Here is a 112,424-nt window from a genome sequence, read left to right as displayed (position 1 = left end):
CTGCGGGTTGGCGCCAAGCCAGGTGGTCAGGCTGTCGAGCCATTGGCCCATGGTTCAGTTTCCTTGTTCGAGCATGAAGAAGTCTTTCCCTTCGACCTGGCCGCGGCGCAGCGGGTTTCGGGTGCAGAAGCGCGCGTAGTCGGCATCGACGAAGCGGTAGGGCAGGTGTTCGTCGCGGCCGTGGGGGATGCCCAGGCGGGTGGTCTGGATCACCCGTGGCACCGGGATGCCGCAGTCCTCGACATACAGGCGTTCGGGGTCGAAGCGCCGGGCGTCCCAGTGCGGCACCTTCAGGCCCATGGCCCGGCACAGCAGGGTCTGACCGTTGCACAGGCGCTCGGGCGGGCGCAGGTTGCCGCTGGCATCGGGGTTGTTCAGCTGCATCCGCGCCAGGCTGTTGGCGTCGGAGATGGCGTCGGTCCAGGGATAGGCGGACTTGATCAGTACCGCGTTGCCCGGGCCCTGGGCGCTGAAGTTCAGCGAGTCGCCGCCACGGGCGTAGTACATGTAGATGTGCCCGCCATCGAGGAACAGCGCCTTGCGCTTCTCGGTGAACCCCAGGGAGGCGTGGCTGCCCTTGTCGGTCAGGTAGTAGGCCTCGGTCTCGATGATCCGCGCCGCCAGCCAGAGATCGCCGTGGCGATGGCGGATGACCTTGCCCAGCAGTTCGCGGGCGAGGGTCTGGGCGTCGCGGTCGAAGAAGCTGTTGGGCAAGGCCCGGGCCGGGCAGGGGGCTGGGACGGACATACGCGCGGTTCGTGGCTGTGAAGGCGGCGATGATAGCAATGAATGGCTTAATCGAGGCTGAATCAGATTGACGCCATCGCGGGGCAAGCCCGCTCCCACGACGAAGCCTGGACAGCGCGGCTGGCCTGGGGGCAGGCTTGCCCCGCGATGAGGCCGAGGTGTTTTTCGATATGGGTGGTTACATCTTTCCCACGCATACCCAGCAAGCATTTCCTACCATCCGCCACCCGCCGCTGGGCGTACCCGAGCGCTCCAGTTATAATCAGCCGATTTCCCCTTTGCCAAGACACCGAACCCATGACCGAGTCCGTTCTTGACTACATGACCCGCCTGGGTCGCGCCGCCCGTGAGGCCTCGCGGGTGATCGGCCGTGCCAGCACCGCGCAGAAGAACCGCGCCCTGCAGGCCGCCGCCGATGCCCTCGACGCGGCCCGCGACGCGCTCACCGCAGCCAACGAACAGGACCTGGCCAACGGTCGCAAGAACGGCCTGGAGCCGGCGCTGCTCGACCGCCTGGCGCTTACCCCGGCGCGCATCGACGGCATGATCACCGGCCTGCGCCAGGTGGCCAGCCTGCCGGACCCGGTCGGCGCCATCCGCGACATGAGCTACCGCCCGTCGGGCATCCAGGTCGGCAAGATGCGCGTGCCGCTGGGTGTCATCGGCATCATCTACGAGTCGCGTCCCAACGTGACCATCGACGCCGCGAGCCTGTGCCTCAAGTCGGGCAACGCCACCATCCTGCGCGGCGGCTCCGAGGCCATCCACTCCAACCGCGCCATCGCCGTCTGCATCCAGCGCGGCCTGGCCGAGGCCGGCCTGCCGCCGGCGGTGGTACAGGTGGTCGAGACCACCGACCGCGAGGCCGTGGGCGCGCTGATCAGCATGCCGGAGTTCGTCGACGTGATCGTCCCGCGCGGCGGCCGTGGCCTGATCGAGCGCATCAGCCGCGACGCCCGGGTACCGGTGATCAAGCACCTGGACGGCATCTGCCATGTCTTCGTCGATGCCCATGCCGACCTGGACAAGGCCTGGCGCGTGGCCTTCAACGCCAAGACCTACCGCTACGGCATCTGCGGCGCCATGGAGACCTTGCTGGTGGACCAGGCCGTGGCCGAGCGCTTCCTGCCGGAAATGGCCCGCCGCTTCCACGACAAGGGCGTCGAACTGCGCGGCTGCGAGCGCACCCGGGCGATCATCGACGCCAAGCCGGCCAGAGAAGACGACTGGCACACCGAATACCTCGACGCGATCCTGGCGATCCGCGTTGTCGACGGCCTGGAGCAGGCCATCGAGCACATCAACCACTACGGCTCGCACCACACCGACTCGATCATCACCGAGCACCAGGGGCAGTCCCGGCGTTTCATCGCCGAAGTCGACTCGGCGTCGGTCATGCTCAATACCCCGACCTGCTTCGCCGACGGTTTCGAGTACGGCCTGGGCGCGGAGATCGGCATCTCCACCGACAAGCTGCACGCCCGCGGCCCGGTCGGTCTGGAAGGCCTGACCTGCGAGAAGTACGTGGTGATCGGCGACGGCCAGCTGCGCGGTCAGGAGTCGTGCTGAGTTGAGCAACGCGGTGGCAGTCCGGCGCATCGGCATTCTCGGCGGAACCTTCGACCCGGTGCATATCGGCCACCTGCGCAGCGCGCTGGAAGTGGCCGAGTTCATGCGCCTGGACGAACTGCGCCTGCTGCCCAACGCCCGCCCGCCGCACCGCGACACGCCGCAGGTGTCGGCCCAGGACCGCCTGGCCATGGTGCGCGGTGCCGTGCAGGGCGTCGAACGCCTGAGCGTGGATGACCGTGAGCTGGCCCGCGACAAGCCGTCGTACACCATCGACACCCTTGAATCGATCCGTGCGCAGTTGCACGCGCACGACCAGTTGTTCCTGGTGCTGGGCTGGGACGCGTTCTGCGGCCTGCCCAGCTGGCATCGCTGGGAAGAACTGCTGCAACACTGTCACATCCTGGTGCTGCAACGCCCGGATGCCGATGTCGAACCCCCCGATGCGCTGCGCAACCTGCTGGCGGCGCGCTCGGAGAGCGATCCCACCGCCATGTCCGGCCCGGCGGGGCACATTTCGTTCGTCTGGCAGACCCCGCTTGCGGTGTCCGCCACACAGATCCGACAGCTGCTGGCCAGCGGCAAGTCGGCGCGGTTCCTGGTGCCGGACGCAGTACTGGCCTATATCGAGGCGCACGACCTGTATCGTGTGTCCAACTGACGGCGCCCATGGGCGCCTCACTTAATGAGTTGAACGAGTTTTATATGAGCAAGCAGAAAATCAATGGCATCAGTGGCGAAGAGCTGGTCAAACTGACCATCAGCGCCCTGGAAGACGTCAAGGCCCAGGACATCCAGGTCATCGACGTGCGCGAAAAGCACAGCCTGACCGACTACATGATCATTGCCACCGGTACCTCCAATCGCCAGATCAACGCGATGCTGGAAAAGGTCCGTGAAGCGGTGAAGAAAGAGGGTGCGCAACCCCTGGGTGAAGAAGGCAAGGGCGACAGCGACTGGGTCCTGCTGGACCTGAACGACGTCATCGTGCACATGATGACCGCCGCTGCCCGCCAGTTCTATGACCTGGAGCGCCTGTGGCTGGGCGCCGAGCAGAGCCGTGCCGCCGATGCCAAGCACCACAGTCCGGAAAACGCCAGCGACTACTTCACCGACAAGCTCAAAGACCGGGAATAAGGAAGCGCCGTGCGTCTGCGTCTGATCGCGGTCGGCTCGCGCATGCCCAAGTGGGTCGAGGAAGGCTGGCATGAGTATGCCAAGCGCCTGCCCCCGGAGCTTGCGCTGGAGCTGGTGGAAATCCCGCTGAACACCCGCGGCAAGAACGCCGATGTCGCCCGCCTGATCCGTCAGGAGGGCGAGGCGATGCTGAGCAAGGTGCAGCCTGGGGAACGCATCGTCACCCTCGAGGTCCATGGCAAGCCCTGGAGCACCGAGCAACTGGCGGGCGAGCTGGACCGTTGGCGCCTGGATGCGCGTACGGTCAACCTGATGGTGGGCGGCCCGGAAGGGCTGGCGCCGGAAGTCTGCGCGCGCAGCGAACAGCGCTGGTCGCTGTCGCCGCTGACGTTGCCGCACCCGTTGGTAAGGATACTCATCGGCGAGCAGATCTACCGCGCCTGGACCGTGCTGTCCGGGCATCCCTACCACAAATGAACCTGTAAGCCTGTCCGATGCCGCAGCAGATCCGCCTCAAGGACCACGAGAAAGACGCCCGCCTGGTGCGCAACCGCGTCGTCGTGGGCGCCGTGGCGGTGGTGCTGCTCGTCTGCGTGCTGATCGCCCGGCTGTATTACCTGCAGGTCATCCAGTACGACTATCACTCGACGCTGTCGGAGAACAACCGGGTGCATGTGCAGCCGATCCCGCCGACCCGTGGGCTGATCTTCGACCGCAACGGCGTGGTGGTGGCGGACAACCGCCCCAGCTTCAGCCTGGTGATGACCCGCGAGCGCGCCGGCAACGCCGGCAAGTGGCAGGACGTGCTGGATGTGATCGTCGAGGTGCTCGAGCTCACCCCCGACGATCGCGCCCTGTTCGAGAAGCGCATGAAGCAGGGGCGCAGGCCGTTCGAGCCGGTGCCGATCCTGTTCGAGCTCAACGAGGAGCAGATTGCCCGCATCGCGGTCAACCAGTTCCGCCTGCCCGGCGTGGAAGTGGCGGCGCAGCTGGTCCGCCACTATCCCCAGGGCGCGCATTTCGCCCATTCGGTGGGCTACGTCGGGCGGATCAACGAGAAGGAACTCAAGACCCTCGACCCGGTGAACTACAGCGGCACCCACCACATCGGCAAGACCGGCATCGAACGCTTCTACGAAGACGAGTTGCATGGCCAGGTGGGCTACGAGGAAGTCGAGACCAACGCCCGTGGCCGCGTGCTGCGGGTGCTCAAGCGCACCGACCCGAAGCCGGGCAAGGACATCGTCCTGAGCCTCGACATCAAGCTGCAGGAAGCCGCCGAGCAGGCGCTGGGTGGGCGTCGTGGCGCCATCGTGGCCCTCGATCCGCGCACCGGCGAGGTGCTGGCGATGGTCAGTCAGCCGAGCTTCGACCCCAACCTGTTCGTCACCGGCATCGGCTTCAAGGCTTACGCCGAACTGCGCGATTCGATCGACCGACCGCTGTTCAACCGCGTGCTGCGCGGCCTCTACCCGCCGGGCTCGACCATCAAGCCGGCGGTGGCGATCGCCGGTCTCGACAGTGGCGTGGTGACTGCAGGCAGCCGGGTGTTCGACCCGGGTTACTACCAACTGCCCAACTACGATCACAAATACCGCAACTGGAACCGCACCGGCGATGGCTGGGTTGACCTGGATGTGGCGATCATGCGGTCAAACGATACGTACTTCTATGATCTTGCGCACAAGATGGGGATCGATCGGCTGTCCAGCTACATGAACAAGTTCGGTATCGGGCAGAAGGTCGCCCTGGACATGTTCGAAGAGTCGCCCGGACTGATGCCATCCCGTGAGTGGAAGCGTGCCACCCGCCGCCAGGCCTGGTTCCCCGGCGAAACCCTGATCCTTGGCATCGGCCAGGGCTATATGCAGACCACGCCACTGCAGTTGGCCCAGGCCACCGCGCTGATTGCCAACAAAGGCGTGTGGAACCGTCCACGCCTGGCCAAGACCATCGAAGGCCAGCCCCCGGTGGACGAGAACCCCATGGAAAACATCGTCCTGCGCGACAAGTCGGACTGGGCCAGGGTCACTCACGGCATGGAGCAGGTGATGCACGGCGCCCGCGGGACCGCGCGCAAGGCCGCCATCGGCTCGCAGTACCGCATCGCTGGCAAGAGCGGCACGGCCCAGGTGGTGGCGATCAAGCAGGGTGAGAAGTACGACCGTAACAAACTCCAGGAACGCCACCGCGACCACGCGCTGTTCGTCGCCTTCGCCCCGGCCGACGATCCGAGGATCGTGGTCTCGGTGATGGTCGAGAACGGCGAGTCCGGCTCCGGCGTCGCCGCCCCCGTGGTGCGCCAGGTCATGGATGCCTGGCTGCTTGACGAGAGCGGCCGGCTCAAGCCCGAGTTCGCCCCCGCCACAGTCGCCCAGGAATCGGCCCCGTGAAGAACAACTTCGACCGCATGCTCTCCAGCGAGGACGTGATGCGCAGGCGCGCCAGCTTCCTGCAGCGCATCCATATCGACGGTCCCCTGCTGCTCATCCTGCTGACGCTCGCCGCCGGCAGCCTGTTCGTACTCTATTCGGCCAGCGGCAAGAACTGGGACCTGCTGATGAAGCAGGCCAGCTCCTTCGGCATCGGCCTGGTGTCGATGTTCATCATCGCCCAGCTGGAGCCGCGCTTCATGGCGCGCTGGGTACCGCTGGCCTACCTGGCCGGGGTGTTCCTGCTGGTCGTGGTTGACGTCATGGGCCACAACGCCATGGGCGCGACGCGCTGGATCAACATTCCCGGGGTGATCCGCTTCCAGCCCTCGGAATTCATGAAGATCATCATGCCGGCGACCATCGCCTGGTACCTGTCCAAGCGCACCTTGCCGCCGCACCTCAAGCATGTGGCGATCAGCCTGATCCTGATCGGCGTGCCGTTCATCCTGATTGTGCGCCAGCCCGACCTGGGCACGGCGCTGCTGATCCTCGCCTCTGGCGCCTTCGTGCTGTTCATGGGTGGGCTGCGCTGGCGCTGGATCGTCAGCGTGATCGCCGCGGCGGTGCCGGTGGCGGTGGCGATGTGGTTCTTCGTCATGCACGACTACCAGAAACAGCGCGTACTGACCTTCCTCGACCCGGAAAGCGACCCGCTGGGCACCGGCTGGAACATCATCCAGTCCAAGGCGGCGATCGGTTCGGGCGGGGTGTTCGGCAAGGGCTGGCTGCTGGGCACCCAGTCGCACCTGGACTTCCTCCCGGAAAGCCATACCGACTTCATCATCGCCGTGCTCGGCGAAGAGTTCGGCCTGGTCGGCATCTGCCTGCTGTTGCTGATCTACATCCTGTTGATCGGTCGCGGGCTGGTGATCACCGCCCAGGCCCAGACCCTGTTCGGCAAGCTGCTCGCGGGCAGCCTGACCATGACCTTCTTTGTTTATGTGTTCGTCAATATCGGTATGGTCAGCGGCCTCCTGCCCGTGGTGGGCGTGCCGCTGCCCTTCATCAGCTATGGCGGAACTTCGTTGGTGACGCTGCTGTCAGCGTTTGGCGTTCTGATGTCGATCCATACGCACCGCAAGTGGATTGCACAGGTTTGAAAAAGGTGAAGAATTTCATGCAAGCAGTGCGTGGCTGGGCTGCCCGCCTGGCGCCGTTTTTCGGCGCGATGGGGCTGTTCGGCGTAATCCAGCAGGCCAATGCCGGCGACTACGACGGCTCGCCCCAGGTGGCCGAGTTCGTTGGCGAGATGACCCGCGACTACGGCTTCGCCGGTGAGCAGCTGATGGGCGTGTTCCGCGAGGTACAGCGCAAGCAGGCAATCCTCGACGCGATCTCGCGGCCGGCCGAGCGGGTCAAACCGTGGAAGGAATACCGCCCGATGTTCATCACCGACGCGCGCATCGCCCGCGGTGTGGACTTCTGGCGCCAGCACGAGGCCGTGCTGGCCCGCGCCGAGCAGGAATACGGCGTGCCGGCGCAGTACATCGTCGCGATCATCGGCGTGGAAACCTTCTTCGGTCGCAACACCGGCAACTACCGGGTCATCGATGCCCTGTCCACGCTCGGTTTCGACTACCCGCCACGGGCCGAATTCTTCCGTAAGGAGCTGCGCGAGTTCCTTCTGCTGGCCCGCGAGGAGCAACTCGATCCGCTCACGCTCAAAGGCTCCTATGCCGGCGCGATGGGCCTGCCGCAGTTCATGCCGAGCAGCTTCCGTGCTTATGCCGTGGACTTCGACGGCGACGGCCATATCAATATCTGGAACAACCCGGACGATGCCATCGGCAGCGTCGCCAGCTACTTCAAGCGTCATGGCTGGGTGCCCGGGGAACCTGTGGTCAGCCGCGCCAGCGTGGCCGGCGCCCGGGTCGACGAAGGCCTGACCACCGGCATCGAGCCGACCAGGACGGTCGCGCAGTTGCGGGCGCTGGGCTGGTCGGGTCATGATGCGCTGCGCGATGATCTGCCGGTCACCGCCTTCCGCCTGGAAGGCGCGGATGGCCCCGAGTACTGGATGGGCCTGAAAAACTTCTACGCGATCACTCGCTACAACCGCAGCGTGATGTATGCCATGGCGGTGCATCAGCTTTCCGAACAGCTGGTTCTGGCACGGGGCGTCAAGTAAATGCGCGAACTCTTCACCATCAATACCGCAAAACTGCTGACCTGCGTCGCCGTCGGCCTGGTGCTGGCCAGCTGTTCGTCGAGCCGGCCTTCCACCCCGCAGAGCGGCAACACAGTGCGTGCGCAGCCGGGCCTGGACATCAACCGCGCGCACAAGGACGGCGCGCCCTGGTGGGACGTGGACGTCAACAAGATCCCCGACGCCACGCCGACCGTGCACACCGGCAACTACAAGGCCAACCCCTACACGGTGCTGGGCAAGACCTACTACCCGATGCAGGATTCGCGCAACTACCGCGCCGAGGGTACCGCGTCGTGGTATGGCACCAAGTTCCACGGCCAGAACACCGCCAACGGCGAACTGTACGACCTGTACGGCATGAGCGCGGCGCACAAGACCCTGCCGCTGCCGGCCTATGTGCGGGTGACCAACCTGGCCAACGGCCGCAGCGTGATCCTGCGGGTCAACGACCGTGGCCCGTTCTATTCCGACCGTATCATCGACCTGTCCTACGCCGCGGCGAAGAAGCTCGGCTATGCCGAGACCGGCACCGCCCATGTGCGCGTCGAAGGCATCGACCCACAGCAATGGTGGGCCCAGCGCGGCCAGCAGCCGCCGATGGTGCTCAAGGAGCCGCAGGTGGCCCAGGCCCAGCCGATCGCCGCCAGCACCGGCCGGGTCGAGCAGTGGACCCCGCCACCGCAGCAGCACGCGGCGCCGGTGGTGCCGGTGCAGGTGGGCGGCAACAATGTGCCGAACGCCAGTGGTGGCAGCATCCTGCAAGTGGGCGCGTTCGCCAACCCGGACGCCGCCGAGTTGTTGCGCTCGAAGCTGAGCACCATGGTCAGCGCGCCGGTGTTCATCAGCTCCGTGGTGCGTAACCAGCAGACACTGCACCGGGTGCGCCTGGGGCCGATCAACAGCCAGGGTGAGATCCAGCAGGCGCAGGACAGCATTCGCCTGGCCAATCTCGGCCAGGCCAAGGTGGTCACTGATTGAGACCAACCGCGGGGCAAGCCCGCTCCCACGTCCCGCCTTGCAGATGGCGTGGGAGCGGGCTTGCCCCGCGATGAATCGACACGCCGACCTGTCGGTTTGTTCATGAATTGCCGGGCAATGACATGTACAATGCCCGCTTTTGCCCGCAGCGGCATTACGTCGCACTGTCGGGCCAGGCCACCGGCCATAAAACTAGACTGACGGGGCGCTGGGTAAACGAATTTACCCACGGAACATCAGACCATTAGCGATTTACGAGAGACGGATGAACATCACCAACCTTGCCAAACGACTTTGCCTGCCCGTTCTGCTGATGATCATGCCTGCTGCCTTCGCAGCGGAGCAGATGATGCCGGCACCACCGCAACTGGCCGCCAAGTCCTACGTACTCATGGACGCGTCCAGCGGCAACGTGCTGGTCGAGAACAACGGTGACGAGCGCCTGCCGCCGGCCAGCCTGACCAAGCTGATGACCGCCTACATCGCCACCCTGGACATCCGTCGCGGCCAGATCGGCGAGAACGACCCGGTCACCGTCAGCGAGAACGCCTGGCGCACCGGTGGTTCGCGCATGTTCATCAAGGTCGGCAGCCAGGTGACCGTCAGCGACCTGCTGCACGGCATCATCATCCAGTCCGGCAACGACGCCTCGGTCGCCCTGTCCGAGCACATTGCCGGCAGCGAAGACGCTTTTGCCGACATGATGAACAAGACCGCCACCGACTTGGGCATGGCCAACAGCCACTTCATGAACCCGACCGGCCTGCCGAACCCGGAGCACTACTCCTCGGCCCACGACATGGCCCTGCTGGCACGCGCGATCATCAACGAAGATCCTGCGCACTACGCCATCTACTCGCAGAAAGAGTTCTTCTGGAACAACATCAAGCAGCCGAACCGCAACCTGCTGCTGTGGCGCGACAAGACTGTCGATGGCCTGAAGACCGGCCACACCGACGAAGCCGGCTACTGCATGGTCGCCTCGGCCGTGCGTGACGGCCAGCGCCTGATCGCCGTGGTGTTCGGCACCAACAGCGAGCAGTCCCGCGCCGCCGAGACCCAGAAGCTGCTGACCTACGGTTTCCGCTTCTTCGAAACCCAGACCTTCTACCAGAAAGGCACCGAGCTGACCCAGGCCCAGGTATGGAAAGGCGCGACCAACCAGGTGAAAGCCGGTCTGGCCAACGACCTGACCATGACCATGCCTAAAGGCCAATTGAAACGCCTCCAGGCTTCGATGACCATGAATCCGCAACTGACCGCTCCGATCGCCAAAGGTGACGTGATCGGCAAAGTGGAAGTCAAACTGGACGAGAAAGTGATTCACAGCGCCGACCTCATCGCCCTGGACGGCGTGGAGGAAGCTGGTTTCTTCGGCCGTATGTGGGATAGCATCCGCCTGTTCTTCTACGGTTTGTTCAACTGATACGTGACCTGCACGCCCCCGTGAACCAGGCGGGGGCGATGTTGCTGCCACGGCTTACGAGGCCGTTTCCGCCATGAGCGAAGAAGACGTCAAGTCGCACAAGATCGAATTCCCCTGCGAGGATTACCCGATCAAGGTGATCGGCGACACCGTTGTCGGTTTCCGCGACACCGTGATCGAGATCCTCAGCAAGCACGCCAAGGTCGACCTGTCGACCCTGGCCGAGCGCCAGAGCAAGGAAGGCAAGTACACCACGGTGCAACTGCATATCGTTGCCGAGAGCGAGAACCAGCTGCACGACATCAACAGTGCCCTGCGTGCCACCGGCATCGTGAAAATGGTGCTGTGATGTCCGGCGTGCTCGGTATTCGCGATCTTGGCCTGCAGCCCTATGAGCCGGTGCTGGAGGCCATGCGTCGCTTTACCGAGCAACGCAGCCCGGACAGCCAGGACGAAGTCTGGCTGGTCGAGCACCCGCCGGTTTTCACCCAGGGCCAGGCCGGCAAGGCCGAGCACCTGCTGATCCCGGGGGAGATTCCGGTGGTGCAGACCGATCGCGGTGGCCAGGTCACCTACCACGGCCCCGGCCAACTGGTGGCCTACCTGCTGCTGGATGTGCGGCGCCTGAGCATGGGCGTGCGCGAGCTGGTCAGCCGCATCGAGCAGACGCTCATCGACCTGCTCGCCAGCTACGGCGTGCAGGCGGTGGCCAAGCCCGATGCCCCGGGCGTCTACGTCGATGGCGCGAAGATCGCGTCCCTTGGCCTTCGAATCCGCAACGGTCGTTCCTTCCACGGCCTTGCCCTGAACGTGGACATGGACCTTGCGCCATTCCGCCGAATCAACCCCTGTGGGTATGCGGGGCTGGCCATGACCCAGCTGCGCGACCTGGCAGGTCCGATCGAACTTGACGAGGTCAGGACAAGGCTGCGTGGACAGCTGGTCAGGCACCTCGACTATGCTGAGCAGACGACCCTCACGGGCGGAATCGACTGATTATGACAACTGTGCAAGAAGCCGTGCCGAACCTGATCCCCACGCAAGACGTGACCCCGCGCCCTGCGCCGAAGAAAGTCGAGGCCGGCGTGAAGCTGCGCGGCGCCGAGAAGGTGGCGCGCATCCCGGTGAAGATCATCCCCACCGAAGAGCTGCCGAAAAAGCCAGACTGGATTCGCGTGCGCATCCCGGTTTCGCCGGAGGTCGACCGCATCAAGCAACTGCTGCGCAAGCACAAGCTGCACAGCGTGTGCGAAGAGGCCTCCTGCCCGAACCTGGGCGAGTGCTTCTCCGGCGGCACCGCGACCTTCATGATCATGGGCGACATCTGCACCCGTCGCTGCCCGTTCTGCGACGTCGGCCACGGTCGTCCGAAGCCACTGGACCTGGACGAGCCGAAGAACCTGGCCATCGCCATCGCCGACCTGCGCCTGAAGTACGTGGTGATCACCTCGGTGGACCGCGACGACCTGCGTGACGGCGGTGCCCAGCACTTCGCCGACTGCATCCGCGAAATCCGCGCGCTGTCGCCGGGTGTCCAGCTGGAGACCCTGGTGCCGGACTACCGCGGGCGCATGGACGTGGCGCTGGAAATCACCGCGCAGACCCCGCCGGACGTGTTCAACCACAACCTCGAGACCGTGCCGCGCCTGTACAAGGCCGCGCGTCCGGGTTCAGACTACGACTGGTCGCTGGACCTGCTGCAGAAGTTCAAGCAGATGGTCCCTCATGTGCCGACCAAGTCCGGCCTGATGCTGGGCCTGGGCGAGACCGACGACGAGGTGATCGAGGTCATGCACCGCATGCGCGAGCACGACATCGACATGCTGACCCTCGGCCAGTACCTGCAGCCGTCGCGCAACCACCTGCCGGTACAGCGCTTCGTGCACCCGGACACCTTCGCCTGGTTCGCCGAGGAAGGTTACAAGATGGGCTTCAAGAACGTCGCCTCCGGCCCGTTGGTGCGTTCGTCGTACCACGCCGACCAGCAGGCTCACGAAGCCAAGATCAAGCTCTGAACCGGGCTTGAGCGGGACATGCCGATGCGCGCCGGAAGGCGGCATCGGCTTTTTTTTGAGCTACAAGTTTCAAGCGACAAGCTGCAAGGAGTGGCGCGATGAATTGCCTGGAAACTGCCGAGTACCTGTTGCCCAGGGCCCTGCCTGACAACGCTCGTTTCGCCATCGTTGCCCCGGCTGGGCCGGCGCGGCTGGATACCGACAAGGCCCGTCAGTGGTTCGAAGACCGCGGCCAGCAGTGCCGCATCTACCCTGGGGTGCTGCAGGCGGATGGTTACCTTGCCGGTAGCGACGAGCAGCGCCTGCGCGATCTGCACGATGCATTCAGCGCCCCGGACATCGACGCCATCCTGTGCATGCGCGGCGGTTACGGCAGCATGCGCCTGCTGGACCAAATCGACTTCGAACTGATCCGTCGCCATCCCAAGCCGCTGGTAGGCTACAGCGACATTACCGCCCTGCATTCGGCGCTCAACCGACATGCCGGGATGCTGGCCTTCCATGGCGGGATGCTCAATGCCGACCTGCTGGGGGGCAAGCTCGAGCCCACCGTCAGCTCACTGTTCGGGCAGTTGCGGGGGCGGCTGGGGGCGGGTGATGCGATTGAGCATCCTGCAGCGTTTGCGCTCACCAGCGTGGTGCCTGGGGCTGCCAGTGGGCGTCTGGTAGGTGGCAACCTGTCGCTGCTCGGCGCCACGCTGGGGACGCTGGCGGAAGTCGACACCCAGGACAGCATCCTGTTCATCGAGGACGTCAACGAGCCGCTCTACCGTGTCGACCGGCTGCTGACCCAGTTGCGCCTGGCCGGCAAGCTGGAAGGGGTGCGAGGGGTGCTGGTGGGGGACTTTGCCGGGATCACGGTGGCGGCGATGACGCCGCTGCTGCTGGATATCTTCGGCCCGCTCGGGGTGCCGGTGCTGGCCGGGTGGCGCAGCGGGCATTGTGATCCGAATGTGTGCCTGCCGTTGGGGGCAAGCGTACGACTGGATGCTGAAGAGCAGAGTCTGGTGTTACTGCAGGATCTGTTCAGGGTTTGAGATCGCCGGGGCTGCTTTGCAGCCTCTCGCGGCACAAGGCCGCTCCTACAGGGGATCGCAATCTCCTGTAGGAGCGGCCTTGTGCCGCGAAAAGGGCGCGAAGCGCCCCCTGCGTTCTCTAGCGACGCAGGCTATCGAGCAGCTTGTGCGTCGGATAGCCATCCGCCGGCCAGCCCTGCGCCTGCTGCGCATTGCGGATCGCCTTGCGGGTATTGGCGCCGATGATCCCATCCGGATTGCCTGCTTCATGCCCGTTGGCATTGAGCAAGGTCTGCAACTCGATCCGCTCGCTGCGGCTCAGCGGCAGGTCCTCTTTCGGCCAGCTGCCGGCAATGAACCCCCATCCGGAGAAACGATCCCCCAGCAGGCTCACCGCCAGCGCGTAGGACGACGAGTTGTTGTACTTGAGGATGGCGCGGAAGTTGTCCAGCACCAGGAACGCTGGCCCCTTGGCGCCCGCAGGCAGCAGCAGGGCGGCGGACAGCTGGCTGCTGCCGGTTGGCAGCGTGGTGCCGGCCGGCAGTTTCACGCCAAGCTGCAGCCACTCGCTGACGCTCTTGCGCTGGCTGCCATCGGCCAGCCAGTAGTCGAAGCCGGCGGGCACCTGCACCTCGAAGCCCCAGGGCTGGCCACGTTTCCAGCCGGACGCCTGCAGGTAGTGCGCGGTGGACGCCAGGGCGTCGGCGGTGCTGTTCCAGATGTCGCGGCGGCCGTCACTGTCGAAGTCCACGGCGTGGGTCAGGTAAGTGGTCGGGATGAACTGGGTTTGGCCCATGGCGCCGGCCCAGGAGCCGCGCATCGCATCGGGCTGGATATCGCCGTTCTGCAGGATCTGCAGGGCGGCGATCAGCTGGTCCTGGGCGAACTGCGGACGGCGGCCCTCATAGGCCAGGGTGGCCAGCGAGCGGATCACCGACTTGCTGCCCTGGAATTGGCCGAAGTTGCTTTCCATGCCCCATACCGAGACCAGAACCTGGCGATCGACACCGTAGCGCTGTTCGATGCGGGTCAGCAGATCGGCGTTCTGCTCGAGCAGTTTCTTGCCGTTGCGCACGCGTAGCGGCGACAGGGCGCCGTCCAGGTACTCCCACACCGGGCGGGTGAACTCGGGCTGGCTGCGGTCGGCCTTGATCACGTCCATGTCCGGGGTGACGCCAAGGAAGGCGCGGTCGAACAGGCTGGCACTGATACCGGCTTGCAGGGCTTGCTGGCGGAAGCCGGCCTGCCATTGGGCGAAGGTCTGCAGGGGCTGGATTTCACCGTTGGCCGCGGGCGCGGTGCCGGGCAGGGTGACGACGGGGGCGGGCTGGGCGGGCGCCAGCGGCAGGGCGTCGGCGGCGGTGGGTTTCTCGGCGCAGGCGACGAGCAGGATGAAGCTTGTGGCCGCGATCAGCTGGCGGGGTTGCCAGCGGAGAGTGAGACGAGAGGGCATGCACAGATCCAGAATTGCAGGTCAGGTGCCGACCATACCATGCCTGCGCATTTCATGCCTTTCATGCCGCCATAAAGCAGGAAGCCTCCCAATCTCTCGATTGGAAGGCTTCGCGTCGGTAGCTGCCTTTGCCTTTTTCCGGTCGTTCCTGGCGGCAGCGGAACAGCGGTTGGGCGACGATGGATTTGGCCTTGTTGGGGCCGTGCTTTTTCGGCTTTTTGCTCATGGTGGATTCCCGGTCTGGGTGGATGGCGGGCGCACTTTAGGCCTGTAGCGCTGCGTGAGCCAATTGATTGTGTTTATGGTGGCGGGCCTCATCGCGGGTCAAGCCCGCTCCCACAGTGCCTTTGGGAGCCCCGCGATGGGTTTTACTCGGCAGGCAGTGCCAATCGCTGTCCGGCCATCAGCAGCGACAAGCGCGCCAGGCTGGTCCAGGGCGAGCCCTCGGCCTGCCCCTTGATCTGCGCATCGACACGCTGGGCATCCTGCAGCAGCATGGCCCAGCGCTGCGCAGAGAGGCGCTGCAAGGCCTTGCTCACCAACGGGCGGCGCTTGTCCCAGACAGGCGGCCGTGCCTGACTGAATGCCTTGTCCAGTGGCACACCCTGGCTGAACTGCTGTGCAAGCCCCGCCAGCAGGCGCAGCTCGCGGGCCAGGGCCCAGAGAATCACCGGTGGTTCGACGCCTTCGCCGCGCAGTCCTTCGAGCATGCGCAGGGCGTGGGCCGCCTCGCCATTGAGAATGGCGTCCACCAGGCCGAAGACATCGAAGCGGGCGCTGTCAGCGACAGCGGCCTGGACGGTCTCGACGGTGATCTGGTTGCCCTCGGCCAGCAGTTTGAGCTTCTCGATTTCCTGGGCGGCGGCCAGCAGGTTGCCCTCGACCCGGGCGGCGATCAGGTCGATGGCGTCGCGCTGGGCCGACAGGCCGGCCTGGGACAGGCGCTGGTTGATCCACTGCGGCAACTGCTGGGCGTCCACCGGCCAGATCTGGATGAACTGGCAGTGCGCGCCTTCGATCAGGGCCTTGCCCCACTTGGTCTTCTGCGCGCTGCCATCGAGCTTGGGCAGGCTGATCAGCAGCAGCGTGTCCTCGGCCGGGTTGGCGCAGTATTCCATCAGCGCGGCGGCGCCCTTGTCACCGGGTTTGCCCGAGGGCAGGCGCAGTTCCAGCAGGCGGCGCTGGGCGAACAGCGACAGGCTGGCACCGGCCAGCAGCAGGTTGCCCCAGTCGAAGTTGGCATCGGCGCTGAACACCTGGCGTTCGTCGTAGCCTTGCTGGCGAGCAGCGCCACGGATGGCATCGGCGGCCTCCTGGCACAGCAGCGGGTCGTCGCCGCTGACGATGTAGACGGGCGCCAGCTGGCCTTGCAGGTGCTTGTTGAGTTGGGCGGGAGCGAGCTTCATGGGGAGAGGCGGGGCACTTCAAGTGCCCCGTTCAGGCTCAGGGAGCCGGGACTTCCAGCGGCGATTGCTGGGGCGTCTCGTCCTGGATGCGCTGGGCTTCCTGCATGGCCCGGGCTTCGGCTTCGGCGCGCTCGTTGGCCTTGCGCTGCAGGTCGTCGAGGTGTGCCGGGGTCAGTTGCTGGAGGCGGACCATCATGCCTTGTACCAGGTCACGGCGGATCTCCTCACGGACCTGAAGGGCTTCCTGGCCCGAACCATTGATGTTGTTGCCGTTGTACACGTAATACTTCTGCACTTGCAGCTTGTCTTCCAGAAGGATGGTGTCGTTCTGGCCTTCAACCGCATAGTTCAGCACGGTAGTCAGTTCGTACTCGGCCGAGCGGTTGCCACCGCTGTAGGTAGCAGCGCGCTGGGTTTCCTGCTCGTTGGTCAGCACCAGTTTGTACGGCGCGCTGGAGTAGACCTTGACCCCGCTGCTTTCCAGGGAGCGGCGCAGTTGCAGGACTGTCGGGCCGTACTGGTTGCGGGCGCTGAGATCCAGCTCCTTGATGCTCAGCTCGTTGGTGCCGGTGCCGCGCAGCTGGAAACCGCAGGCGCTGAGCAGGACAGCCAGGCCCATTACCAGCAGATTGCGTTTGATCATGTGTGTTGCTCCCTCGTGGACCGATTACGCCCGCCTGCAGGGTGTGCAGGCGGGCGTTGCCATCAGTTGGCGACGATGTTGACCAGTTTGCCCGGTACGACGATGACCTTGCGGATGGTCAGGCCGTCGATGAAGCGCAGGACGTTCTCGTTGTTGCGGGCGGCGGCTTCGATATCCTCGCGGCTGGCGGCAGCCGGCATTTCGACCTGGCCACGCAGCTTGCCGTTGACCTGAACCACCAGGGTCACGGTGTCCTGCACCAGGGCGCTTTCGTCGACCGTCGGCCAGGCCGCGTCGATCGCCGCCTGATCATGGCCCAGCGCCTTCCACAGTACGTGGGAGATGTGCGGGGTGATCGGTGCCAGCAGCAGGGTGACGGCCTCGAGGCCTTCCTGCAGCAGGGCGCGGTCCTGGGCGGTGGCCTGTGGTGCCTTTTCCAGCACGTTCATCACGGTCATCACCTGGGCGATGGCGGTGTTGAACTTGTGGTACTGGCCCACGTCAGTGCTGGCCTGCTTGATGGCGGCATGGATGGCGCGGCGGATGACCTTCTGCTCGTCGCTCAGGGCGGCGATGTCCAGCTGGCCCGGCAGGCCTTGGGCCACATGGGCCTGGGCCAGGCGCCAGACACGGCGCAGGAAGCGGCTGGCACCCTCGACGCCGGAGTCGGACCATTCCAGGCTCATGTCGGGTGGCGAGGCGAACATCATGAACAGGCGGCAGGTGTCGGCGCCGTAGGCTTCGATCATCGACTGCGGGTCGACGCCGTTGTTCTTCGACTTCGACATCTTCTCGGTGCCGCCGATTTCCACCGGCAGGCCGTCGGTCTTCAGGCGCGCGCCAATGATCTTGGCCTTGGCGTCACGCTCGATTTCGACATCGGCCGGGTTGAACCAGTCCTTGCCGCCATTGCTGGCGACACGGTAGTAGGTTTCGGCGACGACCATGCCCTGGGTCAGCAGGTTCTTGAACGGCTCGTTGGAGGTCACCAGGCCTTCGTCGCGCATCAGCTTGTGGAAGAAGCGCGCGTACAGCAGGTGCAGGATCGCGTGTTCGATACCGCCGATGTACTGGTCCACCGGCAGCCAGTGGTTGGCGGCTTTCGGATCGACCAGGCCCTTGTCGTAGTTCGGCGAGGCATAGCGGGCGAAGTACCAGGACGACTCGACGAAGGTGTCCATGGTGTCGGTTTCGCGCTTGGCCGCAGTGCCGCATTTCGGGCAGGTGCACTCATAGAACTCGGGCATGCGCGCCAGTGGCGAACCGGCGCCGTCCGGCACCACGTTCTCCGGCAGGGTGACCGGCAGTTGGTCTTCCGGCACCGGCACGTCGCCGCAGGACGGGCAGTGGATGATCGGGATCGGGCAGCCCCAGTAGCGCTGGCGGCTGATGCCCCAGTCGCGCAGGCGGAACTGGGTGCGGGATTTGCCCAGGTCCTTGCGGATCAGTGCGGCTTCGATGGCGTCGAAGGCGCCCTGGAAGTCCAGGCCGTCGAACTCGCCGGAGTTGATCAGCTGGCCGTGCTCGCCGTAGGCGGCCAGCCACTCGTTGCCCACTTCTTCGCCGACGCTGGTGCGCACCACCGCCTTGACCGGCAGGTTGTACTTGTGGGCGAACTCGAAGTCGCGCTCGTCATGGGCCGGCACGGCCATCACGGCGCCATCGCCGTAGTGCATCAGCACGTAGTTGGCGACCCATACCGGCAGCTTCTCGCCGGTCAGCGGGTGCTCGACGCACAGGGAAGTGGCCATGCCCTTCTTCTCCTGCGTGGCCATGTCGGCCTCGGCGACGCTGCCGCTCTTGCACTCGTCGATGAACGCCTGCAACGCCGGGTTGCCCTGGGCGGCCTGGGTGGCCAATGGGTGCTCGGCGGCGACGGCGACGTAGGTCGCGCCCATCAGGGTGTCCGGACGGGTGGTGAAGACTTTCAGGGTGCCCGGGTGACCGATGCTGGCCTGGTCGTAGGGGAACTGCACTTCCATGCCGCGGGACTTGCCGATCCAGTTGCGCTGCATGGTCTTGACCTGCTCGGGCCAGCCCGGCAGCTCGTCGAGGCTTTCCAGCAGCTCGTCGGCGTAGTCGGTGATGCGGAAGTAGTACATCGGGATCTCGCGCTTCTCGATCAGCGCGCCCGAGCGCCAGCCACGGCCATCGATGACCTGCTCGTTGGCCAGTACGGTCTGGTCCGCCGGGTCCCAGTTCACGGTGCCGTTCTTGCGGTAGATGATGCCTTTCTCGAACAGGCGGGTGAACAGCCACTGCTCCCAGCGGTAGTAGTCCGGCTTGCAGGTGGTGACTTCACGCGACCAGTCGATGGCCAGACCCAGGCTCTTGAGCTGGGTCTTCATGTAGTCGATGTTCTCGTAGGTCCACTTGGCCGGGGCGACGTTGTTCTTCATCGCGGCGTTTTCCGCCGGCATGCCGAAGGCGTCCCAGCCCATCGGTTGCAGGACGTTCTTGCCCAGCATGCGCTGGTAGCGGGCGATCACGTCACCGATGGTGTAGTTGCGCACGTGGCCCATGTGTAGCTTGCCGCTCGGGTACGGGAACATCGATAGGCAGTAGTACGTATCTTTGCCTGGCTGTTCGGTGACAGCGAACGATTGTTGCTCGTCCCAGGCATTCTGGGCGGCGGCTTCTACATCACGGGGCGTGTATTGTTCGTGCATGGCTACTTTGTATTGAAAGGAATAAGAGACATGTTCCAGGCAGCTCGACCTCGCTGCGTCCGGCACTCCGGGATCTTATGAGAGTGAACGCCGTAGCATACATGAGCGCCGCGCGTCGTGGGAAACCCTGATTGCATCGCCCGTCGCGCGGGCCGTTGGTCGCGGCGCCCGGCCGCTTTTGCGAGTGACGCTAAGCTCATCTGTGGGGGGAGATTTTCTTACCTTCAATGAGGTGAACGGATGGGAGAGTCGCAACTAACCGCAAACAAGCCGGAGCTATACGAACGCCTGATCGACCGCCTGGGCCTGGCACTGGAAGTAGCCCGGACCTCGGTGCGATTGCGCGACGAGATGCCTGCCGAACTGGAGTTGCGTGGCCTGAGCCATGCCGAGTTCGAGGTCATCAAGGCCTACCTGGAATCCCTTCCGGAGGGCCGTTTTGCCAGTGCCGGTGCCTACCCGCAACCGGAGCCGTCCTCGGCCAGGATCGTCTGGCTCAAGGACCGCAAGCGCTCCGGCGCCCCAGCCAGCTCCAGGACGTTGCCGTCCCGATAGCCGTTCAGGGTTGCAGGCGCGGACCGACGCGCCGGTTTTTCGCAATGCACGCATCGATCGGCGCCGGTTGCCCTTGAGGCCCGGTGCCGATCCTCTTAGGCTGCACGCCTTCCATGGAGGTGTGTGATGCCGCTGCGCTTTTTCATCAAACAATGGCTGATGCCGCCCGGCATCCTGTTCCTGCTGCTGCTGGTCGCCTGGTGGTGGCGCCGTCGCCGCCCGCGGCTGGCGGCGGCCTGCTTTGCCCTTGGCTTGGGTGGCTTGTGGCTGATGAGCCTGCCGCTGACCGTCGAGCAGGTTGCCCGGGTCCTTGAAACAGAGCCTGCGTTGATGGCCGATGAAAGGTCCGGCCTGGCGGCCAGGGCCGATGCCATCGTGGTCCTGGGGGCCGGGCGCGAGCGCGGTGATCCGGCGTGGGCTGGCACCGATCAGCCGACCTACGTGGCGTTGGAGCGCATGCGCTATGCTGCTCAGCTGGCCAAGGCCTCGGGGTTGCCGGTGCTGACCAGCGGCGGTCTGCACTACGGCACCCCGCCCAGCGAGGCTCAGCTGATGGCCGATCGCCTGCAGGCCGATTTCGGGGTGAAGGTCACCTGGAAGGAGGAAACCAGCCGTACCACCTGGGAAAACGCCGAGTTCAGCGCCAAGGTACTGCAGCCGCTGGGCATCCGGCGTGTGGTGGTGGTGACCCAGGCCTGGCACATGCAGCGTTCGCGCTGGAGCTTCGAGCAGGCCGGGTTCGAGGTGGTGCCGGCGCCGGTGGGCTTCCTTGGACGTGATCATGCGCGGCCGTTTGCGGGGTTGCTGCCGGAAAGCCGGGCCATGTGGCAGAGCGGACAGCTGCTGAACGAGGCGGTGGGGTTGCTGGGGTATCGGTTGTTCTACTGATGCCAAGCGCACACGGCCCCCGCCTGTAGGAGCGGCCTCGTGCCGCGAAAGGGCCGCAAGGCGGCCCCGCGATCTGTGCATGTACGCCAAGACCCCGGGGCTGCTTCGCAGCCCTTTCGCGGCACAAGGCCGCTCCTACAGGTGGGGCGTCGTCGGTCAGACGGTCTTGGCGATCCGCCCGGCCAGCAGCGCCCAGCCCAGCAACAGCGCGCAGATAATTGCCAGCGGCCACGAGCGCCATTGCAGGTAAGGCGTCAGCTGCTGCATCGGCACCACCTCGCCGTACAGCACGGCCCGCTGGAACTGCGGAATCTGCGCGGTGATCCTGCCGAACGGATCGATCAGCGCCGTCACGCCGTTGTTGGTGGCGCGGATCATCCAGCGGCCAGCCTCCAGCGCACGCATCTGGGCCATCTGCAGGTGCTGCAGCGGGCCGATCGAGGTGCCGAACCAGGTGTCGTTGCTGATGGTCAGCAGCAGGTCGCTGCGCGCGGCAAGGCTTGCGGCGAACTCGGGATAGACCACTTCGTAGCAGATGTACGGGGCTACCTGATAGCCCTTGGCCTGCAGCAGTGGCTGGTCTTCGGGGCCGCGGGCGAAGTCCGACATCGGTAAATTGAAGAACTCGATCAGGCCGCGCAGCATGTCCTGCAGCGGCACGTACTCGCCGAACGGCACCAGCTTCTGCTTTAGGTAGGTGCCGTCGCCTTCGCCAGCCACGGTGATGCCGTTGTAGTAGCGGCGTTGGTGGTGAACCATCTGCCGCACCGGCACCCCGGTGATCAGCGCCGAATGCCGTTCAGCGGCAAAGGTGCCCATCATGTCGATGTAGCCCTGGGCCTGGTCCTTGAGCACCGGCACGGCGGTTTCCGGCCAGATCAGCAGGTCGACGGGTTTCGAGCTGAAGCTCATGTCGCGGTACAGCGCCAGTTGTGCATTGACGTGCGCCGGGTCCCATTTCAGGTCCTGCTCGACGTTGCCCTGCAGGGCGGCGACCTTCAGTGGATCGCCCGCCGGCTTGGTCCAGGCGTGGTCCTTGAGAGCCATGCCGAGGATCCACGGCGCCACCAGCAACACCGCGCCGACGGCCAGGAACGAGCGACGCTCACGCAGGCGGTACAGGTTGCACAGCAAGGCGGCGCTCAAGGCCAGGACGAAGGACACCAGCCAGACGCCGCCCAGCGGGGCGAGACCGGCGAGCGGGCCGTCGAGTTGGCTGTAGCCGGCGTAGAGCCAGGGGAAGCCGGTGAGGAACCAGCCGCGGAAGGCCTCCTGCAGCAACCACAGGGCGGCGAAGCACAGGGCATCGGCCAGTGGCGCTTCGTCGCGGCGCAGCCAGCGCGCCCACAGCCAGGCGGGCAAGGCGAAGAAGAACGCCAGGCAGGCGAAGAACGTCAGCAGCAGGGCGATCGCCAGCAGCGGCGAGGCGCCGCCGTAGGTGTTCATGCTGACGTAGATCCACCAGGTGCCGGCGCCGTAGAGGCCGAAGCCGAAGCACCAGCCACGGCCCAGGGCCTGGCGCGGCGTCAGTTCGCGCAGGCCGGCGTAGAACAGGGCGATGGACAGGATGGCCAGCGGCCAGACGTCGAACGGCGCCAGGGCCAGGAGGGTGGAAGCGCCGACCGCCATGGCCAGCAGGTTACCGGGCCAGCCGGGGCGGGTGATCCAGCGCATTTTCGTCCTTAACGGTTGATCGGGGTCAGGCGCAGCAAGTGTATCCGCCGGCTGTCGGCGTTGAGAATACGGAAGCGGTAACCGCCGATCTCGGTGGTTTCGTTGCGCTTGGGCAGGTGGCCGAAGGCGCTCATCACCAGGCCGCCGACGGTGTCGAATTCGTCATCGGAGAATTCGCTGTCGAAGAACCCGTTGAAGTTCTCGATCGGGGTCAATGCCTTGACCAGGAAGTCGCCGCTGGGCAGCGGCTTGATGTAGCTGTCTTCCTCGACATCGTGCTCGTCCTCGATATCGCCGACGATCTGCTCGAGCACGTCCTCGATGGTCACCAGGCCCGCCACGCCGCCGTACTCGTCGATGACGATGGCCATGTGGTTGTGGTTGGCGCGGAACTCGCGCAGCAGCACGTTCAGGCGCTTGGACTCGGGCACGAAGGTGGCCGGGCGCAGCAGGTCCTTGATGTTGAAGCTGTCGCCGTTCTCCTTGAGGATCAGCGGCAGCAGGTCCTTGGCGAGCAGGATGCCGAGCACATCGTCGTGGCTCTCGCCGATCACCGGGTAGCGCGAGTGCGCGGCGTCGATCACCGCTGGCAGGAACTCGCGTGGCGACTGGCTGGCCTTGATGCTGATCATCTGCGAGCGCGGCACCATGATATCGCGCACCTGCAGGTCGGCGACCTGGATGGCGCCTTCGACGATGGTCAGCGCTTCGCTGTCGAGCAGCTTGTTCTGATGGGCTTCGCGCAGCAGCTCGAGGAGCTCCTGGCGGTTTTTCGGCTCATGGGCAAAAGCCTGGGTCAGCTTACCCAGCCAGGACTTTTGCCCGTTGCTCGATCGATCTTCGCTCATGGCGGTTACTCGTGATCCTTGCAGTGTCAGTGTGTGATTGAATCGGTTTCGTCGTCGGCGTACGGGTCCGGATGACCCAGTTCCGCCAGCAATTCTCGTTCCAGCGCTTCCATCTCCTCGGCTTCATCGTCCTCGATGTGGTCGTAGCCGAGCAGGTGCAGGCAGCCGTGGATGACCAGGTGCGCCCAGTGCGCCTCGAGGGCCTTGCCCTGTTCGGCGGCCTCGCGCTCGACCACCGGCACGCAGATCACGAGGTCGCCCAGCAGCGGAATGTCGAGCAGGTCGTCGGGCACGTCGGCGGGGAAGGACAGCACGTTGGTGGCGTAGTCCTTGTGCCGGTAGGTGTGGTTCAGTTCGCGGCCTTCGGCTTCGTCGACCAGGCGAATGGTCATTTCCGAGTCGGCAGTGCGCTGGCGCAGGGCCAGCTCGCACCAGCGGCGGAAGGCGGCGTCATCGGGGGCAGCGGCGTCCGTGGCCCGTTGCAGGTCGAGTTCAAGCATCTTTGCCGGGTGCCTCGGGCTTGGCCTGACGGGCGTCGAAGCGGTCGTAGGCTTCGACGATGCGCTGCACCAGCGGGTGGCGCACCACATCCTTGGGCTGGAAATGGGTGAAGCTGATGCCCGGGACGTCCCTGAGCACCTCGATCACATGGGCCAGCCCCGATTTGGTGCCGCGCGGCAGGTCGACCTGGGTGATGTCGCCGGTGATCACCGCGGTCGAGCCGAAGCCGATGCGGGTAAGGAACATCTTCATCTGCTCGAGGGTGGTGTTCTGGCTTTCGTCGAGGATGATGAAGCTGTTGTTCAGGGTGCGGCCGCGCATGTAGGCCAGCGGCGCGATCTCGATCACCTGACGCTCGATGAGCTTGGCCACGTGCTCGAAGCCGAGCATCTCGTAGAGCGCGTCGTAGAGCGGGCGCAGGTACGGGTCGATCTTCTGGGCCAGGTCGCCGGGCAGGAAGCCAAGCTTTTCGCCGGCCTCGACCGCCGGGCGCACCAGCAGGATGCGGCGCACCTGTTCGCGCTCCAGCGCATCGACCGCGCAGGCCACGGCCAGGTAGGTCTTGCCGGTACCGGCCGGGCCGATGCCGAAGTTGATGTCGTTGGCCAGGATTTCCTTGACGTAGCGCTGCTGGTTGACGCCGCGCGGACGGATGTTGCCCTTGCGCGTGCGCAGCGAGACGCTGACTTCGTTGACCGCCGGGTTCTCGAGGGTCTCGACCGTCGATTCCTGAAGATAGAGATGGACCGTTTCCGGCGACAGGTCGGTGGCCTTGGCCTCGCGATAGAGGCGGCGCAGCAACTGTTCGGCGGCGGAGGTGGTCTTGGGTTCGCCAATCAGTTCGAACTGGTTGCCGCGGTTGCGGATCTCGATGGCCAGGCGTTGTTCGATCAGGCGCAGGTGCTCGTCGAACTGGCCGCACAGGTTGGCGAAACGATGGGCCTCGAAGGGCTCGAGGATGAAGCGATGGGGTTGTATGGGTGCGTTCAAGGTCGTTTTTAGCCGCTCGACGGCAATGAATGTGAACTCAAGAATAACCCTTGAGTGGCAGTGGCGAAAGCACTGAAACGATCAAGGGTCGGTGCGACGCTTCCGATCCGCGTGTCGATCATGGCAGGGCTAGTTGACGAAACGATGATGCCGGTGGAGCGCGCAGGGGCCGGGGCGGCTCAGGGCAGGGGCGAGAAGGGCGTGCGACCTTCGGCGTTCTGCAGTTCCAGCAGGTACTTGCGGAAGATCTGGCCGAGCACCTGGGTGGCGTGCTCGAGCTCGTCGCGGGGCATCTGCTCGGTGACTTCGTCGGCCATGTCCAGGGCGTCTTCGGCGCCGTTGACCGCAGCGATCTTGAGCAGGATGTAGGCCTGCACGTTGTTAGCCTTGACCCCTTCGCCATGGAAGAACATAGAACCGAGGCGGTACTGGGCCTGGCCCTGGCCCTGTAGCGAGGCCTTCTCGAACCACTTGAGCGCCTTGTCGAGATGGCGCGGCGTGCCGCTGTAGTAGAACTCGCCCAGCTCGTACTGCGCTTCGGCATCCCCGGACTCCGCCGTCTGTTCGCAGGCCTTCAGGGTGTTCTGCAGGTCTTCGGGCGCGGTATCGAGCGTGCAGCGGCCCGTCGTTGGAATCAGCAACGAGTTACCGCCCTCCGCCAGGGCCAGCAGAGGCTGAAGAAGCAACAGGCAGCCCAGGGTCAGGGCGCGGCCGGTGCGGTTCATGGGGATCGACTTACCTCTGCAAAGCTACGGCCAATGTCTCTGGTGGCACATTATGGGATAAGCAGCGCCTACCTTACAAAGTTTTACTCAGATTTCTACAACGCGCTGAGCAGTGCAAGGGTGTGACGGGGTTAACGCTTTGCTCATTTGTCGCCTGTGGTAGCCCCATTGCGGGGCAAGTCCGCTCCCACGCATGTCGTTATGGCGTGGGAGCGGGCTTGCCCCGCGATGGAACACCCTTACTTCACTTTGGCGAACGCTCGCTCGGCCGCATCCAGGGTGATCTGCAGCTCCTTGTCGCCATGGGCGATGGAGGTGAAGCCGGCCTCGAAGGCGCTTGGCGCCAGGTACACGCCGCCTTCGAGCATCAGGTGGAAGAAGCGCTTGAAGCGCTCGGCGTCGCTGGCCATCACGTCGTCGAAGGTGACGATGTCGTCGGCGCCGCTGAAGTACAGGCCGAACATGGCGCCCGCCTGGGTGGTGACGAACGGGATGCCGGCGGCATCGGCGCGCTGTTGCAGGCCATCGAGCATACGGCTGGTGAAGGCGCTCAGCTCGTCATGGAAGCCCGGGCGGCTGATCAGCTTCAGGGTGGTCAGGCCCGCGGCCATGGCCAGCGGGTTGCCCGACAGGGTGCCGGCCTGGTAGACCGGGCCCAGCGGGGCGATGCAGCCCATGATCTCGCGCTTGCCGCCGAAGCAGCCGACCGGCATGCCGCCGCCGACGATCTTGCCGAAGGTCGACAGGTCCGGGGTGATGCCGTAGTGGCCCTGGGCGCCGCCCAGCGACACACGGAAACCGGTCATTACTTCATCGAAGATCAGCACCACGCCATGCTTGTCGCACAGGGTACGCAGGCCTTCGAGGAAGCCCGGCGCCGGTGGTACGCAGTTCATGTTGCCGGCCACCGGCTCGACGATGATGCAGGCCACGGTCTGGCCGACGTCGGCCAGGGTCTTCTCGACGGCGGCGATATCGTTGAACGGCAGGGTCAGGGTGTGCTTGGCGAAGTCCGCCGGCACCCCAGCCGAACTCGGCACACCCTGGGTCAGCAGGCCGGAGCCGGCCTTGACCAGCAGGCTGTCGGAGTGACCGTGGTAGCAGCCCTCGAACTTGATGATGGCGTCGCGGCCGGTGTAGCCACGGGCCAGGCGAATGGCGCTCATGGTCGCCTCGGTGCCGGAGCTGACCATGCGCACCATCTCCATCGACGGCACGATCGAGCAGACCAGGTCGGCCATCTCGGTTTCCATGGCGGTCGGCGCGCCGTAGGACAGGCCGTGCTCGAGCTGCCTGCGCACGGCATCCAGCACATCGGGGTGGCCGTGGCCGAGGATCATCGGCCCCCAGGAGCCGACATAGTCGACATAGCGCTTGTCATCCTCGTCGATGACGTAGGCGCCTTCGGCGTGCTTGAAGAACAGCGGGGTGCCGCCGACGCTCTTGAAGGCGCGCACCGGCGAGTTGACGCCGCCGGGGATGTGTTTCTGGGCTTGGGCGAACAGGGCTTCGGAACGGGACATGGAGTCTTCTCTCGAAATCAGGAAACGAACAGGGCGTTGAAGGCGCGGGCGCGGCGGGTGACTTCCTGCGCGCTGTCGGCACCGAACAGGCCGTGGATTACCGCCAGGAGGTCGGCGCCATGGGCGACCAGCGGGGCGGCGTTGTCAAGGGTAATGCCGCCGATCACGGCGATCGGCAGCTTGACCTGGGCGCGGGCCTGCTCCAGCAGTTCGACGCTGGCGGCGGGCGCGCCCGGTTTGGTGACGGAATTGAAGAAACGACCGAAGGCGACATAGCTGGCGCCTTCGGTGGCGGCCTGTTGCGCGAGGTCGAGGCTGGCGTGGCAGGTCGAGCCGATGATCGCCTGGCGGCCGAGCAGGGCGCGGGCCGGGGTGAGCGGGCCGTCGGTCTGGCCCAGGTGCACGCCGACGCCCAGGCGCGCGGCCAGTTCGGCGTCGTCGTTGATGATCAGCTGGGTGCCGTAGCGTTCGCAGAGCTTCGCCAGCGCTTCAGCTTCGCGCAGGCGTCGCCCGGCGTCGTCGCTCTTGTCGCGGTATTGCAGCAGGCAGACACCGCCTTCGAGTGCTGCCTCGACATGGCTCAGAAAACGGCCGGCGAGCAGCTGGCTGTCGGTGATGGCATACAGACCGCGGAGCGTCATCGGATGGCCTCGAGTCAGGAACAGAAATCCAGGGGCAGGCGGCGCGGCACGTACTGGCCCTTGCCCAGTTGCTCGGCGTCGCGCAGGGTCCGCCAGGTATAGTCCAGGGCGCTGCGCACGGCGCTCTCCAGGTGCTCGCCCAGGGCCAGGCGACCGGCCAGGGCGCTGGCCAGGGTGCAGCCCGAGCCGTGGTAGCTGCCCGGCAGGCGCTGGCAGGTCCAGGTGTGTTGCTGGCCGTCGCGGCTGTACAGGCGGTTGTGGATTTCCACTTCGTCGCCGTGACCGCCGGTGATCAGCAGGTGTCTACAGAACGGCAGCAGCTTCTCGGCGCATTCGTCCGCAGTGCCTTCAGGCAGTTCCGCCAGGATACGCGCCTCCGGCAGGTTCGGCGTGGCGATGGTGGCCAGCGGCAGCAGGCGTTCGCGCAGCGCGTAGCCGACCTCGTCCTTGCCCAGGCGACCGCCGCCGCCGGCGCGGAGCACCGGGTCGCAGACCAGTGGCAGGTGCGGATGGGCGGCGAGCAGTTCGGCGACGGTGTCGACCATCTCGATCGAGCCGAGCATGCCCAGCTTCACCGCGGCCACCGTGGAGTCGGCCAGCACGGCGTTGGCCTGGGCCAGGACCCACTCGCGGTCGAGCACGCGGAAGTCGGAAACGTTGACGGTATCCTGCACGGTCAGGGCGGTCACGGCGGGCGCGGCGTGACAGCCCTGGGCGATCAGGGCTTCGATATCTGCCTGCAGCCCGGCGCCACCACTGGGGTCGTGGCCGGAGAGACAGAGGACAACGGGGCGGGAGCTGTAGGTATTCATGGTCGGCGAGCTTATCACCAAACCTTTTTCCGCGGTTCGCTCGCGGCGAGAGATTTGCTGATCAAGTGGTCAGGTTGGTCTGGTTGTATATTCTGAAAGGTGCGTTCTAGAGCCTTCGCATGCAAATTACAGGTGGCTGATAGCCAGTGCTGGAGGCTATGCTAGAGTGCTCGGATAACTCGATAAATGGGTTCTGCCGGATCACGTCGTCTCAAAGGGATGGGAGGCAACCGCGACGCGACCGCACAGGCCATGCTGGGGCTGTATGCGCTATTTGCTGATTGTGCTTCTGGGCTGCTTGCCCATGCTGGCCGGAGCGGTCGAATTCGACGACGCCACCGGGCGCCTGCCGCTGGGCCGGTACATGCAGGTTTATGAAGACCACGATGGCAGCGCCAGCATCGCCCAGGTCAGCTCCGTGGCGTTCGCCGGGCGCTTCCAGCCACATCAGGACGAAGTGCTCAATGCGGGCTATTCCACCTCGGTGTTCTGGCTGCGGGTCGATCTCAGCTATGCCGCCGCCCCTTCGGCCGCGCCACGCCAGTGGCTGCTGGAGCTTGCCTACCCGCCGCTGGATCACCTGGAACTCTACCTGCCGGACGCGCAGGGCACCTATCGCCTGGCCCGGCGCACCGGTGACGCGCTGCCCTATGCCAGCCGGGAGATCCGCCAGAACAACTACCTGTTCGAGTTGCCGCTGCAGCCCGGCCAGGCGACCACCGCCTACCTGCGTCTGCACAGCCAGGGCTCGATCCAGGCGCCGCTGACACTATGGTCGGCCGAGGCCTACCTGGAAGACCAGCCCACCCGGCTTTATGTGCTGGGCATGATCTACGGCGTGCTGCTGGTGATGCTGGTGTACAACCTGTTCATTTACCTCAGCGTGCGTGATGTCAGTTACCTGTACTACATCCTTTATATCGCTTCGTTCGGTCTCTACCAGGTCTCGGTCAACGGCGCTGGCATTGCCTATTTCTGGCCGGACAGCCCATGGTGGGCCAACGCCGCCACCCCGTTGTTCATCGGTGCCGCCGGGCTGTTCGGCTGCCAGTTCGCCCGCCACTTCCTGCAACTTGGCAGCCTCAGCCGGGGCTTCGACCGCCTGCTCAAGGGCTTGATGGCCGGCGGCGCGCTGGTCATGGTGCTGGCAGTGACCTTGCGCTACGGTGTGGCGCTGCGCATGGCCACGGTGCTGGCGCTGCTGTTCACCGTCAGTATCTTCAGCGCCGGGCTCTATGCCTGGTGGCGCGGATTGCGCGTGGCGCGCTGGTTCATCATCGCCTGGACCGCCTTCCTCGCTGGCGGGCTGGTCAACACCCTGATGGTGCTGGGCTACCTGCCCAACGTGTTCATCACCATGTATGCCAGCCAGCTGGGCTCGGCACTGGAAGTGGCGTTGCTGTCGCTGGCCCTGGCGGACCGCATCAACAGCCTGCGCGAGCAGCAGGCACAGACCCTGCGCGAGACCGGGCGCACCCTTGAACAACTGAACCTGCAACTGGCGCGCAGCAACCGGCTCAAGGACGAGTTCCTAGCCACCGTGACCCATGAATTGCGCACGCCGATGAATGGCGTGATCGGTTCGCTGGAGTTGCTGCACACCTTGCCCATGAGCGCCGAGCAGGCCCAGTACCATCGCACCGCCACAGGTTCCGCCCAGGACATGATGGCAATGGTCGACGACATCCTCATCCTTACCGAACTGCAGGCCGGACGCCTGCGCAACCAGGGCATGGCCTTCAGCCTGCGTCGCCTGCTCCAGGAACTGCGGGCCGGCTATGCCAGCCAGGCGCTTGCCAAGGGCCTGTACCTGAGCCTGGACATCCCCGCCGACCTGCCCGACAGCCTGGTCGGCGATGCGCAGAAGCTCGCCCGCTGCCTGGCCTGCCTGGTGGACAACGGGCTGAAGTTCACCCACCAGGGCGGCGTCACCGTGCAGGCCCGTGGCCGGCGCACCGGGCCGGACAGCCTGGTCCTGAGCCTCACGGTCAGCGACAGCGGCATCGGTTTCGACGATCTGGACCAGGCGGTGCTGTACCAGCGTTTCTTCCAGGTGGACGGCTCGATGACCCGGCGCTACGGCGGGCTGGGCATCGGGCTGTCGATCTGCCGGCAACTGGGCGAGTTGATCGGTGCGCAGCTGTCCCATGAGTCGACGCCGGGGCTGGGCAGCCGCTTCGAGCTGACTCTGGCCCTTGCCGTGGCGCAGGTGCAGGTACCACCGGCGCGTGCCGCCTCGGGGCTGGAGCGCTTCTGACGGCCCCTTCGCGGTACCCGTGGGAGCGGGCTTGCCCCGCGATCAGGGCGCGAAGCGCCCCCATGTAGTCCGTTTTGTCACTTTGACTCAAGGGCCTGCGGTGCTTCACTGGGTTATCCAGGCATGAACGGATCCAGGAGGCCGCCGATGAACCTGCACCAGTTCGCTGAAACCCACGAAGTCACCAACCAGCCGCCGTCCCTCGACGGCGCCAACCTGTATCGCCTCGACCAGCCCCTGCAGGAGTGGTCGCGCCGGTTCGGCGCCGGCTGGGCCGAGTCGCGGATCGACGCCTACGGTGCCCTGGCCGGTGGTCCGCTGATGGCCGCGGGTTTCCTGGCCAACGCCCACAAGCCCGAGTTCAGCAGCCATGACCGCTATGGCCACCGCATTGACCTGGTGGAGTTTCATCCCGCCTATCACCAACTGATGCGCACCGCGGTCGAGCACGGCCTGCCCTCGCTGCCCTGGGCCGAGCCACGGGACGGCGCCCACGTGGCGCGGGCCTCGATGACCTACCTGCACAGCCAGGCCGAAGCCGGTACCGGCTGCCCGCTGACCATGACCTTCGCCGCCGTGCCGGCCCTGCGCCTGCAACCCGAGCTTGCCGGCTACTGGCTGCCGAAGATCCTGGCTCGCGAATACGACCCGCGCAACGTCGGTGACCGGCACAAGGCCGGTGTCACCATCGGCATGGCCATGACCGAAAAGCAGGGCGGCACCGATGTTCGCGCCAACACCACCCGCGCCTACCCGGTGGGCACGCCCGGCCCGGGCCAGCCCTATGAGTTGGTGGGGCACAAGTGGTTCTGTTCGGCGCCCATGTGCGACGCCTTCCTCACCTTGGCCCAGACCGACAAGGGCCTGAGCTGCTTCCTGCTGCCGCGCCACCGGCCTGACGACAACCGCAACCAGTTCTACATCCAGCGCCTGAAGAACAAGCTGGGCAACTGCTCCAACGCCTCCAGCGAGGTGGAGTTCCGCGGTGCCCTGGCCTGGATGATCGGCGAGGAGGGGCGCGGCGTGCCGACCATCATCGAGATGGTGGCCATGACCCGCTTCGACTGCATGGTCGGCTCCAGCGCCCTGATGCGCCAGGCCCTGACCCAGGCCGCGCACCACTGCGCCCACCGCAAGGTCGGCGGGCGCGTGCTGGCCGAGCAGCCGCTGATGCAGAACGTGCTCGCCGACCTGGCCCTGGAAAGCGAGGCGGCCCTGGCCCTGAGCTTGCGCATGGGCCAGGCCCTGGACCGTCTCGACGACCCTCAGCAGGCACACTTCGCCCGGCTGGTCACGGCCGTGGGCAAGTACTGGATCTGCAAGCGTGCCCCCGGGATGATCAACGAGGCCGCCGAATGCCTGGGCGGCGCCGGGTATGTCGAGGACAGCATCCTGCCGCGGCTGTACCGCGAGGCGCCGGTCAACTCGACCTGGGAGGGCTCGGGCAACGTGCAGTGCCTGGACGTGCTGCGGGCCTTGTCGAAGGAGCCGGGCGTGCTCGAGGCGCTGTTCTGTGAGTTGGGAGATGGCTTTGGCGATCCGCGGCTGGCGGCGTTCATCGGCAACCTCAAGGGTGCCTTCGCCGACACCAGCGATATTCAGTACCGCGCCCGGCAACTGACCGAGGACATCGCCGTGGCGCTGCAGGCCAAGTTGCTGCTTGAGGCGGGCAACGCCACGGTGAGCGATGCGTTCATCGGCAGTCGCCTTGGCGGCGGCGGGCGGGTGTATGGCGCATTGCCGCGCGGGGTGGATGTCGAGGCGCTGGTGGCCAGGGCCACGCCGGTGTGGGCGGAGGCATAGGGACTCTGTGGGAGCGGGCTTGCCCGCGAACACCGGCGAAGCCGGTGCCAGGCACCGCGCTGTCTGCTTCGCGGGCAAGCCCGCTCCCACAGGCGTCGCGCAAACCATGGGGCCGATTCTCGGGGGTGTATTTGCCCGGCAACGCAGGCAAGATGGCTGTCATGCATTCCATAAGACAGGAAGCCCAGCGTGAGCCAAGCGTTTGTAGTCGTTGATACCCCCGAACAGGCCGTCGACCGTCTGGCGGCCTTGCACGAACAGGCCACCGGGGCCCTGAGCCAGGCCCTCAAGCGCTACCTCAAGGACCGTACCGAGCCGGGTGACGAGGAACGCGCGTTGTTCCGCTACCCGGCCCTGCGCCTGACCTACTCCAGCCAAGGCGAAGTCGCCGCCACCACCCGCGCCTACGCCAAGGTCCAGGTGGACGGCACCTACAGCGTCACCGTCACCCAGCCCGCGGCGTTCCGTGGCTACCTGCTCGAGCAACTGCGCCCGTTGATGCACGACTACACTGTGACCGTGGAAGTCGGCGTCAGCGAGCAGAACATCCCGTACCCCTACGTGGTCGACCAGGGCGACGAACTGGCCGGCAGCGGCATCACCGCCGCGCAGCTGGCGCGGGTGTTCCCCAGCACCGACCTGTCGGCGGCCACCGATAACATCGCCGATGGCCTCTACGACTGGGAAAGCGCAGAGACCCTGCCGCTGGCGCTGTTCGACGCCGCCCGCGTGGACTTCTCCCTGCGCCGCCTGGTGCACTACACCGGCAGCGACTGGCGGCACATGCAGCCGTGGATCCTGTTGACCAACTACCACCGCTACGTCGACCAGTTCATCGCCCATGGCCTTGAGCAGCTGCGCGAAGACCCACGCTTCGTGCGCATGGTCCTGCCGGGCAACGTGGTCATCGAGAAGGGCATGGACAACGGCGAGGCCCAGGCCCTGGTCGCCAGCGTGGTCTGGCACCGCTACCAGATGCCGGCCTACCACCTGATCGCCGCCGACGGGGATGGCGTGACCCTGGTCAATATCGGCGTCGGCCCGTCCAACGCCAAGAACATCACCGACCACCTGGCGGTGCTGCGCCCGCACTGCTGGCTGATGATCGGCCACTGCGGCGGCCTGCGCCAGTCGCAGACCATCGGCGACTACGTGCTGGCCCACGCCTACATGCGCCGCGACGGCATCCTCGATCGCGTGGTGCCGCCGAACATCCCGATCCCGGCCCTGGCCGAGGTGCAGCTGGCGTTGCAGGAGGCGGCCGCGCAGGTCACCGGCGAGCGTGGCGAGCAGCTCAAGAAACGCCTGCGCACCGGCACCGTGCTCACCTACGACGACCGCAACTGGGAGCTGCGCTGGGCCCAGGAACGTCCGTTGATCAACCTGTCCCGCGCCGTGGCGGTGGACATGGAGAGTGGCACCATCGCCGCCCAGGGGTACCGCCTGCGCGTGCCGTACGGCACCTTGCTGTGTGTCTCCGACAAGCCGCTGCACAGCGAGATCAAGCTGCCGGGCTCGGCCAACGCGTTCTACAACCGCGCGGTCAGCCAGCACCTGAAGATCGGCATCGCCGCTCTCGATCTGCTGCGTACCGAGCTCAACTCGCTGCACTCGCGTAAACTGCGCAGCTTCGATGAGCCGCCGTTCCGCTGAGGATCCATGCCCCTGCCACCCCGTAGCACACCGCGCCGCCCTGCGGCGCGGCCCACCGGCCCGCGTCGCCAGCCCAAGGCGCCGCCGGCCGAACCGCGCCTGATCCTGTTCAACAAGCCGTTCGATGTGCTCACCCAGTTCAGCGACGGCGAGGGGCGGGCCACGCTCAAGGACTTCATCGACATTCCCGGCATCTACCCGGCCGGGCGCCTGGACCGCGACAGCGAAGGCCTGCTGTTGCTGACCAACGACGGGCGCCTGCAGGCGCGCATCGCCGATCCGAAGCACAAGCTGGCCAAGACCTACTGGGTACAGGTTGAGGGAGAGCCGAGCGAAGAGCAGCTACAGCGCCTGCGTGACGGCGTCGAGCTCAACGACGGGCCGACGTTGCCGGCCCAGGCGCGCCTGCTTGAGGAGCCCGAGCTGTGGCCGCGTAATCCGCCGGTGCGTTTTCGCAAGAGCGTGCCGACGGCCTGGCTGGAGCTGGTGATCCGTGAAGGTCGCAATCGCCAGGTGCGGCGGATGACGGCGGCGGTTGGCTTGCCGACCTTGCGCCTGGTGCGGGTGCGGATCGGTGACTGGACGATCGAAGGGCTGGACCAGGGTTGCTGGCGCGAGGTGCCGGCGAAGCTGTAATGACAATCACGCGGCATGTCGTGGGAGCGGGCTTGCCCCGCGATGGGCCCCTCAATGCCGCTACACCCCTTCGAGAAACCCCACCACCACGCTCTTGATGATAAACGCCAGCACGCCCAGGCCCAGCACAAAGAACAGGATAAGCGTGCCAAAGCGCCCGGCCTTGGACTTCTTCGCCAGGTCCCAGACGATGAAGCCCATGAAACCGATCAGCACGGTGACCAGGACGATCATCATCCATTCTTCGAATACTGCGGGATCCATCGGTTCACTCCAGGCAGATTGAGCCCCCGATCATACGCCGCACGCGCAAGGATTCAACGCAGGTGGGTCAATGGCAGCTCGGTGCTGGCCAGCACCTGGTTGAGCACGAAGCTCGAGCGCACGCTGGTCACCCCTTCGATACGGGTCAGGCTGCCCAGCAGCAGCTTCTGGTAGTGGTCCATGTCCGGCACCACTACCTTGAGCTGGTAGTCGGCGTCCATCCCGGTGACCAGGCTGCACTCGAGCACCTGGGGCAGGCTGCGGATCGCCGCCTCGAAGGTCTCGAAGCGCTCAGGCGTGTGCCGGTCCATGCCGATCAGCACATAGGCGGTCAGGCTCAGGCCGAGCTTCTTGCGATCCAGCAGGGCCACCTGGCGCGAGATGTAGCCGTCGTCCTCGAGCTGCTTGACCCGACGTGAGCATGGGGAAGGCGACAGGCCGATACGTTCGGCCAGTTCCTGGTTGGAGATGCGCGCATCGCGCTGCAATTCGGCGAGGATGCTCAAGTCGTAGCGGTCGAGCTTGCTCATGGAAAGGGCCTTTTCTGTTCGGATTGCTGTGAATTATCGATCCTGAGTGAAAAATTGCGCAAGCGCTATTTATAGGAGCAATCTTCGCAATCCTATGCCCCGGCGTCTGGCCTATCTTTATCACCAGAATCACTGCCCGGACATCAGTCCACGGCGACGCGCCCTAGGCGGGCGGTCGCGGCCAGCCATCCAACAGGATCCGCCAGGCCCCCGGGCTACGCACTGTCCAGAAGACGGCGCGAGGTGAGCCGGTGCCACAAGCGCCGAGCACGGACGACAATTCCCAAAGGGAGGCCGCAAGGCCTCCCTTTTTTATTGCGTAGCAGGCTGCGCTTGCCAGGCCAGCGAGCAGCCAATTCAGGCCTTCGAGCAGTTGGCGCACCAGGTTGTCGGCTAATTTAATCTTCCGTTCGCGCTCTGCGCAGTAGACTTCCGACGATAATGGCGGGCGTTTCAATCGAGAGGAACAACATGAGTTCGCGCATCTGGCGATTGGCAGGTGTTGGTTTGCTGGGCCTGGGCATCAGCCTGGGCGCCCTGGCCGAAGGGCCTGGAGAAGGGCATGACGGTCATGGCGGTCAGCAGGAGCAAGGCGGTGGCGAACGGCGTGGATCGCCGCTCAATTCACGTGACGAAGTGCGCCAGACGCAACCGCCACGCCAGGGCTACTACCAGGACATTCCCCGTCGCTACGGCGACAATCGTTACTGGGAAGCGGGCGGTCCGGGTCAGCGCCCCGGTGGCGACTGGTCAGGCCGGCCCGATGGGCATGGCAATGGCTGGGGGCCAGGGCCGCAGTACCATCCAGGGCATACCGTCGAGCGCTTTCCGGATCGCTATTGGAAAGTGCCGTACCGCGGGCAGGACTATTTCTACTCCGGTGGCTACTGGTACCGGCCCCATGGCGGCGGCTACGTGGTGGTCACGCCGCCCTACGGTGTGCGGGTCGGCTACCTGCCGTCCTATGCCCGTGAGGTGTGGTTGAGCGGTGCGCTGTTCTTCCTGGTGGCCGACACGTATTACCAGTACCAGGCCGACAGCCGCGAGTACATGGTGGTCAACCCGCCCGCAGTGGCGCCTGCGCCGTTACCGCAGCAGGGCAGCGGCTACGATGTGATCGCCTATCCGATGTACGGCCAGGGGCCGGAGCAGCAGGAGCAGGACCGCTATCAATGCCATCGCTGGGCGGTGAGCCAGTCGGGGTTCGATCCGGCGACCGCCACCTATGCGCCGCCGGCCAATGTGGCGGACAACTATCGGCGGGCGCTGGGGGCGTGCCTGAGCGGGCGCGGCTACAGCATCAATTGACGGGGCATTCGCGATAACGGGCTACACCGGGTCGGCGTGAACCATCACATCGGCCCGCGGGTAGCGCTGGCGAATGACTTGCGAGGCCTGCACGCACAGCTCATGGGCGGCATGCAGCGGCATGTCGCCGGGCAGTTCCAGGTGCAGTTGCACGAACCACTGGCTGCCGGACACCCGCGTGCGCAGGTCATGCACCCCCTTCACCCCTGGGATCGCCAGCACCACTTCGAGCATGCGCTCGCCGACATCGGCGGGCAGTTCCTTGTCCATCAGGATCGCCGTGCTCTCGCGGGCGATCTGCAGCGCGCTCCACAGGATGTACAGGGCGATACCCAGGCCGAACAGGGCGTCGAGCTGCGGCCAGCCGAAGCGGGCGAGCAGCAGCGCCAGCAGGATGCTGGCGTTGAGCAGCAGATCGGAGCGGTAGTGCAGCGAGTCCGCGCGCACGGCGGTGGAGCCGGTCAGGCGGATGACCTTGCGCTGGAACGCCAGCAGCGCCACGGTCAGCGCCAATGACAGCAGCATCACCACGATGCCGGCGGCGGTGTCGCCCAAGGGCTCCGGCGACTTCAGCCGCTCCACCGCCTGCACCCCGATCAGCACCGCGCTGACCCCGATGAACAGCGCCTGGGCCATGCCGGCCAGGGCTTCGGCCTTGCCGTGGCCGAAGCGGTGGTCGTCATCGGCCGGGCGCAGCGCGTAATGCACCGCCAGCAGGTTGAGGAAGGAGGCGGCGGCATCCAGCGCCGAGTCGGTCAGCCCGGCCAGCAGGCTGACCGAGCCACTTAGCCACCAGGCCACGGCCTTGCTCAACACCAGGATGCAGGCCACGCTCAGCGAGGCGCGGGTGGCCAGGCGCAGCAGACGTTGATGTTCGGCGGTGGCAATCATGCGCAGGGATCGTCCGGATCAGGTCAGGCCGCAGGTACCAGGCCGTAGCTGGCCAGTTGCTCGACGCTGCCGCGGTGCTGGATCAGCCGCGGGTCGTTCAGCGGCAGGCGCTGGCCCAGTTCGCTTTCAAGGATAGCCTGCAGTGTGGTCCGGTCGACCTGGCCATCGGCATTGATCGCCGGCTTGAGCTTGGCCGGGTCGACATGGGCCGTGGTGCCCCCGGGGTAGTAGATGGCGCCGGTGGCGAAGTCGATGCCGAAGGCGATCAGGCCGGGAATGACATAGAACAGGATACCGATGGCATCCAGCGCCGCGACCACCGGATCGATCTTGCCTTCGATCTGGCCGCGACGGTCGGGGTAGAACAGGGTGCCGCAGGCCGTCAGCTGGGTCAGCAGGGTGGCGATGAGGGCGCCACCGATGACGCGGGAAGGGATGCGCATGTGAATCTCCGGAAGAAAACGACAAACAACGGCGCGGCAATCGCCTGCGCCTGAGCTTAAGACCATGATAGGGCAGCCTCGGTTCGCCGTTATACTCGGTCGATTGTTCGAGGACCACCATGATTTCATTACCGATCGATGCCGTACTGTCCGACCTGCGCCAGGCCCTGGCCGAACGTGACGAAGCGGTGCTCGAGGCGCCGCCCGGCGCCGGCAAGACCACCCGCGTGCCACTGGCCCTGCTCGCTGAGCCGTGGCTGCAGGGACAGACCATCCTCATGCTCGAGCCCCGGCGCCTGGCCGCCCGCGCCGCCGCCGAGCGCCTGGCCAGCGAACTGGGCGAGAAGGTCGGCGAAACCGTGGGCTACCGCATCCGCCTGGACAGCAAGGTCGGCCCGAACACGCGCATCGAGGTGGTCACCGAGGGCATCCTTACCCGCCGCCTGCAGGCGGATCCTGCGCTGGAGGGCGTGGGGCTGCTGATCTTCGACGAGTTCCACGAACGCAGCCTGGATGCCGACCTGGCCCTGGCCCTGAGCCTCAACGGCCGGGCGCTGTTGCGCGACGAGCCGCCACTGAAGATCTTGCTGATGTCGGCGACGCTGGAGGGCGAGCGGCTGTCGCGCCTGCTCGACGACGCGCCGATCGTCAGCAGCCAGGGGCGCATGCATCCGGTGGATATCCGCTGGAGCCGGCCCTGGCAGCCTGGCGAGTTCGTCGAACCGCGCGTGGTCGACTGCGTGCTCCAGGCCTTGGCCGACGAGTCCGGCAGCCTGCTGGTGTTCCTCCCCGGGCAGGCCGAGATCCGCCGTGTGCACCAGGCGCTGCAGGAGGCCGTGGGCGAGCGTCCGGATGTCCTGCTCTGTCCGCTGCACGGCGAGCTTGAGCTGAGCGCCCAGCGTGCCGCCATCGAGCCGGCGCCCAAGGGCCAGCGCAAGGTGGTGCTGGCTACCAATATCGCCGAAACCAGCCTGACCATCGACGGTGTGCGCGTGGTGATCGACGCAGGTCTGGCGCGGGTACCGCGCTTCGATCCCGGCAGTGGCATGACCCGCCTGGACACCCAGCGCATTTCCCGCGCCAGTGCCACCCAGCGTGCCGGCCGTGCCGGGCGCCTCGAGCCCGGCGTGTGCTACCGACTGTGGTCCGAGGCGCAGCACGATCAGTTGGCGGCCCACGCCAGCGCCGAGATCCTCCAGGCCGACCTGGCCGGGCTGGCCCTGCAACTGGCGCGCTGGGGCGTGCCGCCGGAGCAGCTCAGCTGGCTCGACCAGCCACCGGCAGCTGCCTATGGCCAGGCTCAGGACCTGCTGGTCCGGCTCGGTGCCTTCAAGCCTGGTTGTCGCGACAACCTGAGCGCCCATGGCCAGGCCATGGCCGAGCTGCCTGCGCATCCGCGCATCGCCCATCTGCTGCTGCGCGGGCAGGACCTTGGATTGGCCGACATGGCCTGTGATGTCGCCGCATTGCTGGGCGAGCGCGACATCCTGCGCGGCGGCGGTGCCGACCTGCATAGCCGGCTGGCCCTGCTCAGCGGTGAAAGCCGTGTCTCCCGTGGCGGGCAGGGCGGCGTGCAGCGCGCCCGGCAACTGGCCCGGCAGTACCGCGGCCAGTTGCGTGGCAAACCGCGCAGCCCGGTCGCCGACCCCGACCATCCCCGCTGGCTGGGCGCCGTACTGGCGCTGGCCTACCCCGACCGGGTGGCGCAGCAGCGTCGCGAAGGCGGCGCCGAGTACCGCCTGGCCAATGGCCGTGCGGCGCTGTTCGCCGAAGCTGATGCACTGATGAAAAGCCCGTGGCTGGTGATCGCCGACCTGGGCAGCCGCCAGGGGCAGCGCGAGGAGCGCATCTACCTGGCCGCCGAGTTCGATCCGGCGCTGTTCGACGGTGTGCTGGCCGAGCAGGTGGAGCAGCTCGACCTGCTCGACTGGGACGAACGTGAACAGGTGCTGCGCGCCGAGCGCCAGCGCAAGGTCGGCGAACTGGTGCTTAGCCGCGAACCGTTGCCGGGGCTGGATGACGACGCACGGGCCAGGGCATTGCTGGGGCTGGTGCGACGCAAGGGCCTTAACCTGCTGACTTGGACCCCGGAACTGCGTCAGTGGCAGGCCCGCGTCGCGCTGCTGCGTCAGCTGGATCTGGAAAAGGACGGTCGCAGCGAGTGGCCCGATCTGGGCGACGACGCCTTGCTCGCCAGCCTGGAAGACTGGTTGCAACCTTATCTGGGCAAGGTGTCGCGCCTGAGTCATTTCGCCAGCCTGGACCTGCCTTCGATGCTGCGCAACCTGCTGCCCTGGCCGCTGCCCCAGCGTCTGGACGAGCTGGCGCCATCACACCTGGGCGTGCCCTCGGGCTCCAGCATTCGCCTGGACTACAGCGAGCAGCCACCGATCCTTGCCGTGCGCCTGCAGGAGCTGTTCGGCCTGGCCGACACCCCGCGCATTGCCAATGGCCGCCAGCAGGTCAAACTGCACCTGCTGTCACCGGCGCGCCGGCCGGTGCAGGTGACCCAGGACCTGGCCAACTTCTGGCGCACCACCTATGCCGAGGTGAAGAAGGACCTGAAAGGGCGCTATCCCAAGCACTACTGGCCGGACGATCCACTGGTGGCGGAAGCCACGGCCAGGGCCAAGCCCAGGAAAGCCTGACCCGTGCATTCGCTCGGGGGAATGCCGGCCTCAGGCGCCGGCTTCACCCTCGAGCAGCATGAACAGGCGGTACAGCACCACGGTGCTGAACAGCTGCAGGAAGCCGCTGAGGCTGTCCAGGGCCAGTTGCACGCCGGGCTGCGGCTCGGGGAACAGCTGCAGCAGCAGGCCGTCGATCAGCCACAGCGGCGCCAGTACCGACAGCATGCAGACCATGATGCGCAGGAAGTGCCCGGTGGTCATGCGCGCACTGGTGCGCATCGACTCGATCACCGGCAGGCCGCGCAGCACCAGCAGGTACTCGGCGAACACCAGGTTCACCATGATCCACACGCCGGGGAAGATGAGCAGTGCCAGGCCCGCCAGGATCAGCAGCGAACTGATCACGATCAGCAGGGCCAGCATCGGCCACAGCTGCAGGGCGCGGGCGAACAGGTCGCGCTTGGCGGTGTCCTGGCCGTTGCTGCGGGTGTCGAGGTAGAGGATCAGCGCGGCGCTGTACAGCGGGTAGAACAGCAAGCTGACGAGCATGCCGTAGGCCGGCGAGGCCTGCTCGCCCAGTTGGCTGTAGAGCAGCTGGGTGCCGAGGGCCTCGAGTACCACCAAGGGCAGGCACAGCTGGAGGATGCTCGTCAGGTGACGGCGGAAGAAGTACAGGGAGTCGCGCAGAACGCTCAGCGGATTCATCGGTCAACATCGCATGGCAGAAAAAGCAGGGCGTAACTTTAGCCCAGTCGGCCCGCTTGCTGAAAAAAGTTTCATGGCCCGGACAATTGAATCGCCAAGCCCGGGCCTCCATCTTTGACGCTGTCCGATGTCCTGTTCAGCGCACGAGGTTGCCCCGATGAACACTGAAGAACAAACCCTGATCGATGGCCTGTTCGGCCGTCTCAAGCAAGCCGAGGACCCGGCCCAGCCGCGCGATGCCCAGGCCCAGGCGCGGATCGAGGAGCACCTGCGCCAGCAGCCGGCGGCGCCTTACTACATGGCCCAGGCGATCCTGGTCCAGGAGGCGGCGCTCAAGCGCCTGGACGAGCAGAACAAGCAGCTCGAGGCCGAGCTGCGCCAGGCGCGCGCGCAAGTGGATGCGAGCCGACCCAGCAGTGGCGGTGGTTTCCTCTCCAGCATCTTCGGCGCGGGAGCCCGCAATCCAGAGCCGCAGCGCCCGGTCGCGCCGCCGCCGACTTCCTCGGGCGGCTGGCGCGAGCCGGCGCCCCAGGCCTACGCCCCGCCACCACCGCAGCAGGGCTTCGGCGCGGCGCCCGCCCCGGCGCGCAGCGGCGCCAGCAGCTTCCTCGGCGGCGCCATGCAGACCGCCGCGGGTGTGGCCGGTGGCGTGTTGCTGGCCCAGGGCATCAGCAGCCTGTTCAACCATCATTCGCAACCTGAAGAAATCGTCGAGGTGATCAAGGAAGAGCCGGCGCCGGCCAGCGACGCGGGCGGCTGGAACGACCAGGACAGCCAGCATCAGGTGGCGGACAACGGTGGCTGGGGCAATGACCAGGGTGGTTATGCCGATGCCGGTTACAGCAATGACGATGGCGGCTTCTTCTCGGACGACGACTACGTCTGAGGGCTTGGCATGCCCGAGAAGTTTCCAGGGGCGCCTTGCGCCCCTCACGGGCACGCCCGCGACAAACTCAGGCCAGGCGCTGCAGGCCTTCCAGGCAAGTCGCCAGGTGGTAGGGCGTGGTCGAAGGCATGTCATGGCGGCTCACCGCCCCCGCGCCATCGCGGCACTCATGCCAGCCGCCTTCATGCAGGAAATGTGAGTCCAGCGCCGCTAGCTGTGCCAGCAACCGTGCCTCGCTTCCCGGCCGCAATGCCAGTGCCCGCAGGTACTCCGCCTGGGCCCAGATCCGCTGGGTCGCATCGAGTACCTTGCCGTCCGCGTCCAGCATCGCCAGCACCGCCGTATCCTTGACTCCGTGCTGCTCGGCAAAGTCGAAGGCTCGCTCGATGGAAGCGTGCAGCGTCGTGCCGCGCAGCAACGGCGAGGTATCCAGCAGGTAGAACCATTCGAACTGGTGCCCTGGCTCGAACCAGTTATCCACAGCCCCACGCGGTTTTTCCAGCATCAGGCCGTGGCTCGGCTCGATGAACTGCACCTGCAGCGCGTCGCACAACTGCAGCAGCGACTGACGAACCTCGTCGTCCTCGCGCACGGCCAGTACCTGAAGGAAGGCCTCGGCCAGGTGCATCTGCGGGTTCTGCAGCGGGCCGCTGCCCAGATCCGACCAGTCCTCACCGAGGCTGGCCTCGTACAGGCCATCGTCGCGGGCGAATTGCTCGGCGACGACTTCGAGGGCGCCGTTGAGCGTGGCCTCCACCAGGCCTTCGCCGACCTTGCCCCAGTAATGGGCGCAGGCGAACACGATGAAGGCGTGGGTGTAGAGGTCCTTGCGCCGGTCCAGCGGCTTGCCCTGGGCGTCGATGCTGTAGAACCAGCCGCCGTGCTCGGCGTCGTGGAAGTGCTTCTGCAGCGAGCGGAACAGTGCGGCAGCGCGTTCGGCGGCGCCCGGTTGCTCGATGCGGCTGCTGAACAGGTAAAGTTGACGGGCGCAGGCCATGGCCCGGTAGCGTTGCACCGGCAGTGGGTGGTGCTGGCTGTCCAGGGCTTCGTACGGCAGGGCCATGTCGGCGTTCCAGCCCGGGCCTTGCCACAGCGGCACGATGCGCTCGGCGAAGTGCTGTTGGAAACGGGTCAATGCGGGGCGGGGGTCAGACATGGTCGCGCTCGTGACGGTCGGGCAGGGCGCCATGGTAGCAGATGTGGCCAGTGCTTCGTGTGCACGGACGGCGTGGGAGGGGCAGCGTGGGAGCGGGCCGCGCACATGATCCGATCTGGGCGAAAGCGTCAGCCTGGATTACCCAGGCCCTGCCAATGTCGCGCGCCGACGAAGATGAAGCGCAACTGCTGGGTGATCTTTTCCTGCGGCGTCAGCGCCTGTGGATGACCCGGCTCGGGGCTGTCGATCAGCTCGGGCAGGGTAGCGAACACGGTCTTGACCACCAGGTCGGCCATCACCGCCAGGGCGGCGCCGTCCAGGTGCTGCCAGCGCGGCATGCGCGCCAGGTCCGTGGCCAGGTCGCTGCTGATGTCCTGGCGCAGGCGGGCGATGGCCTGGCGCACCGGCTGCGAGCCGCCGTATTGCTCGCGGGCGAGGAACAGGAACTGCGCGCGGTGGGCGATGACCACGTCGAGGAAGATGCGCACCGAGGCGTCGGTGATGCCGCCCAGTTCGAATTCATTGTGACGCACCAGGCGGATGGTCTGGCGGAAGGTGGTGTCCACCTCGGCGACCAGGGCCAGGCCCAGGGCATCCATGTCGGGGAAGTGGCGGTAGAAACCGGTGGGCACGATGCCCGCGGCCTTGGCCACCTCGCGCAGGCTGATGCTGCCGAAGCCACGGCCGCTCTCCATGAGCAGGCAGGCGGCGTCCAGCAGGGCCTGGCGGGTTTGTAACTTCTGTTCGGCGCGCGGCAGCATGGGGCAGGATTCTATGACTGTACGACTGGGCATTCTGGATAAATAAACAAAGCCCGGTCAATGGACCGGGCTTGGAGGGTAGCAGGCGCAGTGGGGCGGGTTGTTGTTCTCGGCCATGGCGATCAGCTCACACGGCTGAGTTCGACCAGACGATCCGAGCCACCTTCGGCGACACGGTTGTTGCGTTCGTTGAGGCGATCGGCGCCACCTTCGGCGACACGGTCGTTACGTTCGATCAGGCGATCCGAGCCACTTTCGGCGACACGGTCGTTGCGTTGGATCAGACGATCCGAGCCACCTTCGGCAACGCGGTCGTTGCGTTGGATAAGGCGATCGGAGCCACCCTCGGCAACGCGGTCGTTGCGTTGGATCAGGCGATCCGAGCCACCTTCGGCGACGCGGTTGTTACGTTCGAGCAGACGCTCGGAACCGCCTTCGGCCACACGGCCTGCGCGTTCCTGCAGGCGCTCGGCGCCGCCTTCTGCCAGGGTGTTCAGCGGTTGGCTGACGGTGGCGGCGCTGGAGCGCGATTCGGCGCTCAGGTGCTGGTCTTCGGCTGGCAGGGCGAAGGCGTTGGCGGCAAGTACGGACAGGGTCAGGCTCAGCAGCAGATGGCGTTTCATGGTTCGGTGCTCCTCGGGGGGGCTGGAAAGTGGGTACGAAGCCAATGCTACGCCTGGTAACTCCAGAGAAAAGTTCATCAGGATAATGGTAACAATCGACGGGATTGATACTGTGCGTGGAGGGCTCTGGATCAATGTTTTCAGGTGTTCCGCAAGCGTTGAGGCACGCTTGAGGCCCGGTAACACTGCCGCTGTCCATGGACGAAAAGCTGAGAAAGGCGTCAGGAAAATCCTGGTTATCATGGCGCACGGATTAAACCCGGCGGTTTTTCATCAGTCCGACATAATGAGTGCCATGCAGTCAGGAGAACCATGCAATGACGCGCCCTGCCAGAATCCTCATCTGGACCTTCGCCACCCTCGCCACCCTGCTGGCGATCCTGGTGGTGGTGATCGCCACTTTCGACTGGAACCGCGTCAAGCCGCTGCTCAACGAGAAAGTCTCCGAAGCCCTGCACCGGCCGTTCGCGATCAACGGCAACCTCGCCGTGCACTGGCGCACCGAGCCCGAGGAAGGCGGCTGGCGGGCCTTCGTGCCCTGGCCGCACTTCAGCGCCGAGGACCTCACCCTGGGCAACCCCGACTGGCTCAAGGAGCCGCGCATGGTCGCCCTGGAGCGCGTGGACTTTCGCCTGGCGCCGTTGCCGCTGATCGTCCAGCGCATCAGCATCCCGCGCATCGACCTGGTCAAGCCCAGCGCCAGCCTTACCCGGCTGGCCGATGGCCGGGCCAACTGGGTGTTCGATTTCGGGCCCAAGGATGAGAACGAGGCTCCGTCGAAGTGGGAGCTGGACATCGGCGCCATCGGCTTCGACCAGGGCAATGTCAGCTTCGACGACCAGACGCTGAAGACCAGCATGAAGGTGCAGGTCGACCCGCTGGGCAAGCCGATCCCGTTCAGCGACATCGTCGGCAAGGCCCGCGCCGAGAAGGCCGGCAATGCCCAGGCCTACGCCTTTGGCTTCAAGGCCCAGGGCCGCTACAAGGGCCTGGCGGTGGCCGGCACCGGCAAGATCGGCGGCCTGCTGGCGCTGCAGGACGCCAGCCAGCCGTTTCCGCTGCAGGCCGACGTGCGTATCGGCGACACCCGAGTCGCATTGGCCGGGACCCTGACCGACCCGCGCAACCTCGGCGCCCTCGACCTGCGCCTGAAGCTTTCCGGCAGCAGCCTGGGCAACCTCTACCCGCTGACCGGCGTGACCTTGCCCGATACGCCGCCGTACGCCACCGATGGTCATCTGACCGCCAACCTGCACGCCGCCGACGGCGCGCAGTTCCGTTACGAGGGCTTCAACGGCAAGATCGGCGACAGCGACATTCACGGCGACCTGGCCTTCGTCGCCAACCAGCCCCGGCCGAAGCTCTCCGGCAACCTGGTATCCAACCAGCTGCTGTTCAAGGACCTGGCGCCACTGATCGGCGCCGATTCCAACAGCGAGCAGAAGGCCCGCGGCGGCGCCAGCAAGCAACCGGCCGGCAAGGTACTGCCGGTTGAGGAGTTTCGCACCGAGCGCTGGCGGGCCATGGACGCCGATGTGACCTTTGCCGGCAAGCGCATCGTGCACAGCGAGAAGCTGCCGTTCAACGACCTGTCCGCCCATGTGATCCTCGAGGACGGCCTGCTGCGCCTGGAGCCGCTGCGCTTCGGCGTGGCCGGCGGCAACCTCGATTCCAACATCCGCCTGGACGGGCGCAGCGCGCCGTTGCAGGGTCGCGCCCGGCTGACCGCACGTGGCTTCAAGCTCAAGCAGCTGTTCCCTGGCTTCGCGCCGATGCAGACCAGCTTCGGTGAGCTCAACGGCGATGCCGACATCAGTGGCCGCGGCAACTCGGTGGCGGCACTGCTGGGCACTTCCAACGGGGATCTGCGCCTGCTGATCAACGATGGCGCGATCAGCCGCAGCCTGATGGAGATCGCCGGGCTCAATGTAGGTAACTACGTGGTAGGCAAGTTGTTCGGTGATGAGGACGTGAAGATCAATTGTGCTGCGGCGGATGTCGGGATCAAGAATGGCCTGGCCACTACCCGGTTGTTCGTCTTCGACACCGAGAACGCGATCATCTACATCAACGGCACGGCCAACTTCGCCAGCGAACAGCTGGATCTGAAGATCACCCCCGAGTCCAAGGGCTTGCGCCTGTTCTCGCTACGCTCGCCGCTGTATGTGCGCGGACCGTTCGCCAAGCCGAGTGCCGGCGTGCAGGCGGTGCCGCTGGCGCTGCGTGGCGCGGGGATGGTGGCGTTGGGCGTGGTGGCCGGGCCGGCGGCGGGGCTGCTGGCGCTGATCGCGCCGAGCAGCGGGGATGAACCGAACCAATGCACGCCGCTGTTGCAGCAGATGCGCGCCGGCAAGGCGCCGGCGGCGGCCGGCAAAGGTCATTGAGGTTCGTGGGAGCGGGCTTGCCCCGCGATGGCATCGACGCCATCGCGGGGCAAGCCCGCTCCCATGTAAACCTTGGGATCAGAGGCCTTTCAACAGGTCCGACATATCGTCCGCGTGCTCTTCCTCCTGCGCCAGGATGTCCTCGAAGATGCGCCGGGTGGTCGGGTCCTTGTCGCCAATGTACTGGATGATCTCGCGATAGCTGTCGATGGCGATGCGCTCGGCCACCAGGTCCTCCAGCACCATCTCCTTCAACGAACTGCCCGCCACGTACTGGGCGTGGGAATTCTTCGTCAGGTTGTCCGGATTGAAGTCCGGCTCGCCGCCCAGTTGCACGATGCGTTCGGCCAGCTTGTCGGCGTGCTCGGCTTCCTGGTTGGCGTGCTCGAGGAACTCCGCGGCGGCGACGCTGGCCTTGATGCCGCTGGCCATGAAGTAGTGGCGCTTGTAGCGCAGGACGCAGACCAGCTCGGTGGCTAGCGACTCGTTGAGCAGGCGCAGGATCTTCTCGCGGTCGGCGTGGTAGCCCTCGGTCACCGCGCCTTGCTCGACATGCTGGCGGGCACGTTCGCGCAGGGTCTTCACATCGGTCAGTTCAACGCTCATGTTCATCTCCGAAAGCATCAGGGTGGTCATGGGGTGTCATGCGCCGTGTGCGGCGTCGCTGTCTTGTTGGCGTTGCTTGCAGGTCTTGAAGCCCTTGGCGTCGACATGGCCGGTGGCGTCGAAGCGCACGTAGTAGGGCTGCTGGTGGCCATCGCGGTTGAGGATGTAGTCGTTGCAGGTGCCGCCGTGGGGCAGGTCGATGACATTCGACGGACTGCCGCCGATGGCGATGACCTTCTGCATGGTCATGCCGTGCTCGACCTGCTTGACCAGCGGTTCGTCGCGGTAGGTGACGTAGTCCACCGGGTTTTCCGGGCGGCTGCCGCAGGCGGCGAGGGTGGCGCTTGCCAGAAGGATGGCCAGGGTTCGCTTGTGCATGGTCCCGCTCCTTGCTCAGGGTCTGTTCTGCTTGGAACCGCGCGGCGCGCCGGGAGTTCGATTGCGCTTGTCTCCGGTCGCGCTGTAGGGTGGGCCGGTCTGTTCACGGATGAGGGCAAGGGTGATGAGTCAGGAGCTGGCCACGCGTTATCCACTGGTGCTGGTGCCGGGCATGCTCGGCTTCGTGCGGGCGCTGGTGTATCCCTACTGGTTCGGCATTGTTCCGGCATTGCGCCGGGGCGGCGCGCAGGTGTTCCCGGTGCAGGTGTCGCCGCTGCATTCCAGCGAAGTGCGGGGCGAGCAGTTGCTCGGCATCATCGAGGACATCTGCCAGCGCACAGGGGCCGACAAGGTCAACCTGATCGGCCACAGCCAGGGCGCGCTCAGCGCCCGTTATGCGGCTGCGAAGCGGCCTGATCGAGTGGCTTCGGTGACGTCGGTGGCCGGCCCCAATCATGGTTCGGAGCTGGCCGACCACCTAGAGCGCACGGCACCTGGTGACTCGGTCCGGGGGCGCACCCTCAAGGCTGTGCTGCATGGCTTCGCGGTATTGTTGGGTTGGCTGGAGACTGGCTGGCGCCGCGACCCACTGCCGATCGACGTGCATGCTTCGCACCAGTCGCTGACCAGTGCCGGGGTGGCGCTGTTCAACCAGGCTTATCCACAGGGGCTGCCGGAGGCCTGGGGTGGCGAGGGGCCGCCCGAGGTGAATGGTGTGCGCTATTACTCCTGGTCCGGAACTCTGCAGCCTGGGCTGACCGATCAGGGCCTGAACCGTTTTGACGGCAGCAACCGTTTTTGCCGGCTGTTCGCCCGCAGCTTCGTCAGGGAGAAGGGGCAATGTGATGGCATGGTCGGGCGTTTCAGCTCGCACCTGGGGCAGGTGATCGGCGATGACTATCCGCTTGATCACCTGGACATCGTCAACCAGTCGTTGGGCGCGGTGGGTAAGGGCGCCGAGCCGGTGCGGCTGTTCACAGAGCACGCCGCCCGCCTCAAGCAGGCAGGGTTGTGATCCATCGCGGGGCAAGCCCGCTCCCACGCCTGTGGATTGCACCAAATAATTTGCGGCGCGATTGCGGGACAACCCAGTTTTCGTGGGAGCGGGCTTGCCCCGCGATGAGGGCGTGGCCTAACGCCGTACCGGCGTGGTCCAGCGCTCGGCCAGCAGCACGCCAACCAGTGTCAGCACACCGCCAACCAGGTGATAACTGGCCAACTGCTCATCCAGCACCACCGCAGCAATCACCGCCGTGACCACCGGCAACAGGTTGAAGAACAGCGTGGTACGGCTTGGCCCCAGACGATGCACCGCCTGCATCCACACCCGCGGCGCAACCATCGAGGCCAGCAGGCCGGCATACAGCACCAGGCCAATGTTGTGCCCGTTCAGCCCAGTCTTCGGCGACAGCAGGAACAGCGGCAGCAACACCAGGATCGCCACCAGCACCTGCAGGTACAGCAGCTGCAGCGGCGGCAGGCGCAGTTGCCATTTCTTCAGCAGGAAGCTGTACAGCGCATAGGCGAAGGTGGCCACCAGCATCATCAGGTCGCCGGCGTTCAGCCCCTGGTGCAGCAGCACGCCGGGTTGCCCGGCCGAGACCACCTCCAGCACGCCGAAGAACGACACCAGTGCGCCGAGCAGCGCGCCATAGGTCAGGCGCTGGCCGAGCCAGGCGATGGACAGGGCCAGCGACATCAGCGGCATCAGCGAGAGGATGATGCCCATGTTGGTGGCGCTGGTGATGGCTGCGGCGAAGTAGGCCAGGCTCTGGTAGATGGCCATGCCCAGCACGCCCAGCACGAAGATCTTGCCCAGGTGCGGGCGGATGGCTGCGCGGTTGCGCCAGACCTGCGGCAGCAGGAAAGGGGTGAACAGCAGGCCGGCCAGCAGCCAGCGATAGAAGCCGATCTCGGCGGGGAAGATGGCCCCGGCGGACATCTTGGTGACCACGGTGTTGCCGGCCCAGATGAGGATGGCTATGAGGGGGAAGAGGTAGTTCATGAGACATCTCGGATAACAGTGAACACCCGTGGGAGCGGGCTTGCCCCGCGATGGCGCCAGACGGGGCGGCATCGTCGTCTGGTCGGTCGCCATCGCGGGGCAAGCCCGCTCCCACAGTGAGGGTGTGATGCCTGCGATTATCGCTTGTCTGTTCGTAGATCTATACTCTCATCCGGACAACTCGCCCCGCGAAGCAGACAGCATGACCCGCAAGTACCTCGACATTCCGCAATTCGACCGGCTCCCCGCACCGGTCTACTTCCGCTACGACGAATTCGGCGCCGATACCCACAGCCCGCCGCACCGTCACCCCTGGGGCCAGCTCAACTACGCCTCCCATGGCCTGATGCACCTGGACGTCGAGGGCCAGCGCTTCATCTCGCCCCCGCATTACGCCGTCTGGGTGCCACCGGACACCGAGCACGGCTGCTACAACCCCCAGGCCATCATCTACCGCTCGGTCTATCTGGAGCGCAGCCTGTGCGCCGAGCTGCCGACGCAGCCCTGCAGCCTGGTGATCAGCGACATCCTCAAGGCGATCCTCGGCGACTTCGCCCGCCGCGACCTGCACATCGCCCAGGACGAGCGCGACCAACGCCTGGTCCAGGTACTGATCGACCAACTGCACCTGGCGCCGACGCAGACCTGCTACCTGCCGTTCGCCCGCAGCGACAGCCTGCGCCAGGTGCTCGAGGCGTTGCACGCGGAGCCTGGCGACAACCGTCCGCTCGGCCATTGGGCCGGGCAGGTGCATGTCAGCGAGCGCACCCTGGCCCGGCAGTTCCTGCGCGAGCTGGGGATGAGCTTCGGCGAATGGCGCTTGCGCCTGCGCTTTCTGCGGGCCATCGAGGCGCTCGAGGCTGGCACGCCGATCCAGGCCATCGCTTTCGACCTCGGCTACAGCAGCGCCTCGGCCTTCATCGCCATGTTCCAGCGCCAGGCCAATTGCACCCCGGAGCAGTACCGGCGGCGGGCGCGGACAGAGATGTAAGAATTCTTGTCTACACTCAGCTGCGACGAGCGCGCATCCGGCGCGCAGGCAAGGAGACCACTCCATGAAGCTGCTGCACGTACCCCTGCTGGTGTTGGGCCTGTTGATCGCGGGCCAAGGGTTCGCCGCCACCGCGCAACAGGAAAAGATGAAGACCTGCAACGCCGACGCCACCACCAAGGCGCTCAAGGGCGATGAGCGCAAGGCGTTCATGAGCACCTGCCTGAAAAAGGATGTGCCGCAGACCCAGCAGGAGAAGATGAAGACCTGCAACGCCGACGCCACCACCAAGGCGCTCAAGGGCGATGAACGCAAGACTTTCATGAGTGACTGCCTGAAGAAGAAATGACCTGCGCCTATGCCTCTGCCGTGAAGGCTGGCAGACTGCGGGACTTTCCGCTGTCTGCCGTTGAGGCTGTATGACTTTCACTCCCCGCCAGGTCACCCTGGCCAGCTGGATCATCGTCATGGCGGGCCTGTTGCTGGCGCTGCCGCTGAAGCTGCTGCCGAGCCTGCTGGCCGGCCTGTTGGTCTACGAGCTGGTCAACATGCTCACCCCGCGCCTGCAACCGCTGATCGCCGGGCAGCGCGCGCGCTGGCTGGCGGTGGCGCTGCTCGGCACCCTGGTGGTGAGCACGCTGACGTTGCTGATCGCCGGCGCCTTCAGTTTCCTGCTGCACGAGGCTGAGAACCCCGGCGCCTCGCTGGACAAGTTCATGGGCCTGGTCGAGCGCGCCCGTGGCCAGCTGCCGCCGTTCATCGAAGCCTACCTGCCGGCCAGCGCCGCCGAGTTCAAGGTGGCCATCGGCGACTGGATCAAGAGCCACCTGAGCGACCTGCAACTGGTGGGCAAGGGCATGGCGCACATGTTCGTGACCCTGCTGATCGGCATGATCCTCGGCGCCATCGTCGCCCTGCAGCGCATCCCCGACATCTCCCGGCGCAAGCCCCTGGCGGCGGCGCTGTTCGAACGCCTGAGCCTGCTGGTGCAGGCGTTTCGCAACATCGTTTTCGCGCAGATCAAGATCTCGCTGCTCAACACCTTCTTCACCGGCATCTTCCTGGCCGTGGTGTTGCCGCTGTTCGGCGTGCACCTGCCGTTGACCAAGACGCTGATCGTGCTGACCTTCCTGCTGGGGTTGTTGCCGGTGATCGGCAACCTGATGTCCAACACCCTGATCACCATCGTCGGGCTGTCGCTGTCGATTTGGGTGGCGATGGCGGCGCTGGGGTACTTGATCGTGATCCACAAGGTCGAGTACTTCCTCAACGCGCGGATCGTCGGCGGGCAGATCAGTGCCAAGGCCTGGGAGCTGTTGCTGGCGATGCTGGTGTTCGAGGCGGCGTTCGGGCTGCCGGGGGTGGTGGCGGGGCCGATCTATTACGCCTACCTGAAGAGTGAGTTGAAGCGGGCGGAGTTGGTCTGATCATCGCGGGGCAAGCCCGCTCCCACAAAGCAGTCATGAATCTGGCGTGGGAGCGGGCTTGCCCCGCGATGAGGCCTTCGAATCAAACCGCGCCGTAACGCTTGCGCGCCTCGATCGCCAGCCCGCTGCCGATGCTGCCGAAGATATTGCCTTCCACATGCCGCGCATTGGGCAGCATCGCCGCCACGCTGTTGCGCAGCGCCGGGATGCCGCTGGAACCGCCGGTGAAGAACACCGTGTCCACCTGCCCCTCGCTCACGCCCGCCTTGGCCAGCAACTCGCTCACGCTGCCACGCACCCGCTCCAGCAACCCGCCGATGGCGTCTTCGAACAGCGCCCGGGTCAGCTCGGCCGACAGCTCCGGCTCGATACGGCCAAAGTCGATGCGGCGGCTGTCGCGCTCGGTCAGCTCGATCTTGCTGGCTTCCACTTCCATTGCCAGCCAGTGCCCGGCGCGCTGTTCGATCAGGTTGAACAGGCGGTCGATGCCCAGGGTGTCCTCGATGTCATAGCGCATGCTGCCCAGGGCCAGCTGCGACTTCTGCGAGTAGAGGGCGTTGATGGTGTGCCAGGTGGCCAGGTTGAGGTGGTAGCTGGTGGGCATCAGTGCGCCGCTCTTCATCCGGCTGCCGTAGCCGAACAGCGGCATCACGCCCTGCAGGCTCAGCTGCTTGTCGAAGTCGGTACCGCCGATGTGCACGCCGCCGGTGGCAAGGATGTCGCTCTGGCGCTCGGCCACCAGATGGCGCTCCGGCGACAGACGGATCAGGGTAAAGTCCGAGGTACCACCGCCGATATCGACAATCAGTACCAGCTCTTCACGGCTGATGCCCGACTCGTAGTCGAACGCCGCGGCGATCGGTTCGTACTGGAACGACACGTCCTTGAAGCCGATCTTGCGCGCAACCTCCGCCAGGGTGTCCTCGGCCTCCTGGTCGGCGGCCGGGTCTTCGTCGACGAAGAACACCGGGCGGCCCAGCACCACCTGGTCGAATTCGCGGCCGGCATCGGCTTCGGCGCGCTTTTTCAGCTCGCCGATGTACATGCCCAGCAGGTCCTTGAACGGCAGGGCGCTGCCCAGCACGCTGGTGTCGTGCTTGATCAGCTTGGAGCCCAGCAGGCTCTTGAGTGAGCGCATCAGGCGGCCTTCGTAGCCCTCCAGGTACTCGTGCAGGGCCAGGCGACCGTACACGGGACGACGCTCCTCGATGTTGAAGAAGACCACCGACGGCAGGGTGATCTTGCCGTCTTCCAGGGCGATCAGCGATTCGACGCTCGGACGGTGCCAGCCGACCGTGGAGTTGGAGGTGCCGAAGTCGATGCCAAGGGCGCGGGCCGGGGATACGTCAGACATGGGGGAGAGCTTCCGGAGGCAAAACGGCCGCGCAGTTTATGCGAGTCTGCGGCTAAATCAAGACCGGCCGTCTGCGATAGCGCAACCCCGGATGAACCTTGAAAGGCTATGCTTGACCCCAATCTTCAGTGGCAATACGTACATTCACATCGGTGATCCATAGATGGACTTCAAAGACTATTACAAGATACTCGGCGTCGAGGCGAGCGCGGACGAGAAGGCGATCAAGGCCGCGTACCGCAAGCTCGCGCGCAAGTATCACCCCGACGTCAGCAAGGAGCGTGACGCCGAGGACAAGTTCAAGGAGGCCAACGAGGCCTACGAAGTGCTTGGCGACAAGGACAAGCGCGCCGAGTACGACGAAATTCGCAAGTACGGCGGCCAGCATGGCCGGCCGTTCCAGGCGCCGCCTGGCTGGCAGTCCCGTGGCGGCAATGGCGGCGGCGGTGGCTTCGAGGGTGGCGATTTTTCCGACTTCTTCAGCTCGATCTTCGGTGCCCGGGGCGGCAACCCCTTCGGTGGCGGCGGTGGCCGGCAACAACGCAGTGCCGGCAGGCGAGGGCAGGACGTGGAACTGGAACTGGCGGTCTTCCTCGAAGAGACCCTGAACAAGGAATCCAAGCAGATCAGCTTCCAGGTGCCGCAGACCAACGGCGCCGGGCAGCGCACCGGGTTCACCACCAAGACGCTGAACGTGAAGATCCCCGCCGGGGTGACTGACGGCGAGCGCATTCGCCTCAAGGGCCAGGGCGCGCCGGGCGTGGGCGGTGGCGCCAATGGCGACCTGTTCCTGACCATCCGCATGGCACCGCACCCGCTGTTCGATGTCGAAGGCCATGACCTGATCATCACCGTGCCCCTGGCACCATGGGAGGCGGCGCTCGGCGCTAAGGTGGCCGTGCCGACCCTGACCGGCAAGATCAACCTGACCATCCGCCCCGACAGCCAGAGCGGCCAGCGCCTGCGGGTCAAGGGCATGGGCCTGCTGAACAAGCAGGGCGAGCGCGGCGACCTGTACGCCCAGCTCAAGGTGGTCATGCCCGCCCAGTCCGACGCCGCCGCGCGCGAACTGTGGACCCAGCTCTCCGAGAAAGCCGCGTTCAATCCGAGGACTCAATGGAGTAAGTGATCATGAGCAGCACCCTGATCGTTCAACTGGACATGCGTACCCTGTGCCAGGAAGCCGATGTGTCGGCCGACTGGGTGATCGAGATCGTCGAGCACGGCATTGTCGAACCGTCGGGGCGAACGCCCGAAGAGTGGGTGTTCGATGACCGCGCGCCGGTGACGTTGAAACGCGCGGTGAAGCTGCATCAGGAGCTGGAGCTGGAGTGGGAAGGGGTGGCGCTGGCGTTGGAACTGTTGGAAGAGGTGCAGCAGCTGCGCAGTGAGAACAGCATGTTGAAGCAGCGGTTGGGCAGGTTTACCCAGATGTGACAGGTATTACCTGTTAGATCCTGGGGCTGCTGCGCAGCCCTTTCGCGACACAAGGCCGCTCCCACAGGAATTGCGCCAGCTTTTGGCATTTGAGCAAGACAGTTGCTCCCACAGCAGATCATGTTCCTCTGTGGGAGCGGCCTTGTGTCGCGAAAGGGGCGCAAAGCGCCCCCAGGTTCACGAGACTTTCGCGATGACCTTGAAATACAACGCAGTCGCCCGATAAACCCCTTCCGGGCCACAGGCATAATCCGGAATCTCCCCCGCCTTGCTGTACCCCTGTGCCCGATAGAACGCCTCGGCCCCAGACCCCGCCTCGGTATCGAGAAACAGCATCCCCCGCCCGATCCGCCGCGCCTCGGCCTCCAGGGCCCCCATCAACTGCTGCCCCAGCCCACGCCGCCGCGCATCGCTGTGCACCAGCAACTTCTGCACCTCGCCCCGGTTCAGCCCATTGGGCTTCAGGCACAACCCTAGCTGCACACTACCCAGCACCTCCTGCCCCTGGGCAATGACCCAGAGCAGTTGCTCGCCACCGGCCAGCTTTGCCTTCACCTCATCGAAGTAGGCCTTGGCCTGCTGTTCGTCGATATCGGCAAGAAACCCCACCGACGCGCCCTGGCGCACTGCATCGAGCAACAGGGCCACCAGCCCGTCGCGGTAGTACGCCAGGCCTTCGTGGGTGACGCGGTGCAGTTGGGCGGTGTTCATGGGCTTCAGGTCCTTGAAGGGGGAAGGGGGTTGTCATCCAGGTAAAGCTGCATGAAGGTCAGGTCCAGCCAACGCCCGAACTTCACCCCCACCTGCGGCATCTGCCCGGTGATGCTGAAGCCCAGGCGCTCGTGCAGGCGGATCGATGCGGCGTTGCCGCTCTCGATGGCGGCGACCATCACATGCTTGTCGCAGTGGCGCGCGCGCTCGATCAGCGCGTCCATCAACACCGGGCCCAGGCCCTTGCCGCGCTGGTCGCCACGCACGTACACCGAATGCTCGACGGTATGCCGGAAGCCTTCGAACGGCCGCCAGTCGCCAAATGAGGCATAGCCCAGCACGCCGCTGTCGTCCACCGCGACCAGGATCGGGTAGCCCTGCTGCGCACGGGCCTCGAACCAGGCCAGGCGGTTGCCCAGGTCCACGGGGGTTTCGTTCCAGATCGCCGTGGTGTTGGCCACGGCGTCGTTGTAGATGTCGAGGATGCCCGGCACGTCGTCGATCAGGGCGTCGCGGATCTGGTAACTCATGACAGCGTCTCGCAAGGGAAGTGGTTGCAGATTAAATGGTAACCAGGCCGCGCACACCTTCGGCCTGCATGTTTTCGCCCCGGCCGCGCTGGATGATTTCGCCGCGGGCCATGACCAGGTACTGGTCGGCCAGCTCTTCGGCGAAGTCGTAGAACTGCTCCACCAGCAGGATGGCCATGTCGCCCCGGTCGGCGAGCTTGCGGATCACCGCGCCGATCTCCTTGATCACCGACGGCTGGATGCCTTCGGTGGGCTCGTCGAGGATCAGCAGGCGCGGGCGGCTGGCCAGGGCGCGACCGATGGCCAGTTGTTGCTGCTGGCCGCCCGAGAGGTCGCCGCCACGGCGTTGTTTCATCTGCTCCAGCACCGGGAACAGCTCGTAGATGAAGGCGGGTACTTCCCGTGCCTCGCGGGCGGGGAAGCGCGACAGCCCCATCAGCAGGTTTTCCTCGACGGTCAGGCGCGGGAAGATCTCGCGGCCCTGGGGCACGTAGGCGATGCCGGCCTGGACCCGCTGCTGGGGCTTGAGCGTGGTGATGGGTTTGCCTTCCCATTCCACGCGGCCCTCGCGGGCCGGCAGCAGGCCCATCAGGCAGCGCAGCAGGGTGGTCTTGCCCACGCCGTTGCGGCCCAGCAGGCAGGTGACCTCGCCGACCTTGGCCTCGAAGGACAGGCCGCGCAGGATGTGGCTGCCGCCGTAGTATTGGTGCAGGGTGTCGATTTTCAGCATGTTCTGCCCTTGAGTCGTTCAATTCGTGGGAGCGGGCTTGCCCTACCGCCCGAGATACACCTCGACCACCCGCTCATCCTCCTGCACCTGCGCCAGCGATCCTTCCGCCAGCACACTCCCCTGGTGCAGCACCGTCACATGGTCGGCAATACTGCCCACGAACCCCATGTCATGCTCCACCACCATTAGCGAATGCTTGCCCGCCAGCGAGCGGAACAGCTCGGCAGTGAACTCGGTCTCGGCGTCGGTCATCCCCGCCACTGGCTCGTCGAGCAGCAGCAATCTCGGCTCCTGCACCAGCAGCATGCCGATCTCCAGGAACTGCTTCTGTCCATGGGACAACAACCCCGCCTGGCGTTGTGCCAGGGGCAGCAGGCGCAGGGTGGTCAGCACCTCCTCGATGCGCTGGCGCTGCTCGCCGGACAACCGTGCCACCAGGCTTGCCCACACCGACTTGTCGGCCTTGAGCGCCAGCTCCAGGTTCTCGAACACCGTCAGCGCCTCGAACACCGTGGGCTTCTGGAACTTGCGGCCGATGCCGGCCTGGGCGATCTGGCACTCGCTCATGCGGGTCAGGTCGAGGGTGTCACCGAAAAACGCGGTACCCGAATCGGGCCGAGTCTTGCCGGTGATAACGTCCATCATCGTGGTCTTGCCGGCGCCGTTGGGGCCGATGATGCAGCGCAACTCACCGACGCCGATGTACAGGTTCAGGTCGTTGAGCGCCTTGAAGCCATCGAAGCTGACGCTGATGCCCTCCAGGCTCAGCACCGTGCCGTGGCGGGTGTCGAGCCCGGTCTCGCGGCGCCGGCCCAGGCCGATGGCTTCGCGTCCGCTGCCGATCTGGTCGAAGATCGGTTCCAGCATGAATTCCGGATGCACCGGGGGTACGCTTCTCATGGCTGGCTCCTTTTCTTCACAAGGCCGACCACGCCCTTGGGTAGGTACAGGGTGACGAGGATGAACAGCGCGCCGAGGAAGAACAGCCAGAACTCGGGGAACGCCACGGTGAACCAGCTCTTCATGCCATTGACCAGGCCGGCGCCAAGCAGCGGCCCGATCAGTGTGCCGCGCCCGCCGAGCGCCACCCACACGGCGGCTTCGATGGAGTTGGTCGGCGACATCTCGCTGGGGTTGATGATGCCCACCTGCGGCACGTAAAGCGCCCCGGCCAGGCCGCACAGCACGGCGCTGAGCACCCATACCAGCAGCTTGAAGCCGCGCGGGTCGTAGCCGCAGAACATCAGCCTGTTCTCCGCATCGCGCACGGCGGTGAGCAGGCGGCCGAACTTGCTCTGGGTCAGGCGCCAGCACAGGAACAGGCTGCCCAGTAGCAGGCCGACCGTCAGCAGGAACAGCACGGCCCGGGTGCCCTGGGCGGTGATGTCGAAACCGAGGATGGTGCGGAAATTGGTGAAACCGTTGTTGCCGCCAAAGCCGGTCTCGTTGCGGAAGAACAGCAGCATCCCGGCGAAGGTCAGGGCCTGGGTCATGATCGAGAAGTACACGCCCTTGATCCGTGAGCGGAAGGCGAAGAAGCCGAACACCAGCGCCAGCAACCCCGGCGCCAGCACCACCAGGCACAGCGCCCAGGCGAAGTGCTGGGTGCCGGCCCAGTACCAGGGCAGCTCGCTCCACGACAGGAAGGTCATGAACCCCGGCAAGCCATCGCCGGCCGCCTGGCGCATCAGGTACATGCCCATGGCGTAGCCGCCCAGGGCGAAGAACAGACCGTGGCCCAAAGACAGCAAGCCTGCGTAGCCCCAGACCAGGTCCAGGGCCAGGGCGACGATGGCGTAGCAGAGGATCTTGCCGACCAGGGTCAGGGTATAGGCCGAGACCTGCAAGGCGTGCCCGTCGGGCAGCAGCGACAGCAGCGGCAGGGCCAGCAGCACCAGGACGACAACGGCGCCGACGGCCAGTGAAACCCGGGTGCCGACCTTGCGCGTGGCAGTGACAATCAATGGCTGGTTCATCAGTCGATTACCCGTCCCTTGAGGGCGAACAGGCCTTGCGGGCGCTTCTGGATGAACAGAATGATCAGCGCAAGGATGAGAATCTTGCCCAGCACCGCACCGATCTGCGGCTCCAGCAGTTTGTTGGCGATGCCCAGCCCGAAGGCCGCCCACAGGCTGCCGGCCAGCTGGCCGACGCCGCCGAGCACCACCACCAGGAACGAGTCGATGATGTAGCTCTGGCCCAGGTCCGGGCCGACGTTGCCGACCTGGCTCAGGGCCACGCCGCCGAGCCCGGCAATGCCTGAGCCGAGGCCGAAGGCGAGCATGTCGACGCGCCCGGTGGACACCCCGCAGCAGGCCGCCATGTTGCGGTTCTGGGTGACGGCGCGCACGTTCAGGCCCAGCCGCGTGCGGTTGAGCAGCAGCCAGGTGAGCAGCACCACCGCCAGGGCGAAGCCGATGATCACCAGGCGGTTGTACGGCAGCACCAGGTTGGGCAGCACCTGGATGCCGCCGGACAGCCAGGCCGGGTTGCTCACCTCGACGTTCTGCGCGCCGAAGATCAGGCGCACGGCCTGGATCAGGATCAGGCTGATGCCCCAGGTGGCCAGCAGGGTTTCCAGTGGGCGACCGTAGAGGTGGCGGATCACCGTGCGCTCCAGGGCCATGCCGACCCCGGCGCTGACGGTGAAGGCCACCGGCAGGGCGATCAGCGGGTAGAACTCGATGGCGCCGGGGGCATAGCGTTGCAGCAGCACCTGGACCATGTAGGTGCTGTAGGCGCCGAGCATCAGCATCTCGCCGTGGGCCATGTTGATCACCCCGAGCAGGCCGAAGGTGATCGCCAGGCCCAGCGCCGCCAGCAGCAGGATCGAGCCCAGCGACAGGCCGCTGAAGGCCTGGCCGAGCAGCTCGCCGACCAGCAATTTGCGTTGCACTTGGGCCAGGCTGGTTTCAGCGGCGGTGCGCACGGCGGCGTCGGTTTCGGCGTCGGGTTGTAGTAGCGCTTCGAGGCGGGTGCGGGCCAGCGGGTCGCCGGTTTCGCCGAGCAGGCGCACGGCGGCCAGGCGTACCGCGGGCTCGCTGGCGCCCAGTTGCAGGTTGGCCAGGGCCAGGCCGAGGGCGGCGTGCACGGCGGCGTCCGGCTCGCTGGCGAAGCGGCGGTCGAGGAACGCCATTTGCGCGGGTTGCGCTGTTTTTTGTAGTTGCTGGGCGGCGGCCAGGCGCACGTCGGCTTGTTCGCTGAGCAGTTGATGGCTGGCCAGGGCGTTGTCGATCAGGCCTCGCAGGCGGTTGTTCAGGCGCAGTTTGCGGGTGTCATTTTCGGCGATGCGGCCCTGGCGCAGGTTGTCCAGCAGCGGCAGGCGGGCGGTATCGGGTTGGGCGGCCCAGGTTTCGAGCAGGCGGGCTTGCTCGGCGGGTTTGGCGCTGAGGAAGAATTCGCCTTCGCTGGCTTGAGTGGCCAGGGGTAGAAGCAGCAGTAGTGTGAGCAGGAGTCTGAGCATGCGGGCCATCCTGGAAATCGGCGGTGGATTCATCGCGGGGCAAGCCCGCTCCCACGCCGTACCCACATGGGGGAGGGGGCAGGCGTGGGAGCGGGCTTGCCCCGCGATGGCGTCAGTTGCCCTTCACTGCATAGTCAGGCCGCTTGTCATTCCCCGGAATGAACGGACTCCAAGGCTGCGCCCGCAGCGGCTCCTCGGTCTGCCACACCACACTGAACTGCCCGTCATCCTGGATCTCGCCGATCATCACCGGCTTGTGCAGGTGGTGGTTGCTCTTGTCCATGGTCAGGGTGAAGCCCGACGGCGCCTTGAAGCTCTGCCCGGCCAGCGCCTCGCGCACCTTGTCCACCTCGGTGCTGCCGGCCTTCTGCGCCGCCTGCGCCCACATGTGGATACCGACGTAGGTAGCCTCCATCGGGTCGTTGGTCACCGCCTTGTCGGCCCCCGGCAGGTTCTTGGCCTTGGTGTAGGCCTTCCAGTCGGCGACGAACTTCTGGTTGACCGGGTTATCCACCGACTCGAAGTAGTTCCACGCCGCCAGGTGCCCCACCAGCGGCTTGGTGTCGATGCCGCGCAGCTCCTCTTCGCCCACCGAGAACGCCACCACCGGCACATCGGTGGCCTTCAGCCCCTGGTTGGCCAGCTCCTTGTAGAACGGCACATTGGAGTCGCCGTTGACCGTGGAAATGACCGCCGTCTTGCCGCCGGCGGAGAACTTCTTGATATTGGCGACGATGGTCTGGTAATCGGCGTGGCCGAACGGCGTGTAGACCTCTTCGATGTCCTTGTCGGCCACGCCCTTGCTGTGCAGGAAGGCGCGCAGGATCTTGTTGGTGGTGCGCGGGTAGACGTAGTCGGTGCCCAGCAGGAAGAAGCGTTTGGCGCCGCCGCCGTCTTCGCTCATCAGGTATTCCACCGCCGGGATCGCCTGCTGGTTGGGCGCCGCGCCGGTGTAGAACACGTTCGGCGACATCTCCTCGCCCTCGTACTGCACCGGGTAGAACAGCAGGCCATTGAGCTCTTCGAACACCGGCAGCACCGACTTGCGCGACACCGAGGTCCAGCAGCCGAACACCACCGCCACCTTGTCCTGGGTCAGCAGCTGGCGGCTCTTCTCGGCGAACAGCGGCCAGTTGGACGCCGGGTCCACCACCACCGCCTCGAGCTGCTTGCCGTTGACCCCGCCCTTGGCGTTGATCTCGTCGATGGTCATCAGCGCCATGTCCTTGAGCGAGGTCTCGGAAATCGCCATGGTCCCCGACAGCGAATGCAGGATGCCGACCTTGATGGTCTCGGCGGCCTGGATGCTCCAGCTCAGGCCCATCGCGGCGATCGATGCGCTGAGGGTAAAGGCCTTGATCAGACTGCGTCGCTTCATGTGCTCACTCCGATGTGATGGTGGGTGTTGGCCAGATCGGAGATTGCAAAGGCTGTGCCGGGCGTTGGAAGGTGCGTGATAGAGCGGTTGTGCGACGAATCGGGGCGCGGGGTGGGGCCAGGATGGTGCTTGCGGGTTGGGCCTGCACAGGATTGGGGCCGGGGGCGATGAACACTTTTGACACATAAGCACTACTTGAGTACCGTGCCGCACCGCAGTAGTTTCTGCGGTTCGGGATTGGCGTCCCGCTGTCAGAACCGGGCACATCGCACCTGCGATAGCGTGTCCTGCATGGTTGCACCCGTTATGGGCGGAGCCGTGTGTGGGAGCCTTCGGGCTCACCGGACCTTCTGACCGGCAACGCCAACCCGCACGGCTCCGTCCACCCATATTGGCGTATGGGCACGGAGAGACACTTCAGAAGGCTGCAAGGAGTAGCACCATGCTCAAGAAGATCGTTCCAGATCCACCGCTCGCATTTGTCGAGATCGCCACCTTTCATCGAGAGGTGCAGCCATGAACCAGGAATCGCTGGTCAACCACAGTCCCCGCAAATCCCGTCCCGTCACCGCTTGTTCCCACTTTGGCACCTGCAATCACGCCCATGATCCGATTCTCTCGGTACGTGCTGGCGTTGATAGCGAGGATGCGCTGGTGTGCGCGGTGGCGGCGTTGAAGGCGGCGTATGAGACCAATGCTGCCGCGTTAGAGAAGGCGGGGGAGCCGTTGCGCAGTTTGCTGACGGCGACCGAGAACTCGCTGGAGAAGGGGTTGGCGCTGGCCGAAGCCGTGCTTGAAGGGTTGGAGCAAGGCTAGAGGGCCTCATCGCGGGGCAAGCCCGCTCCCACGCCGACCTCACACGGCAGGCGTGGGAGCGGGCTTGCCCCGCGATGGGTTCAGGATCAGCTGTTCGACGCCCCACGCACGGTGGCGCGCGGCTGGCGCCTGCTACGCACGAACTGATAGGTCACCGCCAGAATCACGAACCAGATCGGCGTCACCACCAGCGCCGAGCGCGTATCCGCCTCCAGGCTCAACAGCACCAGAATGCCGGCGAAGAACACCAGGCACACGTAGCACATGAAGCGCCCGCCAGGCATCTTGTAGGTGGATTGCGCATGCAGCGCCGCGCGCTGTTTGCGGTAGCTCAGGTACGACAGCAGGATCAGCGTCCACACGAACATGAACAGCACCGCCGACACCGTCGTCACCAGGGTGAAAGCTTCGATCACATTGGGTACCAGGTAGATCAGCACCGCGCCCAGCAGCAGGCAGGTGCAGGAGAAGTACAGGCCGTTGGCCGGCACCGCGCGGCGCGAGAGTTTCTCGAACGCCTTGGGCGCATCGCCCTCCTGGGCCAGGCCGAACAGCATGCGGCTGGTGGAGAACACGCCGCTGTTGGCCGACGAGGCCGCAGAAGTCAGCACCACGAAGTTGATGATGCTCGCCGCCGCCGGCAGGCCGGCCAGCACGAACAGCTCGACGAACGGGCTCTTGCCCGGCACCACGTCGCGCCATGGCGTTACCGCCATGATCGCGATCAGCGCCAGCACGTAGAACACGATGATGCGGATCGGGATCGAGTTGATCGCCCGCGGCAGGGTGCGCTCGGGGTTCTTCGCCTCGGCGGCGGTGGTGCCCACCAGCTCGATGCCGACGAAAGCGAACACGGCGATCTGGAAGCCGGCGAAGAAGCCGAGCATGCCATTGGGGAACATGCCGCCGTCATTCCACAGGTTGGCCAGGGTGGCGGTGTGGCCTGCTGGCGACTGGAAGCCGGTAACGACCATGTACAAGCCGGTGGCGACCAGGCCCATGATGGCGATGATCTTGATCAGGGCGAACCAGAATTCCATTTCGCCGAACATCTTCACCGTCACCAGGTTCAGCGACAGCAGCAGGGCCACGCAGCTCAGCGCCGGTATCCACTGCGGAAGGTCCGGGAACCAGAATTGCGTATAGGCAGCGATCGCCACCACGTCGGCGATGCCGGTGACCACCCAGCAGAACCAGTAGGTCCAGCCGGTGAAGTAGCCGGCCCAGGGGCCGAGCAGGTCGGCGGAGAAATCGATGAACGACTTGTAGTTGAGGTTCGACAGCAGCAGCTCGCCCATGGCGCGCATGACGAAGAACAGCATGAAGCCGATGATCATGTAGACGAAGATGATCGACGGGCCGGCCAGGCTGATGGTCTTGCCCGAGCCCATGAACAGGCCGGTGCCGATGGCGCCGCCGATGGCGATGAGCTGGATATGGCGGTTGGTCAGGTTGCGTTGCAGGTGCTGCTCTTCAGAGGGTGTCTGGGAGGTCCGGGTCATAGGCTGCATTCCATTGAGGGTCAGTCTTTTTTGAGCGAAAGCCGAGTAGGCTATCACGTCGCGTTCCGATCGCGGGCGTGGCAGATCGACACGATCTTGGCGGTGCAGCGCGGTGCTCGACATGACGGGAATCAATGGTTGTTGGTGCCGGCCTTATCGCGGGGCAAGCCCGCTCCCACGCCATGGATCGTGCATGGCGTGGGAGCGGCGGTGCGCCGATGCGACTTGCCCCGCGATAGCGATATCAGGCCCGAACCAGGAGCCGGCGCCTTACCACCAGGCTATCCACCCCCCACATCACCACCATCGAAACCCCCACCAGCGGGAAGGCGACGCCCAGCACCACCATCACCCCCACCGCCATCTTCCAGCGCGGCAGGTCATGACGCAGCGGCGGCACCCCCAGTCCACCAGCCGGCTTGCGCTTCCACCACATCACCAGCCCACTCACCGAGCCCAACAGGATCATCAGGCACACCAGCAGGATGACGATCTGGTTCAGCGGCCCAAACATCTTCCCTTCATGCAGCATCACCCCCAGCTCCGTGGCACGCGCCACCGGGCTGTAGTCCTGCCAGCGCACATCGGCCAGCACCTGCCCGGTGTACTGGTCCACATGCAGGGTGGCATCGTTGCGCGGATCGTCGGCGAATACCGCGATGGTGAACACGCCGTCGGCACTGGTCGGCAGGGTGATGCTGTAGCCCGGCTCGATCTCGCGCAGATCGGCGATGTTCTCGACCTGCTGCAGGCTGACCTGCGGCGCGGCGGGAGCGTGATCCATCATGTGATGCCCGGCATGCTCGGCGTGAGCACCGGACACCGGCATCGGGGTGTTCTCCATGGCCCACGGCACGGTCTGGCGATGGGCACTGTTGAGGTCGCGCGCTTCTTTATCGGACTTGGGCACGTCATTCCACATCGCCGCCGGGAAGCGGTTCCACAGGTCGGCGTACTGCTTACCCCACAGCCCGGTCCAGGTCATGCCGCTGATCAGCATCAACAGCAGCAATGCCGAACCCCAGAAGCCGGTAACGGCATGCAGGTCGCGCCACAGCACCCGGCCGCGTGCGCTGAAACGTGGCCACAGCACGCCCGCGCTGTTGCGCCCGCGTGGCCACCACAAATAGAGGCCGGACACGACCAGGACAATGCCCCAGCCGGCCGCCAATTCCACCAGCCGGTCACCGACCGTGCCGACCATCAGTTCGCCATGCAGGGCGCGGGCGATGGCCTGCAGGTTCTGTTTGCCATCCTGTTCGCCCAGCACCTTGCCGCTGTACGGGTCGATGAACACGTTCAGCTCGCGCCCGCCGTCGTGCACGACGAACTGCGCGCTGCGTTCGGCATTCAGCGGCGGTAGGTACTGGCCTACGTGGCCCTGTGGATAAGCCTGGCGCACGTTGGCCAGCAGCGTATCGGCGCCCTGTCGGTGATGGCCGGCCTCGACCACCATCAGCTCGCGATACATCAACGGATCGAGCTGCGGCTTGAACAGGTAGATGATGCCGGTGATCGCCAGCAGGATCATGAACGGCGCCACGAACAGCCCGGCATAGAAATGCCAGCGCCACGCAAGGTTGTAGAAGGAAACGTTTGGTTTGCTCATGGGAGCCTCCCGTAGACCTCAAGTGGGCGCGGTCAGGTCCCGCGCCCGTTTGTTGTTGTCAGAAACTGAAGTCGACCTTGGTCCAGAAGGTCCTGCCTGGCTCGTTCACCGGGTCCGTGGCGCTGGCCGGGTAGCCGAACCCGGCGTTCCCGGCCAGGTTCAGGTGCTCGGCGTAGGCCTTGTCGAACAGGTTGTCGACGCCCGCGCTGAGCTTGAGGTTGTTGTTGATCTTGTAGGCGCCGTTGAGCGAGAACACGCCGAAGCCTGAGCTTGTGTCGTAGTCCTTGCCGACCACGTTGCCCTGGTTCTTGGCGATACGGTTCTGCTCGGCGACCAGGCGCCACAGGGCACCGACGCTCCAGGTGTCGCGGCTGTAGGTCAGGCCCAGGCGGCTTTCCAGCGGTGGCATCTGTGGCAGGGCCTTGCCGTCGCTGCTGTTCTTGCCCCAGGCGTAGGCCAGGGTGGCGTCGGCCTTCCAGTTTTCGGTCAGTTTGTAGGCCGCGCCCAGTTCGCCGCCCATGATGCGGGCGTCGATGTTCTGTGCCCGGGAAACGAGCCGGTTGCTCATGCCGCCCATGCCTGGCACGTAGTCGAACAGGATGTAGTCGCGGATCTGCCCAACGTAGCCCGAAGCCCAGGCCTCCAGGCGTTCGTCGCGGTACTGGATGCCGAAGTCGAGCTGGGTGGTCTTTTCCGGCTTGATGCCGTCGAAGGCATTCACCGAGCCGGTGGGTGCCAGGGTCGGCGAGAACAGCTCCCAGTAGTCCGGGAAGCGCTGGGTGTGGCCCAGGCCGATATAGGTGGTGGCGGGTACCGCAGCCAGGTCGTGCTCATAACGCACAAAGCCGCTGGGCAAGGTATCGGCCCGGGTGTTGCCGCTGGTGGCGATGCCCTTGCGGAAATCGCGGGCCGAAGCGCGGTCCAGGCGGGCGCCGGTGATCAACCGGTCTTCACCGGTGGCGTACCAGGTCAGTTCACCGAAGACCCCGTAGTTATGGAAGTCGGCGTCCTTGTCCCAGGGCTTGGCTTTATACGTATCGATGCCCATGCCGCTACGCTTGCGGTGCTCGTTGGTCTGCGCGTCGATACCGCTGATCAGCTGTACATCGGCCCAGCGCCAGGTGGCCTTGATCCGACCACCCAGGGTGCGGCGATCGACGTTGCTTGCCATCGGCATCCCGACAGTCGAGCGCAGGGTGTAGTTGTCCATTACATGGTCGGCGTAGTTGTAGTAGGCCTGCGCCTCGACTTTGTCGAGCACCTCGCCGAGGTTGGACTTCTCGAAGCGCAGCCCCAGGCTTTCGCGCTTGAACTGCGAGCCGTCCATGCCGCGCCCGGCGGAGCGGGCCTCGCCGTCGCCCTTGCCGGCGGTCAGTTCCAGCAAGGTATCGGCGTCCGGGGTCCAGCCGAGGCTGATGTCGCCGTTCCACTTGTCCCAGCGCGACGGCACGGTGTCGCCGTTGCCGTCCTCGAAGTCGTCCGAGTGCGACTGGTTGCCGATGAAACGCACGTAGCCGAGCGAGCCGCCGGCCGCGGCGTCGAGCACCTTGTCGAAGCGGCCATTGGAGCCGGCTAGCACGCTGCCGTTGACCCGGCTGCCCAGCTCGCCGAATTTCTCCGGCTCACGCTCGAACAGGATGGTGCCAGCGGAGCCACCCGGGCCCCAGATCACGCTCTGCGGGCCTTTGATCACGGTGAGGCGGTCGTAGGTTTCCGGCGAGATGTACGAGGTCGGGGCGTCCATGCGACCAGGGCAGGCACCGAGCATCATGCCGCCGTTGGTGAGGATGTTCAGGCGCGAGCCGAACATGCCGCGCAGCACCGGGTCGCCGTTGGTGCCGCCGGCGCGGATCACCGAGAAGCCGGGGATGGTCTTGAGGTAGTCGCCGCCGTCGCTGGCCGGCACGGGCTGGCGCGGGTCCTTGGGGTTGGTGACCACGGTCAGCGGCGAGCTCGGGGCGATGGCGGTGATCACCGTCGGGCTCAGCTCGGCCGGGTCGTGCACATGGCCTTCGTGGCCGGTTTCGGCGGCAAAGGCCAGTGGCGCGAGCAGCGAGCCGCAGAGCACGGCGACGGTGCCACGCAGGGAAAGGGCAAAAACAGGGGTGCAGCCGGACATAATGATTCCAGTCGATCAGTCGTGAGTCAGCGCGAAGCCTCCTGGCTTCGGGCGTTTAGCGTGTGGTGTTCAAGCGATGATCGAACGGGGCGGCGCGCGGCTGCGGGCGCCGGGGAATACAGCCTGCCGGGCATGGCCCTGGCGCGTGGCGACGGTGAGGTGGGTGGGTGGGGGGACGCTGCCCGCGCTGAGCGGGCTGAGGGTCTGGGGCAGGGCGGGGCAGTTGAACAGCAGGCTGCAATAGCCGCACTTCTCCCACATGACATGCAGCTGGCCATCGTTGCCGTGGCCGTGGTGCTCGTCGTGACCGTGCGCCATGGGCATGCTCATCGACATGTCCATGGGCATGGACATGCCGGCGTGGTGCTCCATCGGCATCGACTGGGAAACCAGCGGGCCGATGAAGATCATCCACATGGCGAACAGGCTCAGCCAGCCGCCACCGACGCGCCTGCGATCAGGGCGGGTAGTGCGGGCGGAGCTGTAGCGCGGCAGGCTCATGGCGAGCGCCAGTCAGTTGATCAGGTCAGTGCGCGTGTTCGTGTGCTGCGGCCTGCTCGGCCGGTGGCTGCTTCTGCACGGCGACCTCGACGGTGATGTCACCAGCCTTCTCGAAGTGCAGGGTCAGCGGGAAGCGCTTGCCGTCGATCAGCAGGCTGCGGTCCTTGGGCTGCATGATCATCACGTGGTAGGCGCTGGGGGCGAAGGTCAGGTCCTTGCCGGCGGGCACCACCACGCTTTGCACCTGTTGCATCTTCATGGCGCCGGCGGCGCTCATCGCATGCTCGTGCAACTGGGCGTCGGCGCTGATTGGCGTGTCCGCCGAGAGCAGGCGGTCGTCGGTCTTGCCGTTGTTGTGCACGACGAAATAGGCCGCGACGTTGGGCGCGTTCGGCGGCAGCTCCAGCGACCAGGGGTGGGCGATGTGCAGATCGCCTTTGCTGTATTCGTGGGCGTTGGCATAGGCGCCGGGCAGCAGCAGGGCGGCCAGGACGAGGGCTTGCTTGAGCATGGGTGAGTCTCCAGTCTGTTCAGGTTCTGATGGACAGCGTAGTGAACTCAGGCCAGAGGAGAGGCACGGGGATTGAGCGCGGGCCATAATTGGCGCGGCGTAAGTTGGTAGGCGGCGAGTTGCGGCGGGTGGCCTGCCGGCTGCACGGGCGGGTTGTGCAACTGCGGCGGGTAGCCGGGCAGGGCCAGCAAGGGCGCGGCGCCCAGGCAGCACCAGCAGTTCATCATGCTGGCGCTGTCGTCGCTTTGCGTCCCCAGGTCGATCTTGGCCAGGGCCTGGACATCGACCTTGGCCTTGCCGGCCATGCTGGAACAGAAAGCCCCCCACAGCAGCTGTTCGGCCGGGCCCTTGGGCGCGGCAGAAGACAGCGGCATGGCCAGCAGGTTGAACAGCACTGCGAAGCAGGCTATCCAGGCAATGTGCCGACGTGGGGGCATGGAGAGATCCGGTCAGGAATCGTGATGGCTATTGTACGGCGGAGTATAGGTAAAAATGCCGGGGTGCGGTGAAGTGCCGCACCTGAAGTAGAGCATGCCGCGCCAGAGACGTGGGTTCGTGGGAGCAGGCTCACACAGGGCTGTGGGTATCAGACCTTGCCACGCCCCATCAGCCCACGCACGGTCTCTTGCAGATCAGCTGGCAGCACCACGACTTTCGAATTGTCGCTACCCGCCAGGTTCTCCATCGCCCCAATGTAGCGCTCACCCAGCAGGTACATTGCCGGTACGGTCTCGCTGCCCACCGCTTCCTTGACCAGGGTGATCGCCCGCGCCGACGCCTCGGCCAGGTTGACCTGGGCCTCGGCATCCAGCTTGGCCGCCTGCAGGCGCGCCTCGGCTTCGAGAATCGCCGCCTGCTTGTTGCCTTCGGCGCGGGTCACATCAGCTTTACGCTCACGTTCGGCGGCTGCCTGGCGCTCCATGGCGGTCTGCATGCTCGGCGATGGCTTGATGTCCTGGATCTCCACCGAGCGCACGGTCACGCCCCAGTCTTCGGTCTGCTCGGACATCGCCTCGCGCAGGCGCGCCTTGATCTGCTCGCGGCTGGACAGCGCTTCGTCCAGGTCCATGGCACCGACGATGGCGCGCAGCGAGGTCATGGTCAGGCTGGTGACGGCGAACGAGAAGTTCTGCACGCCGTACGAGGCCTTCTGCGGGTCGACCACCTTGGCGAAGCACAGGGCGTTGGCGACGATCACTGCGTTGTCCTTGGTGATGATCTCCTGCTGCTGCACGTCGAGGATGATGTCCTTGGTCGGCAGGCGGTAGGCAACCACGTCCATGTACGGGATGACGATGTTCAAGCCCGGCTTGAGGGTGCTGTGGTAGCGGCCCAGGCGCTCGACTATCCACTCCTCGCCCTGGGGCACGATGCGCACCCCCTTGAACACGGTGATAAGAACGAATGCGGCGAGGGTGCCGACGACGATGAGGCTGGTCATGGTGCGAACTTCCTTTTAGTGCGGATTCAGGCCCGAGTGACCCGGGCGGTGTTGCCTTCGATGGCGGCCAGGCGCACGCGCTCGCCGGCGGGGATATCGTTGTCGGCGACGCAGGTCCATTCCTCGTTGCCGAGGATGGGCTTCTGGAAGCGCACCCGGCCTTTCTGGAACTGCGAGACGTTGGCGGTCAGCAGGCCGACCTCGCCGATCACGCTGTCGGCGGTCCAGCGCACGTCCGGCTTCTTGCGGCGGAACACCTTGAACCAGAGCATGGTGGTGATCGATGAGAACACCACCCACAGCAGGCCCTGCATATCGAGTTGCAGGCTGGGGGCGAGCAGCGAGACGAGCGACACCAGCACGGCACCGACGCCGAACCAGAGGATGAAGAAGGTGGGGAGCACCAGTTCCAGCAGGATCAGGGCTACGCCGAAGACGAGCCAGATCCACCATTGCATTTCCATATGGGTGGAGCCTTCCAGAAGAGGGAAGGTGATTGTACGGCAGGATCAAGGCACAGGGCCATTTACCTGCCCTGATGAACTCCGCTGATGAGTGTGTCGCGATGCTGATCGGCCGGCTGTTCGCGCCGAGTGATGAAGTCGCTGGTTACACCGTCATTTGCAAACCAGGTGTCCCAATCGCTTTTGAGGACAGGGAGCGCATCTTCATGAGCTGTATCTTGGGGACGTTTGGGCGTTTTTGGCATGAGGTGGCTCCATTCGAAGTATCTGGAAAGGGCTACACCTTGCTGAATCTTGTAGGGCGATGAAAGCATCAATGTGTTTCGGAAGATGCCGGGTCATTCAGGCTGCAGGCTCAGAGCCTCAAGTACCCGTTTCGGGTCAGGGAAAGTTCGATCCACTTCTGGTAGTACCGGCCGCTTGAGCACCAGCACTGGAACCCCGCGCTCCCGCGCCACTTCCAGCTTCGGCTCGGTGGCCGTGCTGCCGCTGTTCTTGCTCACCAGCACGTCGATCTGCCGACGTTCGAACAGGGCACGTTCATCGTCGATGAGGAATGGCCCGCGAGCACCGATCACCTCGCAGCGGTCATTGCCGGGGCACGCCTCGAGGGCGCGCAGGGTCCAGAACTGGTGTGGCGGGATTTCGTCCAGATGTTGCAGGGGTTCACGACCCAGGGTGAACAAGGGGCGCTGAAACGGAGCCAGCGCCTTGATCAGTTCGGCCCAGTCCTCGACTTCGCGCCAGTCATCACCGGGCTGCGCCTGCCACGCCGGGCGGCGCAGCGCCCAGCAGGGAATGCCGGCGCTGCGTGCGGCGAGGGCGGCGTTGCGGCTGATCTGCGCGGCATAGGGATGGGTGGCGTCGATCAGCAGGTCGATGCCTTTGGCGCGCAGGTACTCGGCCAGGCCTTCGGCGCCGCCATAGCCGCCGACCCGCACCTGGCAGGCCAGGTCCTGGGGAATGCGGCCGATGCCGGCGAGGCTGTAGACATGCTGCGGACCCAGCTGGCGAGCGATGGCCAGGGCTTCGGTGACGCCGCCGAGCAGCAGGATGCGCCCGTTCATGCCAGGCCCGCCTTGCCGACGATGCCGCCCTGTCGGTCGATGGCGAATACTTCCACCTGCACCTGGGCAGGTACCACGCTGCGGGCGAAGAGCAGGGCATGGCGGCACACCTCATCGCCCAGGGCGATGCCGGCGGCATGCGCGAGGGCGAGGGCTTGCTGGCTGGTATTGGCGGCGATGATCGCCTGTTGCAGCGCCGTGTCCGCGCCAATGGCCGCCGCCCAGCCCGCCAGCTGCGGCAGGTCGATGCTCGAATGGCGGCTGTGCAGGTCCATGTGCCCGGCGGCCAGCTTGCTGATCTTGCCGAAGCCGCCGCACAGCGTGAGGCGCGGCACCGGCACCTTGCGCAGGTGCTTGAGCACGGCGCCGACGAAGTCGCCCATCTCGATCAGGGCGATCTCCGGCAGGTTGTAGACCCGGCGCATGGTGTCTTCGCTGGCGTTGCCGGTGCAGGCGGCGATATGGGTGTAGCCGTTGGTGTGGGCGACGTCGATGCCCTGGTGGATCGAGGCGATGTAGGCCGAGCAGGAAAACGGCCGGACGATGCCGCTGGTGCCCAGGATCGACAGTCCGCCGAGGATGCCCAGGCGTGGATTCATGGTCTTGAGGGCCAGCTGTTCGCCGCCCTGCACGTTGACCGTCACCTCGAAACCGCCGTGGTAGCCGCAATCGCCCGCCAGTTGCAGCAGATGGTCGCTGATCATCTTGCGCGGTACCGGATTGATGGCCGGTTCACCAACTGCCAGCACCAGCCCCGGGCGAGTCACGGTACCCACGCCCGCGCCCGCGACGAAGCGAACGCCGGGCTCGGCGCGCAGGCGCACCTGGCTGTAGAGCAGGGCGCCGTGGGTGACATCGGGGTCGTCGCCGGCATCCTTCAAGGTGCCGGCCTCGGCCATATCGCCCTTGAGATGGCAGAACTCCAGGCGCATCTGCACCACCTTGCCCTTGGGCAGGGTGATCTCCACCGCGTCGTGCCGTTGCCCGCTTAGCAACAGGCGCGCCGCCGCCAGGCTGGTGGCGGTGGCGCAGCTGCCAGTGGTCAGGCCGCTGCGCAGTGGCGCGGCCTGTTCGCGGGTTTCTTCACGCATCGAGGGGTTTCACCACGTCGAGCAAGGTGATTGGCAGGGCCTGGCGCCAGGTGTCGAAACTACCCAGCGGTTGGGTGTGGGCGATGTGGATGCGGGTCAGTTCGCCGCCATGCTGATCGCGGAACTGCGCCAGCGCGACCTCGCTTTGCAGCGTGACCGCATTGGCAACAAGGCGTCCGCCCGGCAGCAGGCGCTCCCAGCACTGGTCGAGCACGCCTTCGCGGGTGACGCCGCCGCCGATGAAGATTGCGTCCGGGCGCTCCAACCCGGCCAAGGCTTCGGGTGCCTTGCCGCGGATCAGTTGCAAGCCGGGCACGCCGAGGGTATCGCGGTTGTGTTCTATGTAGCCTTGGCGGCCTTCGTCGGCTTCGATGGCCAGAGTGCGGCAGCTGGGGTGGGCGCGCATCCATTCGATGCCGATGGAGCCGCAACCGGCGCCCACGTCCCACAGCAGCTCGCCGGGTTGTGGGGCCAGGCGGGCCAGGGTGATCGCTCGCACGTCGCGCTTGGTCAGCTGGCCGTCGTGACGGAAGGCGCTGTCGGGCAGGCCGGCCACGCGAGGCAGGCGCGGGGTATCAGGCGAGGCCTGGCATTCGATGGCGACCAGGTTGAGCGTGGCGATGTCGGTGTGTGGCCAGTCGTCGGCGGTGCCGCTCAGCGCTCGCTCCTGTGGGCCGCCGAGGTGTTCGAGCACCTGGAGATTGCTGGGGCCGAAGCCACGTTCGCGCAGTTGCGCGGCAATGGCCGCCGGGCTGCTCTCGTCGTTGCTCAGCACCAGCAGGCGCACGCCGCTGTACAGATGGGCATTGAGCGCGGCCAGCGGGCGGGCGACCACCGAGACCACCTGCACCTCCTGCAACGGCCAGCCCAGGCGGGCGGCGGCCAGGGCGCAGGAGGAGGGCATCGACAGCACTTGCAGTTCCTCGGCGGGCAGCTGGCGCGCCAGGCTGGCGCCGACGCCGTAGAACATCGGGTCGCCGCTGGCCAGCACACATACCGGCTCGCCACGCAGGGCCATGACCGGGGCCAGGGAGAAGGGGCTGGGCCAGTGCAACTGCTCGGCGGTGACGCAGCGTGGCAGCAGCGCCAACTGGCGTTGGGCCCCGATGATTCGCGTGGCCGATAGCAGGGCACGCCGGGCCTGCTTGCCCAGGCCGCTGAAGCCGTCTTCGCCGATGCCTATTACTGTCAGCCAGGGGGCCATCTGTTCCTCGTACCAATCATTGATCGCGGGGCAAGCCCGCTCCCACGAGGTGGCGTGGGAGCGGGCTTGCCCCGCGATTCGTCTAAGCGTTCGACCACCGGTTTTTCATGCCGCCGGACAAAGCAGGCATAATACCGCGCCTTCTACACTGAAGCGCACTTTCACGATTGCCGGATGCCCCCTTGACGCAGCCCCCGTCCCCCGAAGTTTCGCCCCGTCCCTCGGCCTGTCCGGGGTTGTGGCGCATCGTCGCCGCGCGCGACGGTGGCATTTGCCGGATCAAGCTGCCCGGTGGGCTGCTGCTGGCCGATCAGGCCGATGCCGTGGCCGACGCCGCCGAGCGCTTCGCCGGCGGGGTGATCGAGGCGACCAACCGGGCCAACCTGCAGATCCGTGGCATTGGCCAGGATCACGGCGGGCTGGTCGAGCATCTGCTGGCCGCCGGGCTCGGCCCGCGTGACGCGGCGGGCGATGATGTACGCAACCTCATGCTCAGCCCACTGGCCGGGCTCGATCCGGCCATGCTGTTCGACACCCGACCATTGGCCGGGCAGATCCTCGACCTGCTGGAAAGCACACCCCGGTTCCATAAGCTGTCAGCCAAGTTCGCCGTGCAGCTCGATGGCGGCGAAGCGCTGGCGATGCTCGACCACGCCCATGATCTGTGGCTGTCCGCGATGCAACGCGAAGGGCACATCTGGTTGCGGTTCGGCCTTGCGAGCAGCCTGTCGAATGGCCAGGCGCTGGGTGCGGTACCGATGGAGCAGGGGCCGGCGTTGGTGCGCGCGGTGTTGGAGCGCTTCCTTGATCTGGCGACGCCCGAGCAGTCGCGCATGCGTCAATTGCTGCAGGTGTGCCCGGTCGAGCACTTCCTGGAAGGGTTGGCGATCCAGATCGATGGCACGTCGATGGCCTGGCAGCGCCCGGTGGCGACAAGCCCGTGGCTGGACGTGCTGCCTCAGCGACAAGGCGTGGCCCTGGGCGTTGCACCACCCCTTGGGCGACTGACGCCCGCGATGCTCCGCTGTACCGCGCACATCGCCCGGCAATGGGGCGATGGTAGCTTGCGCCTGACGCCTTGGCAGAGCCTGGTGCTGACCTCCCTCGAACCGACCGAGCTGGCAAACGCGCGCGCGCAACTGACGGCATCCGGCATGCTCTGCCACAACGAGCATCCGCTGGCGCGGGTCGTCGCCTGCACCGGCGCCAGCGGCTGCGCCAAGGCCCAGTCTGATACCAAGGCCGACGCCGTTACTCTTGCCAACCTGTTGCACCACGGCGCCCCGGGAAGCGTGCACCTGTCCGCCTGTCCACGTTCCTGCGCCATGGCCCATGTGGCCCCGGCCACTCTGCTGGCCCGCGCCCCGGGCCGCTATGACCTTTACTTGCGCGACGCGCGCCTGCCGGGTTTCGGCAGGCTGCGCGGCGCCAACCTTACCCCAGAAGAAGCAGGCGCCATGCTCGACCTGCCGACGGAGCACCTTGATGATTGACTACATTCGCGATGGTCAGGAGATCTATCGCAATTCCTTCCGGATCATCCGCGAGGAAGCCCGGCTCGAGCGGATCCCCGCCGATCTGGAAAAGCTCGCCGTGCGCGTGATCCATGCCTGCGGCATGGTCGAGGCCATCGATGGCCTGCAGTTCTCCGAAGGCGCCGGTAGCGCCGGCCGCGAGGCCCTGGCCAAGGGCGCGCCGATCCTCTGTGACGCGCACATGGTCGCCGAAGGCATCACCCGCGCTCGCCTGCCGGCCAACAACCCGGTGATCTGCACCCTGCGCGACCCGAGCGTGCCGGACCTGGCCAAGGCCGAGGGCAATACCCGCTCGGCGGTGGCCCTGGAACTGTGGCGCCCGCACCTGGAAGGCAGCGTGGTGGTGATCGGCAACGCGCCGACCGCCTTGTTCTACCTGCTGGAAATGCTCGATGCCGGCGCGCCGAAACCGGCGCTGATCCTCGGCTTCCCGGTCGGCTTCGTCGGCGCCGCCGAATCCAAGACCATGCTCGCCGCCGACAGCCGCGGCGTGCCGTTCGTGATCATGCAGGGCCGCCTGGGCGGCAGCGCGATGGCCGCCGCCGCGGTCAATGCCCTGGCCACGGAGGTGGAATGATGCACGCACGCGGACGACTGCTGGGCCTGGGCGTGGGCCCGGGCGATCCCGAACTGATCACGGTCAAGGCCCTGCGCCTGCTGCGCGAGGCCCCCGTGGTGGCGTACTTCGTGGCCAAGGGCAAGCGCGGCAACGCCTTCGGCATCATCGAAGCGCACCTGCAAGCCGAACAGACCCTGCTGCCGTTGGTGTACCCGGTGACCACCGAGTCGCTGCCCGCGCCGCTCTCCTACGAGCAGGTGATCAGCGACTTCTACGACGAAGCCAGCCTGCAGGTTGCCGCGCACCTGGACGCCGGCCGCGACGTGGCGGTGATCTGCGAAGGTGATCCGTTCTTCTACGGCTCCTACATGTACCTGCACGATCGCCTGGCCTCGCGCTACGAGGCCCAGGTGATTCCGGGCGTATGCTCGATGCTTGGTGGTGCCTCGGTGCTCGGTGCGCCGCTGGTGTATCGCAACCAGACCCTCACCGTGCTCTCCGGTGTATTGCCCCATGAGGAGCTCAAGCAACGCCTGGCCGCCGCCGACGCGGCAGTGATCATGAAGCTGGGGCGCAACTTCCCCAAGGTGCGCCAGGTGCTCGGCGAGCTGGGCCTGGACAGCCGTGCGCTGTACGTGGAGCGGGCCACCATGGCCAACCAGAAGATCGTCGCGCTGGATGAAGTCGATCCGCAGTCCTCGCCGTACTTCTCGCTGATCATCGTGCCGGGTGAGAAATGGCAGGGATGATCAAGGTACCGGCAATCGTCATTCTCGGCCCAGGCAGCCTGGCCACCGCGCAGCGAATCCAGCAACGTTATCCACAGGCCGTGATTCATGGCCTGCAAGGGCGTGTGGAGGGGGCCGACCGTTACTACGCAGTCTTCGGCGACACCCTGCGCGAGCTGTATCAGCAAGACACGCCGATCATCGCCTTGTGCGCGGCGGGTATCGTCATTCGCACCCTGGCGCCGCTGTTGAGCGAAAAAGGCGTCGAGCCGCCGGTGCTGGCCGTGGCCGAGGACGGCAGCGCCGTGGTGCCGCTGCTCGGTGGCCTGGGCGGGGTCAATGTCATGGCCCGCGAAATCGGCGAGGCGCTGGGTGTCAGTGCGGCGATCACCACCAGTGGCGAGCTGCGCTTTGGCACCTGCCTGCTCAACCCGCCCGAGGGTTATGCACTGGCGGACCTGGAGCAGGGCAAGCGCTTCGTCTCCGACCTGCTGGCGGGCGAAACCGTGCGTGTCGAAGGCGACGCGCCGTGGCTCGAACACGCGCAGTTGCCCGCCAGTGACGATGCGCAGCGCACTATCCACGTGGGCAGCGCACTGCGTCCGGCCAGCCGTGACGAACTGATGATCCATGCGCGTTGCGTGGTGGTGGCGGTCACGGCCGGCAGCGCTGACCTGGTGCAACAGGTGCGGGAGGAACTGCTGCGAGCGAACATCGCCGAGCCCGCGTTGGCCTGCCTGCTGGCGAGCGAAACCGAGATGGCGGAGCCGACCCTGCACGAGGCTGCCCAGGCGCTGAACGTCGCCCTGCGCTTCGCCCCGGCCGCCGAGAGCCTGGAGCGGATGCTGGCTGATGCATTGCCGCAAGCGCGTGTGGGGTCGTCCGTGGGGCTCGCCCACGCCGTTGCCGCGGCACCGGTCGACATCGACCGCATTGGCCGTCGCCGTGGCCGCTTGGCCGTGATCGGCCTGGGCCCTGGTGCCGCCGAGCTGATGGTGCCGGCGGTCAAGGCGGAGCTGGCGCGTGCGCAGGATGTGCTCGGCTACGAAACCTACGTGCGCATGGCCGGCCCCTTCCGCGACGATCAAGTGCTGCACTGCACCGACAACCGCGAAGAGATGCAGCGCGCCCGCCATGCCTTCGAGCTGGCGGCCCAGGGGCGTTCGGTGGTGGTGGTATCGTCCGGTGATCCGGGCGTATTCGCCATGGCCGCCGCAGTGCTCGAAGCGTTGCACGAGTCCAGCGACCCGGCCTGGCAGCGCGTCGAGTTGCAGATGCTGCCCGGCGTCTCGGCCTCGCTGGCCACCGCCGCGCAAGCGGGGGCGCCGCTGGGGCACGATTTCTGCGTGATGTCGCTGTCGGACAACCTCAAGCCCTGGTCGATCATCGAAAAACGCCTCGACCTGGCCGCCCAGGCGGATCTGGTGCTGGCGTTCTACAACCCGATCTCCAAGGCCCGGCCTCATCAGCTGGGTGCGGCGCTGGAAGTGGTGCGCCGCCATCGCGACGAAGAAACGCCGGTGGTGCTGGGCCGCGATATCGGCCGGCCAGGGCAGACACTGCGGGTAGTGACCCTGGGCGAGCTGCTGCCGGAGATGGTCGACATGCGCACCATGGTGCTGGTCGGCTCCTCGACCACTTGCACCTTCGCCCGTGCCGACGGCGGCCAATGGGTCTACACGCCGCGCTGGTACCCCGCCAAGCCCTGAGCGCAGCCGGGGTCAGGGCAGCAGGTAGCCCTTGATCCCGGTGAATATGATCTGCGCCGCCAGGGCACAGACGAACAGCCCCATCAGGCGGCTGACGATCTGCAGGCCCTGGTCGCCGAGCAGCCGCTCGATACGGTGCGAGAGGTACAGCACCAGGCCGACGGTGAAGCTGGCCAGGGCGATGCTGACGATGGCCAGCAGCTTGTCGTCCCAGTGCGGCTGGCCCACCCCCATCACCAGCAGCGCACCGATGGTGCCCGGGCCGACGGTCAGCGGAATGGTCAGCGGCACGATGGTCACGTCCTGCTGCACGTTGTCGGTCTGCACCGCCGACTTGCCCTGGGCCATGCCCAGCGCCGAGATGAACAGCACCGAGCCCGCACCGATGCGAAAGGCGTCGGCGGTGATGCCGAACACGCCGAAGATCACCCGCCCGAACAGATAGAGCAGCACGCTGGCCACCAGCGTGGCGATCGCCACGCGCCAGGCCAGTTGCTTGCGTTCCTTGCTGGAGTGGCCGCGGGTCAGGCCGATGAAGCACGACAGCACGAAGAACGGGCTGTAGAGCACGAGCATTTTCAGGTAGACGCTGAACAACTCATGGAGCATGGGGGCGGGTCCAGGCGGAGAAGAGTGGCATCTGTATAGCACGGAACCTGTAGGAGCGGCCTTGTGTCGCGAAAGGGCTGCAACGCAGCCCCAGCGATGCCTGCATGAACACCGAAAATCCGGGGCTGCTGCGCTGCCCTTTCCGGCCGGTCCGACGCCTCGGCAAGGCCGCTCCTACACCAATAGCATTTCAGTCGAGGGGCGCGGTAACCACCTGCCGCTGCCCCGCCCAGAACTGGATCAGCTCACGCAATTGCGACAGCTCCACCGGCTTGGCCATGTGCCCATCCATGCCGGCCAGGCGTGCGCGTTCCTTGTGTTCATTGAGGATGTGCGCGGTAAGCGCCACCACCGGCGTGCGCGGACGCTGGTTGGCGGTTTCCCAGGCGCGTAGCTGCTGGGTGGCGGAGAAACCGTCGAGCACCGGCATCTCGCAGTCCATCAGTACCAGGTCGTAGTGCCTGGCCTTCATCGCCTGCAGGGCTTCCTCACCGTTGCTGGCAGTGTCCGGCTCGAGGTTGAGCTTGCCGAGCATGCCGCGGATGACCTTGGTCGAGATGCTGTTGTCCTCGGCCACCAGGATGCGGAAGTCGCCGGGCAGGTCCAGCGGCACCGGGGTGCCGACCGGCAGCGGCGGTGGGGCCTGATCGCGGCCGCGCAGGGCGAGTTCCTCGGCGAGGGTGGTCTTGAGCGTGTAGCCGGCCACTGGCTTGGCGAGGATGCGCTTGACCCCGGCGTTGCGGGCGATGATCTTGCTCGGCGCGTTGCTGATGCCGGTGAGCATGACCACCAGAATGTCGTGGTTCAGGCTCGGGTCTTCCTTGATCTTGGCTGCCAGTTGCATGCCGGTCATGCCAGGCATGTTCTGGTCCAGCAGCACCGCGTCGAAGTAGTCGCGCAAGTGCGCCTTGGTGCGCAGCAGCGCCAGCGCCTCCTTGCCGGACGGCACCGCGCTGACGTTCATGCCCCAGGCGCTGCATTGCTGCACCAGCACCTTGCGGCAGGTATCGTTGTCGTCCACCACCAGCACCCGCGCATCGCGCAACGGACCGTCGAGGTCGGTGGCCGGCTGCTCCAGGCGCTGCGGATCCAGCGGCAGGGTCAGCCACAGGGTGTTGCCCATGCTGGTGCTGGTCTTGATGCCGAACTCGCCCTGCATCAGGCCGATCAGCTGTTTGGCGATCACCAGACCCAGATGGCCACCGAGCTTGTTGCTGGAGAGGAAGTGCCGGCTGTGCAGTTCGGCCTGCAGCAGGGCGTCGCGCTCGGCGGGTGGCATCGGCTCGCCGCTGTCCTGCACGGCGATGCGCAGGCGCGGGCTGTCGCCGCGCTGGTCGAGGGCCACCACCAGCAGGATCTCGCCCTGGGTGGTGTTCTTCAGAGCGTTGTCCAGCAGGCTCGACAGGGCTTGGCGCAGGCGCGTCGGGTCGCCACTGACGACCCTGGGCACCTGGGGCTGGGTGAAGCTGATCAGCTCGATGTTCTGCTGCTCGGCCTTGGCCCGGAAGATGTTCAGGCAGTCCTCGATCAGGGCGTTGAGGTCGAACTGCACATCGTCCAGTTCGATCTGCCGCGACTCGAGCTTGGAGATGTCGAGGATCTCGTTGATCAGGGTGAGCAGTTCGTTGCCGGCGCTGTGGATGGTCTGCACGTAGTCGCGCTGCTTGACCGACAGCGGCGTGCCCAGCAGCAGCTCGGTCATGCCCAGTACGCCGTTCATGGGGGTGCGGATCTCGTGACTGATCTTGGCCAGGAACTCGGCCTTGGCGTTGATCTCGGCATCGCTGGCGGCCAGGGCGCGGCTGGCGCGGAAGCGTTCCTCGCTGATCCGGCGCAGGCGCTCGCTGACCGCGAGGTTGAGCAACAGGCCGCTGACCACGGTCAGTGCCATGAGGATGCACAGCAGCCAGGGCGTGGCGGTGCGGGTCAGGCCCAGCAGGGCCGGCAGCAGCACCAGACCGCCGAGGTTGAACAGCAGCATCGCCACGCTGAACAGCCGCGCCGGGCCGTAGCCCTTGTACCAGTGGTAGCTGCTGACCAGCAGCATGCTCACGCTGCCCAGGGCGAGCAGGGCGTAGGTCATCAGGTTCAGCGGCAGCGTGTCGACGAACAGCAGTACCATGCCGCTGACCGCGGCCACGACCATTTCCATCTGCAGCAGGCGATTGAGCCGCGCCGAGCTGCAGGGGGAGAAGAAATGCAGGGTGAAGTACAGCCCGGCCAGGCCCGCCAGCACCAGGGTCAGGTAGGCCGCCGGGGTCTGCGCGCTGTGCCACAGCTGCCCCCACGGGCCAGTGAGATTGAGCAGGATCAGCGCGCTGAGCAGCATCAGGCCGTGGTACAGCGCCAGGACCAGCGTGGTGCTGGAGCGTGAATAGGCGAAGCGGATCAGGTTGTGCAGGATCAGCATCACCAACCCGCCGAACAGCAGGCCGAACAGCAGCGACTGACGCTGGTCGGCGGCGGCATGGGCGGTGGACTCTACGCTGATGGCCGGGCGCAACTGGTGTTCGGAGACCAGCCGCAGATAGATATCCAGTGGCTGGCTGCTGTGCGGCAGCGGCAGCACATGGTCCCGGCCGCGCTGGGTCGGGCTCAGGCCATCGCCCTGGCGGCCATGGTGCAGCTGGCGCAGCAGCTTGCCGCCCTCGAGGGCGTAGAGGTCCAGGCGCGACAGATCGGGGGCGAAGATGCGGACCAGTTGCTCCTGGTCGTGCGGTTCCAGGCGGTAGTGCAGCCAGAGCGCCTGGTCGGGGAGGGCGGCATCCAGTTCGTCGAGGGCCAGGGGGCTGAACTGGTTGCGGTAACGCTCGGAGCGTACATCGGACAATTGCAGGTTGGCCTGTTCGTCGAGCAGCGCCGACCAGCCTCCGGCCTGTTCGGCATGTGCCGGGAGCAGGCAGAGCAGGGTCAGCAGGCTGACGATCAGGGCTATGGCAATCCGAAGCCGACGCACGACGAAATCCCTTCTTAGCTAATGTGCCGGATAACAACTATGCGCGGCGCGCCAAGGCGAAGGCAAGGCCCCGGCAGGGCCTTGACGACGAGCCGAAGGCCGCGCGCCTGGAGCGCCACGGCCGTTCGGTGCATTTTTACTGCTGGTGCTCACCGCGCTCGCGGGCGATGGCCCGGTAGCCGATGTCGGTGCGGTAGAAGCTGGCGTCCCACTTGACCTGCTCGGCCAAGCGGTAGGCCTGCTGCTGGGCGGCCTCGACGGTGTCGCCCATGGCGGTGGCGCAGAGCACTCGGCCCCCGGCGCTGACCACTTGGCCGTCCTTCAGCGCGGTACCGGCGTGGAACACCTTGCCTTCAAGCTTGGCGGCGGTATCGAGGCCGCTGATCGCGGCGCCCTTGGCGTAGTCGCCCGGATAGCCACCGGCGGCCAGCACCACGCCCAGGCTCGGACGCGGGTCCCACTGGGCCTCGACCTTGTCCAGGGCCTTGGCGAAGGCGGCCTCGACCAGCAGTACCAGGCTCGACTCCAGGCGCAGCATGACTGGCTGGGTCTCCGGGTCGCCGAAGCGGCAGTTGAACTCGATGACCTTGGGGTTGCCCGCCTTGTCGATCATCAGGCCGGCGTAAAGGAAGCCAGTGTAGACGTTGCCTTCCTCGGCCATGCCGCGCACGGTCGGCCAGATCACCTGGTCCATCACGCGCTGGTGCACATCGGCGGTGACCACCGGGGCAGGGGAGTAGGCACCCATGCCACCGGTGTTCGGGCCGGTGTCCTGGTCGCCGACGCGCTTGTGGTCCTGGCTGGTGGCCATGGGCAGCACGTTGTGGCCGTCGACCATGACGATGAAGCTGGCTTCCTCGCCGTCGAGGAACTCTTCGATCACCACCCGCGAACCGGCTTCGCCGAAGGCATTGCCGGCGAGCATGTCGCGCACGGCGTCTTCGGCTTCCTGCAGGGTCATGGCGACGATCACGCCCTTGCCGGCGGCCAGGCCGTCGGCCTTGATCACGATCGGCGCGCCTTTCTCACGCAGGTAGGCCAGGGCCGGCTCGATCTCGGTGAAGTTCTGGTAGTCGGCGGTCGGGATCTTGTGACGGGCCAGGAAGTCCTTGGTGAAGGCCTTGGAGCCTTCCAGCTGGGCCGCGCCCTTGGTCGGGCCGAAGCAGTCCAGGTTGCGGCTGCGGAACAGGTCGACCACGCCGAGCACCAGCGGTGCTTCCGGGCCGACGATGGTCAGGTCGACGTTCTTCTCGGCGAAGTCGGCCAGTTGCTCCAGGGCGGTGACGTCGATGGCGACGTTCTCGCACTTGGCTTCAGTGGCGGTGCCGGCGTTGCCCGGGGCAACGAAGACTTTCTCGACGCGTGGGTCCTGGGCGACTTTCCAGGCCAGGGCGTGTTCACGACCGCCGCTGCCGATGATCAAAACTTTCATGTCAAAACCTCGAAATCTGTATTACGGCGATCCCGCTTCCTGTAGGAGCGGCCTTGTGCCGCGAAAGGGCCGCAGAGCGGCCCCTGGATTTGCGGGCTATCCCTAAACCCTGGGGGCTGCTTTGCAGCCCTTTCGCGGCACAAGGCCGCTCCTACAGGGACCGGGCTCGCCCGGCATCTGTTTAGTGGCGGAAGTGGCGCATACCGGTGAACACCATCGCAATGCCTGCCTCGTCAGCAGCGGCGATGACTTCTGCATCACGCATCGAACCACCCGGCTGGATCACGGCGCTGATACCCACTTTAGCCGCATTGTCGATGCCATCACGGAACGGGAAGAACGCGTCCGAGGCCATCACCGCGCCCTGTACCTGCAGACCGGCGTGCTCGGCCTTGATGGCGGCGATGCGCGCGGAGTTGACGCGGCTCATCTGGCCGGCGCCGACGCCGATGGTCTGGCGGTTCTTGGCGTAGACAATGGCGTTGGACTTGACGAACTTGGCCACTTTCCAGGCGAACACCAGGTCGTGGATTTCCTGCTCGGTCGGCGCGCGCTTGGTGACGATCTTCAGGTCGTCGGCGCTGATCATGCCGATATCGCGGCTCTGTACCAGCAGGCCACCGTTGACGCGCTTGAAGTCCCAACCGGCGGCGCGCTCGGCTGGCCACTCGCCGCACTCCAGCAGACGCACGTTCTGCTTGGCGGCCACGACTTCGCGGGCGGCCTGGGAGATTTTCGGGGCGATGATCACTTCGACGAACTGACGCTCGACGATGGCTTTGGCGGTTTCGCCGTCCAGCTCGCGGTTGAAGGCGATGATGCCGCCGAAGGCCGATTCGGTGTCGGTGGCGTAGGCCAGGTCGTAGGCCTTGCGGATGCCGCCTTCGTCTTCAGGCACTACGGCCACGCCGCACGGGTTGGCGTGCTTGACGATCACGCAGGCCGGCTTGACGAAGCTCTTCACGCACTCCAGCGCGGCGTCGGTGTCGGCCACGTTGTTGAACGACAGCTCCTTGCCTTGCAGCTGGATGGCGGTGGAGATGCTGGCCTCGCCCTTCTTCGCCTCGACGTAGAACGCCGCGCTCTGGTGCGGGTTCTCGCCGTAGCGCATTTCCTGGGCCTTGACGAACTGGCTGTTGAAGGTGCGCGGGAACTCGCTGCGGTCTTCGGTCGACAGGGTTTGCTTGGCCTGGTCGATGGTGCCCATGTAGTTGGCGATCATGCCGTCGTAGGCGGCGGTGTGCTCGAAGGCCTTGAGCATCAGGTCGAAGCGCTGTGCGTAGGTCAGGCCGCCGGCCTTGAGGCCCTCGACGATACCGGCGTAGTCGCTGGCGTTGACCACGATGGCGACGTCCTTGTGGTTCTTCGCCGCCGAACGGACCATGGTCGGGCCGCCGATGTCGATGTTCTCGATGGCGGTCGGCAGGTCGCAGCCCGGCTTGCTGATGGTGGCTTCGAACGGGTACAGGTTGACCGCGACCAGGTCGATCGGCTTGATGCCGTGCTCGTTCATGATGGCGTCGTCGGTGCCGCGACGGCCGAGGATGCCGCCGTGGATCTTCGGATGCAGGGTCTTGACCCGGCCGTCCATCATTTCGGCGAAGCCGGTGTAGTCGGCCACTTCCACCGCGTTCACGCCATTGTCCTTGAGCAGCTTGTAGGTGCCGCCGGTGGACAGGATCTCGACACCGAGCTGCTGCAGCTCACGGGCGAATTCGAGGATACCGGTCTTGTCGGAGACGCTGATCAGGGCGCGGCGGATCGGCAGGCGGGTAGTCTGGTCGGTCATTTCAGATTCCATAACGCGGTGGAGTCAGCAAAAAAGGCGCCTTTTTGCATGAGCGCCTTTTCTGGTTGGGGTTCTGGCCTTACAACAGATCGTACTGCTTGAGCTTCTTGCGCAGCGTGCCTCGGTTGAGTCCGAGCATCTCGCTGGCCTTGGTCTGGTTGCCCTTGACGTAGTTCATCACGCATTCGAGCAAGGGCGCCTCGACTTCCGAGAGCACCAGGTTGTACACGTCCGTGACGGTAGCGCCTTCCAGGTGGGCGAAGTAGTTGTGCAGCGCCTTCTCGACGCTGTCGCGCAGGGTCTGGCCCTCCTCGCTCGGCGTATTCAGGTGCTGCTTGAGGTTGGCGTTGTCGCTCACGGGCGTTGTTCCACTCACTAATGTCTCGGTCATCATCGTCATGCGGCCACCCCTTGTTCGTCCTCTGTCCCAAGGCTCTGTCGACGTTCGGCGAAAAACGCCTGAACGTTGGCGCACTGCGCTTGTGTGTCTTCCAAAGCGTTGAACCGGCTGCGGAACTCCTTGCCGCCGGGTCGGGTCGCCAGGTACCAGCCCACGTGCTTGCGGGCGATACGCACGCCCATCACATCGCCGTAGAAGGCGTGCAGCGCAGCCAGGTGCTCCAGCAGAATGCGTTCCACTTCGTCCAGCGCCGGTGCGGGCAAATGCTCGCCCGTGCGCAGGTAATGCTCGATCTCGCGGAAAATCCACGGCCGCCCCTGGGCGGCACGGCCGATCAGCAGGCCGTCGGCACCGGTGGCGTGCAGCACCGCCCGGGCCTTTTCCGGCGAGGTGATGTCGCCGTTGGCGAAAACCGGGATCGACACCGCCTGCTTGATCGCGGCGATGGTGTCGTACTCGGCGTCACCGGTGTACAGGTCGGCGCGTGTGCGGCCATGCACCGCCAGCGCCTGGATGCCGGCCTGTTCGGCGATCTTCGCCACATTCAGGCCGTTCTTGTTCGCCCGGTCCCAGCCGGTGCGAATCTTCAGCGTCACCGGGACGTCCACGGCGCCGACGACGGCGTGGAGGATTTCGGTGACCAAGGCTTCATCTCTCAATAAAGCAGAGCCTGCGGCCTTGTTGCAGACTTTTTTCGCCGGGCAGCCCATGTTGATGTCGATGATCTGGGCGCCGGCCTCGACGTTGGCCCGGGCCGCCTCGGCCATCATCTGCGCGTCGCCGCCGGCGATCTGCACCGAGCGCGGCTCGGGATCGCCTTCGTGGATGCGGCGCAGGCTCGACTTGCGGCTGTTCCACAGGCGCATGTCGCTGGAGACCATCTCCGAGACCACCATGCCCGCCCCCAGGCGTTTGCACAGGGTGCGGAAAGGCTGGTCCGTGACGCCGGCCATGGGGGCCAGGATCAGGTTGTTCTGCAGTGTGTAAGGGCCGATGCGTACCGCCGACATAGGTGTTCCCTGTTGTGGGGCCGAATCATTGGAGTTCGAAAAAGGGATGGCATGATACCCGCTCTCGATGACCGGATAAAGATGAATCTGGATAAAATCTGAACAGTTGCGGCGTTATGACCGATGCCGCGAGTCTCGGAAATTCAACCGTTCAGTTGAACCTGGGGCCGCTTTGCGGTCCGTTCGCGACACCGGCAAGCCCGTAGGGCGGGCTTGCCGCTGGTCGTTTATTCCGGCGAGCGGAAGCTCAGGCTGTAGTTCACTGCCTTCGGCCCCGGGTCGAGGATGTCCAGGGCGATGTGGATCGGTGTCTGGCTGGGCATCTCGCCGCGGCCGGCCAACTCGCCCGACAGGTACTCGCTGGGCTTGAAGCGCCGGCTGGCGATCAGCTGGCCGTTGAGGTCGGCGAAGCGCAGCTCCAGCAAGGGGAAGGGTTGGGCGAAGGGGGCGCGGTTGTAGATGATCGCGTCGACGATCAGCGCGCCCTTGAAGTCCGGATGGCTGCGTACCACCAGGTTGCTGCTCTTGATCCGCGAGATGTCCACGCGGGTCGGCACCTGGCAGCCGAACACCGGGCACAGTTGCTGGAACCAGGGGCGGTACTGGTCCTGGCGGGCCATTTCGTCGAAGTGGAACCAGACGTACTGGAACGCCAGCAGGGTGGCGGCCAGCAGGGTCAGGAAGCCCCATAGCAGGCGCTTGCCCCAGTTCGGCGCGGGCTTTTCCCAGTCCAGCTGCAACGGGTCGTCGACCACGTCCACCAGCGGCTCCTTGCGCGTGCGCTCGGGCTTGATCGCCAGGCTGGGCTCCAGGCGTTGCCCGGGCTGTTCGTCGGGTTCCTCGTCGCGGGCTGAAAGCGGTTCGCTGCGGACCTCGTCGTCCAGCGCCGACAGGCCTTTTTCCGGAACCGGCTCGTCGTGGACGGACAATCGCTCCAGCGGCTCGTCGAGGTCGTCGGCCGCTGTCTGGTGGCGCACCGGCGGTTCGTCGTCCAGGTCGAGGTCGGCGCTGCCGAGGGTCGGCTCGGTGCGGTCGTCGGCCGCGGGCTCCAGGTCCAGCGGCTCCTGCTCGATCAGTACCGGCGCTTCCTCGCGCACCTGTACGGGCGTCAGGTCGTCATCAGTGGCCGTGCCGAACAGCTCGTCGCCGTGTCCATCACCGGCCTGCTCGTCGCGACGGGCCTGCAACACGCTCTGCGCCGCGCCGCGCCGGTCGCCCGGGCTGCGCCGTTCGAGGCGCGCCAGTTCCTGGTCGAGGTCGAGGGCGTCCAGCTCCTCGGCCGTGACGCTCCAGTTGTCTTCGTCCGATTCCGGAGTTTCGGCCACCGGCTCGGCTGCCGGGGGCACCGGTGCGACCGGCTGCGCCACCGCGGGCGGTGCCTCGGCGCTGCTTTCACCAGTGGCAACGCGGTTCTGCTCCAGCAACTGTTTCGCCGCGTTGAACACCTGCAGGCATTGGCCGCAGCGCACCACGCCGCGGGCCACGCTCAACTGGTGATGGGTGACGCGAAAGCTGGTCTGGCAATGCGGGCACTGGGTGACGAAACTGTCGGTCATGCGGCTGTCCGGGGAACTGTGCAGGAAATGAGTCTAGGCGCGCTTAGCGGCGGCGACCACTGATACGTACCCAGCCGTCGCGCACGACGATCGGGTCCAGGTCGAAGTCGGCCGTATAGGCGGCGGCCACTTCCTCGCCTTGTTCGGCAAGGATGCCCGACAGCGCCAGCAGGCCACCGGGGCGTACCAGGCCGGACAGCTGCGGCGCCAGCGAGACCAGCGGGCCGGCCAGGATATTGGCGACCAGCACGTCGGCCTGCATGGCCGGCATCTGCTCGGGCAGGTACAGGTCGAACCTGTCGTCGGCGATGCCGTTGCGCTGGGCGTTGTCACGGGAGGCCTCGATAGCCTGCACGTCGATGTCGGTGCCGACCGCGTGGCGGGCGCCGAGCAGCAGCGCGGCGATAGCGAGGATGCCCGAGCCGCAGCCGAAGTCCAGCACTTGCGTGCCTTCGAGCTGCTGGCCGTCAAGCCATTCCAGGCACAGCGCGGTGGTCGGGTGGGTGCCAGTGCCGAACGCCAGGCCCGGGTCGAGCAGCAGGTTGACCGCGTCCTTTTCCGGGGCTTCGTGCCAGCTCGGCACGATCCATAGGCGCTGGCCGAAGCGCATGGGCTGGAAGTTGTCCATCCAGCTGCGTTCCCAGTCCTGGTCCTCGATCACCTCGGCGTGGTGTTCGGGCAGCTCGGCGCCGGTCAGCAATTGCAGGTGGGCAAACACCGCTTCAGGCTCGGCATCGGCCTCGAACAGCGCCAGCAGGTGCGTGTGCGACCACAGCGGGGTGGTGTTGAGGTCCGGTTCGAAGATCGGCTGGTCTTCGGCGTCCATGAAGGTCACCGAGACGGCGCCTACTTCGAGCAGGGCGTCTTCGTAGGTTTCGGCTTGTTCCGGGCTGATGGCCAGGCGTACTTGCAGCCAGGGCATGGCGGGCACCTTTGGTAAATCGACAGGGGCAGCCCGAGGCTGCGCGAAAAGGCCGCCAGTTTACTTGAGTGCGCAGGGTTTGTGCAGGACGCAGTTGTGGCGCAGCGCTTGTCGACGCCATCGCAGGGCAGCCCCCGCTCCCTCCGAAGAGGGGGCGGGGGCTGCCCTGGCGGATCAGAGGCTGCGCGCGCGGGTGACCCGGTCGACCAGGTACACCAGGCCGTGATAGTCGATGCCGCTGTGGCTCGACAGGCCGATCTCGCAGGTGCGGCTGGTGGATATCCCTTCGCTGCAATACTGCACGGCGTCCTTCAGGGTGCGCAGCGAATGGGCGTTGAGCTCCGGGGTGGTGAAGCCCTTGTCGCCAGCGAAGCCGCAGCAATGGATGCCTTCGGGGATCACCACCTGCTTGCTGCACCGCCGCGCCAGGTCGATCAGCGCCTGGCTCTCGCCCAGGTGCTGGGTGCTGCAGGTCACGTGCACCGCCACTGGCTCGTCCTGGGGGGTGAACTCCAGCCGGTCGACCAGGTGGGTGCGGATGAAGCGCACCGGGTCGTACAGGTCCAGCCGCGACTCGCCCAGGTCCTGCACCAGGCGCAGGGTGCAGGGGCTGGTGTCGCAGTAGATCGGGTCGAGGCCGCCGCGGCTGGCGTGCAGCAGGGCGTTGATCAGCTCCTGGCGCTTGTGCTCGGCCTGCTCGGGGTAGCCCTTGGAGGCGAACGGCTGGCCGCAGCACAGGCTGTCGGCGTTGTCCGGGAACACCACCTGGTAGCCGGCCTTTTCCAGCAGGGCGCGGGTCTTGTCCAGCAGCGAGCTCTGTTCGCGGTCGGCGTAGGCCGGGCCCATCACCCGCGACACGCAGGCGGCCAGGTAGACGACCCGTGGGCGGGCATCGTGGCTTGGCGCGGGGAAGTCGATGGCGCGCAGCGGCTGTGGCATGGCGGGCGTCCACTGCGGCAGGCGGCCCTTGCTGGCCCTGCTGAGGCTGGCGCTGAGGCGGCTCATGCGTGGGGCGCCGAGCAGCCTGCGCGCGCCGTTGGCGGCGGCCAGGGTGAAGCGGGCGCCGCGCAGGGTGGCGTGGAAATGCTCGGCCAGCCAGTCGGCGGCCTTGCCGTGCTCGGCCGCCTGACCGCGCAGTTTCTTCACCAACTCGCCAGTATTGATGCCCACCGGGCAGCGCTGGGCGCACAGGCCGGTGGCGGCGCAGGTGTCGATGCCCTGGTACTGGTAGGTGCGCAGCAGTTCGCGGATGTCGACGCCGGCACGCTTCTTCGCCTGGATATCGCGCCACATGACGATGCGCTGGCGTGGGCTGAGAGTCAGCCCTTTCGACGGGCACACCGGCTCGCAGAACCCGCACTCGATGCACTTGTCGACGATCGCGTCGGCGGCCGGCAGCGGCTTGAGGTTCTTCAGGTGGATATCCGGATCCTCGCTCAGCACCACATTGGGGTTGAGGATGCCGTTGGGGTCGAGCAGGCGCTTGAGCTGCCACATCAACTGGTAGGCGTCCTTGCCCCATTCCAGCTCGACGAACGGCGCCATGTTGCGCCCGGTGCCGTGCTCGGCCTTGAGCGAGCCGCCGAACTCCACCGCCACCAGTTGTGCCACGTCGTCCATGAACGCCTGGTAGCGCGCCACTTCCTCGGCACTGTTGAAGCCCTGGGTGAAGACGAAGTGCAGGTTGCCTTCCAGGGCGTGGCCGAAAATGATCGCCTCGTCGTAACGGTGCTTGTCGAACAGCTGGATCAGGCGGTTGACGCCTTCGGCCAGTTGCTCGATGGGGAAGGTGACGTCCTCGATGATCACCGTGGTGCCGGTCTGGCGCACGGCGCCGACGGCGGGGAAGGTGTCCTTGCGGATCTTCCACAGCTGGTTGTAAACCGCCGGGTCTTCGCTGAAGGCGACCTTTTGCTCCAGCGGGAACTCGGCGATGGCGGCCATCACCTGGTCGAGCTGTTCGTGCAGCAGGCTCTGGCTGGCGGCGCGGGACTCGATCAGCAAGGCGCAGGCGTTGCCGGACAGGCCTTTCACCCAGGCCGGCATGCCGGGCATATCTTGCACCGAACGCAGGCTACGGCGGTCGAGCAGCTCCACGGCGGACACCGGTTGCGGCTTGAGTAGGGTCACCGCCCGGCAGCAGCTTTCGACGCTCGGGAACACCAGCAGCGCGCTGGCCTTGTGCGGATGGTCGGGCACTGTGTCGTAGGTGACGGCGCTGATGAAGCCGAGGGTGCCTTCGGAGCCGACCAGCAGGTGCTGCAGGATGTCGAGCGGCTGGTCGTAGTCCACCAGCGCGTTGAGCGACAGGCCCGTGGTGTTCTTCAGCCGGTACTTGTGGCGGATGCGATCGGCCAGCGCGAGGTTGGCGCGTGTCTCGCGGCCAAGGCGCGCCAGTTCGTCCAGCAGGCCGGCGTGGCTTTGCCCGAACGCGGCCACGCTGGCCGGGTCTTCGCTGTCCAGACGGGTGCCGTCGGCCAGCACCAGGCGCAGGCCGGCAAGGGTGTGGTAGGTGTTCTGCGCGGTGCCGCAGCACATGCCGCTGGCATTATTGGCGACGATGCCGCCGATTTTGCAGGCATTAATCGAGGCCGGGTCCGGGCCGATCTTGCGCCCGAAGGGGGCGAGCCAGGCATTGGCCTGGGCGCCGATCACCCCGGGCTGCAGGCGGATCTGCGTGCCCTGGCCGCGAATCTCTCGGCCATTCCAGTTGTCGCCGAGCACGATCAGCACCGAGTCGCTGAGCGCCTGGCCCGACAGGCTGGTGCCGGCGGCGCGGAAGGTCACGGGTACCCGGTCACGCTGGGCCAGCTGGAGCAGGGCGACCACTTCGTCCTCGGACTCCACGCGTACCACCAGCTTGGGGATCAGCCGGTAGAAGCTGGCGTCGGTGCCAAAGGCCAGGGTCGAGGTCGGGTCGTCGAAGCGGCGTTCGGCGGGGATCAGGCGCTCGGCATCACGCAGGAACGCGGCGGGCAGGCTCATGCAGTCTCCTCGCGGGGCCGCGGCGTCTTGTGCGCGGCGTGCCCCGGGCAATCAGGCGTTGGCGGGCGCGTTCAGGCGCCCAGTTCGCGGACCAGCGAGTCGCGGGTGATCTCACTGATGGACTTGGCGCCGGTCAGCACCATGGCCACGCGCATTTCTTTCTCGAACAGCTCCAGCAGGTTCTTCACGCCCGCTTCGCCATGGGTGGCCAGGGCATAAAGGAAGGCGCGGCCGATCAGCACGGTGTCGGCGCCCAGGGCGACCATGCGCACCACGTCGAGGCCGCTGCGGATGCCGGAGTCGGCGAGGATCTTGATGTCGCCCTTGACCGCGTCGGCGATCGCCGGCAGGGCGCGGGCACTGGACAGCACGCCGTCGAGCTGGCGGCCGCCGTGGTTGGAGACGACGATGCCGTCGGCGCCGAACTTGACCGCATCGCGAGCGTCGTCGGCGTCGAGGATGCCCTTGATGATCATCGGGCCGTCCCAGAATTCGCGGATCCACTCCAGGTCTTTCCAGGAGATGGACGGGTCGAAATTGTTGCCCAGCCAGCCGATGTAGTCGGCCAGGCCCGTGGGGTTGCCCCGGTATTTGGAGATGTTGCCCAGGTCATGGGGGCGACCGAGCAGGCCGACATCCAGCGCCCACTGCGGGTGGGTCATGGCCTGCCACACGCGGCGCAGCGGCGCGTTCGGGCCGCTCATGCCGGAGTGGGCGTCGCGGTAGCGGGCGCCGGGCACGGGCATGTCGACGGTGAACACCAGGGTCTTCACGCCGGCCGCCTTGGCGCGTTCCAGGGCGTTGCGCATGAAACCACGGTCTTTCAGGACATACAGCTGGAACCACATCGGCCGGTCGATGGCCGGGGCCACCTCTTCGATCGGGCACACCGATACCGTCGACATGGTGAATGGGATGCCATGGGCCGCCGCCGCGCGCGCCGCCTGCACTTCGCCACGGCGGGCGTACATGCCGGTAAGACCGACCGGGGCCAGGGCCACGGGCATGCTCAGGGTCTCGTCGAATAGCCGGGTCTCCAGGCTCAGGTCCGACATGTTCTTCAGTACGCGCTGACGCAGGGCGATGCTGGCCAGGTCCGAGACGTTGTGGCGCAGGGTGTGCTCGGCGTAGGCACCGCCGTCGGCGTAGTGGAAGAGGAAGGGGGGCAGCTTGCGTTGGGCCGCGGCGCGATAGTCGGTGGAGGCGGAAATGATCATGGATTCTCGCAGCGTGGGTTGAAGGTGATGCCGGGCGCTGGTCGGCGCCCGGGCCCTTTCACTTTAGTGATGAACCAGCATGCCGGTCAGCCAGTAAGCCTGGATCAGGGTGATCAGGCCGACGATGGTGGCGAAGAACAGGCTGTGCTTGACGGTGAAGCGGAACAGGTCGGATTCCTTGCCGACCAGGCCGGTGGCGGCGCAGGCCACGGCGATCGACTGCGGTGAGATCATCTTGCCGGTCACGCCGCCGCTGGTGTTGGCCGCCACCAGCAGGGTGTCGTTGACCCCGATCTGGTGCGCGGTGGTGGCCTGCAGCGAGCTGAACAGGGCGTTGGACGAGGTGTCGGAACCGGTCAGGAACACGCCCAGCCAACCCAGGAACGGCGAGAAGAACGGGAACGCGGCACCCGTGCCGGCCAGCACCAAAGCCATGGTCGAGGACATGCCCGAGTAGTTGGTGACGAAGGCGAAGGCCAGCACCATGCCAATCGACAGGATCGGCCAGCGCAGTTCCCAGAAGGTCTCTTTGAAAGTGGTCAGACCAGTTTTGACGTTGATCTTCAACACCCCCATCGAGATCAGCGCCGAGAGGAAGATCGCGGTGCCGGTGGCGGAGATCGGGTCGAGCTTGAACACCGCCGGCATGGCGGTCGGCGCGGTGACGATCGGCGCGGTCTTGATCACCAGCTGGTCGAGGTGCGGGATGGCGAAGTTGAACACGAAGTTGTACATCGCGCCGCCCGGGGCGAAGGCTGCCTTGAACGGCTTCAGGGTCCAGATCGTGACCAGCACGGTCAGGATCAGGAACGGCGACCAGGCCTTGAAGATTTCGCCGAAGCTGTACGGCGAAGGCTGGCTGCCACCCGACTGCACGACGGCGGCGCCGACGCTGCCCTTGGCTTCGACGAACGAGCGCTTGGGCTGCCAGACCTTGAGGAACAGGGTCAGGGCGATCAGGCTGGCCAGGGCCGAGGTGATGTCCGGCAGCTCCGGGCCGATGAAGTTGGAGGTGAAGTACTGGGTGACGGCGAAGCTCAGGCCGGCCACCAGGGCGGCAGGCCAGGTCTCCTTCACGCCGCGCACGCCGTCCATCATGAACACCAGCCAGAACGGCACGAACAGCGACAGCAGCGGCAGCTGGCGGCCGGTCATGGCGCCGATGTGGAAGGCGTCTATGCCGGTGACTTGCCCGGCGACGATGATCGGGATGCCCAGGGCGCCGAAGGCCACTGGCGCGGTGTTGGCGATCAGGCACAGGCCGGCGGCGTACAGCGGGTTGAAGCCCAGGCCCACCAGCAGCGCGGCGGTGATGGCCACCGGGGCGCCGAAGCCGGCCGCGCCTTCGAGAAAGGCACCGAAGCAGAAGCCGATCAGCAGCACTTGCAGGCGCTGATCGTCGGTGATCGACAGCACCGAGCTGCGGATCACCTCGAACTGGCCGCTCTTGACCGTGAGTTTGTAGAGGAACACCGCGGCGACGATGATCCAGGCAATCGGCCACAGGCCGTAGAGGAAGCCATAGCCCGCGGCGGCCAGGGCCATGTCGACCGGCATCTGGAAGGCGAAGATCGCCACCAGGATCGACAGCGCGAGGGTGATGCTGCCGGCGACGTGGCCCTTGAGGCGGAACACGGCGAGGGCGAGGAAGAAGAACACGATGGGGATGACCGCCGCCAGCGCGGACAGGCCGAGGCTACCAAGCGGGGTATAGAGTTGTTGCCAGGTTTGCATATGGGGTGGCCCCTAATTGTTGTTGGTCAAGGCACTGGCATTGGATAATTGGTAAGACCAATTTACAATGGCTGGGCGCTAGGTTAAGAGCGCCGCGCAGGGTGTGTCAATTTGTCCTGTGGAAAACTTTGGTCGGATGCCGATGAGCGGGCATCTGAGCGGCAGGGAAAATCGCCGCCTGATGGGTGTCGGCGCCGGCTGGATAGGCGCAGAATAGGCGCCCCCGGATTCGCATCCCCGGGGTTCGTGGAGAGCAAGCAATGGTTTTTGATCAGGTCCGCCAGCGGCGCCTGTCCGACGACATCGTCGACCGGTTGGAAGGGATGATTCTTGAGGGTACGTTGACTTCGGGGCAGCGCCTGCCCGCCGAACGCGTCCTGGCCGAGCAGTTCGGCGTGTCCCGTCCGTCGTTGCGCGAGGCGATCCAGAAGCTGGTGGCCAAGGGGCTGCTGGTCAGCCGCCAGGGTGGCGGCAACTATGTGGCCGAAGCCTTGGGCTCAACGTTCAGCGACCCGCTGTTGCAGTTGCTGGAGCGTAATCCGGAGGCCCAGCGCGATTTGCTGGAGTTCCGTCATACATTGGAGGCGTCGTGCGCGTACTACGCGGCCCAGCGCGCCACCGAGCCTGATCGCGAGCGGCTGAAGACGGCATTCGACGCGCTGCAGGACTGCTACAACCGTGTCGGCGAGGTGGATCGGGCGCAGGAGGGCGCGGCCGATGCGCGATTCCACCTGGCCATTGCCGAAGCCAGCCACAACGCCGTGCTGCTGCATACCATCCGCGGCTTGTTCGACCTGCTCAAGCGCAACGTGGTGACCAACATCGGCGGCATGTACCAACAGCGCACGGAGACCCGCGACATGCTGATCAGCCAGCATCGCGAGTTGTACCTGGCGATTGTCGAGGGGCGCGCGGACGATGCGCGGGAGGTGTCGAGCCGGCACATCCTGTATGTGCAGGAGGTGCTGCAAGAGGCGCAGCAGGAGGCTCAGCGGGTGGCGCGGGCAGAGCGGCGCAGCGGGCGGTAGGCCAGTGTGGTGGCATTCGCGGGTAAACCCGCTCCCACAGGTATGGCGCCGAATCTGAATTCAGCGACATACCTGTGGGAGCGGGTTTACCCGCGAAGCAGGCGCCGCAATGCGAAAGGCGGCTTACTCTTCCTTGCCCTTGTTGCGCATCGTGCGCTGCAGCTCGCGGTTGGAGTCGCGTTCGCGCACGGTGTCTCGCTTGTCGAACTCCTTCTTGCCCTTGCCGAGCGCGATCTCGCACTTGATCAGGTGCTTGCTCCAGTACAGCGACATCGCCACGCAGGTGTAGCCCTTCTGCGCCACGGCCGCTTCCAGGCGCTCCAGCTCACGCTTGTTCAGCAGCAGCTTGCGGGTGCGGATCGGGTCGGCGATGACGTGGGTGCTGGCGGTGGTCAGCGGGGTGATGTGGCTGCCGAACAGCCAGGCTTCGCCATCCTTGAGCAGCACGTAGCTGTCGGTCAGGTGCGCCTTGCCGGCCCGCAGGCTCTTTACTTCCCAGCCGGACAGGACCAGCCCGGCCTCGAACTTGTGTTCGATGAAGTAATCGTGTCGCGCCTTCTTGTTCTGCGCGATGGTCCCGGTCGGATGTTTCTTTTGCTTAGCCATAGGGGCGGCATTATAGGGAGAGTCCGCGTCCTCGGCTACGGGGTTTAGGTGTGCTTGAGCCAGTTGTGTGAATCCCGGACAATACATGCCTCGTTCTGCCGTGCAGAACCGTATTCGAGGCGCTGCGACGCGCCGCCCAGATTGGAAGTGACGCCTGGATGACTACCCATATTCAACGCTCCGCCCTGCTGCCGTTCCCTGCCCAGGCGCTCTACGACCTGGTCAACGATGTGGCCAGCTACCCGGAGTTCCTGCCCTGGTGCTCGGCTTCCACCGTGCTCGAGGCCAGCGACACGCACATGCGCGCCAAGCTGGAAGTGGCCAAGGGCGGTATGAGCCAGCAGTTCACCACGCGCAATGTGCTGGTGCCGGGGCAGTCGATCGAAATGAACCTGGAAGATGGGCCGTTCACCCAGCTGCATGGCCTGTGGGTGTTCAAGCCGCTGGGCGAGAAGGCCTGCAAGATCAGCCTCGACCTGTCGTTCGACTACGCCGGCGCCCTGGTGCGGGCGACCCTGGGGCCGCTGTTCAACCAGGCGGCTAATACCATGGTCGATGCGTTTTGCCAGCGTGCCAAGCAGATCAATGGCTGAGTAGTGATGGCGTTGGCCTGATCCAAAGGCTATTCGGCAACGCAATAAAAAGCCCGGACTGGATCCGGGCTTTTTAGTGTCGGCGCAATTACTGCGGCGAGGTTTCCAGCGGGGCCGGCGTCGGGACCGGAGTGGTCTCGATGTTGTCGATTTCTTTCTGCAGCGTGTCTTCCAGCGAGCCTGGCTTGGCCGGCTTCTCGGGCTGGCTTGGCTGCTTGTCCGGGCTGACCGTGGTGTCGCCGCTGCCGCCGAGGATTTCCTGGTCGCGGCTGACGCCCGGCATGAAGTCGCCGGAGAGGCTGACCAGTTGGTCGTTCTCGTTGAAGAAGATGCTCATGCGCTCCTGCTGGCGCTGGCCGCCGCCGGGCTGCAGGCTGTACAGGTAGTCCCAGCGATTGGTGTGGAAGGTGTCCTGCAGCAGGGGGTTGCCCATGATAAACCTTACTTGCCGGCGGGTCATTCCCGGGCGCAATTGGTCTATCATGTCTTGCGTGACGACATTGCCCTGCTGGATGTCGATTTTGTAAACCCCGGGAAACGAGCAACCGGCGAGTGCGAGCAGTCCCACTAGGGTGAGGCTGGTTAGCAAGAGCTTGGTGTTTTGCATCGGTGGGCGACTTCCACTATCTTGGCTGGACAACGTAAACCCCGATCATACCCGTATTAAGAGAAGCTGCGAAGCAGCATCGGCGAGAAAGCTGACCATGGTTGAAAATAGCGAATTGCGCAAAGCGGGCCTCAAGGTAACCCTGCCTCGAGTCAAGATTCTTCAGATGCTCGACTCCGCCGAGCAGCGTCACATGAGTGCCGAGGATGTCTACAAGGCGCTGATGGAAGCTGGCGAGGATGTCGGTCTGGCGACCGTGTACCGCGTACTGACCCAATTCGAAGCGGCGGGCCTGGTGGAGCGCCACAACTTTGATGGCGGCCACGCGGTGTTCGAGCTGGCGGATGGCAAGCACCACGATCACATGGTCAACGTGGACAGCGGTGAAGTCATTGAATTCTTCGATGCCGAAATCGAGAAGCGCCAGAAAGAGATCGTTGCCGAGCATGGTTTCGAGCTGGTGGACCACAATCTGGTTCTGTATGTGCGTAAAAAGAAGTAACGATTTAGATCGTTATTGACGACAAAGGCGACCTTCGGGTCGCCTTTGTGCTTTGTGGTGTCTCAAGTCTTGCGCGATCCCACAGGGGCGCGCAGGCTCAGGCCTTGCTGCTCACCACCATCTTGCGCGCATGGGCCAGCGATTCCTTGGTCAGGTCGATCCCGCCCAGCATCCGCGCCACTTCCTCGACCCGTTCGCGCTTGCCCAGGCTGGCCACGGCGGTGTGCGTGGTGTCGCTGTTGCGCACCTTGTGCACGAACAGGTGGTGATGGCCCTGCGCTGCCACCTGGGGCAGGTGGGTCACGGTCAGGACCTGGCCGCGCTCGCCGAGGCGGCGAAGCAACTGGCCGACGATCTCTGCCGTCGGCCCGCCGATCCCCACGTCCACTTCGTCGAACACCAGGGTCGGAATGCGCGAGGTCTGCGCGGTGATCACCTGGATCGCCAGGCTGATGCGCGACAGCTCGCCGCCCGAGGCGACCTTGGCCAGGCCCTTGAGTGGCTGGCCGGGGTTGGCGCTGACCAGCAGTTCGACCTGCTCCAGGCCATGGGGCGACAGGTCGCCGTTGTCGAAGGGCGTGAGCTCGATGCAGAAGCGCCCGCCGGGCATGCCCAGGCGCTGGATTTCTTGCTCGACGGCGGTGGCCAATTGCTTGGCGGCCTGCTGGCGCAACGCACTCAGCTCGCCGGCCTTCTCTTTAAAGTGCTGGGCGTAAGCGGCCAGCTCCTCGCCGAGGCGCTCGATCGACTCGTCGCTGGCATTCAACCCTTCCAGCTCTTCCATCAGGCGCTGCTGCAGGTGCGGCAATTCGGTGGGGTGCACGCGGTGCTTGCGGGCGAGGGTATAGATAGTATCCAGGCGCTCTTCGAGGGCCTGTAGTCGCATCGGGTCGGCGTCGAAGTTGTCGAGGAAGCGGTTGAGCTCGCCGACGGCCTCCTCGACCTGGATCTGCGCGCTGGCGATCAGGTTGACCGCCTCGCCCAGCGCCTTGGGGCCGTTGCCGACAGCGGTGAGCCGGTTAAGGCTGACGGTCAGGGCGCTCAGTACATTGCCCGAGTCGCTTTCGCTGCACTGGTCGATGACCTGGCGGCAGATGCCGAACAGCGCCTCGGCGTTGGTCAGGTTCTTGTGCTCCTGCTCCAGCTGTTCCAGCTCGTTTTCGCCGAGGCCCAGATTGTCCAGCTCTTCCAGCTGGTAGCTGAGCAGTTGGTGGCGTGCCCGTTGCTCATCGCCGGAATTGCTCAGGCGCTCCAGTTCCTGGCGCGTCTGGTTCCAGCGCTTGGCGGCCAGCTGGACCTGGCGGGCCAGGTCGCTGGCGCCGGCGTACTCGTCCACTAGGCGGCGGTGGGTGTCGGTCTTCAGCAGCGACTGGTGCTCATGCTGGCTGTGGATGTCGATCAGCAGCTCGCCCAGGGCCTTGAGGTCGCCCAATGGGCAGGGGGTGCCGTTGATGTAGCCACGGCTGCGGCCCTCGGCGGTGATCACCCGGCGCAGGATGCACGGGCCGTCGCTTTCCAGGTCGCGCTCGGTGAGCCAGGCGTGCGCCTCGGGGATGTCGACCAGGTCGAAGGTGGCGAGGATGTCGGCCTTGTCGGTGCCCGGGCGCACCACGCCGCTGTCGGCGCGGTCGCCCAGGGCCAGGCCGAGGGCGTCGAGCATGATCGACTTGCCGGCCCCGGTCTCGCCGGTGATGACGGACATGCCACGGGCGATCTCGAGGTCGAGGTGTTCGACGATGGCGTAGTTGTGAATGGACAGGTGCACCAGCATGGGGCAGCTCCCGAAGGGTCGTGTCTGGATATTTATACAGTGCTTTTCGCGGGTCTGCCAATAGCCGGTCGACGAATGTGGAAAAGCACCTTCCCCCTTGAACCTGGTTTTTCCGACCCCATATAGCCGGCAAGACATGGCGAGCCTGGCTCGCACGACAGAAATCGTGGAGGAGAAACCCAATGGCTGACGAACAGCTGGATGAGAAGAACCTGAATTCCGAAGAAGCAGGCGCCGCGAATGCCGATGCCCGTGTCCTGGAGCTCGAGGAGCAGCTGGCCGCCGCCAAGGACCAGTCCCTGCGTGCCGCCGCCGACCTGCAGAACATCCGCCGCCGTGCCGAGCAGGACGTCGAGAAGGCGCACAAGTTCGCCCTGGAGAAGTTCGCCGGCGACCTGCTGCCGATCATCGACAGCCTGGAGCGTGGCCTGGAACTGTCCAGCGCTGATGACGAGACCATCAAGCCGATGCGCGAAGGCATCGAGCTGACCCTGAAGATGTTCCAGGACACCCTCAAGCGCTACAACCTGGAGACCATCGAGCCACACGGCCAGCCATTCAACGCCGAGCACCACCAGGCGATGGCCATGCAGGAAAGCGCCGATGTCGAGCCGAACAGCGTGCTGAACGTGTTCCAAAAGGGCTACCTGCTCAATGGCCGCCTGCTGCGCCCCGCCATGGTGGTGGTCAGCAAGGCGCCAAGCGCCCCGCAGCCTTCGATCAACGAAAAGGCTTGAAATCTTTCCGGGCACCCCCATCTAGGTGTCAAGCCTTCAAGTATTAGTGCAGTTGGCCAAAGCAGTCGCTGCTACCAAATTCAAGTTTCGGGAGAATCAACATGGGTAAAATCATCGGTATCGACCTGGGGACCACCAACTCCTGCGTCTCCGTGCTGGAAAACGGCACCGCCAAGGTCATCGAGAACGCCGAAGGCGCGCGTACCACGCCTTCGATCATCGCCTACGCCAACGACGGCGAGATCCTGGTCGGCCAGTCGGCCAAGCGCCAGGCGGTCACCAACCCGCACAACACCCTGTTCGCGGTGAAGCGCCTGATCGGCCGCCGTTTCGAAGAAGATGTCGTGCAGAAAGACATCAAGCTGGTGCCTTACAAGATCGTCAAGGCCAGCAACGGTGACGCCTGGGTCGAGGCTGCCGACAAGCAGATGGCTCCGCCGCAGATCAGCGCCGAAGTCCTGAAAAAAATGAAGAAGACCGCCGAAGACTACCTCGGCGAGCCGGTCACCGAAGCGGTCATCACCGTTCCGGCCTACTTCAACGACAGCCAGCGCCAGGCGACCAAGGACGCCGGCCGCATCGCTGGCCTGGACGTGAAACGTATCATCAACGAACCGACCGCCGCCGCGCTGGCCTACGGCATGGACAAGGGCAAGGGCGACCACACCGTCATCGTCTATGACCTGGGTGGTGGTACCTTCGACGTATCGGTCATCGAAATTGCCGAAGTCGACGGTGAGCACCAGTTCGAAGTACTGGCCACCAACGGCGACACCTTCCTGGGTGGCGAAGACTTCGACATGCGCCTGATCGACTACCTCGTCGACGAGTTCAAGAAAGAGTCCGGCATGGACCTGAAGAACGATCCCCTGGCCCTGCAGCGCCTGAAAGAAGCCGCTGAAAAAGCCAAGATCGAGCTGTCCTCCGCTCAGTCGACCGACGTCAACCTGCCGTACATCACTGCAGATGCGACCGGTCCCAAGCACCTGAACGTGAAGATCTCTCGCGCCAAGCTGGAGTCGCTGGTCGAAGACCTGGTCAACCGTACCATCGAGCCATGCCGCATCGCCCTGAAGGACGCCGGCATCGACGCCAGCAAGATCGACGACGTGATCCTGGTCGGTGGCCAGACCCGTATGCCGATGGTGCAGAAAGCCGTTGCCGACTTCTTCGGTAAAGAAGCACGCAAGGACGTCAACCCGGACGAAGCCGTTGCCATGGGTGCCGCCATCCAGGGCGCCGTTCTGGCTGGTGATGTGAAGGACGTGCTGCTGCTGGACGTCAGCCCGCTGACCCTGGGTATCGAAACCATGGGTGGCGTGATGACCGCGCTGATCGAGAAGAACACCACCATTCCGACCAAGAAGTCGCAGGTGTTCTCGACCGCCGACGACAACCAGGGTGCCGTGACCATCCACGTGCTGCAGGGTGAGCGCAAGCAAGCTTCGCAGAACAAGTCGCTGGGCAAGTTCGACCTGGCCGACATCCCGCCGGCTCCGCGCGGCGTACCGCAGATCGAAGTGACCTTCGACATCGACGCCAACGGCATCCTGCACGTCGGCGCGAAGGACAAGGCTACCGGCAAGGCGCAGTCGATCGTGATCAAGGCCAACTCCGGCCTGTCCGACGAAGAAATCGAGAAAATGGTGCGTGACGCCGAGGCCAACGCCGAGGAAGACCGCAAGTTCGAAGAGCTGGCCGCCGCCCGTAACCAGGGTGACGCGCTGGTCCACTCGACCCGCAAGATGGTCACTGAAGCCGGCGACAAGGTCACCGCTGAAGAGAAGACCGCCATCGAGGCCGCCGTGGTTGCCCTGGAAGCCGCCGTCAAAGGCGACGACAAGGCCGCTATCGACGCCAAGGTCGAGGAACTGTCCAAGGTCTCGGCGCCTGTCGCTCAGAAGATGTACGCCGAGCAGCAGGCCGAGCAACCGCAGGGCGGCGCCCAGCAGGCCGAGCCGGAAGCCAAGCACGATGACGTGGTTGACGCCGAGTTCGAAGAAGTGAAAGACAACAAGCAGTAATTCCTGCATGTTGTCGGCCGGTTCACCGTCGTTTGCTGGTGAACTGGTAGGATGTCGCCGCGCGGGAGCTTGCTCCCGCGTTGGCGTGTCTGGAACACGAGAATTATTTACGGCATCTGTCACGGCGTATTCGCCTATGACGACAGGTGCTGGTGGCATGGCGCACGATGCGCCGAGGTATGCCGAACGCCCCCAAGAGTGCATATGACCTATGGCAAAGCGTGATTTTTATGAGGTCCTGGGTGTCGAGCGTGGCGCCAGTGAAGGTGATCTCAAGAAGGCCTACCGCCGTCTGGCGATGAAGTACCACCCGGACCGCAACCCGGGCGACAAGGAGTCGGAAGACCTGTTCAAGGAGGCCAACGAGGCCTACGAAGTGCTGTCCGATGCCAGCAAGCGCGCGGCATACGACCAGTATGGCCACGCCGGCGTCGATCCGAGCATGGGTGGCGGCGGTGCCGGTTTCGGTGGCGCCAACTTCTCCGATATCTTCGGCGATGTCTTCAGCGACTTCTTCGGCGGCGGCCGCGGTGGCGGTCGTGGTGGTGTCCAGCGCGGCAGTGACCTGCGCTACACCCTCGAGCTCAACCTCGAAGAGGCGGTGCGCGGCACCACGGTCAACATTCGCGTGCCCACGCTGGTCAACTGCAAGCCGTGCGACGGCTCCGGCGCCAAGAAGGGTTCGACGCCGTCGACCTGCCCGACCTGTGGCGGCATCGGCCAGGTGCGCATGCAGCAGGGCTTCTTCGCTGTGCAGCAGACCTGCCCGCGTTGCCACGGCCAGGGCAAGATCATCACCGACCCTTGCGGTTCGTGCCACGGCGAAGGTCGTGTCGAGGAATACAAGACGCTGTCGGTCAAGGTGCCGGCCGGTGTCGATACCGGTGATCGCATTCGCCTGTCCGGCGAAGGCGAGGCGGGCGCCCATGGCGGCCCTGCCGGTGACCTCTATGTGGTCGTCAATGTGCGTGAGCACCCGATCTTCCAGCGCGACGGCAAGCACCTCTACTGCGAAGTGCCGATCAGCTACACCGATGCTGCCCTGGGTGGCGAGCTGGAAGTGCCGACCCTCGACGGTCGCGTGAAGCTGAAGATCCCCGAAGGCACCCAGACCGGCAAGCAGTTCCGTCTGCGCGGCAAGGGCGTGGCGCCGGTGCGCGGTGGCGCGGCGGGCGACCTGCTGTGTCGCGTGGCGGTGGAAACGCCGGTCAACCTCAGCCGCCGTCAGCGCGAGCTGCTGGAGGAGCTGCGTGATTCCCTCGAAGGCGACAGCTCCCATTCGCCCAAGGCCAGTGGCTGGTTCGAGGGCGTGAAGCGCTTCTTCGGCGATCTCTGAGAAGGAACAGGCTATGCGACGTATTGCAGTGATGGGCGCCGCCGGGCGCATGGGCAAGGTGCTGATCGAGGCCGTGCAGCATCAGGCGCCGAAGGCCGGCCTGACCGCGGCCATCCATCGTCCGGACAGCTCCCTGGTCGGTGCCGACGCGGGTGAGCTGGCGGGGCTGGGGCGCATCGGCGTGACCATCTCTGACGACCTGGCCAAGGTCGTCGATGAGTTCGATGTGCTGATCGACTTCACCCATCCGTCGGTGACCCTGAAGAACCTGGCGTTCTGCCGCAAGGCGGGCAAGGCCATGGTTATCGGCACCACCGGCTTCAGTGCCGAGGAGAAGGCGCTGCTGATCGAGGCGGGCAAGGAGATTCCGATCGTCTTTGCCGCCAACTTCAGCGTGGGCGTCAACCTCAGTCTCAAGCTGCTGGACATGGCGGCGCGGGTGCTGGGTGACGACGTGGATATCGAGATCATCGAGGCCCACCATCGGCACAAGGTCGATGCGCCGTCGGGTACCGCGCTGCGCATGGGCGAAGTGGTTGCCAATGCACTGGGGCGCGACCTGCGCGAGGTGGCGGTGTATGGCCGTGAAGGCCAGACCGGCGCCCGTGATCGCCAGACCATCGGTTTCGCCACCGTGCGTGCGGGTGACGTGGTCGGTGATCACACCGTGCTGTTCGCCGCCGAAGGCGAGCGCCTTGAGATCACCCACAAGGCTTCGAGTCGCATGACCTTCGCCAAGGGCGCGGTGCGTGCCGCGCTATGGCTGGACGGGCGCGAGCCTGCGCTGTACGACATGCAGGATGTGCTCGACCTGCATTGACCCTTGTGTATGGGGTTGTGGGAGCGGGCTTGCCCCGCGATGGCGTCGGGACGGGCAGCAATGGCCTGGTGGGGTGTCATCGCGGGGCAAGCCCGCTCCCACAATGGATCCCGACAAATCAGTCTGTCGCAATCCTGCGTTTTAGAGACACATTCCCGGTAGACCCAAAACGCATTTTTCTGTAAGCTACAGCTTTAGTGTGTCCACTAAAAGCGCGCAGACTAATTCAGCATAAAAGCGGGGTGACGTGTCCATACGTCATTCCGCTTTTTTGCAACCTGCGATCGCCCTTTCAGGCTTGATTTACGGGAGGTCTTCTTGACTAAGCCAGCCATACTCGCCCTTGCCGATGGCAGCATTTTTCGCGGTGAAGCCATTGGAGCCGACGGTCAGACCGTTGGTGAGGTCGTGTTCAATACTGCAATGACCGGCTACCAGGAAATCCTCACAGACCCTTCCTACGCCCAGCAAATCGTTACCCTGACTTACCCGCACATCGGCAACACCGGCACCACCGCCGAAGACGCCGAATCGAATCGCGTCTGGTCCGCGGGCCTGGTGATTCGCGATCTGCCGCTGCTGGCCAGCAACTGGCGCAACACCCAGTCCCTGCCCGAATACCTGAAAGCCAACAACGTCGTCGCCATCGCCGGCATCGATACCCGTCGCCTGACCCGCATCCTGCGTGAGAAAGGCGCCCAGAACGGCTGCATCCTGGCCGGCGACAACATCAGCGAAGAAGCCGCCATCGCCGCTGCCCGCGCCTTCCCGGGCCTGAAGGGCATGGACCTGGCCAAGGTGGTCTCGACCAAGGAGCGCTACGAGTGGCGTTCCAGCGTGTGGGAACTGAAGACCGACAGCCACCCGACCATCGATGCCGCCGACCTGCCGTACCATGTCGTCGCCTTCGACTACGGCGTCAAGCTGAACATCCTGCGCATGCTGGTCGCCCGTGGCTGCCGCGTCACCGTGGTGCCCGCCCAGACCCCGGCCAGCGAAGTGCTGGCGCTCAACCCTGATGGCGTGTTCCTGTCCAACGGCCCTGGCGATCCCGAGCCGTGCGACTATGCGATCCAGGCGATCAAAGAGATCCTCGACACCGAGATCCCGGTGTTCGGCATCTGCCTCGGCCACCAGCTGCTGGCCCTGGCCTCCGGCGCCAAGACCGTGAAGATGGGTCACGGCCACCACGGTGCCAACCACCCGGTCCAGGACCTGGACACCGGCGTGGTCATGATCACCAGCCAGAACCACGGTTTCGCCGTCGACGAAGCCACCCTGCCGGGCAATGTCCGCGCCATCCACAAGTCGCTGTTCGACGGTACCCTGCAGGGCATCGAGCGCACCGACAAGAGCGCGTTCAGCTTCCAGGGCCACCCTGAAGCGAGCCCAGGCCCGACCGACGTCGCGCCACTGTTCGATCGTTTCACCGATGCCATGGCCAAGCGCCGCTGAGCATCCTGCTTCAAGGCCCCGGGCCGGCTCGCGCCGCGCCCGGCAGCGCCTGACCCAGATTGTTCAAAGCGGCTTGCCGACTGACCCCGGATTTGAGTGACAACCATGCCAAAACGTACAGACATCAAAAGCATCCTGATTCTCGGCGCTGGCCCGATCGTGATCGGCCAGGCCTGCGAATTCGACTACTCCGGCGCCCAGGCCTGTAAAGCCCTGCGCGAGGAAGGTTTCCGCGTCATCCTGGTGAACTCCAACCCGGCCACCATCATGACCGACCCGGCCATGGCCGACGCCACCTACATCGAGCCGATCAAGTGGCAGTCGGTGGCCAAGATCATCGAGAAAGAGCGCCCGGACGCCGTGCTGCCGACCATGGGTGGCCAGACCGCGCTGAACTGCGCCCTGGACCTGGAGCGTCACGGCGTTCTGGAGAAGTTCGGCGTGGAGATGATCGGTGCCAACGCCGACACCATCGACAAGGCCGAAGACCGTTCGCGCTTCGACAAGGCCATGAAGGACATCGGCCTGGAGTGCCCGCGCTCCGGTATCGCCCACAGCATGGAAGAGGCCAACGCAGTCCTCGAGAAGCTCGGCTTCCCATGCATCATCCGTCCGTCGTTCACTATGGGCGGCACCGGTGGCGGTATCGCCTACAACCGTGAAGAATTCGAGGAAATCTGCACCCGTGGCCTGGACTTGTCGCCGACCAAGGAACTGCTGATCGACGAATCGCTGATCGGTTGGAAGGAATACGAGATGGAGGTGGTCCGCGACAAGAAGGACAACTGCATCATCGTCTGCTCGATCGAGAACTTCGACCCGATGGGCGTGCACACCGGTGACTCGATCACCGTGGCGCCGGCACAGACCCTGACCGACAAGGAATACCAGATCATGCGCAACGCCTCGCTGGCGGTGCTGCGTGAAATCGGTGTCGAGACCGGCGGTTCCAACGTGCAGTTCGGTATCTGCCCGAACACCGGCCGCATGGTCGTGATCGAGATGAACCCGCGTGTTTCGCGTTCGTCCGCCCTGGCTTCCAAGGCCACCGGCTTCCCGATCGCCAAGATCGCCGCCAAGCTGGCCATCGGCTACACCCTCGACGAACTGCAGAACGACATCACCGGCGGCCGCACCCCGGCGTCCTTCGAGCCGTCGATCGACTATGTCGTCACCAAGCTGCCACGCTTCGCCTTCGAGAAATTCCCGAAAGCCGACGCCCGCCTGACCACCCAGATGAAATCCGTGGGTGAAGTCATGGCCATCGGCCGTACCTTCCAGGAATCCCTGCAGAAAGCCCTGCGCGGCCTGGAGGTCGGTGCGTGCGGCCTCGACCCGAAAGTCGACCTGGCCAGCCCTGAGGCTGCCAGCATCCTCAAGCGCGAGCTGACCGTGCCGGGCGCCGAGCGCATCTGGTACGTTGCCGACGCCATGCGTTCGGGCATGACCATCGAGGAAATCTTTGCCCTGACCGGCATCGACCTGTGGTTCCTGGTGCAGATGGAAGACCTGATCAAGGAAGAAGAGAAGGTCAAGACCCTGGCCCTGTCGTCGATCGACAAGGACTACATGCTGCGCCTCAAGCGCAAGGGCTTCTCGGACCAGCGCCTGGCCAAGCTGCTCGGCATCACCGACAAGAACCTGCGTCGTCACCGCCACAAGCTGGAAGTGTTCCCGGTGTACAAGCGCGTCGACACCTGCGCTGCCGAGTTCGCCACCGATACCGCCTACCTGTACTCGACCTACGAGGAAGAGTGCGAGGCCAACCCGTCGACCCGCGACAAGATCATGATCCTGGGTGGCGGCCCGAACCGTATCGGCCAGGGCATCGAGTTCGACTATTGCTGCGTGCACGCCGCGCTGGCGCTGCGTGAAGACGGTTACGAGACCATCATGGTCAACTGCAACCCGGAAACCGTCTCCACCGACTACGACACCTCCGACCGTCTGTACTTCGAGCCGCTGACCCTGGAAGACGTGCTGGAAGTCTGCCGCGTCGAGAAGCCGAAAGGCGTGATCGTCCACTACGGCGGCCAGACCCCGCTGAAGCTGGCGCGTGCCCTGGAAGAAGCCGGCGTACCGATCATCGGTACCAGCCCGGACGCCATCGACCGTGCCGAAGACCGTGAGCGCTTCCAGCAGATGGTTCAGCGCCTGAACCTGCTGCAGCCGCCAAACGCCACCGTTCGCAGCGAAGACGAAGCCATCGCTGCCGCCGGCAAGATCGGCTACCCGCTGGTGGTTCGCCCGTCCTACGTGCTGGGCGGCCGCGCCATGGAGATCGTCTACGAGCTGGACGAGCTCAAGCGCTACCTGCGTGAAGCGGTACAGGTCTCCAACGACAGCCCGGTGCTGCTCGACCACTTCCTCAACTGCGCCATCGAGATGGACGTGGATGCGGTCTGCGACGGCACCGATGTGGTGATCGGCGCGATCATGCAGCACATCGAGCAGGCCGGTGTTCACTCCGGCGACTCGGCGTGCTCGCTGCCGCCTTACTCGCTGAGCCAGGAAGTGCAGGACGAAGTCCGCGTCCAGGTCAAGAAAATGGCCCTGGAGCTGGGCGTGGTCGGCCTGATGAACGTGCAGCTGGCCCTGCAGGGCGACAAGATCTACGTGATCGAGGTCAACCCGCGCGCCTCGCGTACCGTACCGTTCGTCTCCAAGTGCATCGGCACTTCCCTGGCGATGATCGCGGCCCGTGTCATGGCCGGCAAGACCCTGAAAGAGCTGGGCTTCACCCAGGAAATCATCCCGAACTTCTACAGCGTCAAGGAAGCCGTCTTCCCGTTCGCCAAGTTCCCGGGGGTTGACCCGATCCTCGGCCCTGAGATGAAATCGACCGGTGAAGTCATGGGCGTCGGCGACAGCTTCGGCGAAGCCTTCGCCAAGGCCCAGATGGGCGCCAGCGAAGTGCTGCCGACCGGCGGTACCGCGTTCATCAGCGTGCGCGACGACGACAAGCCGCAGGTAGCCGGCGTTGCCCGCGACCTGATCGCCCTGGGCTTCGAAGTGGTCGCCACCGCAGGCACCGCCAAGGTGATCGAGGCGGCCGGCCTGAAAGTGCGTCGCGTGAACAAGGTGACCGAGGGTCGTCCGCACGTGGTCGACATGATCAAGAACGACGAAGTGTCGCTGATCATCAACACCACCGAAGGCCGCCAGTCGATCGCCGACTCCTACTCGATTCGTCGCAATGCGTTGCAGCACAAGATCTACTGCACCACGACCATTGCGGCCGGTGAAGCCATCTGCGAGGCGCTGAAATTCGGTCCGGAAAAGACCGTTCGTCGCCTGCAGGATCTGCATGCAGGACTCAAAGCATGAGCATTACCAAGTACCCGATGACCGTCCAGGGCGCTCGCGCCCTGGAGGAAGAGCATCTGTTCCTGAGCAAGACCGAGCGCCCGCGCCTGAGCCAGGCGATCGGCGAGGCGCGCGAGCTGGGCGATCTCAAGGAAAATGCCGAATACCACGCCGCCCGCGAGGAGCAGGGCATGGTCGAGGCGCGTATCCGCGATATCGAAGGCCGTCTGCAGAACTCGGTGGTGATCGACGTCACCACCATCGCCCACACCGGCAAGGTAATCTTCGGCACCACCGTGGTGCTGGCGAACACCGAGACCGATGAAGAGGTGACCTACCAGATCGTCGGCGAAGACGAAGCCGACGTGAAGCAGGGCAAGCTCTCCAGCGGTGCGCCGATCGCCCGTGCCATCATCGGCAAGGAAGAAGGTGATACTGTCGTCGTCAAGACGCCAAGTGGCACGGTCGAGTACGAGATTGTCGAAGTCAAGCACATCTGACCGGCGCCTGCGGGCGCCATCCCTCGAGGGGATCCTCTGGCAGCTGGCCCAGGTGTTCTGGGTCGGTGGCCTGTGGGTGTTCCACGTGGGGCTGGTGCCGGCGCTCAAGGTCAGTGGCCTGGCGCCGTTGCTGGTGCACGACGTGGCTGCGCAGATCGACCGCTGGTTGATTGGCGTGGCCATGCTCGGGCTGTTGACCCAGCTGGCGGTGCTGGCGAGGGTGGACGGCCTGGCGGCCTGGTGGCGGCAGTTCCGCGGCCAGATGCTGCTGCTCGGCTTCGGCGCCTGCGTCAGCTACTACACGCTGCGCTACGGGATTTCCGTGGGCGAGCGTTGGCAGATGTTCTGCTTCCTGGTGCTGGGCTTCTCCGGCATCGTGCTGGTGGCCCAGCCGGTCCCGGTCAAGGCGCGGCGCTAGCCGGGTCGCAACGAGGCTTTGTGGGAGCGGGCTTGCCCCGCGAACACCGGCGAAGCCGGTGCCATGCACTGCGGTGCCTGTTTCGCGGGGCAAGCCCGCTCCCACAAGGCTGCGTTGGCAGCCCTGCTACCGTTACTTGTAACGGTGGATGTTGGACAGCTGCTTGTTCGGCTGCGGGTTCTTGCGGTAGATCAGCGCTTTCTTGCCGATGGTTTGCACCAGCTCGGCGCGACCGGCCTTGCACAGCTCGGCGATGGTCTCGGCGCGTTCCTCGCGATCTTCCGAGCGAATCTCGACCTTGATCAGCTCATGGTCGACCAGGGCGCGCTCCAGTTCGGCGATCACGCCTTCATTCAAACCGTTGCCGGCAACGATCAGGACCGGCTTCAGGTCATGACCAATGGACTTGTATTGCTTCTTCTGCTCGTTATTGAGCGGCATAATCTGACCCTTTTCGTCTGATTCTGTAAAATTGACGGGCATTTTACCCGAGGGCCTGTGGCTCCGCCCAGTCA

General features: G+C 65.6%; 105 protein-coding genes (1 of these 105 running past the window's edge). 45 read left to right on the top strand and 60 right to left on the bottom strand.

Annotated features, from left to right (window positions below):
• Window positions 1–51, bottom strand: partial view of a bifunctional DedA family/phosphatase PAP2 family protein gene (locus HU735_RS12915; protein WP_186713824.1) — the 5' portion only. 1,266 nt of this gene lie to the left of the window's left edge; 51 of the gene's 1,317 nt are visible here — the first part of the coding sequence; it begins with the start codon at window positions 49–51; its stop codon lies beyond the left edge, outside the window.
• A gap of 3 nt (window positions 52–54) precedes the next feature.
• Window positions 55–747 carry a DNA-3-methyladenine glycosylase gene (locus tag HU735_RS12910; protein ID WP_186713823.1) on the bottom strand — a complete coding sequence of 231 codons (693 nt, stop codon included), beginning with the start codon at window positions 745–747 and terminating at the stop codon, window positions 55–57.
• Window positions 748–1,044: 297 nt separating this feature from the next.
• On the opposite strand from HU735_RS12910, the gene HU735_RS12905 reads away from it, so the two are divergent.
• The 13 genes from HU735_RS12905 to HU735_RS12845 all read left to right on the top strand — a co-directional run bounded on the left by HU735_RS12905 (window position 1,045) and on the right by HU735_RS12845 (window position 13,493).
• A complete protein-coding gene (locus tag HU735_RS12905; RefSeq protein WP_186713822.1) occupies window positions 1,045–2,316 on the top strand; it encodes a glutamate-5-semialdehyde dehydrogenase in 1,272 nt (423 codons plus the stop codon).
• A 1-nt stretch (window position 2,317) separates the two neighbouring features.
• Complete coding sequence (gene nadD, locus HU735_RS12900; RefSeq protein ID WP_110737938.1) at window positions 2,318–2,977, top strand: nicotinate-nucleotide adenylyltransferase; 660 nt, start codon at window positions 2,318–2,320, stop codon at window positions 2,975–2,977.
• 44 nt (window positions 2,978–3,021) lie between these two features.
• The gene (gene rsfS, locus HU735_RS12895) at window positions 3,022–3,453 is read left to right on the top strand and encodes a ribosome silencing factor (protein ID WP_050707064.1); all 432 of its coding nucleotides are present in this window, start codon (window positions 3,022–3,024) and stop codon (window positions 3,451–3,453) included.
• A 9-nt stretch (window positions 3,454–3,462) separates the two neighbouring features.
• Window positions 3,463–3,930, top strand: coding sequence for a 23S rRNA (pseudouridine(1915)-N(3))-methyltransferase RlmH (gene rlmH / locus HU735_RS12890; RefSeq protein ID WP_023631106.1), 468 nt, complete (start codon window positions 3,463–3,465; stop codon window positions 3,928–3,930).
• A 17-nt stretch (window positions 3,931–3,947) separates the two neighbouring features.
• The gene (gene mrdA / locus HU735_RS12885) at window positions 3,948–5,846 is read left to right on the top strand and encodes a penicillin-binding protein 2 (protein WP_050707063.1); all 1,899 of its coding nucleotides are present in this window, start codon (window positions 3,948–3,950) and stop codon (window positions 5,844–5,846) included.
• 38 nt (window positions 5,847–5,884) lie between these two features.
• Window positions 5,885–6,988 carry a rod shape-determining protein RodA gene (gene rodA / locus HU735_RS12880; protein ID WP_186713840.1) on the top strand — a complete coding sequence of 368 codons (1,104 nt, stop codon included), beginning with the start codon at window positions 5,885–5,887 and terminating at the stop codon, window positions 6,986–6,988.
• A gap of 17 nt (window positions 6,989–7,005) precedes the next feature.
• Window positions 7,006–8,016: a lytic murein transglycosylase B gene (gene mltB / locus HU735_RS12875; protein ID WP_186713821.1), complete on the top strand. Its 1,011-nt coding sequence runs from the start codon at window positions 7,006–7,008 to the stop codon at window positions 8,014–8,016.
• Window positions 8,017–9,015, top strand: a complete 999-nt coding sequence (locus HU735_RS12870; RefSeq protein WP_186713820.1) for a septal ring lytic transglycosylase RlpA family protein — start codon at window positions 8,017–8,019, stop codon at window positions 9,013–9,015.
• A 265-nt stretch (window positions 9,016–9,280) separates the two neighbouring features.
• Entirely contained in the window at window positions 9,281–10,441 is a 1,161-nt protein-coding gene (locus tag HU735_RS12865; protein WP_186713819.1) for a D-alanyl-D-alanine carboxypeptidase family protein, read from the top strand.
• Window positions 10,442–10,514: 73 nt separating this feature from the next.
• Complete coding sequence (locus HU735_RS12860; protein WP_011535839.1) at window positions 10,515–10,790, top strand: DUF493 domain-containing protein; 276 nt, start codon at window positions 10,515–10,517, stop codon at window positions 10,788–10,790.
• Window positions 10,790–11,437 (top strand): lipoyl(octanoyl) transferase LipB, encoded by a 648-nt coding sequence (lipB, locus tag HU735_RS12855; protein WP_186713818.1) that lies wholly within the window; start codon window positions 10,790–10,792, stop codon window positions 11,435–11,437. Before HU735_RS12860 ends, lipB begins: the two co-directional genes overlap by 1 nt.
• 2 nt (window positions 11,438–11,439) lie before the next feature.
• Window positions 11,440–12,456: a lipoyl synthase gene (gene lipA / locus HU735_RS12850; RefSeq protein ID WP_028690392.1), complete on the top strand. Its 1,017-nt coding sequence runs from the start codon at window positions 11,440–11,442 to the stop codon at window positions 12,454–12,456.
• 98 nt (window positions 12,457–12,554) lie between these two features.
• Window positions 12,555–13,493: an LD-carboxypeptidase gene (locus HU735_RS12845; RefSeq protein ID WP_186713817.1), complete on the top strand. Its 939-nt coding sequence runs from the start codon at window positions 12,555–12,557 to the stop codon at window positions 13,491–13,493.
• Window positions 13,494–13,611: 118 nt separating this feature from the next.
• On the opposite strand, the gene HU735_RS12840 is transcribed toward HU735_RS12845, so the two are convergent.
• The 5 genes from HU735_RS12840 to leuS form a co-directional block, all read right to left on the bottom strand.
• Entirely contained in the window at window positions 13,612–14,925 is a 1,314-nt protein-coding gene (locus tag HU735_RS12840) for a lytic murein transglycosylase (protein ID WP_186713816.1), read from the bottom strand.
• Window positions 14,926–14,986: 61 nt separating this feature from the next.
• Window positions 14,987–15,151 carry an alternative ribosome rescue factor ArfA gene (arfA, locus tag HU735_RS12835; RefSeq protein WP_028690395.1) on the bottom strand — a complete coding sequence of 55 codons (165 nt, stop codon included), beginning with the start codon at window positions 15,149–15,151 and terminating at the stop codon, window positions 14,987–14,989.
• A gap of 142 nt (window positions 15,152–15,293) precedes the next feature.
• Window positions 15,294–16,331: a DNA polymerase III subunit delta gene (gene holA, locus HU735_RS12830; protein WP_186713815.1), complete on the bottom strand. Its 1,038-nt coding sequence runs from the start codon at window positions 16,329–16,331 to the stop codon at window positions 15,294–15,296.
• Window positions 16,332–16,368: 37 nt separating this feature from the next.
• The gene (lptE, locus tag HU735_RS12825; RefSeq protein WP_186713814.1) at window positions 16,369–16,974 is read right to left on the bottom strand and encodes an LPS assembly lipoprotein LptE; all 606 of its coding nucleotides are present in this window, start codon (window positions 16,972–16,974) and stop codon (window positions 16,369–16,371) included.
• Window positions 16,975–17,036: 62 nt separating this feature from the next.
• Window positions 17,037–19,643 carry a leucine--tRNA ligase gene (gene leuS / locus HU735_RS12820; RefSeq protein ID WP_186713813.1) on the bottom strand — a complete coding sequence of 869 codons (2,607 nt, stop codon included), beginning with the start codon at window positions 19,641–19,643 and terminating at the stop codon, window positions 17,037–17,039.
• Between the two features lie 240 nt (window positions 19,644–19,883).
• Between leuS and HU735_RS12815 the strand changes: the two genes are divergently transcribed.
• Together HU735_RS12815 and HU735_RS12810 are read left to right on the top strand one after the other, a co-directional pair.
• Complete coding sequence (locus HU735_RS12815; RefSeq protein ID WP_110737917.1) at window positions 19,884–20,198, top strand: hypothetical protein; 315 nt, start codon at window positions 19,884–19,886, stop codon at window positions 20,196–20,198.
• Window positions 20,199–20,324: 126 nt separating this feature from the next.
• Complete coding sequence (locus HU735_RS12810) at window positions 20,325–21,086, top strand: YdcF family protein (protein WP_186713812.1); 762 nt, start codon at window positions 20,325–20,327, stop codon at window positions 21,084–21,086.
• A 156-nt stretch (window positions 21,087–21,242) separates the two neighbouring features.
• Here HU735_RS12810 and lnt read toward each other — a convergent pair whose 3' ends face one another.
• The 8 genes from lnt to HU735_RS12770 form a co-directional block, all read right to left on the bottom strand.
• Entirely contained in the window at window positions 21,243–22,760 is a 1,518-nt protein-coding gene (gene lnt / locus HU735_RS12805) for an apolipoprotein N-acyltransferase (RefSeq protein WP_186713811.1), read from the bottom strand.
• Between the two features lie 8 nt (window positions 22,761–22,768).
• Window positions 22,769–23,608 (bottom strand): HlyC/CorC family transporter, encoded by an 840-nt coding sequence (locus tag HU735_RS12800; protein ID WP_050707049.1) that lies wholly within the window; start codon window positions 23,606–23,608, stop codon window positions 22,769–22,771.
• A 26-nt stretch (window positions 23,609–23,634) separates the two neighbouring features.
• Window positions 23,635–24,108: an rRNA maturation RNase YbeY gene (gene ybeY, locus HU735_RS12795; RefSeq protein ID WP_186713810.1), complete on the bottom strand. Its 474-nt coding sequence runs from the start codon at window positions 24,106–24,108 to the stop codon at window positions 23,635–23,637.
• Complete coding sequence (locus tag HU735_RS12790; RefSeq protein ID WP_186713809.1) at window positions 24,101–25,099, bottom strand: PhoH family protein; 999 nt, start codon at window positions 25,097–25,099, stop codon at window positions 24,101–24,103. The genes ybeY and HU735_RS12790 overlap by 8 nt, the downstream gene beginning before the upstream one ends.
• A 179-nt stretch (window positions 25,100–25,278) precedes the next feature.
• Window positions 25,279–25,824, bottom strand: coding sequence for a tetratricopeptide repeat protein (locus HU735_RS12785; protein WP_186713808.1), 546 nt, complete (start codon window positions 25,822–25,824; stop codon window positions 25,279–25,281).
• A gap of 239 nt (window positions 25,825–26,063) precedes the next feature.
• Window positions 26,064–27,347: a glutamate-1-semialdehyde 2,1-aminomutase gene (gene hemL, locus HU735_RS12780; protein ID WP_186713807.1), complete on the bottom strand. Its 1,284-nt coding sequence runs from the start codon at window positions 27,345–27,347 to the stop codon at window positions 26,064–26,066.
• A 17-nt stretch (window positions 27,348–27,364) separates the two neighbouring features.
• Window positions 27,365–27,988 carry a thiamine phosphate synthase gene (gene thiE, locus HU735_RS12775; RefSeq protein WP_186713806.1) on the bottom strand — a complete coding sequence of 208 codons (624 nt, stop codon included), beginning with the start codon at window positions 27,986–27,988 and terminating at the stop codon, window positions 27,365–27,367.
• Between the two features lie 14 nt (window positions 27,989–28,002).
• Window positions 28,003–28,800, bottom strand: a complete 798-nt coding sequence (locus HU735_RS12770) for a hydroxymethylpyrimidine/phosphomethylpyrimidine kinase (protein WP_186713805.1) — start codon at window positions 28,798–28,800, stop codon at window positions 28,003–28,005.
• 265 nt (window positions 28,801–29,065) lie between these two features.
• Between HU735_RS12770 and HU735_RS12765 the strand changes: the two genes are divergently transcribed.
• The 4 genes from HU735_RS12765 to HU735_RS12750 all read left to right on the top strand — a co-directional run bounded on the left by HU735_RS12765 (window position 29,066) and on the right by HU735_RS12750 (window position 35,149).
• On the top strand, window positions 29,066–31,057 hold the full coding sequence (locus HU735_RS12765; RefSeq protein WP_186713804.1) for a hybrid sensor histidine kinase/response regulator: 1,992 nt from the start codon (window positions 29,066–29,068) through the stop codon (window positions 31,055–31,057).
• Window positions 31,058–31,204: 147 nt separating this feature from the next.
• The gene (locus HU735_RS12760; RefSeq protein WP_186713803.1) at window positions 31,205–32,860 is read left to right on the top strand and encodes an acyl-CoA dehydrogenase family protein; all 1,656 of its coding nucleotides are present in this window, start codon (window positions 31,205–31,207) and stop codon (window positions 32,858–32,860) included.
• Between the two features lie 189 nt (window positions 32,861–33,049).
• On the top strand, window positions 33,050–34,513 hold the full coding sequence (amn, locus tag HU735_RS12755; protein WP_028690411.1) for an AMP nucleosidase: 1,464 nt from the start codon (window positions 33,050–33,052) through the stop codon (window positions 34,511–34,513).
• Between the two features lie 6 nt (window positions 34,514–34,519).
• Window positions 34,520–35,149, top strand: a complete 630-nt coding sequence (locus HU735_RS12750) for a pseudouridine synthase (protein WP_225933305.1) — start codon at window positions 34,520–34,522, stop codon at window positions 35,147–35,149.
• A gap of 60 nt (window positions 35,150–35,209) precedes the next feature.
• On the opposite strand, the gene HU735_RS12745 is transcribed toward HU735_RS12750, so the two are convergent.
• Entirely contained in the window at window positions 35,210–35,413 is a 204-nt protein-coding gene (locus tag HU735_RS12745) for a DUF2788 domain-containing protein (RefSeq protein WP_023378567.1), read from the bottom strand.
• Between the two features lie 53 nt (window positions 35,414–35,466).
• Window positions 35,467–35,943: an Lrp/AsnC family transcriptional regulator gene (locus HU735_RS12740; RefSeq protein ID WP_011535815.1), complete on the bottom strand. Its 477-nt coding sequence runs from the start codon at window positions 35,941–35,943 to the stop codon at window positions 35,467–35,469.
• Between the two features lie 471 nt (window positions 35,944–36,414).
• On the opposite strand from HU735_RS12740, the gene HU735_RS12735 reads away from it, so the two are divergent.
• A complete protein-coding gene (locus HU735_RS12735) occupies window positions 36,415–37,251 on the top strand; it encodes a DUF6515 family protein (RefSeq protein WP_186713802.1) in 837 nt (278 codons plus the stop codon).
• A 21-nt stretch (window positions 37,252–37,272) separates the two neighbouring features.
• On the opposite strand, the gene HU735_RS12730 is transcribed toward HU735_RS12735, so the two are convergent.
• Both HU735_RS12730 and HU735_RS12725 read right to left on the bottom strand, forming a co-directional pair.
• Entirely contained in the window at window positions 37,273–38,142 is an 870-nt protein-coding gene (locus HU735_RS12730) for a cation diffusion facilitator family transporter (RefSeq protein WP_186713801.1), read from the bottom strand.
• Window positions 38,143–38,165: 23 nt separating this feature from the next.
• Window positions 38,166–38,585: a polyribonucleotide nucleotidyltransferase gene (locus HU735_RS12725; protein ID WP_186713800.1), complete on the bottom strand. Its 420-nt coding sequence runs from the start codon at window positions 38,583–38,585 to the stop codon at window positions 38,166–38,168.
• Between the two features lie 119 nt (window positions 38,586–38,704).
• Between HU735_RS12725 and hrpB the strand changes: the two genes are divergently transcribed.
• Complete coding sequence (gene hrpB / locus HU735_RS12720; protein ID WP_186713799.1) at window positions 38,705–41,233, top strand: ATP-dependent helicase HrpB; 2,529 nt, start codon at window positions 38,705–38,707, stop codon at window positions 41,231–41,233.
• A gap of 30 nt (window positions 41,234–41,263) precedes the next feature.
• On the opposite strand, the gene HU735_RS12715 is transcribed toward hrpB, so the two are convergent.
• The gene (locus HU735_RS12715; protein WP_186713798.1) at window positions 41,264–41,920 is read right to left on the bottom strand and encodes a YciC family protein; all 657 of its coding nucleotides are present in this window, start codon (window positions 41,918–41,920) and stop codon (window positions 41,264–41,266) included.
• Between the two features lie 157 nt (window positions 41,921–42,077).
• On the opposite strand from HU735_RS12715, the gene HU735_RS12710 reads away from it, so the two are divergent.
• A complete protein-coding gene (locus HU735_RS12710; protein WP_186713797.1) occupies window positions 42,078–42,806 on the top strand; it encodes a DUF2076 domain-containing protein in 729 nt (242 codons plus the stop codon).
• Between the two features lie 67 nt (window positions 42,807–42,873).
• On the opposite strand, the gene HU735_RS12705 is transcribed toward HU735_RS12710, so the two are convergent.
• From HU735_RS12705 to HU735_RS12695, 3 genes are all read right to left on the bottom strand, one after another.
• Window positions 42,874–43,962 (bottom strand): AGE family epimerase/isomerase, encoded by a 1,089-nt coding sequence (locus HU735_RS12705; RefSeq protein WP_186713796.1) that lies wholly within the window; start codon window positions 43,960–43,962, stop codon window positions 42,874–42,876.
• Between the two features lie 128 nt (window positions 43,963–44,090).
• Complete coding sequence (locus tag HU735_RS12700) at window positions 44,091–44,723, bottom strand: TetR family transcriptional regulator (RefSeq protein ID WP_050707121.1); 633 nt, start codon at window positions 44,721–44,723, stop codon at window positions 44,091–44,093.
• 122 nt (window positions 44,724–44,845) lie between these two features.
• On the bottom strand, window positions 44,846–45,346 hold the full coding sequence (locus tag HU735_RS12695; protein ID WP_186713795.1) for a phage infection protein: 501 nt from the start codon (window positions 45,344–45,346) through the stop codon (window positions 44,846–44,848).
• 317 nt (window positions 45,347–45,663) lie between these two features.
• On the opposite strand from HU735_RS12695, the gene HU735_RS12690 reads away from it, so the two are divergent.
• Window positions 45,664–47,730 carry an AsmA family protein gene (locus HU735_RS12690; protein WP_186713794.1) on the top strand — a complete coding sequence of 689 codons (2,067 nt, stop codon included), beginning with the start codon at window positions 45,664–45,666 and terminating at the stop codon, window positions 47,728–47,730.
• A gap of 78 nt (window positions 47,731–47,808) precedes the next feature.
• Here HU735_RS12690 and HU735_RS12685 read toward each other — a convergent pair whose 3' ends face one another.
• Both HU735_RS12685 and osmE read right to left on the bottom strand, forming a co-directional pair.
• Window positions 47,809–48,366 carry a ferritin-like domain-containing protein gene (locus HU735_RS12685; protein ID WP_186713793.1) on the bottom strand — a complete coding sequence of 186 codons (558 nt, stop codon included), beginning with the start codon at window positions 48,364–48,366 and terminating at the stop codon, window positions 47,809–47,811.
• A gap of 6 nt (window positions 48,367–48,372) precedes the next feature.
• Window positions 48,373–48,714: an osmotically-inducible lipoprotein OsmE gene (gene osmE / locus HU735_RS12680; RefSeq protein ID WP_186713792.1), complete on the bottom strand. Its 342-nt coding sequence runs from the start codon at window positions 48,712–48,714 to the stop codon at window positions 48,373–48,375.
• A 124-nt stretch (window positions 48,715–48,838) separates the two neighbouring features.
• Here osmE and HU735_RS12675 point away from each other — a divergent pair, with 124 nt between their 5' ends.
• Window positions 48,839–49,729, top strand: coding sequence for a triacylglycerol lipase (locus HU735_RS12675; protein ID WP_186713791.1), 891 nt, complete (start codon window positions 48,839–48,841; stop codon window positions 49,727–49,729).
• 117 nt (window positions 49,730–49,846) lie between these two features.
• On the opposite strand, the gene HU735_RS12670 is transcribed toward HU735_RS12675, so the two are convergent.
• Window positions 49,847–50,719: a DMT family transporter gene (locus HU735_RS12670; RefSeq protein ID WP_186713790.1), complete on the bottom strand. Its 873-nt coding sequence runs from the start codon at window positions 50,717–50,719 to the stop codon at window positions 49,847–49,849.
• 202 nt (window positions 50,720–50,921) lie between these two features.
• On the opposite strand from HU735_RS12670, the gene HU735_RS12665 reads away from it, so the two are divergent.
• The 3 genes from HU735_RS12665 (at window position 50,922) to HU735_RS12655 (ending at window position 53,137) form a co-directional block, all read left to right on the top strand.
• Window positions 50,922–51,710 (top strand): helix-turn-helix transcriptional regulator, encoded by a 789-nt coding sequence (locus HU735_RS12665; RefSeq protein WP_186713789.1) that lies wholly within the window; start codon window positions 50,922–50,924, stop codon window positions 51,708–51,710.
• Window positions 51,711–51,774: 64 nt separating this feature from the next.
• Complete coding sequence (locus HU735_RS12660) at window positions 51,775–52,059, top strand: PsiF family protein (RefSeq protein WP_050707114.1); 285 nt, start codon at window positions 51,775–51,777, stop codon at window positions 52,057–52,059.
• 70 nt (window positions 52,060–52,129) lie between these two features.
• Complete coding sequence (locus HU735_RS12655) at window positions 52,130–53,137, top strand: hypothetical protein (protein ID WP_062360876.1); 1,008 nt, start codon at window positions 52,130–52,132, stop codon at window positions 53,135–53,137.
• A gap of 82 nt (window positions 53,138–53,219) precedes the next feature.
• On the opposite strand, the gene HU735_RS12650 is transcribed toward HU735_RS12655, so the two are convergent.
• Entirely contained in the window at window positions 53,220–54,491 is a 1,272-nt protein-coding gene (locus HU735_RS12650) for an Hsp70 family protein (RefSeq protein WP_186713788.1), read from the bottom strand.
• Window positions 54,492–54,654: 163 nt separating this feature from the next.
• Between HU735_RS12650 and cbpA the strand changes: the two genes are divergently transcribed.
• On the top strand, window positions 54,655–55,620 hold the full coding sequence (gene cbpA / locus HU735_RS12645; RefSeq protein ID WP_011535908.1) for a curved DNA-binding protein: 966 nt from the start codon (window positions 54,655–54,657) through the stop codon (window positions 55,618–55,620).
• A 2-nt stretch (window positions 55,621–55,622) separates the two neighbouring features.
• Window positions 55,623–55,928, top strand: coding sequence for a chaperone modulator CbpM (locus tag HU735_RS12640; RefSeq protein WP_011535907.1), 306 nt, complete (start codon window positions 55,623–55,625; stop codon window positions 55,926–55,928).
• A gap of 177 nt (window positions 55,929–56,105) precedes the next feature.
• On the opposite strand, the gene HU735_RS12635 is transcribed toward HU735_RS12640, so the two are convergent.
• The 7 genes from HU735_RS12635 to urtA all read right to left on the bottom strand — a co-directional run bounded on the left by HU735_RS12635 (window position 56,106) and on the right by urtA (window position 62,740).
• Entirely contained in the window at window positions 56,106–56,639 is a 534-nt protein-coding gene (locus tag HU735_RS12635; protein WP_186713787.1) for a GNAT family N-acetyltransferase, read from the bottom strand.
• Between the two features lie 5 nt (window positions 56,640–56,644).
• Complete coding sequence (locus tag HU735_RS12630; protein WP_186713786.1) at window positions 56,645–57,169, bottom strand: GNAT family N-acetyltransferase; 525 nt, start codon at window positions 57,167–57,169, stop codon at window positions 56,645–56,647.
• A gap of 31 nt (window positions 57,170–57,200) precedes the next feature.
• Entirely contained in the window at window positions 57,201–57,899 is a 699-nt protein-coding gene (gene urtE / locus HU735_RS12625) for an urea ABC transporter ATP-binding subunit UrtE (protein WP_186713785.1), read from the bottom strand.
• Window positions 57,900–57,941: 42 nt separating this feature from the next.
• Entirely contained in the window at window positions 57,942–58,799 is an 858-nt protein-coding gene (gene urtD, locus HU735_RS12620) for an urea ABC transporter ATP-binding protein UrtD (protein WP_186713784.1), read from the bottom strand.
• Window positions 58,796–59,875, bottom strand: a complete 1,080-nt coding sequence (gene urtC / locus HU735_RS12615) for an urea ABC transporter permease subunit UrtC (RefSeq protein ID WP_186713783.1) — start codon at window positions 59,873–59,875, stop codon at window positions 58,796–58,798. Before urtC ends, urtD begins: the two co-directional genes overlap by 4 nt.
• Entirely contained in the window at window positions 59,875–61,362 is a 1,488-nt protein-coding gene (gene urtB, locus HU735_RS12610) for an urea ABC transporter permease subunit UrtB (RefSeq protein ID WP_186713782.1), read from the bottom strand. The genes urtC and urtB overlap by 1 nt, the downstream gene beginning before the upstream one ends.
• Before the next feature lie 112 nt (window positions 61,363–61,474).
• Window positions 61,475–62,740 carry an urea ABC transporter substrate-binding protein gene (gene urtA, locus HU735_RS12605; RefSeq protein WP_186713781.1) on the bottom strand — a complete coding sequence of 422 codons (1,266 nt, stop codon included), beginning with the start codon at window positions 62,738–62,740 and terminating at the stop codon, window positions 61,475–61,477.
• 516 nt (window positions 62,741–63,256) lie between these two features.
• On the opposite strand from urtA, the gene HU735_RS12600 reads away from it, so the two are divergent.
• Complete coding sequence (locus HU735_RS12600) at window positions 63,257–63,556, top strand: hypothetical protein (protein ID WP_186713780.1); 300 nt, start codon at window positions 63,257–63,259, stop codon at window positions 63,554–63,556.
• Between the two features lie 86 nt (window positions 63,557–63,642).
• Here HU735_RS12600 and cycA read toward each other — a convergent pair whose 3' ends face one another.
• The 11 genes from cycA to cbiE all read right to left on the bottom strand — a co-directional run bounded on the left by cycA (window position 63,643) and on the right by cbiE (window position 75,065).
• Window positions 63,643–65,058 (bottom strand): D-serine/D-alanine/glycine transporter, encoded by a 1,416-nt coding sequence (gene cycA / locus HU735_RS12595; protein ID WP_186713779.1) that lies wholly within the window; start codon window positions 65,056–65,058, stop codon window positions 63,643–63,645.
• Window positions 65,059–65,302: 244 nt separating this feature from the next.
• Complete coding sequence (locus HU735_RS12590; protein ID WP_186713778.1) at window positions 65,303–66,667, bottom strand: PepSY domain-containing protein; 1,365 nt, start codon at window positions 66,665–66,667, stop codon at window positions 65,303–65,305.
• A gap of 58 nt (window positions 66,668–66,725) precedes the next feature.
• On the bottom strand, window positions 66,726–68,786 hold the full coding sequence (locus tag HU735_RS12585; RefSeq protein WP_186713777.1) for a TonB-dependent copper receptor: 2,061 nt from the start codon (window positions 68,784–68,786) through the stop codon (window positions 66,726–66,728).
• A 69-nt stretch (window positions 68,787–68,855) separates the two neighbouring features.
• Window positions 68,856–69,287, bottom strand: coding sequence for a DUF2946 domain-containing protein (locus tag HU735_RS12580; RefSeq protein WP_186713776.1), 432 nt, complete (start codon window positions 69,285–69,287; stop codon window positions 68,856–68,858).
• Between the two features lie 25 nt (window positions 69,288–69,312).
• Entirely contained in the window at window positions 69,313–69,798 is a 486-nt protein-coding gene (locus HU735_RS12575; RefSeq protein WP_186713775.1) for a copper chaperone PCu(A)C, read from the bottom strand.
• A gap of 47 nt (window positions 69,799–69,845) precedes the next feature.
• Window positions 69,846–70,235: a DUF2946 domain-containing protein gene (locus HU735_RS12570; protein ID WP_186713774.1), complete on the bottom strand. Its 390-nt coding sequence runs from the start codon at window positions 70,233–70,235 to the stop codon at window positions 69,846–69,848.
• Between the two features lie 149 nt (window positions 70,236–70,384).
• Complete coding sequence (locus HU735_RS12565) at window positions 70,385–71,239, bottom strand: SPFH domain-containing protein (RefSeq protein WP_186713773.1); 855 nt, start codon at window positions 71,237–71,239, stop codon at window positions 70,385–70,387.
• 26 nt (window positions 71,240–71,265) lie between these two features.
• On the bottom strand, window positions 71,266–71,703 hold the full coding sequence (locus HU735_RS12560) for an NfeD family protein (protein WP_186713772.1): 438 nt from the start codon (window positions 71,701–71,703) through the stop codon (window positions 71,266–71,268).
• A gap of 338 nt (window positions 71,704–72,041) precedes the next feature.
• The gene (locus tag HU735_RS12555; RefSeq protein ID WP_186713771.1) at window positions 72,042–72,770 is read right to left on the bottom strand and encodes a cobalt-precorrin-6A reductase; all 729 of its coding nucleotides are present in this window, start codon (window positions 72,768–72,770) and stop codon (window positions 72,042–72,044) included.
• A complete protein-coding gene (locus HU735_RS12550; RefSeq protein ID WP_186713770.1) occupies window positions 72,767–73,861 on the bottom strand; it encodes a cobalt-precorrin-5B (C(1))-methyltransferase in 1,095 nt (364 codons plus the stop codon). The genes HU735_RS12555 and HU735_RS12550 overlap by 4 nt, the downstream gene beginning before the upstream one ends.
• Window positions 73,854–75,065: a precorrin-6y C5,15-methyltransferase (decarboxylating) subunit CbiE gene (gene cbiE / locus HU735_RS12545; protein ID WP_186713769.1), complete on the bottom strand. Its 1,212-nt coding sequence runs from the start codon at window positions 75,063–75,065 to the stop codon at window positions 73,854–73,856. The genes HU735_RS12550 and cbiE overlap by 8 nt, the downstream gene beginning before the upstream one ends.
• Window positions 75,066–75,232: 167 nt before the next feature.
• Between cbiE and cobG the strand changes: the two genes are divergently transcribed.
• From cobG to cobJ, 4 genes are read left to right on the top strand one after another with little or no spacing between them, the layout of a single operon-like run.
• Window positions 75,233–76,558: a precorrin-3B synthase gene (gene cobG / locus HU735_RS12540; protein ID WP_186713768.1), complete on the top strand. Its 1,326-nt coding sequence runs from the start codon at window positions 75,233–75,235 to the stop codon at window positions 76,556–76,558.
• Window positions 76,551–77,177 (top strand): precorrin-8X methylmutase, encoded by a 627-nt coding sequence (locus HU735_RS12535; protein ID WP_186713767.1) that lies wholly within the window; start codon window positions 76,551–76,553, stop codon window positions 77,175–77,177. Before cobG ends, HU735_RS12535 begins: the two co-directional genes overlap by 8 nt.
• Window positions 77,177–77,908, top strand: coding sequence for a precorrin-2 C(20)-methyltransferase (locus HU735_RS12530; protein ID WP_186713839.1), 732 nt, complete (start codon window positions 77,177–77,179; stop codon window positions 77,906–77,908). The genes HU735_RS12535 and HU735_RS12530 overlap by 1 nt, the downstream gene beginning before the upstream one ends.
• The gene (gene cobJ, locus HU735_RS12525; protein ID WP_186713766.1) at window positions 77,896–79,596 is read left to right on the top strand and encodes a precorrin-3B C(17)-methyltransferase; all 1,701 of its coding nucleotides are present in this window, start codon (window positions 77,896–77,898) and stop codon (window positions 79,594–79,596) included. The genes HU735_RS12530 and cobJ overlap by 13 nt, the downstream gene beginning before the upstream one ends.
• Window positions 79,597–79,608: 12 nt before the next feature.
• On the opposite strand, the gene HU735_RS12520 is transcribed toward cobJ, so the two are convergent.
• The 11 genes from HU735_RS12520 to HU735_RS12470 form a co-directional block, all read right to left on the bottom strand.
• Window positions 79,609–80,205, bottom strand: coding sequence for a MarC family protein (locus HU735_RS12520; RefSeq protein WP_028691281.1), 597 nt, complete (start codon window positions 80,203–80,205; stop codon window positions 79,609–79,611).
• 190 nt (window positions 80,206–80,395) lie between these two features.
• Window positions 80,396–83,161, bottom strand: a complete 2,766-nt coding sequence (locus HU735_RS12515) for a response regulator (protein ID WP_186713765.1) — start codon at window positions 83,159–83,161, stop codon at window positions 80,396–80,398.
• A 136-nt stretch (window positions 83,162–83,297) separates the two neighbouring features.
• A complete protein-coding gene (gene purD / locus HU735_RS12510; protein ID WP_186713764.1) occupies window positions 83,298–84,593 on the bottom strand; it encodes a phosphoribosylamine--glycine ligase in 1,296 nt (431 codons plus the stop codon).
• Between the two features lie 181 nt (window positions 84,594–84,774).
• Complete coding sequence (gene purH, locus HU735_RS12505; RefSeq protein ID WP_050707007.1) at window positions 84,775–86,382, bottom strand: bifunctional phosphoribosylaminoimidazolecarboxamide formyltransferase/IMP cyclohydrolase; 1,608 nt, start codon at window positions 86,380–86,382, stop codon at window positions 84,775–84,777.
• A 79-nt stretch (window positions 86,383–86,461) separates the two neighbouring features.
• A complete protein-coding gene (gene fis / locus HU735_RS12500; RefSeq protein ID WP_011535876.1) occupies window positions 86,462–86,782 on the bottom strand; it encodes a DNA-binding transcriptional regulator Fis in 321 nt (106 codons plus the stop codon).
• Window positions 86,779–87,792 carry a tRNA dihydrouridine synthase DusB gene (gene dusB / locus HU735_RS12495; protein WP_186713763.1) on the bottom strand — a complete coding sequence of 338 codons (1,014 nt, stop codon included), beginning with the start codon at window positions 87,790–87,792 and terminating at the stop codon, window positions 86,779–86,781. The genes fis and dusB overlap by 4 nt, the downstream gene beginning before the upstream one ends.
• Before the next feature lie 227 nt (window positions 87,793–88,019).
• Window positions 88,020–89,348 carry a DUF3426 domain-containing protein gene (locus HU735_RS12490; RefSeq protein ID WP_186713762.1) on the bottom strand — a complete coding sequence of 443 codons (1,329 nt, stop codon included), beginning with the start codon at window positions 89,346–89,348 and terminating at the stop codon, window positions 88,020–88,022.
• Window positions 89,349–89,391: 43 nt separating this feature from the next.
• Window positions 89,392–90,270, bottom strand: a complete 879-nt coding sequence (gene prmA / locus HU735_RS12485; RefSeq protein ID WP_186713761.1) for a 50S ribosomal protein L11 methyltransferase — start codon at window positions 90,268–90,270, stop codon at window positions 89,392–89,394.
• Between the two features lie 174 nt (window positions 90,271–90,444).
• On the bottom strand, window positions 90,445–93,255 hold the full coding sequence (locus tag HU735_RS12480) for an FAD-binding and (Fe-S)-binding domain-containing protein (RefSeq protein ID WP_186713760.1): 2,811 nt from the start codon (window positions 93,253–93,255) through the stop codon (window positions 90,445–90,447).
• 71 nt (window positions 93,256–93,326) lie between these two features.
• Window positions 93,327–94,472 carry an FMN-dependent L-lactate dehydrogenase LldD gene (gene lldD, locus HU735_RS12475; RefSeq protein WP_050707002.1) on the bottom strand — a complete coding sequence of 382 codons (1,146 nt, stop codon included), beginning with the start codon at window positions 94,470–94,472 and terminating at the stop codon, window positions 93,327–93,329.
• Window positions 94,473–94,535: 63 nt separating this feature from the next.
• A complete protein-coding gene (locus HU735_RS12470; RefSeq protein WP_186713759.1) occupies window positions 94,536–96,206 on the bottom strand; it encodes a lactate permease LctP family transporter in 1,671 nt (556 codons plus the stop codon).
• A 260-nt stretch (window positions 96,207–96,466) separates the two neighbouring features.
• Between HU735_RS12470 and HU735_RS12465 the strand changes: the two genes are divergently transcribed.
• Window positions 96,467–97,234 carry an FCD domain-containing protein gene (locus HU735_RS12465; RefSeq protein WP_050707001.1) on the top strand — a complete coding sequence of 256 codons (768 nt, stop codon included), beginning with the start codon at window positions 96,467–96,469 and terminating at the stop codon, window positions 97,232–97,234.
• Window positions 97,235–97,357: 123 nt separating this feature from the next.
• Here HU735_RS12465 and smpB read toward each other — a convergent pair whose 3' ends face one another.
• Window positions 97,358–97,840, bottom strand: coding sequence for an SsrA-binding protein SmpB (gene smpB / locus HU735_RS12460; RefSeq protein WP_011532120.1), 483 nt, complete (start codon window positions 97,838–97,840; stop codon window positions 97,358–97,360).
• Window positions 97,841–97,998: 158 nt separating this feature from the next.
• On the opposite strand from smpB, the gene HU735_RS12455 reads away from it, so the two are divergent.
• Window positions 97,999–98,433: a type II toxin-antitoxin system RatA family toxin gene (locus tag HU735_RS12455; RefSeq protein WP_050707000.1), complete on the top strand. Its 435-nt coding sequence runs from the start codon at window positions 97,999–98,001 to the stop codon at window positions 98,431–98,433.
• A gap of 88 nt (window positions 98,434–98,521) precedes the next feature.
• Here HU735_RS12455 and HU735_RS12450 read toward each other — a convergent pair whose 3' ends face one another.
• Complete coding sequence (locus tag HU735_RS12450; RefSeq protein ID WP_110735055.1) at window positions 98,522–99,040, bottom strand: outer membrane protein assembly factor BamE; 519 nt, start codon at window positions 99,038–99,040, stop codon at window positions 98,522–98,524.
• Window positions 99,041–99,137: 97 nt separating this feature from the next.
• Here HU735_RS12450 and fur point away from each other — a divergent pair, with 97 nt between their 5' ends.
• Window positions 99,138–99,542 carry a ferric iron uptake transcriptional regulator gene (gene fur, locus HU735_RS12445; protein WP_028691268.1) on the top strand — a complete coding sequence of 135 codons (405 nt, stop codon included), beginning with the start codon at window positions 99,138–99,140 and terminating at the stop codon, window positions 99,540–99,542.
• A 97-nt stretch (window positions 99,543–99,639) separates the two neighbouring features.
• Here the strand turns inward: fur and recN are convergent, their stop codons facing one another.
• Window positions 99,640–101,313: a DNA repair protein RecN gene (recN, locus tag HU735_RS12440; protein WP_186713758.1), complete on the bottom strand. Its 1,674-nt coding sequence runs from the start codon at window positions 101,311–101,313 to the stop codon at window positions 99,640–99,642.
• A 182-nt stretch (window positions 101,314–101,495) separates the two neighbouring features.
• On the opposite strand from recN, the gene grpE reads away from it, so the two are divergent.
• From grpE to HU735_RS12400, 8 genes are all read left to right on the top strand, one after another.
• A complete protein-coding gene (gene grpE, locus HU735_RS12435) occupies window positions 101,496–102,050 on the top strand; it encodes a nucleotide exchange factor GrpE (protein ID WP_050706997.1) in 555 nt (184 codons plus the stop codon).
• 101 nt (window positions 102,051–102,151) lie between these two features.
• Window positions 102,152–104,074, top strand: a complete 1,923-nt coding sequence (dnaK, locus tag HU735_RS12430) for a molecular chaperone DnaK (protein WP_186713757.1) — start codon at window positions 102,152–102,154, stop codon at window positions 104,072–104,074.
• A 211-nt stretch (window positions 104,075–104,285) separates the two neighbouring features.
• Window positions 104,286–105,410, top strand: a complete 1,125-nt coding sequence (gene dnaJ, locus HU735_RS12425) for a molecular chaperone DnaJ (RefSeq protein WP_050706995.1) — start codon at window positions 104,286–104,288, stop codon at window positions 105,408–105,410.
• 13 nt (window positions 105,411–105,423) lie between these two features.
• Window positions 105,424–106,230 (top strand): 4-hydroxy-tetrahydrodipicolinate reductase, encoded by an 807-nt coding sequence (gene dapB / locus HU735_RS12420; RefSeq protein WP_186713756.1) that lies wholly within the window; start codon window positions 105,424–105,426, stop codon window positions 106,228–106,230.
• Window positions 106,231–106,548: 318 nt separating this feature from the next.
• Window positions 106,549–107,685: a glutamine-hydrolyzing carbamoyl-phosphate synthase small subunit gene (carA, locus tag HU735_RS12415; protein WP_050706993.1), complete on the top strand. Its 1,137-nt coding sequence runs from the start codon at window positions 106,549–106,551 to the stop codon at window positions 107,683–107,685.
• 105 nt (window positions 107,686–107,790) lie between these two features.
• Window positions 107,791–111,012 (top strand): carbamoyl-phosphate synthase large subunit, encoded by a 3,222-nt coding sequence (gene carB / locus HU735_RS12410; RefSeq protein ID WP_050706992.1) that lies wholly within the window; start codon window positions 107,791–107,793, stop codon window positions 111,010–111,012.
• Window positions 111,009–111,491: a transcription elongation factor GreA gene (gene greA, locus HU735_RS12405; protein WP_011532131.1), complete on the top strand. Its 483-nt coding sequence runs from the start codon at window positions 111,009–111,011 to the stop codon at window positions 111,489–111,491. Before carB ends, greA begins: the two co-directional genes overlap by 4 nt.
• Window positions 111,469–111,909 carry an MFS transporter gene (locus tag HU735_RS12400; RefSeq protein WP_186713755.1) on the top strand — a complete coding sequence of 147 codons (441 nt, stop codon included), beginning with the start codon at window positions 111,469–111,471 and terminating at the stop codon, window positions 111,907–111,909. Before greA ends, HU735_RS12400 begins: the two co-directional genes overlap by 23 nt.
• Window positions 111,910–112,041: 132 nt before the next feature.
• Here HU735_RS12400 and yhbY read toward each other — a convergent pair whose 3' ends face one another.
• Entirely contained in the window at window positions 112,042–112,350 is a 309-nt protein-coding gene (gene yhbY / locus HU735_RS12395) for a ribosome assembly RNA-binding protein YhbY (protein ID WP_003249945.1), read from the bottom strand.
• Between the last annotated feature and the right edge of the window lie 74 nt (window positions 112,351–112,424).

Source organism: Pseudomonas sp. BW16M2, assembly GCF_014268865.1.
GTDB lineage: Bacteria > Pseudomonadota > Gammaproteobacteria > Pseudomonadales > Pseudomonadaceae > Aquipseudomonas > Aquipseudomonas peradeniyensis.
Note: the sequence above shows the minus strand (reverse complement) of the source record. Positions and strands in the feature narration are given on the sequence as shown.

What these genes read in the sequence shown, in the direction of transcription:
- HU735_RS12660 (WP_050707114.1), top strand. Translation starts at nt 51,775, where the DNA reads ATGAAGCTGCTGCACGTACCCCTGCTGGTGTTGGGCCTGTTGATCGCG.
- HU735_RS12910 (WP_186713823.1), bottom strand. Translation starts at nt 747, where the DNA reads ATGTCCGTCCCAGCCCCCTGCCCGGCCCGGGCCTTGCCCAACAGCTTC.
- cobJ (WP_186713766.1), top strand. Translation starts at nt 77,896, where the DNA reads ATGGCAGGGATGATCAAGGTACCGGCAATCGTCATTCTCGGCCCAGGC.
- thiE (WP_186713806.1), bottom strand. Translation starts at nt 27,988, where the DNA reads ATGACGCTCCGCGGTCTGTATGCCATCACCGACAGCCAGCTGCTCGCC.
- HU735_RS12710 (WP_186713797.1), top strand. Translation starts at nt 42,078, where the DNA reads ATGAACACTGAAGAACAAACCCTGATCGATGGCCTGTTCGGCCGTCTC.
- fur (WP_028691268.1), top strand. Translation starts at nt 99,138, where the DNA reads ATGGTTGAAAATAGCGAATTGCGCAAAGCGGGCCTCAAGGTAACCCTG.
- HU735_RS12665 (WP_186713789.1), top strand. Translation starts at nt 50,922, where the DNA reads ATGACCCGCAAGTACCTCGACATTCCGCAATTCGACCGGCTCCCCGCA.
- HU735_RS12640 (WP_011535907.1), top strand. Translation starts at nt 55,623, where the DNA reads ATGAGCAGCACCCTGATCGTTCAACTGGACATGCGTACCCTGTGCCAG.
- dnaK (WP_186713757.1), top strand. Translation starts at nt 102,152, where the DNA reads ATGGGTAAAATCATCGGTATCGACCTGGGGACCACCAACTCCTGCGTC.
- cycA (WP_186713779.1), bottom strand. Translation starts at nt 65,058, where the DNA reads ATGACCCGGACCTCCCAGACACCCTCTGAAGAGCAGCACCTGCAACGC.
- mltB (WP_186713821.1), top strand. Translation starts at nt 7,006, where the DNA reads ATGCAAGCAGTGCGTGGCTGGGCTGCCCGCCTGGCGCCGTTTTTCGGC.
- HU735_RS12575 (WP_186713775.1), bottom strand. Translation starts at nt 69,798, where the DNA reads ATGCTCAAGCAAGCCCTCGTCCTGGCCGCCCTGCTGCTGCCCGGCGCC.
- carB (WP_050706992.1), top strand. Translation starts at nt 107,791, where the DNA reads ATGCCAAAACGTACAGACATCAAAAGCATCCTGATTCTCGGCGCTGGC.
- HU735_RS12815 (WP_110737917.1), top strand. Translation starts at nt 19,884, where the DNA reads ATGGGAGAGTCGCAACTAACCGCAAACAAGCCGGAGCTATACGAACGC.
- HU735_RS12750 (WP_225933305.1), top strand. Translation starts at nt 34,520, where the DNA reads ATGCCCCTGCCACCCCGTAGCACACCGCGCCGCCCTGCGGCGCGGCCC.
- mrdA (WP_050707063.1), top strand. Translation starts at nt 3,948, where the DNA reads ATGCCGCAGCAGATCCGCCTCAAGGACCACGAGAAAGACGCCCGCCTG.
- HU735_RS12535 (WP_186713767.1), top strand. Translation starts at nt 76,551, where the DNA reads ATGATTGACTACATTCGCGATGGTCAGGAGATCTATCGCAATTCCTTC.
- HU735_RS12555 (WP_186713771.1), bottom strand. Translation starts at nt 72,770, where the DNA reads ATGAACGGGCGCATCCTGCTGCTCGGCGGCGTCACCGAAGCCCTGGCC.
- HU735_RS12735 (WP_186713802.1), top strand. Translation starts at nt 36,415, where the DNA reads ATGAGTTCGCGCATCTGGCGATTGGCAGGTGTTGGTTTGCTGGGCCTG.
- HU735_RS12655 (WP_062360876.1), top strand. Translation starts at nt 52,130, where the DNA reads ATGACTTTCACTCCCCGCCAGGTCACCCTGGCCAGCTGGATCATCGTC.
- urtB (WP_186713782.1), bottom strand. Translation starts at nt 61,362, where the DNA reads ATGCTCAGACTCCTGCTCACACTACTGCTGCTTCTACCCCTGGCCACT.
- prmA (WP_186713761.1), bottom strand. Translation starts at nt 90,270, where the DNA reads ATGCCCTGGCTGCAAGTACGCCTGGCCATCAGCCCGGAACAAGCCGAA.
- HU735_RS12705 (WP_186713796.1), bottom strand. Translation starts at nt 43,962, where the DNA reads ATGTCTGACCCCCGCCCCGCATTGACCCGTTTCCAACAGCACTTCGCC.
- greA (WP_011532131.1), top strand. Translation starts at nt 111,009, where the DNA reads ATGAGCATTACCAAGTACCCGATGACCGTCCAGGGCGCTCGCGCCCTG.
- urtE (WP_186713785.1), bottom strand. Translation starts at nt 57,899, where the DNA reads ATGCTGAAAATCGACACCCTGCACCAATACTACGGCGGCAGCCACATC.
- HU735_RS12520 (WP_028691281.1), bottom strand. Translation starts at nt 80,205, where the DNA reads ATGCTCCATGAGTTGTTCAGCGTCTACCTGAAAATGCTCGTGCTCTAC.
- HU735_RS12600 (WP_186713780.1), top strand. Translation starts at nt 63,257, where the DNA reads ATGAACCAGGAATCGCTGGTCAACCACAGTCCCCGCAAATCCCGTCCC.
- urtC (WP_186713783.1), bottom strand. Translation starts at nt 59,875, where the DNA reads ATGAACCAGCCATTGATTGTCACTGCCACGCGCAAGGTCGGCACCCGG.
- HU735_RS12650 (WP_186713788.1), bottom strand. Translation starts at nt 54,491, where the DNA reads ATGTCTGACGTATCCCCGGCCCGCGCCCTTGGCATCGACTTCGGCACC.
- HU735_RS12550 (WP_186713770.1), bottom strand. Translation starts at nt 73,861, where the DNA reads ATGCGTGAAGAAACCCGCGAACAGGCCGCGCCACTGCGCAGCGGCCTG.
- HU735_RS12630 (WP_186713786.1), bottom strand. Translation starts at nt 57,169, where the DNA reads ATGAGTTACCAGATCCGCGACGCCCTGATCGACGACGTGCCGGGCATC.
- HU735_RS12685 (WP_186713793.1), bottom strand. Translation starts at nt 48,366, where the DNA reads ATGACCACCCTGATGCTTTCGGAGATGAACATGAGCGTTGAACTGACC.
- HU735_RS12715 (WP_186713798.1), bottom strand. Translation starts at nt 41,920, where the DNA reads ATGAATCCGCTGAGCGTTCTGCGCGACTCCCTGTACTTCTTCCGCCGT.
- lnt (WP_186713811.1), bottom strand. Translation starts at nt 22,760, where the DNA reads ATGCGCTGGATCACCCGCCCCGGCTGGCCCGGTAACCTGCTGGCCATG.
- HU735_RS12725 (WP_186713800.1), bottom strand. Translation starts at nt 38,585, where the DNA reads ATGCGCATCCCTTCCCGCGTCATCGGTGGCGCCCTCATCGCCACCCTG.
- HU735_RS12695 (WP_186713795.1), bottom strand. Translation starts at nt 45,346, where the DNA reads ATGAAACGCCATCTGCTGCTGAGCCTGACCCTGTCCGTACTTGCCGCC.
- grpE (WP_050706997.1), top strand. Translation starts at nt 101,496, where the DNA reads ATGGCTGACGAACAGCTGGATGAGAAGAACCTGAATTCCGAAGAAGCA.
- HU735_RS12730 (WP_186713801.1), bottom strand. Translation starts at nt 38,142, where the DNA reads ATGATTGCCACCGCCGAACATCAACGTCTGCTGCGCCTGGCCACCCGC.
- arfA (WP_028690395.1), bottom strand. Translation starts at nt 15,151, where the DNA reads ATGAGCAAAAAGCCGAAAAAGCACGGCCCCAACAAGGCCAAATCCATC.
- yhbY (WP_003249945.1), bottom strand. Translation starts at nt 112,350, where the DNA reads ATGCCGCTCAATAACGAGCAGAAGAAGCAATACAAGTCCATTGGTCAT.
- HU735_RS12860 (WP_011535839.1), top strand. Translation starts at nt 10,515, where the DNA reads ATGAGCGAAGAAGACGTCAAGTCGCACAAGATCGAATTCCCCTGCGAG.
- HU735_RS12740 (WP_011535815.1), bottom strand. Translation starts at nt 35,943, where the DNA reads ATGAGCAAGCTCGACCGCTACGACTTGAGCATCCTCGCCGAATTGCAG.
- holA (WP_186713815.1), bottom strand. Translation starts at nt 16,331, where the DNA reads ATGAAGCTCGCTCCCGCCCAACTCAACAAGCACCTGCAAGGCCAGCTG.
- HU735_RS12905 (WP_186713822.1), top strand. Translation starts at nt 1,045, where the DNA reads ATGACCGAGTCCGTTCTTGACTACATGACCCGCCTGGGTCGCGCCGCC.
- HU735_RS12560 (WP_186713772.1), bottom strand. Translation starts at nt 71,703, where the DNA reads ATGGAAATGCAATGGTGGATCTGGCTCGTCTTCGGCGTAGCCCTGATC.
- HU735_RS12845 (WP_186713817.1), top strand. Translation starts at nt 12,555, where the DNA reads ATGAATTGCCTGGAAACTGCCGAGTACCTGTTGCCCAGGGCCCTGCCT.
- HU735_RS12840 (WP_186713816.1), bottom strand. Translation starts at nt 14,925, where the DNA reads ATGCCCTCTCGTCTCACTCTCCGCTGGCAACCCCGCCAGCTGATCGCG.
- HU735_RS12480 (WP_186713760.1), bottom strand. Translation starts at nt 93,255, where the DNA reads ATGAGCCTGCCCGCCGCGTTCCTGCGTGATGCCGAGCGCCTGATCCCC.
- HU735_RS12760 (WP_186713803.1), top strand. Translation starts at nt 31,205, where the DNA reads ATGAACCTGCACCAGTTCGCTGAAACCCACGAAGTCACCAACCAGCCG.
- hrpB (WP_186713799.1), top strand. Translation starts at nt 38,705, where the DNA reads ATGATTTCATTACCGATCGATGCCGTACTGTCCGACCTGCGCCAGGCC.
- HU735_RS12565 (WP_186713773.1), bottom strand. Translation starts at nt 71,239, where the DNA reads ATGACCAGCCTCATCGTCGTCGGCACCCTCGCCGCATTCGTTCTTATC.
- urtD (WP_186713784.1), bottom strand. Translation starts at nt 58,799, where the DNA reads ATGAGAAGCGTACCCCCGGTGCATCCGGAATTCATGCTGGAACCGATC.
- HU735_RS12785 (WP_186713808.1), bottom strand. Translation starts at nt 25,824, where the DNA reads ATGAACCGCACCGGCCGCGCCCTGACCCTGGGCTGCCTGTTGCTTCTT.
- dnaJ (WP_050706995.1), top strand. Translation starts at nt 104,286, where the DNA reads ATGGCAAAGCGTGATTTTTATGAGGTCCTGGGTGTCGAGCGTGGCGCC.
- HU735_RS12870 (WP_186713820.1), top strand. Translation starts at nt 8,017, where the DNA reads ATGCGCGAACTCTTCACCATCAATACCGCAAAACTGCTGACCTGCGTC.
- HU735_RS12465 (WP_050707001.1), top strand. Translation starts at nt 96,467, where the DNA reads ATGGTTTTTGATCAGGTCCGCCAGCGGCGCCTGTCCGACGACATCGTC.
- lldD (WP_050707002.1), bottom strand. Translation starts at nt 94,472, where the DNA reads ATGATCATTTCCGCCTCCACCGACTATCGCGCCGCGGCCCAACGCAAG.
- osmE (WP_186713792.1), bottom strand. Translation starts at nt 48,714, where the DNA reads ATGCACAAGCGAACCCTGGCCATCCTTCTGGCAAGCGCCACCCTCGCC.
- lipA (WP_028690392.1), top strand. Translation starts at nt 11,440, where the DNA reads ATGACAACTGTGCAAGAAGCCGTGCCGAACCTGATCCCCACGCAAGAC.
- HU735_RS12765 (WP_186713804.1), top strand. Translation starts at nt 29,066, where the DNA reads ATGCGCTATTTGCTGATTGTGCTTCTGGGCTGCTTGCCCATGCTGGCC.
- HU735_RS12690 (WP_186713794.1), top strand. Translation starts at nt 45,664, where the DNA reads ATGACGCGCCCTGCCAGAATCCTCATCTGGACCTTCGCCACCCTCGCC.
- cbpA (WP_011535908.1), top strand. Translation starts at nt 54,655, where the DNA reads ATGGACTTCAAAGACTATTACAAGATACTCGGCGTCGAGGCGAGCGCG.
- urtA (WP_186713781.1), bottom strand. Translation starts at nt 62,740, where the DNA reads ATGAAGCGACGCAGTCTGATCAAGGCCTTTACCCTCAGCGCATCGATC.
- HU735_RS12810 (WP_186713812.1), top strand. Translation starts at nt 20,325, where the DNA reads ATGCCGCTGCGCTTTTTCATCAAACAATGGCTGATGCCGCCCGGCATC.
- smpB (WP_011532120.1), bottom strand. Translation starts at nt 97,840, where the DNA reads ATGGCTAAGCAAAAGAAACATCCGACCGGGACCATCGCGCAGAACAAG.
- HU735_RS12745 (WP_023378567.1), bottom strand. Translation starts at nt 35,413, where the DNA reads ATGGATCCCGCAGTATTCGAAGAATGGATGATGATCGTCCTGGTCACC.
- leuS (WP_186713813.1), bottom strand. Translation starts at nt 19,643, where the DNA reads ATGCACGAACAATACACGCCCCGTGATGTAGAAGCCGCCGCCCAGAAT.
- HU735_RS12455 (WP_050707000.1), top strand. Translation starts at nt 97,999, where the DNA reads ATGACTACCCATATTCAACGCTCCGCCCTGCTGCCGTTCCCTGCCCAG.
- HU735_RS12700 (WP_050707121.1), bottom strand. Translation starts at nt 44,723, where the DNA reads ATGCTGCCGCGCGCCGAACAGAAGTTACAAACCCGCCAGGCCCTGCTG.
- lptE (WP_186713814.1), bottom strand. Translation starts at nt 16,974, where the DNA reads ATGATCAAACGCAATCTGCTGGTAATGGGCCTGGCTGTCCTGCTCAGC.
- dusB (WP_186713763.1), bottom strand. Translation starts at nt 87,792, where the DNA reads ATGTCGGCGGTACGCATCGGCCCTTACACACTGCAGAACAACCTGATC.
- HU735_RS12450 (WP_110735055.1), bottom strand. Translation starts at nt 99,040, where the DNA reads ATGCAAAACACCAAGCTCTTGCTAACCAGCCTCACCCTAGTGGGACTG.
- recN (WP_186713758.1), bottom strand. Translation starts at nt 101,313, where the DNA reads ATGCTGGTGCACCTGTCCATTCACAACTACGCCATCGTCGAACACCTC.
- rodA (WP_186713840.1), top strand. Translation starts at nt 5,885, where the DNA reads ATGCGCAGGCGCGCCAGCTTCCTGCAGCGCATCCATATCGACGGTCCC.
- HU735_RS12570 (WP_186713774.1), bottom strand. Translation starts at nt 70,235, where the DNA reads ATGCCCCCACGTCGGCACATTGCCTGGATAGCCTGCTTCGCAGTGCTG.
- HU735_RS12800 (WP_050707049.1), bottom strand. Translation starts at nt 23,608, where the DNA reads ATGAGCGAAGATCGATCGAGCAACGGGCAAAAGTCCTGGCTGGGTAAG.
- HU735_RS12675 (WP_186713791.1), top strand. Translation starts at nt 48,839, where the DNA reads ATGAGTCAGGAGCTGGCCACGCGTTATCCACTGGTGCTGGTGCCGGGC.
- HU735_RS12490 (WP_186713762.1), bottom strand. Translation starts at nt 89,348, where the DNA reads ATGACCGACAGTTTCGTCACCCAGTGCCCGCATTGCCAGACCAGCTTT.
- HU735_RS12530 (WP_186713839.1), top strand. Translation starts at nt 77,177, where the DNA reads ATGCACGCACGCGGACGACTGCTGGGCCTGGGCGTGGGCCCGGGCGAT.
- HU735_RS12590 (WP_186713778.1), bottom strand. Translation starts at nt 66,667, where the DNA reads ATGAGCAAACCAAACGTTTCCTTCTACAACCTTGCGTGGCGCTGGCAT.
- hemL (WP_186713807.1), bottom strand. Translation starts at nt 27,347, where the DNA reads ATGTCCCGTTCCGAAGCCCTGTTCGCCCAAGCCCAGAAACACATCCCC.
- purD (WP_186713764.1), bottom strand. Translation starts at nt 84,593, where the DNA reads ATGAAAGTTTTGATCATCGGCAGCGGCGGTCGTGAACACGCCCTGGCC.
- HU735_RS12585 (WP_186713777.1), bottom strand. Translation starts at nt 68,786, where the DNA reads ATGTCCGGCTGCACCCCTGTTTTTGCCCTTTCCCTGCGTGGCACCGTC.
- HU735_RS12670 (WP_186713790.1), bottom strand. Translation starts at nt 50,719, where the DNA reads ATGAACTACCTCTTCCCCCTCATAGCCATCCTCATCTGGGCCGGCAAC.
- HU735_RS12580 (WP_186713776.1), bottom strand. Translation starts at nt 69,287, where the DNA reads ATGAGCCTGCCGCGCTACAGCTCCGCCCGCACTACCCGCCCTGATCGC.
- cbiE (WP_186713769.1), bottom strand. Translation starts at nt 75,065, where the DNA reads ATGGCCCCCTGGCTGACAGTAATAGGCATCGGCGAAGACGGCTTCAGC.
- rsfS (WP_050707064.1), top strand. Translation starts at nt 3,022, where the DNA reads ATGAGCAAGCAGAAAATCAATGGCATCAGTGGCGAAGAGCTGGTCAAA.
- ybeY (WP_186713810.1), bottom strand. Translation starts at nt 24,108, where the DNA reads ATGCTTGAACTCGACCTGCAACGGGCCACGGACGCCGCTGCCCCCGAT.
- HU735_RS12865 (WP_186713819.1), top strand. Translation starts at nt 9,281, where the DNA reads ATGAACATCACCAACCTTGCCAAACGACTTTGCCTGCCCGTTCTGCTG.
- HU735_RS12635 (WP_186713787.1), bottom strand. Translation starts at nt 56,639, where the DNA reads ATGAACACCGCCCAACTGCACCGCGTCACCCACGAAGGCCTGGCGTAC.
- HU735_RS12770 (WP_186713805.1), bottom strand. Translation starts at nt 28,800, where the DNA reads ATGAATACCTACAGCTCCCGCCCCGTTGTCCTCTGTCTCTCCGGCCAC.
- lipB (WP_186713818.1), top strand. Translation starts at nt 10,790, where the DNA reads ATGTCCGGCGTGCTCGGTATTCGCGATCTTGGCCTGCAGCCCTATGAG.
- fis (WP_011535876.1), bottom strand. Translation starts at nt 86,782, where the DNA reads ATGACGATGATGACCGAGACATTAGTGAGTGGAACAACGCCCGTGAGC.
- dapB (WP_186713756.1), top strand. Translation starts at nt 105,424, where the DNA reads ATGCGACGTATTGCAGTGATGGGCGCCGCCGGGCGCATGGGCAAGGTG.
- purH (WP_050707007.1), bottom strand. Translation starts at nt 86,382, where the DNA reads ATGACCGACCAGACTACCCGCCTGCCGATCCGCCGCGCCCTGATCAGC.
- HU735_RS12470 (WP_186713759.1), bottom strand. Translation starts at nt 96,206, where the DNA reads ATGCAAACCTGGCAACAACTCTATACCCCGCTTGGTAGCCTCGGCCTG.